This is a genomic window from Streptomyces sp. NBC_01803, from assembly GCF_035917415.1.
Taxonomy (GTDB): domain Bacteria; phylum Actinomycetota; class Actinomycetes; order Streptomycetales; family Streptomycetaceae; genus Streptomyces.
Genome location: NZ_CP109073.1, coordinates 5,476,989 through 5,590,438, shown reverse-complemented (window position 1 = coordinate 5,590,438; position 113,450 = coordinate 5,476,989). Strand labels below are relative to the sequence as shown.

The following is a 113,450-nucleotide window of genomic DNA, read 5'->3' as shown; positions in this document are numbered from 1 at the left end:
TAGAGGACCACGGTGGTGCCGGTCAGCAGACCGGAGACGAGGAAGTTCCACATCATCCAGCCGGTGGAGGTGTACCAGAACAGGCGGTCGCCCGGGCCGAGATCGCAGTGCAGGCCGAGCTGCTTGAGGTGTTCGACGAGGATGCCGCCCTGGGAGTGGACGATGGCCTTGGGCAGCCCGGTGGTGCCCGAGGAGTACAGCACCCACAGCGGGTGGTCGAAGGGCACGGGGGTGAACTCGGGGGCCGGGGCGTCCGCTCCGGGGCCGGTGCCGGCCAGCTCGGCCCACTCCAGGGCGCCTTCGGGAGCCGGCGTGCCGAGCAGCGGGACGTGCACGACGGCGCGGAGCGTGGGCAGCCCGGCGCGCAACTCCGCGACGGTGTCGGCGCGGTCGTGGACCCGGCCGCCGTAGCGGTAGCCGTCGACCGTGAACAGCACCACCGGCTCCACCTGCTGGAAGCGGTCCAGGACGCCGCGGGCGCCGAAGTCGGGGGCGCAGGAGGTCCACACCCCGCCGACGGCGGCGGTGGCCAGCAGTGCGATGACGGCCTCGGGGATGTTGGGCAGATAGCCGCTGACCCGGTCGCCGGGGCGCACGCCGAGGCCGCGCAGCGCGGCGGCCAGCGAGCCGACCCGGGCCCGCAGTTCGGCCCAGGTGACCGGCTCGGGCTCGTGCCGCTCGTCGACGCGCAGCAGCGCGGGCTCATCGGCCCGGGCCGGGTCCTCGCCCGCGCGCAGCGCGTGCTCCGCGTAGTTGACGGTGGCTCCGGGGAACCACCGGGCCCCGGGCATCACAGCGTCGGCCAGCACCGTGTCGTAGGGGGTGGTGAAGCGGACGTCGAACCAGTCGGTGACGGCCCGCCAGAACGGGTCGAGCGCGGTGACGGACCAGCGGTGCAGCGCGGCGTAGCTGCCGGCGGGGTCGTCCGGGCGCGGGGCCGGGGCGCCGTGCCGGGCGGCGGCGTGGGCGTGGAATCGGGTGATCCGGGCCGCGGCGACCTGTCCGGGGCCCGGACGCCACAGCGGCTCGGACGGGAACGGCGGTGCGGCGTGGGTCGTGGTCATGGCGGCTCCCCGGGCGGTGCGGCGGTACGCGCGTGGCGCGGCTGGGCAGGACGATGCCAGCTCACCGGCGCGGGCGCCAGAGCGGCCCGCCAGGCCCGGCTCCGGTGGCCGGGCCTGGCGGGCCCTGGCGGAGCTGGAGGGATGCGCCGCCTCACCCTCGCGGCCGGGCCGGCCGGCTCCTCGGCGCGCTCTCCGGCTCCGTGGCACCGGGGCCGGACCGGACCGCGCCACCGGAGTTCGTCGCCCCACGGGACATCGCCCTGGGCAACCAGCGGGAGAGGCGGTACGCCCCGGGGGGACAACTTCGCCGGCGGGCCGGTCGACGGCTACCGCGAGCCCGGGTGCCTGCTGACCCGGGCCGCCGCCCTGGCGCCGGGACGGCGCGCGGTGGACGACGTCCCGCTCTGGGGGGCCGATCCGGGAGCGACGCGGACGCCCGCGGAGTGCTGTCCCCGGGTGCCCAGGGGACCGGCTGTTCGAGGAAGGCCACCTCGCGGCCCACTCCGGACGCGGCCGGGGCGCCATCGTGGACGTCACGCTGGTCCGGCCGCCGCACGGGCCGGTGGACATGGGGACGCCGTTCGACTCTCCGTCCCCGCGTCGGCCCCCGACTCACGGAAGGTCGGCGTCCCGCGACGGGAGGCCCGCAGCCTGCCGGGCTCGGCCCCGACGGCGCGGGGCTTCGCGCCGGTGCCGACCGAGTGGTGGCACTTCACCCCCGAGCCGGAGCCGTTCCCGGACTCGTACGTCGACTTCCCCGTGTCCCGCGACGCCCCCCGTGCCCCGGATCGCGCTCCGACGGTGAGCGACGGCCGACGGTGACGGCGGCGGTCCGGAGCCACCCCCGTCGGTCCCGGGCCGCCGCCGTCACACCTTCCGACGTGGTGGGCGCGGGGGTGGTTCGCGCTACCGATCAGTTGTCACCCTTTCGCGACATCTCCGGGACAGCCCCGGGGAACCGGGACGTCAGCCCTGGTCACCGGGCCTGCTCACCGGGCCTGCTCACCGGGGAAGAGGCGGGGCGGGGTGGAGAGCTGCGACCCGACCCGTTTCACCAGGACGGCCATCTCGTACGCCACCTGCCCTATGTCGGCCTCGGCCTCGGTGAAGACGGCCAGCGCGCTGCCCGCCCCGGCGGCGGTCACCAGGAGGAAGGCGTGGTCCAGCTCGACCAGGGTCTGGCGGACGGCTCCGGTCTCGAAGTGCCCGCCGACGCCACGCGCGAGGCTGTGGAACCCGGAGGCGACGGCGGCCAGTTGCTCGCCGTCCTCTCTGCCCAGGGAGCGCGAGGCGCCCCGGGGCAGGCCATCGGCCGCCAGGACCAGCGCGTGTCGGACGTGGGGCACGCGCTCGACGAGTTCGTCGAGGAGCCAGTCGAGCTGTCCGCTCTCCTGGGGTGTGCCGTGGTGCTGCGGGGTGCCGCCGTGACCCGCGGACTCCGGTGCGGTCATCGGTCCTGCCTTAGGGCTCTCGTGTCGGCTGCTTACGGTCTCGCGCCCGGCGGGGGTCCGTCCCCGCGGGGGTCGTGCTGCTGCCGCCCGCGCTGCCAGCCCCGTTGCAGGGCCGCCATCCGGGCGCGGACCTCCTCGGCGTCCAGGTCGGGTGCCGCGTCGGCGTCCGGGTGGCCGCCGGGCTGGGCCGGCTCTCCGAACTCCGGCCCGCCGCCCGGGGCGACGGGGGTGTCCGGTGCCGCCGGCCGGTCCGGCGCCTGCCGTCGCACGCGGCGGGGCAGCCCGGCTCCGGTCGTCGGCTCGGCGCCGGGGGCGGCCCGGTCACCGGGCGGAACCGCGCCGGCCGCCGGGCCCGCGCCGGGCGCCCGGCCCACGGTGCGCCCGTGGTCGGCGACGAGCACGGGCGTACGTCTGCGCTGGGGCAGGCGCGGGAGCGGCACCGGGCCCTCGGACTCGGGAGCCGGGGCGTGCTCGGCGGGGTGGCCGGGAACGCGCTCGGCCGTGTCCGGCGGGCGGGCCGCGGGGCCCGCGCCGACCGGTCCGTCCAACTCGACCGGCCCGCCCACCATGCCGTCGCGCGGTGGGCGCCGCGCGGCCGGCTCCTGGCGCGGCTCACGCTCCTGCGGCTCCTCGGCGGTCTCGATGAGCAGCTCGCCGGGGATGAGCGTCACGGCGGTGGTACCGCCGTAGGGGGACTCGCGCAGGGAGACGCGGATGCCGTGCCGCTCCGCGAGCCGGGCGACGACGAACAGGCCGATCCGGTCGGTGTCGGAGAGCTGGAAGTCCTGGGATTCCGCGAGCCGTTGGTTGGCGTCGGCCAGGGCGTCCGGGGTCATGCCCAGGCCGCGGTCGTGGATTTCGAGGGTGAAGCCGTGTGGGACCCGCTCGCCCGACACCTGCACGGCGGTGTGCGGGGGCGAGAAGACCGTGGCGTTCTCCAGGAGTTCGGCCACGAGGTGGATGAGGTCGGCCACCGCGCCGCCCGCCACGGCGAACGGCGGGAACCGGCGGATCTCGACGCGCTCGAAGTCCTCGACCTCGTCCACGGCGGCGCGCACGACGTCCATGAGCTGCTCCGGCTTGCGCCACTGCCGGGCGGGAGCGGTGCCGGAGAGGATGACCAAGCCCTCGGCGTGGCGCCGCATGCGGGTGGTCAGGTGGTCGAGCCGGATCAGGTCCGCGAGGTCCTCGTCGTTGGCCGTACGGCGCTCCAGGGCCTCCAGCAGGTTGAGCTGGCGGTGCAGCAGCACCTGGCTGCGGCGGGCGAGGTTGACGAACACCTCGGCGACGCCGCGGCGCGTGACGGCCCGCTCGACGGCGGCCGAGACGGCTTCGCGCTGCAGGGTGTTGAGCGCGCGGCCCACCTGGCCGATCTCGTCGGGGCCGTATTCGAGGCGGGGCGCCTCGGTCTCGATGTCGACGTGGTCGCCCGCCTCCAGCCGCTGCTTCACGGCGGGCAGCCGCTGTTCCGCGGCGTCCTTCGCCTCGCGGGAGAGGTCGCGCAGATCGCGGTTGATGCTCCGGCCGACGCGCAGCGCGAAGGGCGCCGAGATCACGATGACGAGCAGTCCGACGCCGACCACGACGCCGGCGCGCAGCAGCACGGCGTCGACGCCCGAGTCCAGGTCCTCCCGGTAGGCGTCGTCGGCCTGGCCGGCGAGCCCGCTGAGGCCGGCGAGCGCCTCGGCGCCGGTGTCCGCCCACTCGTCGGCGTGCACGGCGTTGGCGTGGCCGGCCAGCAGGTCTTCCTCCGCGATGAGCAGGAGGTTGCCCGGGCCGCTCTCCCAGAAGGTGGCGTGCGCCCGCTGCTCCGTGTCCGAGAGGTCGGGCAGGTAGAGATCGCGGATCAGCTCGCGCCGGGTGATCAGGTCGGCCAGCGCGCGCAGTTCGGTCTCCGTGGTGCGGCCGGCGGCGAGCGCGCCCGCCATCAGGGCGTCTTCCTGGGAGAGCTGCTCGCGGGCCTGGTCGACGCCGGAGATGGCGCGGGCCTGCCGGTCGAGCTCCACGTCGGCGAGGGGCTGGACGGCGGCCAGGAACCGCAGGCCGGGCGCGGTGAGGCGGTTGTACGCCTCCAGCGCGCGGGTCCGGTCGATGGTGCCGTCGGCCACCTCGTCGCGGACCTGCGCCAGGCTGTCCAGGGCCAGGAGGAAGGCGTCGAGACGGTCGCGGGTGGCGCCACGGAAGTCGGCGCGGGCGCCGGCGGCGCGGGCCAGGACACGGCCGACCGCCTCGTCGGTGGCGGCCTGGAGATCGTTGAGCTCCTCGGCCCGCCGGGGGTCGGCGATGTGGATCATGGTCTGCCGACGCTCCGCCTGGAGCGCGCGGACCACGGCGTCGCACGGTCCGGTCAGGGCGTCGGCGGCGGAGGTGGCCGTGAGGACGTCTCTGGCCTCGGACACGGTGATGGCCGACGCGAACGCCCAGACCGACACGAGCGACAGCAGGGGCACGAGGATCAGCGCGCCTGTCTTCCGTCGAATCGACTTGCCGCGAAAGCGCATGCCCTCCCCTAGATTGTCCCGGACGGCCGGCGGCGAGCGGCACCGTCGGCAGCGCGAGCCTACTACCCGGCCCGGTGCGGGCTCGCGTAATACCCGGTGTTCGGATGGAGTTGACTCACAGAGCGCTTCATACTCGTCTGTCACGTCCGGGCACGCAAGGCGTCCGCCACGTTCTACCATGGGGGTTGAAGGACATATCCGCGCATCTCACCGTGCAGGGAGCGAAGGCGGAGTGTACGCGAAGCCCCGCATGCCGGATCCGGTACGTGCCGCAGCCGTGCGTGCCGTCATCATCATCGCGCTGACGCTGACTCAGCTCCTCGTCGTGCTGCTGTGCACGCTGGCCGGTGCCTGGCTGGCGTTCCCGATGCTGCTGTCCACGATCGCCAGCAGCATCGTCGCCACCTGGGCGGTGCTCGACATCTGGGTCACCCGGCAGTCATGGCTGCAGCGTGACGGGGTGGTCTCGGTGCCGAGCAGCGCCGCGCGGCGGCGGCGCCGCCCGCTCGGCCGTCAGTGATCCGCCTCCTGCCGCCGCGCGGGCCGGGGCCTGCGGAAGACACGGGTGGCGGTGATCTCGCCGTGCGCGGGCTCCGCCGACGGGTCCTGGCGGGGCAGGCCGGGGCGCAGGTGCTCCTCGACGCTGATGTATTTCAGGCCGGCCCGCAGGTCCGCGTCGTTGCGCAGCCGGATCACGAGGGGGAACTCGGCGAGCGCGGTCGTGTCGAACAGCCCTGTCGTATACAGCAGTTGAACGCCGAGGGCGTCGGCCACCGCGCGCTGGAGCTCCAGCAGGTAGGTCGCGTTGGCGCGGCCGATCGGGTTGTCGAGGAAGAGCGTGCCCGCGTGGCGGTGCCGGTCACGGCCCCGGTCGTTGCCGCGCAGGGCGGCCATCGTGCAGTAGAGGGCGATGGCGGCGGTGAGGAGCTGGCCGCCGGAGAAGACGTCGCCCATCTGGCCGACGGGGACGCGCTCGGCGCGCAGCACCGCGTCGGGCTTGAGGATCTCCACGGCGACGCCGCGCGGGCGCAGCGCCGCGTGCATGGCGCGCAGCAGCAGTGACATGCCGTCGCGGCGCAGGTCCGTGTTCTTCCGCACGGCGGCCCGGGTGGTCTCGTCGACGACCTCGCCCAGGCGCTCGGTGAGGGTCGCCTGGTCGGGGTCCTCGAAGCGGATGCGCAAGAACTCCTGGCCCGACCATTCGCCCAGTCCCTCGGGCAGCCGGGACAGCCGCTGGGCGGAGCGGAGGGTGTCGAGCGAGGACTCGACCAGGCCGCGCAGCCGGTCCACGATCCCGTCCCGGTTCCGCTCCAGCTGGGCCAGCTCGTCGGTGAGGACCCGCAGCCGGGGGGCGAAGGCGTCGGACCAGGCGGCGGCGTGGTCGGGCAGGGCGGCGACGGGCAGCTCCCTGATCTGCTGCCGGGCGGGGGTGCGGACCTGCTCGAAGCGGGTCGTGTTGGCGTGCCGGACGAGGCGGTCGCCCGCGTCGCGGACGGCGGCCTCGGCGGCGCCCAGACCGGCGGCCCCGGCGCGCAGCGCGCGGCGGGTGTCGGTGGCGGACTGCCTGGCCTCGGCGAGGGTGCCGGGGTAGGGCTCGGCGGCGTCCGCGTCGCCGTCGGCCGGCCCGTCGGGGCCGTCGGGCACCTGGCCGGGCGACGGGTCGCGCAGCGAGTCGCGCAGGAGGGCGGCCGTCTCCTCGAAGCCGCCCGCCGCGTCCTGGGCGGCCCGGTGGTCGTGGACCAGCTCCTCGTGCGCGGCGCGGGCGGCGTCGAGCGCCTCCTCGTGGGCGGCCAGCTCGGCGGTGGCGGTGCGCAGCAGCTCCCGGGCGCGCTCGGCGTCGGCCGGGATCCGCTCGGCGGGCAGCTCGATATGGGCCGGGGCGCCGTCGGGGGCGAGCCGCTCCGCCTCACCGCGCAGCCGACCGAGCTGCTCGCTGGCGGCGGCGGCGCGGCCCTCCAGGAGCTGCACCAGGGCCTCGGCGCGGGCGGCGGCGGCCTGCCGGGAGGGTCCGTCGGCGCCCTCGGGGCCTTCCAGGAGCCGGGCGGCGCGGGTGCGGACCTTGTTGCTCAGCCGGTCCAGGGCGGCCAGCGCGGCGCTCTCGTCGCCCTCGGCGCGGGCCTGCTCGGCGCGCAGGTCGGCGCCGACGCCAACCTTCTCGTAGAGCCGGGAGGCGGAGCGGTACGCCTCCCGCAGGTCGGGCAGCGCCCGCGCCGGGCCGCCGGTGTCCGGGTCCCCGCCGGGGGGCTCCGGGTCCCGACCGTCGTCGGGGGCGCCGGAGACCTCGGCGCGCTCGGCCCGCAGGGCGCGGGCGGTGCGGCGGGCGTCGTCGGCGGCGCGCTGTACGGACCTGCGGTCCTCGTCGGCGGCGCGGGCGCGGTCCAGCAGCTCGGCGGCGCGGGTCTCGGCCTCGGCCGCCTCGGCGGTGAGCTCCTTGACGCGGGAGGTCCAGCGGGCGCGCTCCCGCAACCGGGAGGCGAGCCCGGCCAGGGCGTCGGCGGAACGGCGGGCGCGCTGGGCGGCCTCCTGCTTCTCGTCGCGGGCGCGGGCGGCCCCGGCGGCGGTCTCCTCGGCCTCGGCGCGGGTGGCGGCGGCCCCGGTCAGGCGCCGCTCCGCCTCCCGGGCGGCGATGCGGGTCCGCTCGGCGCCGGCGGCCAGCTCGGCCAGGCGCCCCGCCGGGCATCCGGCGCGCCAGGAGGCGAGCCGGGCGGCGAGCGCCCGGTCGGCCGCGATCCTGGCCGCCAGCTCGCGGATGTCGGCGTCGCGGGCGGTGGCGCGCTCGCGCAGCGCGCGGCGCTCCTCGTCGGCGGCGCGCTCGTCGTGCATGGCGGGGTTGGGGGGGACCAGAAAGACGCCGCTGTCGGCGGCGCCCGGCGGCGGGGTGGGGGCGAGCAGGGCCGCCGCGGTGCCGACGGCGACAGCGGAACGGGGCAGCAACGCGGCGCGGGCGAGCACCTCGCGGGCCCGGGCGTGGCTGCCGGGGTCGGTGATGATGACGCCGTCGACCAGCTCGGGCCGGGCGGCGAGAACGGTGGCGTGATCGACCGGGTCCACCGCCTGGGCCAGGTAGCGCCAGCCGGGGAGGGCGGGGACGCCGTGCTCGCCGAGGAACTCGACGGTGGCCAGCACGTCGGGACCGGGGGGCAGCAGGCCGCCGTCGCCGAGGGCGGCGAGGATGCGGGCGTCGTCGGCGGCGACGGTGCGCAGCTCGAAGAGCCGCCGTTCGGCGGTGGTGACGGTGTCGTCGAGCCGCTCGGTCAGCGGCTCCGCGTTCCGGTCCAGCTCCTCGGGGCTGAGGGCGGGCTCCCCCCTCGGCTCTCCGGCGGGCTCTCCGGCGGGCTCAGCGACCGGCTCAGCGGCGCCGGCCGCGAGACCCAGCAGCCCGGCCAGGCGGGGCTCGGCGGCGAGGCCCGCGGCGGTGCGGCGCTCGGCGTCCAGGGCGGCGCGCGCGGCCCGGGCGGCGTCGGCGGCGCGGGCGGCGGCCAGCTCGGCGCGGGCGTGCTCGGCCGTGGCGTCGCGGGCCTGCTCGGCGGTGCGCCCGGCCGCCTCGCGGGCGGCCTCCCAGGCGGCGACGGCGGTCCGTTCGGCGTCCTCGGCGGCGAGCGCGGCGCGGGCCGGGTCGGCGAGCGGGCCGGTCTCCGCGCCGGGCGCGGCGGGCTCCAGCCAGCCGGCGCGCACCGCCTCGGCGGTCTCCTGCTCGACCTCGGCGAGACGCTGCCGCAGGTGCTCGCTCTCGCTCCGGGCGCGCTGGGCCTCGGTGGCGGCGGCGGTGGCGTCGCGGTGGGCGGCCTCGGACGCCGTCTGGAGGGTGGTGGACCGCTCCTCCAACTCGGTCGCCGACCGCTCGCTCCCGGCGGCGGCGGTGTGCAGGGCGCGCACCAGCGCGGCGGCGGCCCGGCTCCGGGCGGCCAGAGCGGGGGCGGCGTCGCGTTCGGCCTCGCGGATCGCGGCGGCGACGCGGGCGGCCCGGTCGGCGGCGGCGCGGTGCGCCAGGACGGTCTCGGCGGCCTGCCAGGCGGCGTGCAGGGTGCGGGCGTCGGTCAGCTCGCGGCGCTGGGCGGCGGCGGACTTCTCGGCCGCCGCCAGGGCGAGCGAGGCGTGCCGGTACGCCAGCTCGGCGGCGACCCGGGCGGCGCGCGCCCGCTTGGCATCGGCGGTGGTGATGCCGGCCGCCGCGGCGGCGACCCCCTCGGCGAGGCCGGCGGCGCGGGCGCGCTCCCGGGCGCCCCGGGCCGCGAGGCGGTGGGCGAGGGCACGGGCCCGCCGCCGGGCCGTGGCGTGCACGGCGCGGGCGGCCTCCCGCTCCCCGGCGGCCTCGGTGACGCGGGCCAGGAGGTCGAGCGAGCCGGCCGTGAAGTCCCGCTCGGCGGCCAGCTCCTCGCGGCGGCCGAGCTTGTGGGCGAAGCCGTGCACGAGATCGGCCAGGCCGTCGGTGTCGCGGGTGTCGGTGACGGCGCGCAGCAGCAGGTCGGTGAAGTCGGCGTCGTTCTTGACGGCGAACAGGCCGGCGGCCTCGCCCTCGTCGGCGTTCATCTCGCGCTGGTACCGGAACAGCTCGGGGTCCAGGCCGAGCCGGCCGAGGTGGTCGACCCAGCGCTCGTGGATCTCCTCCCAGACCACGTCCAGGTGGGGATAGGCCCGGCCGGTCTCGGTCAGGACGTCGCGGAAGCCCTTCATGGTGCGGCGCCTGCCCCGGGCGCCGGAGGAGCCGTCGCCCCCGGCGTCCGGGCCGGTCCGCAGCACGGTGGACTCCGCGACGGGCAGCGAGTCCAGGCTCATGCCGGGACCCGGCCGGAACGAATACCACGCCTCGGCGAACTTGCGGGGATCGCTGGAGACCTGTCGCCCTCGCCACTCGCTGACCTTGCCGACGACGACCGTCTCGCCGGTGAGGGTGTGCTGCCACTCCAGGGCGACGTGGCCGCAGTCGTCGGCCAGGAGGAACTTGCGCAGCACGCCGGAGCTGGCGCCGCCCAGAGTGTTGCGGTGGCCGGGCAGCATGACCGAGAAGATCAGCTTGAGGAGCACGGACTTGCCGCCGCCGTTCTCCAGGAAGAGCACTCCGGCGGGGGCGGGCCGGCGCGGCGGGCCGGTGGGCTCGTCCTCGAAGAAGTCCGCCTGCGCGGGCGCCGGCCGGGGCACCGGGTCGCCGACGCCGCGCAGGTCGAGCACGGTGTCGGCATACCGGGCGCCGGCCGGTCCGATGGAGTAGAGGCGGATCCGGGACAGCTCGTACATGGCGGGAACTCTCGTGGGATCAGGCGGACGTGAGGGCGGACGGCGGACGGCGGATCAGCGGTGGAACGGGAGGCCGGCGCCGTCGGCGAGGTCGAGCTCGGCCTCGTCACCGGGCGGCACCAGCGAGCCGCCGCCGTCGCCGACCGGGACGACGCCGAGCTCCAGCAGCGCGGTCATGGCGGCGCCGGCCGCCATGTCGCGGACCTGCGCCTGGTACCGCGCGGTGGTGCGATAGGCGCCGCCGGCGTCGTCCCCGGTCCGCTGGAGGAAGCCGGAGTCGGTGAGGAACGCGACGGCCTTGCCGACGATGCCGGTGGTGGAGCCGGCGAGCCGCCGGGCGTCCTTGGTGGCGCCGGTGGCGCTGCGCCGGGCGTACACCCGCCAGGCGGCCTCCAGGCCGGGCGCGTCGGTGGCCGGGTCGGTGTTCTCCCCCTGCTCGGCGGCGCGCTCCTCCAGCCGGCGGCATGCCTGGCGGACGAACGCCTCCACGCCGTTGACGGTGATCCGGCCGATATAGCCCTCGTCGGCCAGGTCCGCCGGGCGGGGGAACGCCAGGGCGGCGACGGCGAGATGGGCCAGCCCGTGCAGGAAGCGGTCGGCGGTGTCGGCCGTGGCGCGGCGGGCGTACTCGCCCATGCGGACGGCGAAGACGGAGTCCTCGGCGGCGGCGACGGCCATGCCGGCGCGGGGGGAGACCTCCAGGACGATCAGGCCGAGCCCGGTGGCGACAGCGTCCGCGAGCCGCCCGAAGGCGGGCTCCTCCTGATACCGCCGCAGGAGCGCGGCGTACTCCGCGTCGCGGGCGGGCAGCGTCCGGGGCTGGAGCCCGAAGGAGACCAGCCGGGCCGCGTCGGCGGCGTCGGCGGGCGTCAGCGGTCCGCCGGCCCGGGGCGCGGGGGCGCCTTCGGCACCGAAGGCGCCCGAGGCATCGGGGGCATCGGCGGGGGTGGGGACATCGGTCATGGGGTCACCTCCGAGCGCTCGGCGGCCATCCCGGCCGCGTCGAGGAGAGCGGTGCCGACGATCAGGTCGGCGCCGCCGAACTCCGGGTCGTCCAGCTCCGTGCCGTCGTCCACGGCGAACAGCAGCCGGGGCTCGCCCTGCCGGTAGGCGGTGCCGACCGGCGGGCTGGCGGCGTGCACGGCGAGCAGGGCCACCAGGTACGGCAGGTCCGGGTCGGCGCGGCGGGCGTCGGCCAGCAGGCCGGAGAGCCGGCGCGGCGCGTCCTCGGGCAGCCGGAGCAGCTCCAGGGCGGCGGCGAGCTGCTCCTCGCTGAAGCGGCTGTCGTCCGGGGTGGCCACCAGATCGGGCTCGGGCAGCTCGGCGCCGAGGTGCTCGCGGGGGGCGGGCGGGGTGAGCAGCAGCTCGGCGAGGTCGGCCAGGCGCACGGCGGCCGGCGGGCGCGGCCCGGTGCCCCGGGCGAAGAAGGCGTCGGTGACCCGGGTGGCCCGCTCGACGGGCAGCGGCAGCAGCGGAGCGAGGAGCTGTCCGTACAGGTCGGTGGCGACGCGGGCGGCGGGCGGCCGGAACGCCTGCCGGTCCTGCTCGGCCCGGAAGAGCGGCCCGGCCTCCAGCAGCCGGGACTGCAACTGGGTGTGGCGGCGGATGCAGTCCTTGACGATGTCGACGAGCTCGGCGGCGCGCAGCTTGTGCCCGGTGTCCACGGCCTCGTCGCGCGCGCGGCGGATGTTGGTGAGGATCGCGTTCTCGTGCCGGTACCGGTCGGCGATGTGGTCGAGGGCCTCGGTGATCATGTCGGGGACGGCGCGCAGCCAGTCGACGGCCCGTACGTCGCGCCGGGTGGTGTCCAGAGTGCGGCGCAGTGCCTCGGCGTACTGGACGGTGCGGTACCTGGCCTGCTCGGCGGCGAGCTGGGCGTCGGCGAGGCGGCCTCGGCTGATCAGCACCTCCAGCTTGACCTCGGCGGCGATCTGGGCGCTGGTGACGTCGGTGTCGAGGGCGCCGACCAGCACGTTGACCGCCTCGTCGGTGGTGCGCAGATAGACGCCGCCGCCCGGCCCCGGGACCTCCTCGATGAGCTTGAAGTCGTAGTCCCTGCGGACATATGCCCCGTCGGGGCCGAACGTGCCGTACACGGCGCGGAAGCCGCGGTCGACGCTGCCGACATTGATCAGGTTGTCCAGCACCCAGCGGGCGACGCGCTCGTGCTCGGCGGCGGGACGGCGGGGGGCCTGGGCGGCGACGCGGGGCAGCAGCCGGGCGACGATCTCCTCGTGGTCGGCGCCGGTGTCGAAGTCCATCGCGAGGGTGACCAAGTCGATGGCGGCCAGCGCCACTTCGGCCATGGCGTAGGTGCCGTACTCCCCCGCGAGGTTGGCCTTGCGGACATCCAGGTCGTGCAGCGGCGCGGTGCAGGCCAGCGCGCGCAGCCGCCGGGCCAGCCCCTCGTCGGCGGCCGGGCCGGGGGCCGGACGGGGGCCGGGGAGCGGCCCGGCCGGGTGCGTCCGGGCGGCGGGCGGTGAGGGGGTCGCCTGGGCTGGTGCGGTCACGAGGCACACCTTAGGCGGTGCCACCGACAACGCCGATTCGGGACGGATGCGGCTGTTGTTCCGGCCCGCGTCACCCCTCCGGTGATCCCGCCCGGTACCCCGGCCAGGGTGCCGGCCGGGGTACCGCCCGCCGCGTCAGGCGGTCCCGGCATCGTCCGGTTCGTGGGTGCGGGCCAGGAGCAGGGCGACGTCGTCCTCGGGGGTGGTGCGGCGCAGCCCTTCGAGGATCGCGTCGCAGGTCTCCTCCAGCGGCCGGGGATCGCCCGCGAGCATCCGGGTCATGGCGCGCAGCCCGACGTCGATGGAGGTGTGCCGTTCCTCCACCAGGCCGTCGGTGAACAGCGCGATGGTGCTGCCGGGGGGCAGCCGCCGCCGTTCGGTGGCGAACGGCACGCCGCCGACGCCGAGCGGAACGCCGTTGGGCAGGTCCAGCAGTTCGGCGGTGCCGTCGGGCCGGACCAGGACCGGGGGCAGGTGGCCGGCGCTGGAGATCTCGCACCAGCCCCGGCGCGGGTCGCAGACGGCGTAGACACAGGTGGCGATGGAGTCGCCGAGCGAGGTGGCGATGCCGTCGAGATGGCTGAGGAGTTCGTCGGGCGGCAGGTCGAGGAGGGCCAGCGCGCGGATGGTGGAGCGGAGTTGGCCCATGATGGCGGCGGCGTGGACCCCTTTGCCCATGACGTCGCCGACGACGAGGCCGACCCGGCCGGCGCTGAGCCGCAGGACGTCGAACCAGTCGCCGCCGACCTCGCTGACGGCCGGCAGGTAGCGGCAGGCGATGTCGACGCCGGGCCGGCCGCGCGGCAGCCGGGGCAGCAGGCTGCGCTGGAGGGTGAGCGCGGTGGTCCGCTCCCGGCTGTAGAGGCGGGCGTTGTCGACACTGATGGCGGCGCGGGCGGCGAGTTCGGTGGCGAGGGCGACGTCCTGTGCGTCGAACGGGCGCGGGTTGCGCGTGCGGCACAGGCTCAGGGTGCCGAGCACCTCTCCCCGGGCGATGAGCGGGACGGCCAGATAGGAGTGGGCGCCGACATCGGCGAAGACCCGGGCGACCTCCTCGTTCCTGGCGATGTGGCGCAGCGCCGGTGCCCCCAGCCGGGCCAGCAGGACGGGCCTGGCCTCGCGGACGCACTGGGTGATGGTGCGGAAGGGGCCGTAGGACTCGGACTCCCCGACCCGGTGCGCGGTCCGTCCGGCGTCGGTGCCGTGCCCGGTGACGATGGCCAGGGCCCGGAACAGCGCCGAGCCGTCGGGCGGCAGGGGCGGCGCGCTCTCGCCGCTCAGCACGGAGTCGAGCACGTCGACCGCGGCGAGGTCGGCCAGCCGGGGCACGGCGACCTCGGCCAGTTCGCGGGCGGTGCGCGGCAGGTCGAGGGTGGTGCCGATGCGGGTGCCCGCGTCGGCGATGACGGCGAGCCGTTCCCGGGCGGCGGCCACCTCGGCGTCGGCGCGCTGGCGTTCGGTGACGTCGATGGCCGAGGTTCCGACGCCGATGGTGTGACCGGCCTGGTCGTCGACGCGGTAGTAGGAGACGGACCAGACGTGGTCGCGCTGGGGGTCGGCGGGGGTGCGGCCGGTGGTCCGGCGGTCGATCAGTGGTTCGCCGGTCTCCAGGACGTGCCGCATGGCGGCCTCCACGCCCGCGACGTCGGTGCCGCGCAGCACGTCGCCGAAGCGGCGGCCGAGCATGGCCTCGGCGGGCAGCCCGTTGATGCGTTCCAGTGCGGGGTTGACGCGCAGCCAGCGCAAGTCGGTGTCGAAGAACGCGAGCCCGACCGGGGACTGGTTGATCAGGCTCAGCGACATCGCGAGGTCGATCTCCAGGCGCCGCAGGGTGGGGGTGTCGGCGGCGTGGGCGAGGATCACGGGCGCGCCGTGCGGGTCGTGCAGCCGCCGGCTGCGGAACTCGACCTGCCGCCGGGTGCCGTCCGCGCACCGCACGGGGAGGATGCCGGCCCACGCCTCGCCCGCCCAGGTCCGTTCGAACCAGCGTTCCACGGCGGACCGCAGCTGGTCGGGCACCAGGAGGGCGGCGGCCGGCCGGCCCAGGATGTCCTCGGCGCGGTAGCCGAAGAGGTCCTCGGCCTCCTGACTCCACAGCACGGTGACGCCCTCGCCGTCGAGGACGAAGACGGCGACCCGCACCTCGTCGAGCAGCCCGCCCGGCGTGGCCCGCAGGCCGGTCGCCGCGGTCGGGGAGTGGTCGGCCATGCGTGCCGCCCTACCCCTGGTCCAGGAGCTGCTCGGTCCAGATGGTCTTGCCCGAGGGGGTGTACCGGCTGCCCCAGCGGTGGGCGAGCTGGGCGACGAGGAACAGGCCCCGGCCGCCCTCGTCGGTGGGCCGGGCGCGGCGCAGGTGCGGCTGGGTCTCGCTGGGGTCGGAGACCTCACAGACCAGGGTCTCGTTCCTGATCAGGCGCAGGCCGACCGGGCCGCCCGCGTAGCGGATGGCGTTGGTGACCAGCTCGCTGACGATCAGCTCGGTGGGGAACATGTTGCCCGTCAGGTCCCAGTCCTTCAGCTGGCCGAGCACACGGTCGCGTGCCTCACCGACGATCGTGGGCTCGGCGGGGAAGCGCCAGTCGGCGACGGCCCCCTCCGGGAGCGTCCCGACGCGGGCGACGAGCAGGGCCACGTCGTTGGCCGGTGCCTCGCCCGGCAGCAGGGCGTCCAGCACGCCCTGGCCGACGGCGCTCGGAGAGCCGTCGGCCGCCGCGCCGGCGGCGATCCGTTCGGACAGCAGGCGCAGGCGCCGGCGCCGGGCCTCGCCGCCGTCGTCCTCGGGGTCGTCGGCGTGCGCGACGAGTTCGTCGCTGAAGAAGGCCAGGAAGCTGCCGGGGTCGATCCGGAGCCGGATGGTCTCGAACGGGATGCCGCCGACGCCCAGCGGCGGCCCCGGCTTCAGCGCCACCACCTCGGCCCGTTGGCCCGGCCGGGCCAGCACGGGCGGCACGCGGCCGGCCCCGGCCATGGCGCACTCGCCGCTGATCGGGTCGTAGACGCAGTAGAGGCAGGTGGCGCCGACGGCCCCGCCGCGGCTGGGGCCGGGCGCGGGACCGGTGTCGGCCAGCCGGATGGCCAGGTCGTCCAGGCGGGTGAGCAATTCGTCGGGGGCGATGTCGAGGTCGGCGAGGGTCTGCACGGCGGTCCGCAGCCTGCCCATGGTGGCTGTGGCGTTCAGGCCGTGCCCGGCGACGTCGCCGATGACGAACGCGACGCGCGCGGAGGAGAGCGGGATGACGTCGTACCAGCTTCCGCCGATGCCCGCCGCGGTCGCGGCCGGGACGTAGCTGCCCGCCGTCCGGGCGGCGCTGACCTCGAACGTGGGCTGCGGCAGCAGGCTGCGCTGGAGCGTCTCCAGGGTGCGGTGCTCGCGGGTGTAGCGGCGGGCGTTGTCCACGCTGAGGGCGGCCCGGGTGCCGATCTCCTCGGCGAAGCCGGCGTCGCTCTGGCTGAACGGGGGCCGGCCGTCGGAGCGCCACAGCGCGATGGCACCGAGGATCTGTCCCCTGGCGTGTAGCGGGACGACCATCCGGGTGCCGTGTCCGGAAGGCAGCAGCAGCAACTCCGGCCCGTCGCCGCCGCCCCCGCCGTCCTCGCCGTCCTCGCCGTCCCGTCCGTCCTCGCCGTTCCCGTCGGGGGAAGACGGCCTGACCGCGCGGGCCCACACGTCGAACAGGCCGGGGTCGGTGAGCACGCCGTGCCGGTGCATCCGGTCGTCGTCGGCGAATCCGGGGTTGCGGAAGACGGCGCCGGCCGGGTGCACGGTGGGCGGCCACTCCTCGCCGGTCGCGATCGCCGCGATGCGGCGCACCGGGGCCTCCAGCAGCACCGGGCCGGTGTCGTCGCCGGAGAAGACGGCGTCGGCCAGGTCCACGGCGGCCAGGTCGGCGAAGTCGGGGACGAGGATCCGGGCCAGCTCCTCGGCGTTGCGGGTGACGTCGAGGGTGCCTCCCATGCGCTGGGCGGCGGTGTGCAGGAGGGCGATCCGGCGGCGGCCCATGTGCTGTTCGGTGATGTCGGTGAAGAGCGCGGCGACGCCGATGAGGCACTCGTCGGCGTCCTGGAGCTGGAAGGCGGAGAGCGCCACGACCCGCTCACGGGTGGGCGCGTCGCGGAAGCGGGCCGAATGCTCCCAGTTGACCACCGGCTCACCGGTGGCGGCGACGCGCCGCAGCTGCTCCAGGAACGCGTGGGCGTCCTCCCTGAGGAGCACGTGGTCCAGCGGGAACGGTTCGCGCGATCCGCCGGCATACCAGTTTTCCCCGGCCGCCTCGTCGCTCGGGAGGCTGACGCGGGTGAGGAGCAGGTCGGCGTCGTGGATGGCCAGTCCCACGAAGTTCTGGGAGAACAGCGCGCGGATCAGCCCCTGGTCCTCCTCCTGGAGCCGGGCGGCGGCGGCCGGGGTGACGGCCACGAGCTGTCCGGGACCGCCGTCCGGCCGCAGCGGCAGGACGTCGAGCCGCACCTCCTCCGTCCCACCGTCCGGGCGGCGCAGGGCGACGACGCCGTGGCCCCCCTCGCCGAGCGTGGCCAGCTCCGCCAGATCGGGCCAGGAGTCGGGCTCGACGAGCAGGTCGGCCAGCCGCCGGCCGCGGAGCCGGCCGGGGGACAGGTGGAACACGCGCTCCACCCCCCGCGTGCACGCCACCACCTCGCCGCGCCCGTCGAGCACCAGGACCGCGGCGGGGCCGCCTGGCAGGTGTTCGAGGTCGCCGGGGTGCGGCATGGTGCTCACGCTCCTCCTCGGGCTCGGGCCGATCGCGGCAGCCCTCCCTCCCCCACTGTCGCGGAGACGGCACCGGGCTGCGACTCGACGGGGGCCGACGGGGCCCCCGTCGGCCCCCGGATGCGGGCGAGGGCCGCCGGGGGTGGAATGGAAACGTGTGTCCCCAGCCATCACGTGTGTTCCCGGCCATGAGGAGGCTCGGCGATGACGGCACCACGGCGGCTGCTGAGAGTTCTGCCGGCCGACTACCGCGAGCGGCTGATGGGGCTCGCCCGGGAGGTCTCCTTCGGCCAGGGCGAGCGGATCTTCGAGGAGAAGGGCCGGGCCGACCGGTTCTGGATCATCCGGTCGGGCACGGTCACGCTGGATCTGCGGCTGGCCGGACCGCGGCCGACCGCTGTCTCCTCGCTCGACACCGGCGATCTGCTGGGCTGGTCGTGGCTCTTCCCGCCATACGAGTGGGACTTCGGCGCGGAGGCGCTGAGCCCGGTACGGGCGTATGAGTTCGAAGGCGCCGCGGTGCAGGCCGTGTGCGACGAGGACGCCGCGTTCGGCTACGCGCTGCTGCGGGTGATCGCCGAGATCCTGGCCCACCGGGTGCGGGCGGAGCGGACCCGGCTGCTGGACCTGTTCGCGCCGCACGCCGGGCAGGCGTAGGTCAGACGGGCTCGGTCGCGGCGCCGCGCGCCGCCGATCCGGTGCGGTGCGGCGCGGGTGGCGACGGGGGGCGCGGCGGGGCCGGGGCGGTCGGTTCGGTCAGTGCGGTCAGGGCGGTCGGTTCGGTCAGGGCGGTCGGTTCGGTCAGGGCGGTCAGGGCCTCATGGGTGGCGTGCCGGGCGGCCCGGTCCAGCGCTTCCTCGGTGCCGGCCAGCCTGTGCCGGGCCTCGGCGGCGGCCAGCCTCAGCAGCCCGGGCAGGAGATCGGTGGAGCGGGCGGCGACCCAGCGCGTGCCCCGCGTCGCCAACCACCAGGCGCCCGCGCTGCGCCGGGGCGGCGGCCGGTCGGGGGTCGCGGACGGCGGCGGGCCCGCGGCGAGGCCGCGCGCGGCCAGCCCGGCGTGGAACTCCCGGGCCAGCAGGCGGTGTCCGAGCTCGCTCGGGTGCAGCCGGTCCACGCTCCACGCGGCCCGGTCAGCGACGAACGGGTGGTCCGCGAGATGCGCGTGCACCGCGCCGTGGCGCCACGACAGGTGGTGCACCACGTCGTTGAGCGCCCGCATGCGTCGCGCGAGCGGGCGGGCGAGGGCGCGCGGGAGCGGCAGCATGCGCCCCGGGTCGGGCAGGCAGGCGGTGAGCACCACCGCGCCGTCGGCCGTCAGGGCGCCGATGACGGTGTCGAGGTCACGGGCGGCGTCCGCGATGTCGAACGCGCCGCGCAGCGTGTCGTTGCCGCCGACGATGACCGAGGCGTACCGGGGCCGCAGCGCCCGCGCCGCCGCGAGCTGCCCACCGGCCGCGTCGGCGGTGCGGGCGCCGCTGCGGGCGAGGTTGACCAGGCTCACCGGCCGGACGGGCGGGCCGAGCCCGGTGGCGAGCAGCGGGGCGAAGCCCCGCCACCGGCCGCCGGGCAGGGCGTCGCCCAGTCCCTCGGTGAGGGAGTCCCCGAGCGCGGCGAAGCGGACCGGCGGCCGGGCGGTCATCGCTCCCCGCCGTCGGCCGCGCGGCCCGTGCCCCGGCCGGCGCCGGGACGTTCCCCCGGTGCCGGGACGGTCCTGGCCCCCGTGGCGCCGCCCGCGACCGGGGCGGCGTCCAGGGCGGTGAGGAACGCGTCGACGGCCACGCTCCACGGGAATCGCTCGGCCCGCGCCCGCGCCGCGGCCCGGCGGGCGTCCTCGGGACGGGCGAGCAGCCGCTGCACGCCGTCGGCGAACGCCGCGCCGGAGCCGTCCGCGGCGGTGCCCGCCGCGCCGAGCAGCGCCGGCACGGCGGACCGGGCGCTGGCCACCACCGGCGTGCCACAGGCCAGCGCCTCCATGGCCGCCAGCCCGAACGTCTCCGCCGGCCCGGGGGCCAGCACGATGTCGGCGGTGGCCTGGAGAACGGCCAGGTCGGCCGGATCTCCCACATGCCCGGCGAACAGGACGGGCAGCCCGTCGTGCCGCGCCCGCTCGCGCAGCCGTCCGCCCAGCGGGCCCTGGCCCGCGATCACCAGGGCGGCGTCCACGCCGCGCCGCAGCAGCTCGGCCAGCGTGTCGAGGGCGAGGCCGGGGCGCTTCTCCGGGGAGAGCCGCGAGCACATGGCGAGTAGCACCCGGGCGTCGCCGCCCAGCCGCCCGCGCAGCTCCGGGTCGCGCAGCCCGGGGCGGCAGCGGCGCAGGTCCACGCCGAGCGGCGCGCGGACGACATTGCGCGCCCCGACCCGCTGGAACTCGCGGGCCGCCCACTCCGTGGTGCACACCACCCGGGTGTAGGCATGCGCGGTGCGGAGGTTGAGCCGGTCGGCGGCGCGGCGGCACAGGCCCTGCGGCACGCCCCAGGTGGCCAGCACGCCGTCCACGCTCTCGTGCGAGACCATCACGGCCGGGACGCGGTGACGCCGGGCCCACTCCCCCGTCCAGCGCAGCGTGGTCCGGTCGGAGACCTCCAGCCGGTCGGGGCCGAGCGCGGCGAGCAGCCCGGCCAGCCGCCGCCGGTCGGTCAGCACCCGGTAACCGCCGGTGCCGGGCAGCGTGCGGCCGGGCAGCGTGATCACCCGGCCCTGCGTGGTGCGGGTGTCGCTCTCGGTCTCCCCAGGCACGATCAGCACCGGCTCGTGCCCGGCCGCCAGATAGCCGGCGCCCAGCTCGCGCAGCGCGGTACGGAGCCCGCCGGAGGCGGGCGTGACGAAGTTGGCGAGGCGAACGATCCGCAGTCCCTCGCCGACGGTCGCGCTCACGGTGTCCTCCCGTTCGCTTCTCCGCCCGCACGGCACCGCACGAACATCCCGAACAACCGCGGCCCGGCAGCCGCGCGTACGACGCTCACCGCATCTCCCCGTTCGCTTCTCCGCCCGCACGGCACCGCACAGACTTCCCGAACAACCGCGGCCCGGCAGCCGCGCGTACGACGCTCACCGCATCTCCCCGTTCGCTTCTCCGCCCGCACGGCACCGCACAGACATCCCGAACAACCGCGGCCCGGCAGCCGCGCGTACGACGCTCACCGGACCGCCACCGCCCGTTCCTGCCGGACCCGGGCGTAGTGGTCCAGGAGCTGGTCCCCCACCGCCTCCCAGGTGCGGTCCTCGACGGCGGCCCGCCCCGCGCGGGCGAGCGCGGCGCGCAGCGCGGGGTCGTCGCGCAGGACCCTGACGGCGTCCCGCAGGGCGGCCTGGTCGCGCGGCGGGACGAGCAGTCCGGTGCGGCCGTGCTCGACCAGGTCCAGCGGCCCGCCGACGGCGGGGGCGATCGTGGCCACGCCGCTGGCCTGCGCCTCCTGCACGGTCTGGCAGAACGTCTCGAACGGGCCGGTGTGCGCGAAGACGTCCAGGGAGGCGTAGACCCGCGCCAGGTCGTCCCCGGTGCGACGGCCCAGGAAGCGGGCCCGGGGCAGCGCGGCGCGCAGCGCGGTCTGGCTGGGTCCGTCGCCGACCACGACGAGCCGGACGCCGGGCAGGGCGGCGGCGCCGGCGAGGAGTTCGATGTGCTTCTCGGGGGCCAGCCGGCCGACGTAGCCGACGAGCAGCTCACCGCCCGGCGCCAGTTCGCCGCGCAGCGCGTCGTCCCGCAGCCCCGGCCGGAACCGCCGGGTGTCCACGCCGCGCGGCCACAGCCGCACCCGGGGCACGCCGTGCTCCTCCAGGGCGCGCAGCGACGCGCTGGAGGGGGCGAGGGTCAGGTCGGCGGCGGCGTGCACGGCGCGGATGCGGCGCCAGGCGGCCAGCTCACCGGCGCCGAGGTACGTGCGCGCGTATCCCGCCAGGTCCGTCTGGTACACGGCGACGGCCGGCACCCCGGAGCGCACGGCGAGAGCGGCGCCGCGCGCGCCCAGCACGAACGGGCTGGCGAGGTGGATGATGTCGGGCCGGTGCCCGGCGACGGCGGCGGCGAGCTTGCGGCTGGGGAGCGCGACCCGGACCTGGGGATATCCGGGCAGCGGCAGCGAGGGGATGTGCACGACCGGAGCCCCGCCGTCGACTCCGCCGCCGGCCGACGCGAGGTCGTGGGGAACGCGGACGCCCGGAGCGGGGGCGGGGGCGACGACCAGCGGGTGGTGGCCGCGCCGCGTCAGGTGGGCGGCGGTCTGGAGGGCGCAGTGGGCGACGCCGTTGACGTCGGGGGGATAGGACTCGGTGATGAGGACGATTCGCAGCGGGGAGGTGCGCATACGGCTGTTGTCGCCGCCGCCGGAGTTCCCCCGCCCACATCCGTGTGTCCGTGCGGGAAACGTCCCATGAGCATCCTCGTTTCTCAGCCCGCGGCGCGCCTGGCCAGCCTGCCCCGGACCGCGGTCTGGACCCCCGCCTCCTCGGCCGGGTCGGTGGCGAGGCGGCGCAGCCGTTCCACCACGCGGGTGTCGAGCACGGTGGCGAACCGGGCGGCGACCTCGCGGGTGTCCTCCTGGCAGTCCCACAGGCACTCGATGGCGAAGCCGGACCCGAAGGACGGGTCGGTGGCGGCCAGGGCGCGGGCGGCGTGACCGCGCAGGTGGGAGGAGGCGGTCTCGCGGTAGATGTGGCGCAGGACGGGCGCGGCGGTGGTGAGGGCGAGCCGGCCCGCGCCCTCGACCAGCGGGCGCAGCTCCTTGGCGTCGCTGCCGTGCGCCCGCACCACGCGCAGCAGGGCCGCGAGCACCCGGGGCGCGTCGCGGGCCTCGCCACGCTCGGCGAGCATGGCGGCGGCGCGCGCGCCCAGCTCGTCCTCGCGGTCGGCCCAGCGTCTGGCCTGCGCGAGCGCGGCGTGGCCGCGCATCCGGGAGAACGCGGTCGCCGCGGCGCGGGCCACGTCCGGATCCCGGCTGGCGGCGGCGTCCCGGATCAGCGGGAACGCCTCCGGGTCGCCGCGCTCGGCGAGATGGCGCAGGGCGGCGGCGCGGGCCGCCGGCTGTCCGTCCGCGGCGGCGGCGAGCAGCTCGGGGCGGTCCTGGGGACCGGCCACGGCGCCCAGGCACCGGGCGGCGGACGCCTCGCGCCACTGCCGCGGCGTCTGCTCGTAGCCGTCGCGCGCCCAGTCCAGGACGGCCCGCACGCTCCAGCCGGGTTGCGGGCCCGGCGAGCGGAGCTGGCGCTGCCAGCGGTCGAAGTCGCCGTCCTCCAGGGCGCGTTCCAGCCGGGCGCGCTGCTCGGGGCGGGCCGGGTCCTCGGCCCACAGCCGCCAGGGGCGCGGCTCGAAGGAGTCACGGACGGCGGCGGTCAGCGCCGTGTCGCCTTCCTCGGTGTGCGGGAACCTGGCCAGAATGCGCGGTCCCAGAGCGCGGAGCGCGCCGTCGTCGTCCCGGACGGCGAGTTCGTCGAGCGCCCAGCGCCAGTTGGCGCCCTCGGCGGCGTACCGGCGCAGCAGGCGCGGCGCCGCGGGGTGCCCGTAGGAGGTGAGGTGGCCGAGCACGGACAGGGCGAGGCCGGTGCGCTCCTCCTCGGGGCGGATCGCGTCGTCGGGGTGGAAGAGATGGCCCTCGATCGCGTCGAGCCCGGCGCCGAGCTCGGCGTAGAGCCTGGCGTAGTAGAGCGAGCGGTGTTCGAGCTGCCAGTCCCGGCGGGGATCGTGCAGCACGCAGTGGTCCAGTGCGGCGACGGCCGCCGCCCTGGGAGCCGCCAGGGCGTGCAGCCAGCCGTCGCCGCGCCCCCGCTGGAGGAGCCCGAGGAGGCTCCCGCTGGGCGCTATGTCTGTTTCGGTAGGGCTGGCGAACATATGAGTCAGCATCCGGCGCGGGCGATCAGGTGGCAACGGGATTTCCGTTCGGGCGGCTCCTTGCCGGACGACAGAGGTTCTACACCTTCCACCCCGGAACCCGCACGCGCGGGGCGGCTGAATCTCTCACCGGGTGGGGAAGGCTGTGCAACAGTCTGGAGTCGCCCGCGCCACCGCTCCGGGCTCCCCCGGCTCCGCCGGGCGGAATCACCCCATGCCCGACCGCGCCGTATCGGGGACCACCATGCTCTCCTCCCAGAACCCTGAACACCCCACGAATGACGTTCCCCCGGGGGCGACCCTCGACGACCTGATCGCGCGGACCCGCCGGCTGCGCGACGATCTCGACGCCATCCGGCTCGGCGAGTCCGCGGACGGCGCCGGACACAGGATACGGAGCGCGGTGTGGGAGCTCGCCACCCACCGCCTGGACGACTTCCGCGACCAGCTCGACCAGCTCCGGGCCGCGCCCGGCGGCGAGGGCCGGGCCCGGCTGGGCCAACGGATCGGCAGCGCCGAGTGGAACCTGCTGACGGACGGCGTCGTGTGGTCCGAGGAGCTGTTCTCGATCTTCGGCAGGCCCACGCAGGAGGGCCCGCTCACCCTCGACCAGCTCCCGTCGTTCCTGCCGCCGGAGGACCAGCCCGCGCTGACCGCCGCGGTCACCGGGTGCCTGGTCGACGGGCGGCCCATGGACTGCGAGTTCCGCATCACCCGGCCTGACGGCTCGGAGCGCACGGTGCAGATGGCCGGTGAGCCGGTGCTCGACGACCACGGCGGAACGGTCGCGATGTGGGCCGTGATCCGCGACGTGAGCGAGGTGCGGCGCAGCGGGACGGCGTCGGCGCGGCCCGGCCCGGAGGCGGACCGCGCCGACGAGGAGCTGCGGCGCCGGCGCCGCGTCGCGCGGGCCGGGCGCGGGCTGGCGATCGAGCTGGAGGACTCGGCGCTCGCGCCGTGGCTCGGCTCGCACGAGCCGGGCCGGCCGGAGGGCCGGCCGGGCTCGCTGGAGCTCGCGGCCCGCTACCTGCCCGCGCGGGAGGGGGCCCCGATGAGCGGGAAGTGGTACGACGCGCTGGAACTGCCGGACGGCGGCCGGATGCTGTCCGTGGGCGACCTGTCCGGCCGCGGCCCCGCCGCGGCGGCGGGCACGGCGACGGCGCTGGGTGCCATCCGCGGCATCGCACTGACCGGCGCCGAGCCGGGAGCGCTGCTCGGCCACCTCAATCAGCTCCTGGACCGGGGCGCGCACCCGGTGTTGGCCAGCGCCCTGTGCTGCCGTTACGAGCCGGCCGGCCGCCTGCTGACGTGGGCGCAGGCCGGCCACCCGGCGCCGCTGCTGTGCCGCGACGGTGTGGGCTGGGCCCTGCCGCGCCCGGCCGGCACGCTGCTGGGCGCCATCACGGACGCCGCCTACGAGGCGCGCGCCGACCGGCTGGAGCCGGGCGACGTACTGGTCCTCCACACGGATGGGCTGTTTTCGGACATCCCGCCGGACGGCAGGGGCGGCCACGGCGGCGACCGGCGCCTGATCGACCTCGCCCCCCGCCTGATCTCGGCGGCCGGCGCGCTCGAAGCGCTGCGCGTGGTGATCGACGAGTGCGGCGAAACGGGCCGGGAGGACGACGCCTGCGTGCTGGTGGCCCGCGTACGGCCCTGAGCCGCCCCCGCCGGGCGCGCGGCGATCCGACCGCGCGCCCGGCGGGACCGTCAGGCCGACTGTGCTCCGGCCGTGGCCGGAAGGGACGGCAGGGACCGGGCCAGCTCCCGGCGGAGCTCGTCGATCCGGGACACGCCCGCGTAGCGGCCGGTGAGACGGTGCATCTCGCGCAGCCGGTCCCAGGTGCGGTGCGAGGAGTTCTCCCCGACGGCGGACAGGGCCAGGCGGGCGTGCTGGTCGGCGCGTTCCGGGTCGTCGGCGATGAAACTCGCGGAGGCGAGCGTGATCTCGTCGAAGATCCGGGAACGCTGCCGGCCGTCCACCCGCAGGGCCAGCGCCGTCTCGGCGTGGCGCAGCGCCGGGCGGGCCGCCGTGGGCTCGTGCTCGGCCAGGGTGCGGTAGGCGAGGGCCTGCATGCCGTACAGGTCCGCCTCGTCGAACATCCGCATCCAGCCCGGCGTCGGGGCGCTGTTCCGGTCGGAGACGAACAGCTCCTCCGCCTCGCCCAGCAGCCGCCGGGTCGCCTGTCCCTGGCCCAGCGCGGCGCGCGCCCACGCCTCGACGGTGCAGAGCATGGCCCGGGTGCGCGGCAGCGCCTCCTCGCCCGTGCCCGACCGGGCCAGCCGCATGAGGTCGAGGGCGTCACCGGGCCGCCCCAGGTGCACCATCTGCCGGGCGGCGCGCGACAGCGCCTCGCCCGCGCGGGGGCGGTCACCGCCCTCCCGAGCGGCGTGCGCGGCGATCACGAAGTACTTCTGGGCGGTCGGCTCCAGCCCGATGTCGTGGGACATCCAGCCGGCGAGCACCGAGAGGTCGGCGGCCACGCCCCACAGCCGGCGCTGCACGGCGTCCGGGTGCCGGTAGGCGAGTATGCCGCCCACCTCGTTGAGCTGGCCGACCACGGCCTTGCGCTGAAGTCCGCCGCCCCGGGAGGCGTCCCAGGCGCGGAAGATCTCGACCGAGTGCTCCAGGGCCTCGATCTCCTCCGCGCCGACGGGGGCGGCCTCGTACCGGTCGAAGCCGGCCGGGTCCGTTGCCGAGGTGGGGTCGTGGGGGGAAGCGGCGTCGCGGGCCGGAGCGGCCCGGAGCCAGTCGTGCATGGCATCGCTGAGTGCGGATCCCGCGGCGAGCGCGACTCCCGCGCCCACCATGCCGCGTCGGTTGAGCATGAGGTCCATTCCCGTGAATTCGGTGAGGACCGCGGCCGTCCGCCGGGGCGCCCAAGGCAGTCCGTGCACGGACGGTCTTGTCCCCGCGTCCCCTGACCGGCGCAACCCGAGGTCCTCGATGGTCACGACACGGCCGAGCCGCTCGGTGAACAGGGTCGCCAGCACCTCGGGCACCGGATCGCGCGGGGTCTCGCCCACGTCGATCCACCGCCGCACCCGCGAGGTGTCCGTGGCGAGCTGCGGATAGCCCTGGGCTGCCGCCTGGCGGTTGACCAGCCTGGCGAGTTCCCCCTTGGACCAGCCGGCGAGCCTGAACAAGTCCTCGAGTCGGGTGTTGGGTCCCCTGCTCACGTCAAGCCCCCAGGATCTCGGCTGAGTTGACAGTAACCGCCGCGCAACGGCCCCATGACTATTCGCCATGGTTCGCCAGGGCACGCCAGATGGTGTGCCACCCGCGCGAGGGAGTGGTGTAGGCATCGCGCCACCCGGGCCGGTCATCCACCGGCATTTCCCCAGGGTGTCAAAGGGGTCTGTCCGGCCCGGGGGCGCCATGAACCTTCCGGCACCTTCCGGCACACGAAGGGACCATGCCCGCCTATGTATCCAGCACTCACCCCCGTGATCAGCCGGCAGCGACCACGCCCGGGCGGCCAGCCCGGCGGCACGGCCGTCGCCGGCGCGGACGAGCGGGCCCGCCGCCCGCTCCGGAGCGGGCCGCCGCCCGCCGCGGGCCGGCTGGACTTCTCGGGCGCGCGGGGCGACCGGCTGCGCGCCGCGCTGACCGCCGTGCACGAGATCTGCCCGGAGTTCACCCCGGCGCGGGTGCTGCGGGACGCCGGTCACTCGGTGGCGCTCCTCGGCACCACCGGCCGGCGCGCGGCCGTGGCCAAGCGCCTGCTGGATCCGGCCGACGGCGGGGCGGAGCGGTTCCGCCGCGAAATAGCCGCACACCGCGGCTTCGTCCGGTGCCGCCCCCCGGTGCGGGTGCCCGGACTCATCGCCGACGACCCGCACGGCCGCACGCTGGTCACCGAGTTCATCCCGGGCCGCCGGGCGGCCGGGGGCCGGCATCCGGGATCCGGCACCTCGCCCGCCGAGATGCGGGCGGCGCTGACCGCCGTGTGCCGGCTCAACGAGTGGCGCCCACCCGTCGGCGCCTTCCCCGACATGCTGAACTACCCGGCGCTGCTGGCCCGCTACCACGCGCTGGGGGTGCTCACCGACCGGGACCTGAGCGATCTGAAGACACTGCTGCACGGGCTGTCCGGCCGGGGCCGGCCGGGGCCGCCCCGGCAGTTCTGCCACGGCGCGGCCACCCAGGCGAACGTGCTGCTGTCACCGACCGGCCCGGTACTGCTGGGCTGGGACGCGGCGGGCTGGTACCTGCCGGGGTACGACCTGGCCACGCTGTGGGCGGCGGTCGGCGACGCGCCGCTGATCCGGCGCCAGATCAGCCAGGCGGCGCACGCGACGGGCGTGCCGGGGCGGGACGCCTTCCTGGTCAATCTGCTGCTGGTGCTCACCCGGGAGATCCGCCGCTGCGAGGACGCGGTGCAGCGGGCGATGCGCGTCCCGGGCACGCCGCGCGCGACCGGGTCCGACCGGCCCGGCGGTGCGCTGGCGTACGGCGAGCGGCAGCGGTTGCGGCTGCGGCGGCTGCACGACGACTGGACGCTGGCCCGGCGGGCGGTCCGCACGGCGGTGGGGACCCGTTGACCGCACGGCCCGGGCGGCTGACGCGGCTGACGCGGCCCGGCCGCGTCAGCGTTGGAACATCTCGGCGGGGAGCGGCTTCAGGAGCTGGTAGAGCTCGTCGGTGATGGGGCGGTTCCAGCTCGCGATCGTGACGAGCACGCCGTCGTTGCGGTCGAACTGCACGCAGGAGACCCGGCCCTCCGTGCACAACACGCGACGCACGATCAGCAGGCTCCCGTCGTGCATGACCGGGGTCTCCTCGGTGCCGGTGACCTGGATCTCCTCCTCGATCTCCAGGGCCGCGAGAAGCTGGTGCACCTCGAACGGCACCTCGCCGTCGGCCACGTCCCGGGCCGGGGAGCCCTCCGGCAGGTTGCCGATGACCATCGCCGGGCCGCGTCCGCCGAACAGGTCGTACCGCAGCACCACGCCCTGGCAGCTCCCGTCGGGCGCGGGAAGCAACCCGGCGCCGAGGACTCCGGGCCAGTCGCCCGGGTCCATGGCCAGCACGTCGAAGTCGGGGCCGGCGGGTGAAGCGGCGTTGCGGCGGCGGAGAAACGACATGCCGCCATGGTACGTGCGGCGGTCTCAACGCTCCGCCGCTGGACGGTCCCGCAGGGTGGCCACCTGGCGGTAGAGCTCGACGGCCTCCAGGGAACGGCCGAGCTGCTCCAGGCAGTGCGCCTCGTCGTTGCGGCTGCTCAGGGCGTCCGGGTGGCCGGGGCCCAGCGCCCGCTCCCGGGCCCGCCGCACCTGGCGGTGCTCGTCCAGGGCGGCCTCCCACCGGTCCAGCCAGCCGAGCGCGACGGCGATCTCGCGGCGGCTGACCAGGGTGTCGGCGTGGTCGGGGCCGAGCAGCCGGGCGCGGGCGGCCCAGACGTCCCTGGCCTCGGACAGCGCCTCCTCCCAGCGGCCGAGCCGGCCCAGGCTGACGCCGCGGCCGTGCCGGGCGCGGAGCGTCTCGGGGTGCTCGGGGCCCTGGGCGCGGGTCCTGGCCGTGACCAGGTCGGTGTAGAGCGCCAGGGCCTCGGCGGGCCGACCCAGCCGACCGAGGCTGACGCCCGCGTCGTACCGGGCGTCGAGGGTGGCCGGGTGGTCGGAGCCGAGCGTGCGGGTCCTGGCCTCGGCGACACGCAGATAGCCGTCGAGGGCCTCCTCCCAGTGGCCGAGCCGGCCCAGGGCGTAGGCGGCCTCGAAGCGGCTCTCCAGCGTGTCCGGGTGATCCGTGCCGAGCGCCCGCTCCCGCTCGGCGGCGACCGAGCGGTGCACGTCGCACGCCTCCTCCCAGCGGCCGAGGCGGCCGAGGCTGAGCCCGGCCCGGTGCCGGCTGGCCAGCACCGCCAGGTATTCGGGCGCGGGGCCGCGGCGCTCGGCGGGGAGCTGGGCGACGGCGGCCCGGTGCACGCCGGTGGTCCACTGCCCGGTCAGCCCGGCCGACCGGTCGGGGGGCGGCAGCCGCAGCGACCAGGAGCCGCTGGCCCGGGAGCCGGCCCGCATCCCGCGTGTCCACTCGGGCAGCCGCTCGGCCGGGCGCTGCGCCGGGACGCGGACGGCGAGGGTGCCGGTGTGGCCGGCGGCGGCCAGGGCGTGGGCGTGGGCGGCGGCGTCCTCGGGCCGGTCGGCGGGGTCTTTCGCGAGCAGCGCGAGGATGAACTCCTCCAGCTCCTCCGGCAGATCGGAGCGGCGGGCGCGGGGCGGCTCGGGCGGGGTGTCGCGGTGCCCGACGAGGATGGCCCAGGGGTCACCGAGGTCGAACGGCGGGGCGCCGGTGGCGATCTCGTACAGGACGCAGCCCAGCGAGTACAGGTCGCTGCGGTGATCGACGGCCAGCCCGGCGATCTGCTCGGGGGACATGTAGTGCGGGGTGCCCATCGCCATTCCCGCCGAGGTGAGCTTGGCGCTCAGCCCGATGTCCTGGGCGAGCCTGGCGATGCCGAAGTCGCAGATCTTCACGGTGCCGTCGGCCAGCCGCATGACGTTGGCCGGCTTCAGGTCCCGGTGGATGATGCCCTGTTCGTGGGTGTAGGCGAGGGCGCCCGCGACCTGGTCGGCGATGTCCGCGATCTCCGCGACGGACAGCGGCTCGGGCCGGCGCTCGTGCAGCAGCTGGCTGAGGTTGCGGCCGTCGAGCAGCTCCATCACCAGGTAGAGCACGCCGTCGGCCTCGCCGAAGTCGTGGACCACGGTGATGCCCCGGTGCTGGAGCGCGGCGGCCATCCGCGCCTCGCGCCGGAAGCGCTCGCGCAGCGCGCGCAGGAACGGCTCCTCCTGCCGGGTGCCCAGCGGCTTCAGGCACTTGACGGCGACCCGCCGGTCCAGTGCCTCGTCACGGGCCCGCCAGACTTCGCCCATGCCACCGCGCCCGATGAGATCGAGCAGGTGGTAACGGCCGTGGCTGAGCGTGCGTTCGGCCATGTCCGATTTCTCGCCCCCGTCGTCCGGCTCCTACCGCCCCCACTGGCTGTCCAGTCCTTCCAGCCTTCCCAAGTATGGCTTCCAGCAACGGACGTTCTTATGCCAACCAGCGGGAAAAGTGACTTTCTCCCGGCGCCCGGCGGTTGACCTCCGCGCGGGCGGCGGAACGGACGGCGGTGGAGGGGCGACAGGGGAGGAGTTGGCGGCCCGTTCACGTCGTCCGGTGCGGTAGCCTCACTGCGGACCGCATCGTTGTCCTACGGCAACAGTGCGGGCCCGCGGTGTGTGCGACGATGGCTCGCCCCCAGAGCGGGCGGGTGCTGCGCTTGATCTGTTCGACCCTGTCGGAAATGGTGCGGATCGAGGTTGGACATGAGTGACGCGACGGCCGCGGGTTCGCGCAGCAGAACCGCGCGCGGCGCCGCCAAGGTCGGGGAGCCGGAGCTGCGCCGGCTTCTGGCCGGGCTGACCGCCGTCCGGGACGGCGACTTCGGGACGCGGCTCCCGGACGACGCGGGCGGGCTCCTGGGCGAGATCGCCACGGTGTTCAACGGCATGGTGGACCAACTCTCGCTGTTCACCTCGGAGGTGACCCGGGTCGCGCGCGAGGTCGGCACCGACGGCCGGCTCGGCGGGCAGGCCGAGGTGCCCGGCGTATCGGGGACCTGGCAGGCCCTGACGGAGTCCGTCAACGCGATGGCGGGCAACCTCACCACCCAGGTCCGCGACATCGCCCAGGTGGCCACGGCGGTGGCGCGGGGGGACCTGTCGCAGAAGATCGACGTGGACGCGCGGGGCGAGATCCTGGTGCTGAAGGAGACCGTCAACACGATGGTCGACCAGCTCTCCGCCTTCGCCGACGAAGTCACCCGCGTGGCGCGGGAGGTGGGCAGCGAGGGGCGCCTCGGCGGGCAGGCGCAGGTGCCGGGGGTCGGCGGCGTGTGGCGCGACCTCACCGACTCCGTCAACTTCATGGCGGGCAACCTCACCGACCAGGTGCGGAACATCGCGCAGGTGACGACGGCGGTCGCGCAGGGCGACCTGTCGCAGAAGATCACCGTGGACGCGCGGGGCGAGATCCTGGAGTTGAAGAGCACCGTCAACACGATGGTCGACCAGCTCTCCGCCTTCGCCGACGAAGTCACCCGCATGGCCCGGGAGGTGGGCACCGAGGGCATGCTCGGCGGGCAGGCCGAGGTGCCCGGCGTCGGCGGCGTGTGGCGCGACCTCACCGACTCCGTCAACTTCATGGCGGGCAACCTCACCGACCAGGTGCGCTCCATCGCGCAGGTGGCGACCGCGGTGGCGCGGGGCGACCTGTCGCAGAAGATCACGGTCACGGCGCGCGGCGAGATCCTGGAGCTGAAGACCACCATCAACACGATGGTCGACCAGCTCTCCGCCTTCGCCGACGAAGTCACCCGCGTCGCCCGCGAGGTCGGCACCGAGGGCAACCTGGGCGGCCAGGCGACCGTGCGGGGCGTCTCCGGCACCTGGAAGGACCTGACCGACAACGTCAACGTGATGGCGTCCAACCTCACCGGCCAGGTGCGCTCCATCGCGCAGGTGGCGACGGCCGTGGCGCGCGGCGACCTGTCGCAGAAGATCACGGTCGAGGCGAAGGGCGAGGTCGCCGCCCTGGCCGGGGTGATCAACACGATGGTCGACACACTCTCCGCCTTCGCCGACGAAGTCACCCGCGTCGCCCGCGAGGTCGGCACCGAGGGCATGCTCGGCGGCCAGGCACGGGTGCCCAACGTGGCCGGCACCTGGAAGGACCTCACGGACAACGTCAACTCCATGGCCACCAACCTCACCAACCAGGTGCGGAACATCGCCCAGGTGACGACCGCGGTGGCGCGGGGCGACCTGACGCGCAAGATCGACGTGGACGCGCGCGGCGAGATCCTGGAGCTGAAGACCACCATCAACACGATGGTCGACCAGCTCTCCGCGTTCGCCGCCGAAGTCACCCGCGTGGCCCGCGAGGTGGGCAGCGAGGGGCGCCTCGGCGGGCAGGCCGAGGTGGAGGGCGTCTCCGGCACCTGGAAGCGGCTCACCGAGAACGTCAACGAGCTGGCGGGGAACCTCACCCGTCAGGTGCGGGCGATCGCCGAGGTCGCCAGCGCGGTGGCCGAGGGCGACCTGACCCGGTCCATCACCGTGGACGCCTCCGGCGAGGTCGCGGAGCTGAAGGACAACATCAACTCGATGGTGGGGTCCCTGCGCGAGACCACCCGGGCCAACCAGGAGAAGGACTGGCTGAAGACCAACCTGGCCGGTATATCCGGCCTGATGCAGGGTCGGCGGGACCTGTCGGTGGTGGCCGATCTGATCATGGACGAGCTGACGCCGCTGGTCGGCGCGCAGTTCGGGGCGTTCTATCTCGCCGAGGAGCACGCCGGGGGCACGGAGCTGAAGCTGATCGGCTCCTACGGCCATCCGCACGGCGCGGAGCGGCCCGTCCGCTTCCGCCTGGGCCAGTCGCTGGTCGGGCAGGCGGCGCGCAGCCGCCGCGTCATCGCCGTGGACGACCTGCCGGACGGCTACGTCACCATCTCCTCCGGCCTGGGCTCGGCCGCCGCGGCCAGCCTGATGGTGCTGCCCATCGTGGCGGAGGAGCAGGTGCTCGGGGTGATCGAGCTGGCCTCGACGCACGCCTTCACGCCGGTGCACCGGGACTTCCTGGAACAGCTGATGGAGACCATCGGCGTCAACGTCAATACGATCCTGGCCAACGCCCGCACGGATGAACTTCTGGAGCGCTCGCAGCGGTTGACCGCCGAGCTCCAGGCGCGCTCGGAGGAGCTCCAGATCCGGCAGGAGGAACTCCAGCTCTCCAACGCCGAGCTGGAGGAGAAGGCGGCCCTGCTCGCCGCCCAGAACAGCGACATCGAGACCAAGAACCTGGAGATCGAGCAGGCCCGGCAGGAGCTGGAGGACCGCGCCCAGCAGCTGTCGCTCGCCTCCACGTACAAGTCGGAGTTCCTGGCCAACATGAGCCACGAGCTGCGCACCCCGCTCAACAGCCTGCTGGTCCTCGCCCAGTTGCTCGCGCAGAACCCCAACCGGAACCTGACCGCCAAGCAGGTGGAGTACGCGGGCATCATCCACTCCGCCGGCTCCGACCTGCTCCAGCTCATCAACGACATCCTCGACCTGTCGAAGGTCGAGGCCGGCAAGATGGACGTTCACCCCGAACGCGTCCCGCTGCGCCGCCTGGTGGAGTACGCCGAGGTCACCTTCCGCCCGCTGACCACCGAGAAGGGCCTCGAATTCCGGGTGACCGAGGCCCCCGGGGTGCCGATGGGCCTGCTGACCGACGACTCCCGGCTGCGGCAGGTGCTGCGCAACCTGCTGTCCAACGCCGTGAAGTTCACCGAGTCCGGCAGCGTCGAGCTGCGGATGGAGCCGGTGGCCCCGGCCGAGCTGCCCGCCTCGGTCCGCCACCACGGCGCGGCCATCGCGTTCCGGGTCCGCGACACCGGCATCGGCATCCCCGAACAGCAACTGGAGACGATCTTCGGCGCCTTCCAGCAGGCCGACGGCACCACGAGCCGCAAGTACGGCGGCACCGGCCTCGGTCTGTCCATCAGCCGGGAGATCGCCTACCTGCTCGGCGGGGCGATCACCGCGTCGAGCACGCCGGGCGAAGGCAGCACATTCACCCTCTATCTGCCCGTGGCCCGGCCCGACTTCGCCGGTCCGTCCACGGAGGGACCGGGGGCCGCCGCGCCGCCGGCCGCGCCGCCGGAGCAGCACCGGCGCCGGGTGCTGGTGGTCGAGCGCGATCCGCGCGGGCTGCTCTCCCTGGTCACCGAGAACGCGGTGGCCGACCTCGCCCAGAGCCCGGGCCGGACCGACTCCCCCGGCCGGGCCGAGGTCGTCACCGCCACCGACACTCAGCAGGCGGCGGCCGTGCTGGCCGCTCGCAGCTGCCACTGCGTGGTCCTGGAGCTGAGCCTGCCCGATGACACGGCGCTGCGGTTCCTGGAGGCGCTGGGGAGCGATCCGGCCGTGCGCGGGGTGCCCGTCCTCGCCCACCACAACCGCCGTCTGGGCCCGGAGCACGAGGCGGCGCTGCGGGCCCGTGCCGCGGACCGGCCGCTGGAGCTGCTGTCCAGCCTGGACGAGCTGCGCGAGCGCGTCACGCTGCACCTCAGCGCCCACGACCCGGGCGGCGTGCTCCCCCTGGTCCGGGCCGAGGACGCCGCGGCGCCGGCCGAGTCGACCGACGGCGCGCTGGCCGGGCGGACCGTGCTGGTGGTGGACGACGACGCGCGGAACGTCTTCGCCCTCACCGGCATCCTGGAGCTGCACGGCATGCGGGTGCTGCGCGCCGACAACGGCCGCAGGGGGATCGAGACGCTGCGCGGCCACCCGGAGGTCGACCTTGTCCTGATGGACGTGATGATGCCGGAGATGGACGGCTACGCGGCGACCACCGCCATCCGCGCCCTGCCCGGGTACGCGGAGCTGCCGATCATCGCGGTCACCGCGAAGGCGATGCCGGGTGACCGGGAGAAGAGCCTCGCCTCGGGCGCGAGCGACCACGTCACCAAGCCCATCGACACCGACGACTTCATCGCGTGCGTCCGACGCTGGCTGGACGCGTGAGGCTCACGAGGAGCGGCACGTGCACAACTCCCAGCGGCCAGACCCGCGCGGACCGGATCGCCCCGGTGAGCCTGGGCGCGGGACCGGGACCGGGACCGGGACCGGGACCGGTCCCGCGCCCAGGCCCGCGCCGGCCGATGCCGGCAGGCTCGCCGCCACGGTGGAGCGGCTGCGCCGGCGGCTGGCGGAGGAGCGGGCCGCGGCGAACGGCCGCGCGCTGATCGAGCTGGCCAAGGGCGTGCTGGTCGAACGGCTGGGATGCGGACCGGCCGAGGCGGACCGGCAGCTCACCGGCCTCGCCCGGCGGGCGGGTCTGTCACCGCTGGAGCTGGCCGCCGACATCGTCAACCGGTCCGCGCCCGACACCCTCACCGCGACCGCCCAGGAGGCCGGCGGTCCGGCCGTCGCCGTCCGGCTGCGCACCGCGGAGAGCGGCGCCCTGGCCGCCGGGGACGACGCCCAGCAGGTCGCCGAGTCGATCCTGACCCACGCGCTGGCGCCGCTCGGCGCCGGCGCCGTCGCCGTCTGGGCGGCGGGTCCTGACCTGTCGCTCCGCCTGGCCGGCCAGGCCGGGTTCGTGCCCGAGGAGGCCGCCCGGTGGCGCCATGTGCCACCCGGGGTGGCCACGGTGGCGGGCCGCGCGCTCGCCGGGCACACGGCGGTGTGGATCCCCTCGCTGGCCGGGTCCGGCCTGCCGTCGATCGGCCACCGGGAGTCGCCCGGCGGGCGGGCGGCCGTGCCGGCCCGGGTGGGCGGGCGCGTGCTCGGCGTGCTGGAGGTCTGCTGGCCCGGCACGCTGGAGCCGCAGCCACCGGCGATCCGGCGGCAGGTGGAGTCCCTGGCCGAGTTGTGCGCGTACGCGCTGGAGGCGCGGGACCCGGAGCCCGCCGGACGGCCGCCCGCGCGGGACGTCCCGGCTCCCGACCCGGCCGTCTCGGAGCTCGTGGACCTGGCCGACGGCCTGCACGACTCCGCGCTGGTCCTCCTGCCGCACCTGGACGACGGCGGCGGGCTGGCCGACTTCCGCATCCACCACGTCAACAGCCGCTTCCTCGACCCCGCCGGCCGCCCACGCGCCGCGCTGGTGGGCGGGCTGCTGCTGGAGGCGTATCCGCTGACGGCGGGGGAGAGCGGTCTGTTCGCGCGGATCGAGCACGTGTACGCCACGGGTGAGCCGTTCCGCGCCGAGCGGATGGCCCTCACCGCCCTGGTCGGCCAGGTGCCGCTGACCGCGACCGCCGACGTGGGCCTGAGCCGGCACGGCCGGGGCGTGCTGCTGGTGTGGCGCGTGCTGGACGAGACCGCCCGGCTTTCCACGCTCCTCCAGCACGCCCAGCGCCTGGGGCGCATCGGCGGGTTCGAGGAGGACGTCACGACCGGCGAGACGACCTGGAACAGCCAGCTCTTCGCGCTCTACGGGCTGCCGCCGACCGCGGGCCCGATCCCGCTGGACCAGCTTCCCGCGCACGCGCACCCGGACGACGACGTCGCCATCGGCCGTTTCCTGCGCACCCTGCTCCATCACCGCCGGTCCGCGTCCACCGCGTTCCGCCTCCAGCGTCCGGACGGCGTCGTGCGGCACATCCGGGTGGTGGCCGAGCCGGTCCTGGACGCGCGCGGCCAGGTGCGCTCGGTGCGGGGCGCCTACCAGGACATCTCCGCCCAGCACTGGACCGAGGTGGCGCTGGCCGCGACCCGGGACCGGCTCGCCCACAGCGAGCAGGAGTCGGCGGAGCACAGCCGCCTGGCGCTCCAGCTCCAGCACGCCATCATGCCGCCGGCCCGGGGCCCGATCGACGCCCCCGGGCTGCGGATCGCCGTCCGGTACCGGCCCGCCGAGATCGAGCATCTGGTGGGCGGCGACTGGTACGACGCGGTGGTGCTGCCGTCCAAGGAGATCCTGCTGTGCGTGGGCGACGTGGCGGGCCACGGCATCGGGGCGGCCACCGACATGGTCGTCCTGCGCAACGCCCTGCGCGGCCTGGCCACCACCGGCGCGGGCCCGGCGCAGCTCCTGTCCTGGCTGAACCTCGTCGCCCACCACCTCACCGACCACGTGACCGCGACGGCCGTCTGCGCGCTGTACGACTCGCGGACCCGGCTGTTGCGCTGGGCGAGGGCCGGGCACCTGCCACCCGTGCTGATCCGCGACCGGGAGACCACCACCCTGCCCATGCTGAACGGGCTGCTGCTGGGCGCGCTGGCCGAGACCGGCTACGAGGAGGGGCAGGTCCAGCTGCGGACGGGCGACACGCTGCTGATGTTCACGGACGGGCTGATCGAGCGACGGGACCGCTCCGTGCAGCAGTCCCTGGGGCGACTGCTGACCACAGCTCAGGCCGCCACCGACGACCTCGAACGCCGGCTCGACCATGTGCTCACCCACAGCAACGCGGACACCGACGACGACACCTGCCTGATCGGGGTCCACCTGCGCTGAACGGCCGGCCGGTGGCATGAGCGCGGCGGGCCGGGGTATTCGGGCCGGGCGAGCAAGGAAGTTGAGGTGAGACGTGATGACGAGCACCGACCACCGGCCCGGGACGGACGTCCACGAGGACTCGGTCGGCGCGCTGGTCTCCCGCGCGTCGCAGCAGATCTCGCGTCTGGTGCGCGACGAACTGCGACTGGCGCAGGGAGAGATGGCGGACAAGGGGAAGCGGTTCGGGATCGGCGGCGGCCTGTACGGCGGCGCCGCGATCGTGGCCATCGTCGCTTTCCAGGCGCTGGTGGCCACCGGGATCGCGGCGCTGGCACTGGCGCTGCCGGTGTGGGCCGCGGCGCTGATCGTGTCCGGGGTGCTGCTGGCCCTGGCCGCGGTGCTGGCGGCGCTGGGCCGCAAGAAGGTCCGGCAGGCCACACCCCCGGTGCCGGAGCGGGCGATCGACAGCGTGCGGGCCGACGTCACCGAGATCAGGGAAAGGGCGCACCGATGACCGGCGGGGCCGAGACGGCGAGCACGCGCGAGCTGCGTGAGCGGGTGGCGGACACCCGCGAGGAGCTGGGCGAGACGGTGGCCCGGCTGGCCGCCAGGACGGATGTGAAGGCCCGGGTGCGACAGAGCGCGGACCGCGCGACGCGCGCCGTGCGCGGCAACCCGGTGCCGGTCGTGGCCGGGACGGCCGCGGCGACCGCGGCGGTCGTGGTCTCGGTGACCGCCGTGCGGGCCTGGAGGAGCCGATGAAGGCTTCGAAGATCGTCTACAAGCCGGTCGGCCTGGCCCTCGGCGCCCTCGGCGGCGCGGTGGCGGGCGCGGCGTTCAAGCAGGCGTGGAAGGTGATCGGCCATGACGAAGACGCGCCCGACGCCACCGACGAGGACCGCGCGTGGCGGGAGATCCTCCTGGCGGCGGCACTCCAGGGCGCCATCTTCGCCGTGGTGAAGGCCGCCGTGGACCGCGGCGGCGCCGTGGCGACGCACCGCGTGACCGGCGTCTGGCCCGGCTGACCGACCGTTCGGTCGGCGGGGTGGCGCGGCGGCGCCACCCCGCCGACTCGTGCCCGCCCGCGCCCCGCCGCCCGGCTGGCTCATCCGCGCCAAGGGGACCTTTCGCCACGAAGGGTCCGGGTGGGGAAGCCACAGGTGACGGTGCGCGGATGAACGGGTGAGGAAAGCCGCCGGGGTGACGCGCGCGGCGCGGCGGACGGCGAGCGGCGGATCGGCGGATCGGCGGATCGGCGGATGACGGCCGTTCGCCGTTCTCCGGATTCCGCGCCGCCCGTGCCGGAACGGCCTTCCGACTGACCGGAATTCGTTAGTCGGGGCGCTCGGGCGGGAAGTTCTCCCCCGAGTTCACCCCGGGCCGGGCGCGGCGCCCTCGCGGCCGGGCCGGGGCAGCAGTGCGGGGCCCACGACGATGTGACCGGTGTCCGGGGGCCGTTCCCCGGTCGGCACGCCCTGCCCAGGGCGTTCGCACCGGCCGCCCCGCCCGTGTTCCGCGCCACCGTTCCTTCCGCTCATCCGTGCCACCAGAACGGAGCCGTCCGATGCCGCCCACTCTCGCCCTCAAGCCCGGGACCGCCTGGGCCGACGCCTGGCAGCGCTGCCTGGCCGTCGCGCCCGAGGCGTTCCGCGACGACCATGTCCTCAACCTCTGGAACGGCGGCTGGCAGGCCGACGGCAGAACCCTGCCCGCCACCTCCCCGATCGACGGCAGTCCCATCGTGGGCCCGCCCCGGCTGGACGCCGACACCGCCCGGCAGGCCGTCCGCGCCTGTCTCGACCAGCACCGCGCCTGGCGCCACGTCCCGCTCGCCGAGCGCGGGGCCCGGATCTCCGCGGCCCTGGACGCGCTGACCGAACACCGCGACCTGCTCGCCCTGTTGCTGGTCTGGGAGATCGGCAAGCCCTGGCGGCTGGCCCGCGCCGACGTGGACCGGGCCATCGACGGCGTGCGCTGGTACGTCGACGGCATCGAGCCGATGCTCGGCGACCGGGTCCCGCTGGACGGCCCGGTCAGCAACATCGCGAGCTGGAACTACCCGATGAGCGTCCTGGTCCACGCCATGCTCGTGCAGGCCCTCGCCGGGAACGCGGTGATCGCCAAGACCCCGACCGGCGGCGGCCTGGCCTGTCTGACGCTCGCCTGCGCCCTCATCCACCGCGAGGGCGTCCCCGTCACCCTGGTCAGCGGCAGCGGCGGCGAGCTGTCCGAGCCGCTGGTGCGCTCCCCGGAGATCGGCTGTGTGTCGTTCGTCGGCGGCCGGGACACCGGCGCCCGCGTCGCGACCGCCGTCGCCGACCTCGGCAAGCGGCACATCCTGGAGCAGGAGGGCCTCAACTGCTGGGGCATCTGGGAGTACTCGGACTGGGACGCGCTGACCGCCGTCATCCCCAAGCTGTTCGACTACGGGAAGCAGCGCTGCACCGCGTACCCGCGTTTCGTCGTCCAGCGCTCCCTCTTCGACTCCTTCCTCGCCGCCTATCTCCCGGCCGTGCGCTCCGTGCGCGTCGGCCACCCGCTGGCCGTGGCCGCGCCCGGTGACCCGCTGCCGGAGCTGGACTTCGGTCCGCTCATCAACGCCGCCAAGGCGAAGGAGCTGGGCGATCTGGTCGCGGAAGCCGTCGACCGCGGCGCCATACCGTTGCACCGGAGCAGCCTCGCCGACGGCCACTTCCTCGCCGGGCAGGACACCTCCGCCTATCTCCCGCCGGTGACCCTGCTGGCCCCGCCGCCCAGCTCCCCCCTGCACCACGCCGAGCCGTTCGGCCCGGTCGACACCATCGTGCTGGTCGACACCGAGGCCGAGCTGCTGGCCGCCATGAACGCCAGCAACGGCGCCCTCGTCGCCACCCTGTCCTGCGACGACGAGCAGACCGCCCGGCGGCTGGCGTCGGAGGTCCGCGCCTTCAAGATCGGCCTGGGCAAGCCGCGTTCGCGGGGCGACCGTGACGAGCTGTTCGGCGGCTTCGGCGCCTCCTGGCGCGGCGCCTTCGTCGGCGGCGAGCTGCTCGTGCGCTCCGTCACCCAGGGCCCGTCCGCCGAGCGTCAGCCGGGCAACTTCCCGGACTACCAGCTCATGCCCGCGTAGGCCGGACGCGCCACACGACGCCGTTCCCGCCGCGCCGCTCGTCGCGCGGCGGGGGCGGCGTCGCCGCCGGCCCCGGACCGCGACCCGGACTGGACCCGGGAGCGGGTCGAGGACGAGCCGACGCGGACGGCCGGGGCGGAGAAGGTGATCTGGCTGCCGCGCGGACTGACCCGCGACTTCCGACGGTCCGGCACCCCCGACTGACCGCGAACCGCGCCGCCAAGCCGTAAGCACCGACCCGGTCTCCATCCCGTTCGACAGGTCCGCGCCTCCGACTCCGCCGGTCGGCGCGGCCTGACCAGGCCGGCCGCGGTCCGCCGGGCCGGTCACCCGATCGCGTGCGCGAACGAGTGGCCGATGTCCGGTCGGGCGGCGGACCGGCCCGCTGGTCCGGGGGCGATCACGGCGGCGAGCGGGAACAGCACCGGGACGGGCGGCGTCCGCGGCGTCATCGGGCTGAGCAGGGCGACGGCGAGGCCCGCGTCGCCCCAGGAGAGCCCACGGCACCTGTCTCGCCGCTCGCTCCCCGGGCCGGGAAGCGCCTCCGCGACGACGCCGTGCTGTCATAACCCGACGAGATCCGTACGCTGAATCCAGGTGGAACGGGTCGGATCCGGTGTGTGTGGCCGTCCCGCCGTGGACCGCGCCGGAGCGCTGCGTTCCGTAGGCGCCCACAGGGCTCCCACCTGGGAGAACGCCGTGTCCGACGAGGGATGCCAGAGTCAGGAGGACAGCCCGGTGAAGATGTTGATCAACGTACCGGAGCGGGTCGTCGCCGACGCGCTGCGGGGGATGGCCGAGGCGCATCCCGAGCTCGTCGTGGACGTCGAGCACCGTGTGATCGTGCGGCGCGACGCGCCCGTCGCGGGAAAGGTGGGGCTGGTCTCGGGCGGCGGGTCCGGGCACGAGCCGCTGCACGGCGGCTTCGTCGGGCCCGGGATGCTCGACGCCGCCTGTCCGGGTGAGGTGTTCACCTCGCCCGTCCCCGACCAGATGGTCCGGGCCGCGGCGGCGGTGGACAGCGGCGCGGGCGTGCTGTTCATCGTGAAGAACTACACCGGCGACGTGCTCAACTTCGACATGGCCGCCGAGCTGGCCGAGGAGGAGGGCATCGAGGTCGCCAAGGTCCTGGTGCGGGACGACGTGGCGGTCACCGACAGCCTGTTCACGGCCGGCCGGCGGGGCACCGGCGGGACGCTGTTCGTGGAGAAGCTCGCCGGGGCCGTCGCCGAGGAGGGGGCGCCGCTGGCGCGGGTCACCGAGGTCGCGCGACGCGCGGCGGACTCCGCGCGCAGCTTCGGCGTCGCCCTGACCTCACCGACCACCCCGGCCAAGGGCAGCCCCACCTTCGATCTGCCGGCCGGCGAGCTGGAGCTGGGCATCGGCATCCACGGCGAGCCCGGCCGGGAGCGGCGCCGGATCATGACGTCCGGCGAGATCGCGGACTACGCGGTGGACGTGCTGCTGGAGGACCTGCGCCCGGACGCGCCGTTGCTCGTTCTCGTCAACGGCATGGGCGCCACCCCGCTGCTGGAGCTCTACGGCTTCAACGCCGAGGTGCAGCGCGTGCTGCGCGAGCGGCGGATCGCGGTGGCGCGTACGCTCGTCGGCAACTACGTGACGTCGCTCGACATGGCGGGCGCTTCGGTGACGCTGTGCCAGGTGAACGAGGAGCTGCTGCGGCTGTGGGACGCGCCGGTGAGCACGGCGGGGCTACGGTGGGGCCGCTGAGAGGAGCACGAGGTGGCGCTGAGGGACGCCGGATTCGTCCGGCGCTGGCTCGCCACGACGGCGCGGGCCGTCGAACGGGACGCCGACCGGCTGACCGAGCTGGACTCGGCCATCGGCGACGCCGACCACGGCAGCAACATGCGGCGGGGCATGACGGCGGTCGCCGCGGCGCTGGAGAAGGAGCCGGGGGGAACGCCGGGCGCCGTGCTGCTGCTGGCCGGGCGGACCCTGGTCTCCACGGTGGGCGGCGCCTCGGGGCCGCTGTACGGGACGCTGCTGCGGCGCGCGGGCAAGGCGCTGGGCGACGCGGAACAGGTCACGGACGACGAGCTGCGGACCGCCCTCGGGGCCGGCGCGGACGCGGTGGCGCAGCTCGGCGGTGCCGCGCCGGGCGACAAGACGATGCTCGACACGGTGCGGCCGGCGATCGAGGCGCTGCCCGACTACGCGGCGGCCGGGGCCGCCGCGGCGCGCGGCGCGGAGGACACCGTGCCGCTCCGGGCCCGCAAGGGCCGGGCGAGCTATCTCGGCGAGCGGAGCATGGGGCACATGGATCCGGGGGCGGCGTCCGCCGCCCTGCTGTTCGGGGCGCTGGCCGAGGTGGCGGCGGCCGATGACTGACCGGGCGCTGGTGGGGATCGTGCTGGTCTCGCACAGCGACGAGGTCGCCCGGTCCGTGGCCCGCCTGGCGGCGGCGCTGGCCGGCGGCGGCGAGCTGGCCCCGGTGATGGCGGCGGGCGGCACTCCCGACGGGGACCTGGGCACCAGCTCGGAGCTGATCGCGGACGCGGCGCGCCGGGCCGACCGGGGCGCCGGGGTCGTGGTCCTGGCGGACCTGGGCAGCGCGGTGGTCACCGTGCGGGCGATGCTGGCGGAGGGCGACGAGCTGCCGCCGGACACGCGCCTGGTGGACGCGCCGTTTGTGGAGGGCGCGGTGGCCGCGGTGGTCACCGCGTCCGCCGGGGCGGATCTGGCGGCCGTCGCGGCGGCGGCCGGGGAGGCGTACACGTTCCGCAAGCTGTGAGCCGTCCCGGCGGGATCACTCCCCCGCCGGGGCCTCGCGGGCGGGCTGGAACCAGGCGGTGGGCCGGTCGGCGGTGGCGAGCCCGATCCTGGCCAGCGCGGCCTCCGGGAGCGGCGGCAGCGCGTCGAGGGGGAACCAGCCGACGTCCAGCGATTCGTCGTCGTTGACCCGGGCCTCGCCGCCGACCGCGCGGCAGCGCAGGCAGATGTCGAGGAACTGGCACTCGTCGCCGTTGGGATACCGCACCGGGTCCATGGTCTGCACGAGCAGGAGGCGGTCGGGGACGCAGCGCACGGCCGTCTCCTCGTAGACCTCGCGGACGGCGGTGTCGGCGGGCTGCTCCCCCGGCTCGGGGATGCCGCCGATGATCGACCACGTGCCGTCGTCGACCCGGCGGTTGAGCAGGACGCGGCCGGTGTCATCGAGGACGACCGCGCTCACGCCAGGCAGGAAGAGCAGCCCGCGGCCGATGCTGCCGCGCAGGTCGCGGATGAAGTCGGGAATGGTCATGGCGCGGGCGGGCTACGAGGCCCTTGCGGCCAGGAAGCGGCCCTCGGCGTAGGCGCGGGCGGTGTCCGGCAGCCCGGTCGGCCGGCCGCTGGCGAAAACCGTGAGGCTCCCGGTGGCGGGGGCCGTGGGGTCGGCGTTCGCGCCGATCCGGCGCAGCGCCTGGGCGGCGACGGCGTCGGCCGAGCCGTGGAGGGTGACCGGGCCGCCGGTCGTCTGGACCAGGTGGGCGCGGATACGGGCGGCGACCAGCTCGTAGTGCGTGCAGCCGAGCACCACGGCGGTGGTGTCGGGCGGGGTGAGATCGGCCGCCGCCTTCACCGCCGCGTCGATGGCCGCCTCGTCCGCGTGCTCGACGGCGGCGGCGAGCCCGTGGCAGGGCACGGGCGTGGCCCGCGCCTCCGCGCCGAAGTCCTCGATCAGCCGCCGCTGGTAGGGGCTGCCGGTGGTGGCCGGGGTGGCCCAGACGGCGAACGGCGCGCCGGACGCGGCGGCCGGCTTGACCGCCGGGACCGTGCCGATCACCGGCACGGCGGGCTCCAGCTCGGCGCGCAGCGCGGGCAGCGCGTGCACGGAGGCGGTGTTGCAGGCGACGATCAGGGCGTCCGGCCGCTCGGCGGCGGCGGCGCGGGCGCAGTCCAGCGCCCGGCCGGCGATCTCCTCCGGGGCGCGCGGGCCCCAGGGCATGCCGTCCGGGTCGCCGGCCAGGACGAGCGAGGCGTCGGGGCGCAGCCGCCGGACCGCCGCGGCGGCGGCCAGCAGCCCGAGGCCCGAGTCGACGAGCGCGATCCTCATTTGCGGCCCGGGGTCCACTGCATGCCGAACCCGTACGCGTAGTCGACGGTGCGCTGCGGGCTGACGCCCCGGTCGGGGATCAGGTAGCGGGCCTCGCGGTTGACGACCAGCCCGCCGCCCTGGTTGGTGAGCGTCGCCAGGACGCAGACCGGGGAGGGCACGGTGCACTCGTCGAGGAAGAACTCGATGGGCGCGCCCTGCTCGGGGGTGAGGGTCACCACGGCGCTGATGTCCTGGAAGCTGCTGGCGCCCGAGTAGATCGTCACGAAGATGACCACGCGCTTCAGGTCACGGGTGTGGTCGAGGTTGACCGTGAGGTTCTCGCCCTGGGCGACCGCGCCGGTGCGGTCGTCGCCGTCCAGGTGGATGTAGGGCGGCTGGTGGAGCGAGCCGAAGGCGTTGCCCAGGGCCTGGACGACGCCCTTGCGGCCGTCGTTGAGCTCGAACAGCGCGCACAGATCGAGGTCGAGGCCGCCGGAGACGGCCTTGGCCAGCCGCTCGCGCCAGCCGCTGCCCTGCTTCTGGGGGGCGGAGCGCTCCTGCCAGTTGAGGTTGACGCGCATGCGGCCCGAGGTGGCGCCCTGCTTCGCCAGGGAGATCGCCGGGGACTCCTTGGTGAGCGTGATCTTGCTCAGCCGTACGGGACCGCTCGGCGCGGGCGGCTGGGGTGCGGCGGGCGGAGCGGCCGGAGCCGGGGCCGGGGGGGCGGGGGGAGCCGGCGGCGGCGCGGACTGGCCGGGCGGCGGCCAGGAGGGGGCGTTCAGCGGCGCCGGGGCCGGGGGCGGGGTCATCGCCGGAGGGGCGGGAGCGGGCGGCGCGGGCGGCGCGGGTGCCGCCGGGGGGGCCGACGGCGCGGGGGCGGGCGCCGGCTCGTCGTCCACGCTGATGCCGAAGTCGGTGGCGAGGCCGGCCAGCCCCGAGTCGTACCCCTGGCCCACCGCGCGGAACTTCCAGGCCCCCTGCCGCCGGTACAGCTCGCCCAGCACGAAGGCGGTCTCGGTGGAGGCGTCCTCGCTGTTGAAGCGGGCGATCTCGGCCCCGCTGTCGGCGTCACTCAGGCGCACGTGCAGCCCGGGAACCTGCCCGAACGTACCGCCGTCGGCGGAGGCGGCGAGCACCACCGTCTCGACGCCGGCCTCCAGGGCCGTCAGGTCGACGGCGAGGCGGTCGGTGACGGCACCGCCCTGCGGCTGCTTGCCCTCGTAGCGCACGGCGCCGGAGGCGTGCCGCGGCTGGTTGTAGAAGACGAAGTCCGCGTCGGACCTGACCCGGCCTCCCGCGAGCAGGAGCGCCGAGGCATCCACGTCCGGCACCCCCGCTGCCGTGTTCCAGCCGATCTCGACGCGGACCGACCGGGCGGGCACCGGGACATTCGCACCTTTGAGCATCGTGGGTTCCTCCGTGGGGCGGCCGTCGTCACACCGCCTGTTTCGCGGACATCGCCCACTATGCCATCCCCACCGAAGACGGTCGGTCCAGGCCCCTGATACAACATCATCAGGGGGCCGATCGACGTTTTTTCCGGAATTCTTTCGAATTGAGTACCCGAGGCCCATGCAACCGCGCAAATGACCTTCTGATCGGACTCCCCAACAACCACATCGTGGGCTTACCTTAAGGGCCATGACCTCCCCGCGCCCTTACGGCGGTGCCTACTCCTCACCGTCGTTCGCCGACACCCCGATCTACGACAGGCTGGTGGCCGAGCGGGGAACCCCGCAGATCGCCCCCATCCGGGTCCCGGCCGCCTACGACTCGCTGGGATACCAGCCCGCTCCCGCCCCGCAGCCCGCGCTGCCGGCCCTGCCCGCGCTGCCCTCGGGGCCGTCGCAGCCGCAGCCGCAGCCGGCGTTCCAGCAGCCGCAGCAGCAGGGTTACGGCGGGTACCAGGCGGCGCCGGTCCGCCAGCAGTTCCCGGCGGGAGGCCCGCCGGGACCCGCGCCGCACTTCCCGCAGCAGGCGAACACACCGCGGCCCTATCAGGCGCAGGCGCCGCAGGCCCCGCAGGCGGCCGCGCCCCAGCAGATGCGCCCGGCCGCGCCGCGGCCCATGCCGCCGCGCCCGATGCCGGGGGCCTACCAGGGTCAGGGCCAGAGCCAGGCGCCGGGCCAGCACCCGTACCCGGCACAGGCGCAGCCCCAGCCGCCGGCCGCCGCCCAGCAGCAGCCGTACGCCTCCCCGGGATACTGGCAGGAGCAGGGGGCGGGCCACTAGGCGGCGACCGGCGGCGGGTCGGGGCCGTCAGATCTCCACGTCCTCCAGGATGCCCAGGGCGTCGGGGACCAGGACGGCGGCGGAGAAGTAGAGGCTGACGAGGTAGGCGATGACGGCCTGCTCGTCGATGCCCATGAAGCGGACGTTGAGGCTGGGCTCGTACTCCTCGGGGATGCCCGTCTGGTGCAGGCCGACGACGCCCTGGTCCTCCTGGCCGGTGCGCATGGCGAGCACGGAGCTGGTGTTGTCCCTGGTCACGGGGATCTTGTCGCAGGGCAGGATGGGAATACCGCGCCAGGCGTGCAGGCGGACGCCGTCGAGCTCCGTCTGGCCGGGGTAGACGCCGCGCGCGCTGCATTCGCGGCCGATGGCGGCGATGGTGCGGGGGTGCGCCAGCAGGTAGCGGGTCTTGCGGCGCCGGGAGACCAGGTCGTCGAGATCGTCAGGGGTCGGCGGCCCGGTGCGGGTGCGGATGCGCTGGCGGAGGTCGGCGTTGTGCAGCAGGCCGAACTCCCGGTTGTTGACCAGCTCGTTCTCCTGCCGCTCGCGCAGCGCCTCGATGGTCAGGCGCAGTTGCTCCTCGACCTGGTTCATCGGCTCGCTGTAGAGATCGGCGACCCGGGTGTGCACCCGCAGTACGGTCTGCGCGACACTCAACTCGTACTCGCGCGGGTGAAGTTCGTAATCAACGAAGGTGCCCGGCAGGGCTGGCTCACCGGTGTGCCCGGAGGCCAGCGCGATATCGGCCTCGCCGCGCTTGTTGCGGCGGGGCGCGGGGCGGGCGGCGACGGCGTCGAGGTGGGCCCGCAGGGCGGGCGACTCCCCGGCCACCGTCCGCACCTCGTCCAGCGGCAGCGCGAGGACGGTGCAGCGGGTGGCCGCCCGCAGGGTGTGCGGCCAGGTGCCGGGCGGCCCGGCCAGGGCCTCGTCCCCGGCGTGGTCGCCGTCGGCCAGCACGCCGAGCACGGCTTCCCCGCCGTACCGGCCGGGGACGGATCTGCGGACCTTGCCGTGGGCGATCAGGACCACCTCCCCGACGGGCTCGCCGGCGGCGGCGATGACGTCGCCGGGGCCGTACTCGCGCTGAACGCATCGGTCGGCGAGGACGTCGAGGACTCCGGGGTCGTCGAAGCCGCCGAGGGCGGGGAGTTCGGTCAGCTCGGCGGGGATCACCCGGACCTCGGTGCCGGTGCTGACGAACTCCACACGTCCGTCACCGAGCGTGTGGGTGAGCCTGCGGTTCACCCGGTAGGTGCCGGCGGAAACCTCCACCCATGGCAGCGCCTTGAGGAGCCACCGGGGCGAGATGCCCTGCATCTGCGGGGGTGTTTTGAGAGTGCTCGCCAGGTTTCTCGCGGCGGCGGTTTCGAGGCTGGTCGGGACGGGATTCACGGGGGCGTTCATGTCGGTCGCCTTCTGCCGTTGTGGATTCTCCGGCTCAGTACCCGATCTCGACATCCTCCAGAACGCCCAGGGCGTCGGGGACGAGGACGGCGGCCGAATAGTAGGCGCTGACCAGATAGGAGATGACGGCCTGGTCGTTGATGCCCATGAAACGCACGGACAGGCTCGGCTGATATTCGTCGGGGATTCCGGTGCGGTGCAGACCGACCACGCCCTGGGATTTCTCGCCGGTGCGCAGGCACAGGATGGAGCTGGTCCCGGCGGCGGTGACCGGGATCTTGTCGCACGGCAGCACGGGGACGCCGCGCCAGGCCGGGACCGCGTTCCCGCCGAGGTCCACGCTGCCCGGGTACAGGCCGCGGGCGTTGCACTCGCGACCGAACGCGGCGATCGCCCGGGGGTGGGCGAGGATGACGCTGGGTTCCTTCCAGACGGTGGCCAGGAGCTCGTCCAGGTCGTCTGGAGTGGGCGGGCCGCTCCGGGTGTGGACACGCTGGCGGAGGTCGGCGTTGTGCAGCAGGCCGAACTCCCGGTTGTTGACCAGCTCGTTCTCCTGCCGCTCGCGCAGCGCCTCGATGGTCAGGCGCAGTTGCTCCTCGACCTGGTTCATCGGCTCGCTGTAGAGATCGGCGACCCGGCTGTGGACCCGGAGCACGGTCTGCGCGACGCTCAATTCGTACTCGCGCGGCTGGAGTTCATAGTCCACGAAGGTGCCCGGCAGGACCGGCTCGCCGACGTGGCCCGACGCCAGCTCGATCGCGGACTCGCCGTGCGCGTTGCTGCGGCCGGGCGCCGCGCCGCGGAACGCCGCCACGTGGTCGGCCAGACCCGGCGAACGGGCCGCGATGGCTTCGAAGTCGGCCCGGCCGAGGGTGAGAACGGTGCCGCTGGTGAGCGCCCTCAGGCTGTGCTCCCAGGTGCCGGGGTCCTCCTCCCCGAGCACGCCGGCGCCGTAGAAGTCGCCGTCGGCCAGCACCCCGTGGTCGGTCTCCGCGTCGTACCGGCCGGCGCCGCGCCGCGCGAGCTTGCCGTGGGCGATCAGCACGACGCGGTCGGCGGGGGCGCCGGCCTCGACGATCACCTCGCCCGGGGCGAAGTCCCGCTGCTCGCAGGCCGCCGCCAGCTCCTGGAGCACGTCGGTCCCGGCATATCCGGCCAGGACGGGAAGCTCCCCCAGCTCGGCCGGGATGACCCGCACTTCGGAACCGGTGGAAACGAATTCGACACGTCCGTTTCCGACGGTGTGGGTCAACCTGCGGTTGACCCGGAACGTACCGCCGGAAACCTGTACCCACGGCAGCACCTTGAGCAACCACCGGGAGGTGATGCCCTGCATCTGCGGCGGAGTCTTGGTGGTCGTCGCCAGATTCCGGGCAGCTGCCGTATCGAGGCTCAACCGGGCGTGCGCCGTCTCGTTTCCCTGAGTGGGCTCGGTGGAAGTCGTCATGCCGGACACCCGCCAATCTGCGGTCGGAAATAGGCTATTCGGGGGACCCCGCGGTAGAAGCTAGGCCCTGTCGCGGATGACAGGCAATCACTCGAAAGTGGGGGAATCCTGGGGGTTCCTCCCCCGGGCTCATGGGTATTGCGCGTGAACGTTCCTGCGGAAGGGGACCGACGGTGCCCCGTCACGCACCGTACGTGACCGCGTAGGGTGGGAAGCACCCAGGCGCACGCGCGGAGCGCGGATGCACAGGGACGGCGCACGCGCACGAAGATCGATCCAGTCATTCCATCAGCCCGCGGCGCGCTACCGTGGAGCGGCCACGTCCGCGCCACCGCGCGGGCGGTTCGGCAGGTCGCAGGTCAGCAGGTCAGTCGTCGCACGAAGTTGGGGCACATCGGTTCCATGACTAAGGGCTCGGTCCAGGTGACGCACTCCGGAACGGCGCGCTGGCGGCGCCGGACGGCCGTCTACGGCACGGTCACCGAAGCCCTGGCCGCCGCCGAGGACGGCGATGTCCTGACCCTCGGCCCCGGAACCTACCGCGAGAACCTCGTCGTCGAGAACGCCGTCACCCTGCGCGGCCCCGGCGAGGCCAGGGACGGCGAGGCCCGGATCGCGCCCATCGACGGCGTCCCGCTGACCGTCCGGGGCTCGGCCACCATCGCCCACCTGCGCGTCGAGGGCCAGGACACCGGTGTCCCCGCGGTGCTGATCGAGGGCGGCACGCCCGAGCTGTTCTCCCTCCAGGTGCACACCGCCTCCGCCGCCGGCATCGAGGTGCGCGGCGGCGCCCGGCCGACCGTCCGCGGGTGCGCGGTCAGCAACGCGACCGGCACCGGCATCAGCGTCGGGGACGCCGCCGGCGCGCTGTTCGAGGAGTGCCGGGTGATGGAGTCGGGCCAGCCGGGTATCACCGTGCGCGGGCCGGCCCATCTGCGGCTGGAGCGCTGCCGGGTGAGCCGGTCCGGCGGCGCGGGCCTGTCGGTGACCGGGGACGGCAGCGCCGTGGACGCGGTGGAGTGCGCCATCCAGGACATCAACGGCACGGGCGTGCGGCTCGCCGACCGCGCCACCGCGCATCTCACCGACTGCCGGGTGAGCGACACCACCGGGGACGGCGTCACGCTCGACTCGGAGGCGGTGCTGACCCTGACCGACAGCACCGTCTCGGACGTCCCGGAGAACGCCCTTGACCTGCGGTCGCGTTCGGTGCTGACGCTGGTGCGCACGACGGTCAGCGGATTCGGCCGCAACGGCATGTCCGTGTGGGACCCGGGCACGCACGCCGACGCGCACGACTGCGAGATCCACCAGTCCGCCGGGGACTATCCGGCGGTCTGGGTGAGCGACGGCGCCACGGCGGTGCTGGAGTCCTGCCGCGTGCACCACGTGGCCGACGCGCTGTTCGTGCTGGACGCCGGATCGCGCGCGGACGTGGTGGAGAGCCGGATCGAGGACGTGCGCGGCTCGGCGGTCTCGGTCAGCGACGGCGCCACGGCCCGTATCGAGGCGTCGCGGATCCATCGGGTGGGCACCGGGGCGTGGTTCCGCGACGCCGGCAGCGGCGGCTCGGTGACCGGCTGCGCTATCGACCAGGCCAGGACGGGCTTCATCATCACCAAGGACGCCGACCCCGAAGTGGTCGACTGCACCGTCACCGCCCCGTCCGAGGCGGGGTTCTACGTGTCGGCGGGCGGGCGCGGCAGGTTCACCCGCTGCCGGGTGAGCGACTCCGGCGGGTACGGCTTCCACATCATCGACGGGTGCCGCAGCGAGCTGAACCGCTGCCGCACCGAGCGGTGCGCCCGGGGCGGGTACGTGTTCGCCGAGGACAGCCCGGTGCTGACGGACTGCCACAGCGACGACACGGGCGCGCCGGGCGCCGACATCCGGCTGAAGACGGCCGGTCCGAAGGCGACCGACACGGCCACCGCCCCGACCGCGCGGGTGCCCGCGTCCGCCCCCGCCCCCACCCCCGCGCCGGGGAAGCCGGCATCTCAGGTGGCCGGGGAGAGCCGGCCGGCCGACGAGGTGCTGGCCGAGTTGGAGGAGTTGGTCGGCCTGCACACGGTCAAGCGCGAGGTGCGGGCGCTCATCGACATGATCGAGGTGGGCCGGCGCCGTCGGCAGGCCGGGCTCAAGGCCGCCTCGGCCCGCCGCCACCTGGTGTTCACCGGCTCCCCCGGCACCGGCAAGACGACGGTGGCCCGGCTCTACGGCCAGATCCTGGCCTCCCTCGGCGTCCTGGAGCGCGGGCACCTGGTCGAGGTCTCCCGGGTCGACCTGGTGGGCGAGCACATCGGCTCGACCGCCATCCGCACCCAGGAGGCGTTCGAACGGGCGCGGGGCGGCGTGCTGTTCATCGACGAGGCGTACGCCCTCTCCCCCGAGGACGCGGGTCGCGACTTCGGCCGCGAGGCGATCGACACGCTGGTGAAGCTGATGGAGGACCACCGCGACGCGGTGGTGGTGATCGTCGCCGGGTACACCGCCGAGATGGAACGCTTCCTCGCGGTGAACCCGGGCGTCGCCTCCCGTTTCTCGCGCACCATCACGTTCGGCGACTACTCCCCCGAGGAGTTGCTGAGCATCGTGGACCAGCAGGCGCGCGAGCACGAGTACGACCTCGGCGAGGGCACCCGCGAGGGGCTGCTGAAGTACTTCACGGGGATGGACCGCGGCCCCTCGTTCGGCAATGGCAGGACGGCCCGCCAGACGTTCGAGGCGATGGTGGAGCGCCACGCGGGCCGGGTCGCCCGCGTGGTCGACCCGAGCACGGAGGAGCTGACGCTCCTCCACCCGGAGGACCTGCCGGCGCTGCCCTGAAGCGTGTCGCGGAACCGCCGGACGGCCGTCGACCGACCCTCGGCCGCCCTCGTGGGCAGCTCATAGGCCGCGCCACGTCAGGGCGTAGGCCCTGGTCGCGACTGTCGATCACGGCCCGCATCGGGCGCCCTACGGCTTCCGCGACACGGGGAAAGGCTGTCCCGTGATCGCGGCCCCCGGCGCGCCCGGCTGGGTGTGATCAGCACACTGGTCGCCCGGCCCCAGGTCGCTCGGCCCCCGGCGCGCCCGGCTGGGCGGGGAGGTCCGGGGCGCCCCGGACCACCCGGTGGAAGAGCTTCGCGCGCTCCGCGGCGAACGCCGGGTCCGCCGCGTAGTCGCTGTGGCCGAGGATCGGCTCGGGAAGCGGGCGGCGCAGGGTGCGCCCGTAGTGCAGCGGGTCGGGCAACGGTCCGCGGTCCACCCGTGGGACGTCTGCGGCGGCCACACCGACCGGGCCACCGATCGGGTCGGTGGCCCGCCACAGGTTCCGCCAGCGGGGCATGTCCCGGTGCAGGGCGACCAGCGCCTGCGGCCCGAAGTACGCCGGGAACCACCGCCCGTACAGCCGCGCCAGCGGCGAGCCGTGGGTGAGCAGCGCGATCCGGGAACGGGTCGCCGCGTCGAGCTGCCAGACGGCGGCGGCGGCCAGCACGCTGCCCTGCGAGTGCGCGGAGATGACCAGCCGGCCGCCGGTCGCCTCCACCCAGGTGCCCATCCGCCAGGACAGGTCGGGAACGGCCCGCTCGGCGTAGCAGGGAGGCGCGAACGGGTGCGCCGCGCGCGGCCAGAACGTGCCGATGTCCCACAGGATGCCCACCGTCCGGCGGGCGGAGGTGTCACGGTAGGCCCGCCGCCCCAGGGCCAGCAGCAGCAGGACTCCGGCCCCCATCAGCCAGGAGCCGAGTGCCTGGCACGTGTTGGCCACCGCGGCGACGGCGGCGGGCGCGTCGTCGGCGGCCCGGGACGGGGTGTCGCCCGTCGCGGAGCCGGCCGCCGCGACCACGCCGAGGACGAGCGCCGTCCCGGTGAGCGCGCCGATCAGCAGGGGCGCGGCGTCGGTCAGCCCGGCGCGCGCGGTCGCGGTGGCGATGCCGTCGCTGCGCTCCCGGAGCGGCTCGCAGCCCTCGTCCGCGTAGCGCTCGACGACCGTGGGCGACAGGCGGCGGGCCACCCGGCCGGCGTGGACCAGCGCCGCGGCGGCGAGGACCAGCACGACGAACAGCAGCGGCGGGATGACGGCGGCGGCCCAGCTCAGCACGCTCGGCGGGCCGGCGATCACCGCGCCGGGCTCGCCGGGCGCGGCGGCCGGGTCCAGCCAGTCGGCGGCGCGCTGGGCCACACCGCCGGTCAGGACCTCGCCGAGGCCGCACGCCAGCACGGCGACGCAGGCCCCGCCCAGCCCGTACAGCGTGCCGCGGTCCCCGCTGGGCGCCTGCCGGTGCAGCCGATGGGCGGTCAGCGCCACACCGGCGATCAGCACGAGCTGGGCGACCATCAGCACGGGGAAGACGCCCGCCGCGGCCGGTAACCGCCCGGCCGCCACCCAGCCGGGCCGGTCCCACACGGTGTGCGCGAGGACCAGGACCAGCAGCGCCAGGGTGCCCCAGGGCAACGCGCGCGAGGCGGGCGGCTGCGGCCGCTCGTCCGGCTCCTCCTCGGTGCGGCTGTGCCGCCCCTGCTGGACGGCGACCACACCCCAGCCCGCCACCGTGAGGGCGGTCAGCAGCCAGCCGACGGCCATCAGCCCGGTGCCGCCGTCCGGGCCCCGGTCGTGCTCGCCGGTGGCGACGAGCAGCGCGGTGGCGACGGTCAGCAGCCCGGCGGCGGTGTGCGTGGCGCGCAGCCGGGCGACCAGACCCCGGCCGAACCAGAAGCCGGGCAGGCTCAGCACGGCGTGCTCCCCGGCGTCCGAACGGGGGCGCGGCGGCGGGGAGGCGGATTCGTAGGCGCTCCAGGTGCGGTAGGAGAGCCACCACAGCAGGACCACGAGGGCCACGGGAAGCAGGGCGGCCAGCGCGAGCCGCCGACCCGGCTGGGACCACCAGCCCTCGCCCGGCCCGAACGGCTCGATCCACGAGGTTCCCTCGGCGCACGTGGCCGACCCCGCGCACTGCCAGGCGACCAGGTCGAGGGCGACGGCGCACACCCCGGCGACGAACAGGACGGTCAACGAGAGAGCGAGCAGGCGCACGAGGACGTCGTAGACGGCGTGCGCGCGCCGTGCGCCACGTGAGAGGGGGCGCATCCAGTGCGCCAGGTTGACGATCATGAACGGCAGCAGCAGCAGCCACAGAACGCGGGAGGCGTCGCCCGAGGTGAGGTCGCACCAGCAGTACGCCTCGCGCAGCGGAGTCCTGTCGTCCCAGGGGCGCTCGTCCAGGTCCTCGGTGCGGCGGTGGATGTCGGCGGTGTCGTCGCCGGTCACCCGGGTGACGCGCGGATCCGCCAGCATGTCCCCGGCCGTGGTGCCGCCGACGCCGTGCACCAGCAGCTCCATCGCGGGCTCGGGCGGGATCTCCGGATCCGGGTCCCCCCCGGCGTCGTCCCCCCGGCCGGCGACCGGCCGCGCGATGCCCTCGATGGCCATCGGATCGTCCCCCTGTCCGCTGTTCCCTTGTTCCGCGCCGCTGTTCCGCGTACGTCCCTGTGTCCCCCTCTTCTCCGCCCGGAACGGTCCCGAACCGCGCCCGGCGGGGGCTTGTTGGGGCATGCGAGGATGGCTCCCCGGCGTCGGGAGGAGGCTCGTGAGCGACAACCAGAATCTGCTGGCCGGACAGCGGCGTGCGCTGATCCTGGCCGAGGTGCGCCGTCGGGGCGGCATCCGGGTCAGCGAGCTGACGCGGATGCTCCAGGTGTCGGACATGACGGTCCGCCGCGACCTCGACGCGCTGGCCCGGCAGGGCGCGCTGGAGAAGGTCCACGGCGGCGCGGTGCCGGTCGGGGAACGGCGCACGCACGAGCCCGGTTTCGAGGCGAAGTCCGCACTGGAGCCGGCCGCCAAGCACGACATCGCGCGGGCCGCGGCGGCCCTGGCCGTGCCGGGCAGCGCGGTGGCGCTGTCCGGCGGCACGACCACGTTCGCGGTCGCCCACCGGCTGCTCGACGTGCCGGACCTGACGGTGGTGACCAACTCGGTGCGGGTGGCCGACGTGTTCCACGACGCCCGGCGGGCGGCGGAGCACGACGGCGGCCCGGGGGCCGGGCACGCGGCGACCGTGGTGCTGACGGGCGGCGTGCGGACGCCCTCGGACGCGCTGGTGGGGCCGGTGGCCGACGCGGCGATCGGCTCGCTCCGCTTCGACCTGCTCTTCCTCGGGGCGCACGGGATCACGGTGGAGGCCGGCCTGTCCACGCCGAATCTGGCCGAGGCGGAGACCAACCGGCGTTTCATCCGCTCCGCCCGGCGCGTGGTGGTCGTGGCAGATCACACCAAGTGGGGGACGACGGGCCTGAGTTCGTTCGCCGCGCTGGACGAGGTGGATGCCCTGGTGACGGACGCCGGGCTGCCCGCGCCGGACCGGGAAGAGCTCGCCCGGCACCTCCCCGAGCTGGTGATCGCGGGCGACGGCGACACGCCGGACCAGCGCGTCATGTGACGCGGACCGCAAAAGCGGGGCGGAGTGCCATAATCCGGACACTTTCCCCTCGGTCCGCGCACAGAATGCGGTGAGCCCTCATGGTGATCAGCCCCCGTCAAGCCCCCAGCCCGCACCGCCCGGTGGAGTTTCCCGCGTGTCCCGCCGGAGCCGCCGAGGCCCGCCGGGCCGTGGCGGCGCACCTGACCGGCTGGCGGCTGCCGCAGCTCGCCGACGCGGTGGCGGACGGGGTGGGGGCACTCCTCGCGGATGTCCACCGGCACGCCGGCCCCGAGCAGCCGTGCACGGTCGAGGTGACGCTGCTGTGGGACCGGCTCGCGGTATCGGTACGCGCCGTGGGGCCCCGGGCCCACCACATGCCGGCCGTGGCCGCCGTCCCTGACAGCGGCGGAGCGCGGACACACCAGGACGAGCGGGGCCGGACCGTGTGGTTCACGCTCCCCGTGCCCTATCCCCCGACGCCTCCCGAGGCGCACGCCGTCCGTCACCCCTGGGCCGCGCACGCCTGAACGGCACCGGTCGGCCAGGGCACGTCCTCCCGGCCGCCGCCGGGGTCCGTGCCGCTGAGCACGGCGAGCCGCGCCCGGTACTCGTCCGCCTCGATCTCCCCGGCCGCGAAGCGCTTGCCGAGCAGGTCGACGGGCGTCTCGTGGCCCGGGAAGCGGTGGCGGAAGTGCCGGGGCCGGCCGCGCCGGACCGTGCGGCGCAGCAGCCAGACGGCGCCGACGACGACGGCCGCCCGGACCAGTGGGAAGAGCAGGAACCAGGGTTCGGGTCCGTCGTCGCGGAAGCCGGGTGCCGGCTCCATGGCGTTCTCACTCCTTTCTTTCTCTCTCGTGTGCTGTCCCTGTCGAGCCTCCTTCCGGACGGGCGCCGCGTCGTCGTCCGCGCGGCGGCTTCCCGGCTGCTCCGCGCGGAGTACCGCGGCGGGCCGGCGTTGTCAGTGGCGGCTGCCGGACTCGGCCGCATGGGCAGACGGGCGCTGGCGGCGTACGCCGACGGCTCGGACGCGGGTGTGCCCGCTGGACGAGGACGGCCGGCGGGGCACGGTCTGACACCGGAGTTCGAACGGCTCCGGCGGCGATAGTGCTCACCTGCTGGCTGCCACGGCACCGCGACTCTCCGACTCGGTAGCTCCCCTTAGGCGATGTAGCCGGACGGGGTGTCGGCGCCCGGGCCGAATCCGTCGGCGACGTGTCGGGCCGCCGCCGCCAGGCGGGTGGCCGCTTCCTCGGCGACCGGGCCGCTCACCGTGAAGGGGATCCGGACGTAGCCCTCGAACGCGCCGTCGAGACCGAAACGCGGGCCGGACGGAACGCGCACGCCGAGGCGTTCGCCCGCTTCCGCGATCCGGGAGCCCGACAGGCCGCCGGTGCGCACCCACAGGGTCAGGCCACCCCGCGGTACGGCGAACTCCCACTCGGGCAGGTGCCGCCGCAGCGCCCCGACGACCGTCTCCCGGCTGTCGCGGATCTCCGCCCGGCGCTGGATGATGGCCTCCTCCCAGCCGCCCGTCGTCATCAGCCAGGACACCGCGAGCTGTTCGAGCACCGGGCTGCCGAGGTCGGCGTAGGCGCGGGCGGCGATCAGGCTGCGGATCACCTCCGGGGCCGCCCTGACCCAGCCGATCCGCAGCCCGGCCCAGAACGTCTTGCTCGCGGAGCCGACCGTGACGACGCTGGTGCCGCCGTGGTCGAAGGCACAGACCGGCCGGGGCTCCTTGCCCGGCTCGACGTCGAGGGCGAGGTCGACCATGGTCTCGTCCACGATCAGGACCGTCCCGGCGGCCCGCGCCGCGGCGACCAGCGCGCGGCGCTGCTCCTCGTCGGCCAGGGCCCCGGTCGGGTTGTGGAAGTCGGCCACCACGTACGCCAGGCGCGGCGCCGCCTCCTGGAGCACGCGGCGCCAGGCGGGCAGGTCCCACCCGGTCAGGCCGTCGGCCATGGCGACCGGCACCAGCCGGGCGCCGGCGTCGCGCATCAACTGGAGGACGTTCGCGTACGAGGGGTGCTCGACGGCGACCCGTTCGCCGCGCGGGGCGAAGAGTCGGCAGATCCCCGCCACGGCGCCCATCGCGCCCGTGGTGATCATGATCTGCTCGGGCATGGTGGGCACGCCGCGCGCGGTGTAGCGGTCGGCGATGGCCTGGCGGAGCGCGAGCAGCCCGGCCGGGAAGTCGCCGTGGGTACGGGCGGCGGGCGGCAGGGCCTCCAGGGCGGCCTGGAACGCGCGGGTGAGCCACGGCTCGGGGGCGGGCAGGGCGGCGCAGCCGAGGTCGAGCATCGAGCCCGCGGCCTCCGGCGACAGCGGCTCCAGGCCGCGCGCGGGCAACGGCCGGCCGGGCGGCACGGCCGTCCAGCTCCCCGAGCCGCGCCGCGACTCCAGGAAGCCGTCGGCGCGCAGCGCCTCGAACGCGGCGGCGACGGTGGTGCGGCTGACGGAGAGCGCTCCGGCCAGCTCCCGTTCGGCGGGCAGCCGGGCGGCGACCGGGACGCGGCCCTCCAGCACCAGCAGCCGCACGCCGTCGGCGAGCACACGGTACGCGGGGGCGCGGCGGGAGCCGGGTCCGCGTTCGTAGCCGTCCTGCGAGCCGAGCAGCCGCGCGAGCTGGCCAGCACCCACGGTTGAGGTCCACTGAGGCATATTTCGGGGCCACCCTTCCCGGATTGGCCGTGGCACGGCTCGGTCTCCGGGCCACAGGGTGACATGCGTCAGGCCACTTACGCCAGAGAGAGGTCCTCATGAACCGGTTGCCGCGGCGTCTCGCCCAGCTCTACGGAGGTCTGCTGCTGTACGGGATCAGCGGCGCGATGCTGGTACGGGCGGAACTGGGCCTCGACCCGTGGGACGTCTTCCATCAGGGCGCCGCCGAACACACCGGGCTGTCCATGGGGATGGTGCTGAACATCACCGGCCTGCTCGTGCTGCTGCTGTGGATACCGCTGCGCCAGCGCCCGGGCCTCGGGACGATCTCCAACGTGCTGGTGATCGGCTTCGCGATGGATCTCACCCTCGCCGTCTTCCCCACCCTCGACGCCCTGGCGGCGCGGATCCCGCTGATGCTCGCCGGGGTGGTGCTCAACGGGGCGGCGACGGGCCTGTACATCGCGGCCAGCTTCGGCCCCGGGCCGCGCGACGGGCTGATGACCGCCCTGCACCGACGGACCGGCCGGTCCCTGCGTCTGGTGCGGACGGGGATCGAGGTGGTGGTCCTCGCGATCGGTGTGGCACTGGGCGGCACGGCCGGCGTGGGGACCGCGGTGTACGCCCTGGCGATCGGGCCGCTGGCGCAGATGTTCCTCGGAGTGTTCGCGATCAGGGACGCGAAATCAGAAATGGATTTCGAGGACCGGCGACGGAGGAGTATCCTACGCCCTTGGTCCCGCCGGATGGACCGTTACCCCGAGCCATCCTGTGCGGACGCCGGGTGACATCTCACGCCAGATGTGACAAACCGGACGCCGGTGGGTACTAATCGGGGCGGTACGACGGGACGACGCATGACCTGCAATGGGAATCTTCACCGCCGACCGGACGTTGACCAGAGCGATGATGACAGCGACACCTGTCCTGTGGGCGACCAGCCCGGGAGGCACGATTCATGAGTGAGCGAGCTCTACGCGGCACGCGGCTCGTGGTGACCAGCTACGAGACGGACCGCGGTATCGACCTCGCGCCGCGTCAGGCGGTGGAGTACGCATGCCGGAACGGACATCGGTTCGAGATGCCGTTCTCGGTCGAGGCCGAGATCCCGCCGGAGTGGGAGTGCAAGGTATGCGGCTCCCAAGCCCTGTTGGTGGACGGCGAGGGCCCGGAGGAGAAGAAGGGCAAGCCCGCGCGCACGCACTGGGACATGCTCATGGAGCGCCGTACCCGTGAGGAGCTGGAGGAGGTGCTGGCCGAGCGGCTGGCCGTCCTGCGCTCCGGGGCCATGAACATCGCGGTGCATCCGCGCGACAGCCGGAAGACGGCGTAGCGGGAATCAACGACGAATGAGGGCTCGGGTCACCTTGTGTGACCCGGTCCCTCTTTGTCTTTTGTCGCCCGGTCGCCCGTGGTCCGCCTCAGCCGTCCGGCTCAACGCTCGCCGGGCGGCTCGTCGTCGTCCTCGCGGACGACCTCGCCGCGCACGACCCGGTCGTCCGGGCGGCCCGCCCGCATCCGCTCCCGGGTGGCCCTGGCCTCGTCGAACGCGGCCCCGAACAGGCCGGCGCGCCGCCTGACGTAACGGGCGCCCGCCCGGCGCAGCAGCGCCGCCGTGGGCGGGAAGACGCACAGCAGCCCGACGGCGTCGGAGGCGAAGCCGGGCACCATCAGCAGCAGCCCGCCGAGCATGGTGAGCCCGTCGCCACCACCGCCCCGCGCCCGCGCGGCCGGAGCCCCGGCGCCACCGGCCCGCAGGCCCTCGCTCAGCCGCTGCCACGCGCGCCGCCCGGCCCGCTTGACCACCGCGCCGCCCAGCAGGAAGGCGGCCAGCAGGAGCAGGAAGACGGTCACCCCGCCGACCGCGTCGCCGACCGTGATCAGCAGCCAGATCTCCAGCAGCGCCCAGCCCGCGAGCACCAGGGGCAGCAGGGCGAGGGGGCCGCGCCCACGGCGTGGCCGCCGGGGCCGGAGGGGGTGACTACCGCTCGTCATGCCTCAAGTGTGCCTGGTGCCGGTGAGTTTTCCGAGGCGAGCCGCCACGCCCCAGGCGGTGACCCGCCACAGCGCCTCGATCACGATGTCTCGGCTCATCTTGGAGTCGCCGTGCTCCCGCTCCACGAAGGTGATGGGCACCTCCGCGACGCGGTGGCCGGCCCGGACGACCCGGTGCAGCAGGTCCACCTGGAAGCAGTACCCCTTGGAGGCGACGTCCGTCAGCAGTTCGCTGTCCAGCACGTGCCCCCGGAAGGCCCGGAACCCGCCGGTGACGTCGCGCACCGGCAGGCCCAGCAGCAGCCGCGAGTACGCGCTGCCGCCGCGCGAGAGCAGCTCACGGTACCGGGGCCAGTTGACGATCCGGCCGCCGGGGACCCAGCGGGAGCCGAGCACCAGGTCGGCGTCGTCCAGCGCGGCGAGCAGCAGGGGCAGCTCCTCGGGGCGGTGCGAGCCGTCGCCGTCCATCTCCACCAGGACGTCGTAGCCCCGGTCCAGGCCCCAGCGGAAGCCGGCCGCATAGGCGGCGCCGAGGCCCTCCTTGCCCGGCCGGTGCAGCACCTGCACGTGGTCGTCGCCGTCGGCGATCTCGTCGGCGACCTTGCCGGTGCCGTCGGGGCTGTTGTCGTCCGCCACGAGGACGTGACAGTCGGGGACGGCGGCGCGCAGCCGCGCGATGAGCGGCGGGATGTTGTCGGCCTCGTTGAACGTGGGGACGATCACCAGGACTCTCATGCGGTGGCCTCTCCGCGCTCCGCGCGCTCTTCACGCCCCCCGGATTCCACGGGCCCGCGCCGCCGCGCCAGGCGGCCCCGGACGGCGATCCCGGCCCACGCCAGCAGGCCGAGGCCGGCCAGCGACCACTCGGGCGCGGCGCCCACCCGGTCCGCGACGGTCCGGCCGTCCCGCAGCGGCAGGTCGGCGATCAGGACGTCCCGGGTGAACTCCTCGGTCCGCTGCTCGATCTCGCCGTCCGGCGCGACGACGGCGCTGATCCCGCTGGTCGCCGCGGTGACCACGGCCCGCCCGTGCTCGACGGCGCGCAGCCGGGACATGGCCAGCTGCTGTTCGGGCTGTCCGGTGCGGCCGTAAGTGGCGTTGTTGGTCTGGACGATCAACGCGCGGGCGCCGTCGTTGACGGTGTCCCGCATGATGCCGTCGTAGGCGACCTCGAAGCAGATGACGTCGCCGAGCCGGGCCGGGCCGATGTCCAGGACACCGGTCCGCTCGCCCGGTGAGAAGTCGCGCGGCACCCGCTCCAGGCGGCTGATCACCTTGCCGAGCTGCTCGCGGAAGGGCACGTACTCACCGAACGGCACCGGGTGCTGCTTGGTGTAGGCGTCGCCGGGGCCGGTCTCGGGGTCCCAGACGATGCCCTGGTTCTCCACGTACCCCTCCTTGGTGGGGTGGTCCACCACCGCGCCGACCAGGATCGGCACGCCGACGGCGCTCACCGCGCGCTCGATCGCGGCGCGCGCCTCGTCGTCGTGGAAGGGGTCGAGGTCCGAGGAGTTCTCCGGCCAGATCACGATGTCGGGGCGCTCGACGCGGTCGGCGTCGATGTCCTCGGCCAGCTCCAGGGTCGCGTCGACGTGGTTGTTGAGGATCATCATCGGGCGGCCGAGGAAGTCCATGCCGGGCTGCTGCACGTTGCCCTGGACCACGGCGATGGACACCACGTCCCCGGGGCTGTCCGCCCCGGTGGGCACCGGCACCGCGTAGCCGGCCGCCGTGACGACGGCGGCGAGCCCGACGGCGCCGGCGGCGGGCAGCAGCGCCCCGGCGGCGGGCAGCAGCGCCCCGGCGGCGGAACGTCCCTCCCGTCCCGCCGGTGCCTCCCGCCCCGCCACGCGCGGCAGGGCGGCGGCCGACCGGAGCGCGGCCCAGGCCAGCAGCGCGCCGGTCAGCGCGACGGCGAAGGTGACCAGCGGCGCGCCGCCCAGGGCGGCCAGCGGGGTGAACGGAGTGTCCGTGTTGGCGAAGGCCAGGCGTCCCCACGGGAACCCGCCGAACGGGACGCGGTCCCTGGCCCACTCCTGGGCGACCCACAGGCACGCCGCCCACAGCGGCCAGCCGCGCAGCCGCGAGGTGACGGCCAGCCCGGCGCCCAGCGGCACGAAGAACAGCGCCTCGGCCAGGGACAGGCCCACGACCGCGTCCCAGCCGATGACGCTCAGCCACTTCAGCAGCCCGATGAAGAACGGCAGCCCGAGCGCGAAGCCCAGCCAGGCGCCCTGCCGCGCGGTCCGGCCCCGGGTGAGCGCGGAGAGCGCGGCGACCGAGACGAGCGACAGCGGCCAGATGTCGTAGGGCGGGAACGCCGCCACCAGGGCCAGCCCGGCGACGGCGGCGGCCAGGCCGGAGCGCCAGTGCCGGCGCGTCCCGTCCGCCAGCCGGCGCAGCTGGCCGGGACGGCGGCCGGACGGCCGGCCGGGACGGGCCTCGGCGACGGCGGGCGGCGGCGAGTCGCCGTCCGGCCGGGGCACGGCGGGGCGCGCGTCGGCGGTGTCGCCGGCCGTGGTCGTCTCGGAGCCCGATGGCACGGTGGCTGGCCTTCCTGGAGCGCGGGCGATGATGAACGACCGTACATCGAACAGGGCGCGGCGCGGCGACGCGGGGGCTGCGGATCGGGACCCGGCGCCCTTCGGTCCGACCTGGGACCCGCTGGCTGCGGGTCGACCGAGAGCCGTTGTCTACTGAGCGTCCGGGCCCCGCCCGGGTCTCACCTGCCGACCGGGCGGAACCATCCGCCCCCGTGCCGCAGGCCCTGGACCTGGCTCCCGCTGGCGGGACACCGGCTCTTGGCACCCCGCCCACTGGCCCAGCGGCGTTCGACGGCTGTGCGGAGGAACGCCGGCCGGACGTCCTGTGGTGGACCCGGCCGAACCTACCCCTCGACGACCGCCGCCTGTCAACAGCGGTCTGACCAGGATCTTTCGGTCAAAACGGCTGGTCAGTGCGGCGTGGTGGCTGCCGTCGGGCGGGCGGGGCGCACATCGTTCGGCGGTATGCGCGAAGGGGGGATCACTCGTTCAGCCGGTCGTATACGGTCCGCCCGCCGACGACCGTCCGCAGGCATTCGGGGAGCGGGCCGCCCGGGGTGAGGTCGGGCAGCCCAGGGGTGCCCGAGCGCGGGTCGGTCGACCACCGCGCGACGCGGTTGTCGGGGGCCTGGACCACGAGGTCCCCGGTGCGCCACAGCGCGTAGTCGGCCGGGGCGCCGGGGACGAGCACACCGGCGTCGTCGCGGCCGATCGCGCGCCAGCCGCCGCGTGTGTGGGCGGTGAACGCGGCGCGCACCGAGATCCGGTGTTCCTCGGTGCGGTGGAACGCGGCGGCCCGCACCGTGCCCCACGGGTCCAGCGGGGTGACGGGCGCGTCGGAGCCGAAGGCGAGCGGGACGCCCGCCCTCAGCAGGGCGGCGAACGGGTTGAGGGCGCGGGCCCGGTCGGCGCCGAGCCGCTCGGCGTACATGCCGTCGGACCCGCCCCAGGCGGCGTCGAACGCGGGCTGGACGGAGGCGGTCAGGGCCAGCTCGGCGAGGGCGCCGATGGCGTCCGCGTCGGGCATCTCGGCGTGTTCGACGCGGTGCCGGAGGGCTCGCACCCGGGCCGTGCCGAGCCGCTCGGCCGCCGCCCGCGCGCCGGCCACGACGGCGCCCAGCGCCGCGTCGCCGATCGCGTGGAACCCGGCCTGGAGCCCGGCCTCGGTGCACGCGACGAGATGCGTGGCGATGTCCTCGGCGGCGAGGTAGGCCGTGCCGGTGTGCGGCGCGTCCGCGTACGGGTGGCGCAGACACGCGGTGTGCGAGCCGAGGGAGCCGTCGGCGAACAGATCACCGGCCGCCCCGACGGCGCCCAGTTCGCGGACGTGTTCGGCTTCCTTCGCGTCAGTGACGAGGGCGGCCCAGTAGCCGGTGACCCGGGGGCCCGGCTCGGCGGCGGCGAGGGCGAGCAGGGCGGTGAGGTCCTCCTCGCTGGAGATGTCGGGACCGGCGCACTCGTGGACGGCGCCGATACCCAGGGCGGCGGCCCGCCGCAGCGCCGCGCGCTGAGCCGCGGCGCGCTGGGCGGGACCGACGGTGGCGTCCGCGGCGCGCCGGACGGCGTGGTGGGCGTCGGCGGTGAGCGGCCCGTCGGGGTGGTGGCCGGACAGCCGCGTGACGCCGGGCACCCGGTCGAGCAGGGCGGTCGTGACCAGCGCGGAGTGCGCGTCGACGCGGGCGAGGTAGAGCGGCCGACCGCCGGCCGCGGCGTCGAGCTCGGCACGGGTCGGCGGGCGCCGTTCGGGCCAGCGGGTGGCGTCCCAGCCATGGCCGATCAGGACGCCGTCGGCCGGGCCGCTCGCGGCGTGGGCGCGGACCCGCTCCAGCGCGTCGGGCAGCGAGCGGGCGGCGGCCAGGTCGAGGCCGGTCAGGGCCAGCCCGGTCGCCGTGGTGTGCACATGCGCGTCCGTGAAGGCCGGGGTGACGAGTGCCCCGTCGAGGTCGACGACCTCGTCGGCGGAGCCGGCCAGCGAGTCGGCGGCGGCCTCCGAGCCGACCCAGGCGACGCGGTCGCCCTCGACGGCCATCGCCGTGGCGAACGGATCGGCGGGGCTGTGGACCTCGCCGCGGCGCAGCAGCACGGTGCGCGGCGGCCCGCCGGGGGTGGTGCGTGTCGTCATGGGCCCCAGTCTTCCGGCTGGGGGCACCGCCGCGCCGCGCGGGGTCTACACCCGGGGCGGACGCGCCTCGTACGGGGTGGAGAGCACCACCGTGGTCCGGGTGGAGACCCCGGCCAGCGTCCGGAGGCGGGCGAGCAGGTGCTCCAGCTCGGCGGGGGTGGCGACACGGACCTTGAGGATGTAGTTCTCGTCCCCGGCGACGCTGTGGCACGCCTCGATCTCCGGCACGCCGGACAGCCGGTCGGCGATGTCGTCGGGGGCGCTGGGGTCGAAGGGCTTCACCGAGACGAAGGCGGTCAGCGGCAGCCCGATCGCCTCGGGGTCGACGATGGCCGCGTAGCCGCGGATCACGCCACGCTGTTCCAGCCGACGGACGCGCTGATGGACCGCCGAGGTGGAGAGCCCTGTAGCCTTCCCCAGGTCGGTGTAGCTCATCCGCCCGTCCGTGACGAGCAGTTCCACGATGCGCCGGTCCAGTTCCTCCACGGCTCCGTAACCTACCCGGAACGCGGGTGCGACGTGGCGCCCACCCGGCTTCCGAAGCCGGTGGGAGCGGGAACGGTGTCGCAACGGTTGTGTGACGAACGACACAAACGCCTGTCCGTACGCGGTTACCGTTCGCGATTACCCGCCGAGCGCGGCGGGAAATGCTTGCTGTGGCCAACGCCGCCGCGCCATCCGAGGGGGATGCTCATGCGCACCGTGAAGTCACCGGATTTTGAAGAGGACTTCGCCGAGTTCTTCGACGAGGACGCCGAAGGAGATCTGTTCCGCGTCCAGTGCCCCGACTGCGCCAGCCCGATCGCGCTGGCGGAGCCGGGCGCGGCCCTGCCCGAGCACGCGCTCTGCCAGACGCCGTGGAACCCGTTCGGCCTGACCGTGTGCCCCGGCTCCGGCCGCGTGGTGAACGGCGACGGCGGGACGGTCGTGCCCGTGACGGTCGGCGGCGGCGACTCCGCCGCCGTGCTGGTCGCCCTGCCGGAGGGCCTCGACTGGCGGCTCCAGCCCTTCTCGCACGCCCAGGTCGGCGTGCCTCCGCTGCGCCAGGCGGCCTGAGCCGGGCGTTCCCGCCCGGCCGGCCGCGCGCGACGGCGACCGGGTCCTTCGCGATGAACCGTAGTGCCATGACCGCCCGGCCGGCCGCGCGCGACGGCGACGGCGACGGCGACGGCGACGGCCAACCGTCAGGCCGCGCCCACCAGATGACGGGCGATGACCGTGCGCTGGATCTGATTGGTGCCCTCGACGATCTGGAGCACCTTCGCCTCGCGCAGATAGCGTTCGGCCGGGAAGTCGGCCGTGTAGCCGTAGCCGCCGAGCAGTTGGACCGCGTCCACGGTGACCCGCATCGCGGTGTCCGTGCAGAACAGCTTGGCCATCGCCGCCTGCCGCCCGAACGGCTCGCCCGCGTCGCGCAGCCGGGCCGCCGCCAGGTAGAGCGCGCGGCCCGCCTCGATCTGGGTGGCCATGTCGGCCAGCATGAATCGCGGGCCCTGGAAGGCCGCGATCCGGCGGCCGAACTGCTCGCGCCGGGTGGTGAACGCGACGGCCTCGTCCAGCGCCGCCTGCGCCACCCCGATCGCACAGGCGGCGATGCCGAGGCGGCCCGAGTCCAGCGCGGCCAGGGCGATGGCGAAGCCCTGGCCCTCCTCCCCCACGCGGCGCGCGTCCGGGACCCGCACGCCGTCGAAGTGGAGCTGGGCGGTGGGCGATCCGTTCAACCCCATCTTCCGCTCCGGCGCGGCGGCGGTGAGGCCGGCCGCGTCGCCCGGGACGAGGAACGCGGTGACGCCGCCCGGTCCGGCCGCCCCGGTGCGGGCGAAGACCGTGAGGAAGTCAGCGATCCCGCCGTGCGTGATCCACGCCTTGGTGCCGGTCAGCACCCAGTCGCCGCCGTCGCGCGCCGCGCGGGTGCGCAGGGCGGCGGCGTCCGATCCGGAGCCGGGCTCGGACAGACAGTAGGCGCCCAGCAGCCCGCCGCCGAGCATGCCGGGCAGGTGCTCGGCGCGCTGCTCGCCGGTGCCGAACGCGGCCGTCGCGTGACAGGCGAGAGTGTGGACGCTGACCCCGAGCCCCACGGTGAGCCGGGCCACCGCGAGCTCCTCCAGGACCTGGAGGTAGACCTCGTACGGCTGGTCGCCGCCGCCGTGTTCGGCGGGGTAGGGCAGGGCCAGCAGCCCGGCGGCGGAGAGCCGTTCGAAGGTGGCCCGGGGGAAGACGCCGGCGGCCTCCTCGGCCGCGGCGGCGGGACGGATCTCACGCCGGATCAGCTCACGGACCAGGGCCAGCAGATCGCGGGCCTTGGGGGTCGGCAGGATCCTGGGGACGGGCCGGGGGTGGTCGAAGGTCTGCATCGTGCTCCTCCTGCGGGGGTGTCGGCAGGTCGCGGGTCATGCGTCAGGCCGCCGGATCGCGGCGGCCTGACGGTGTGTGCGGGGAGGGCTCAGGCGTCGGGGGCTCAGGCGTTCGAGGCTCAGGCGTTCGGGGCCAGGGATCGCAGCCGGGGTCCTCGGCGTCGACCGAGAGCGGGCTGTCCCGGGGGACGAAGTACGTCACGTACAGACGACCGGCTCGGTGCCGAGGTTACGGCCGATGTGGACGGGCCGGGGCCCGGCGGGCTCCAGGAGGGTGGCACCGGGCACGGAGACCTCCAGGGAGCAGTCGTCGAGCGTCCGGGTGAGGGTGCCCGACGCGACGACGGCCAGCACCTGGCCGGGGTGACAGGGCCGGCCGGTGGAGCCGCCGGGGGCGATGGTCACGACGCGCGTGGTCACATCGGCCGACGTGCCGGTCGCGATGACCAGCCGTTCGTCCGTGCGGCCCGCCGCGAGGGTCTCGCGGTCTCGCCCTGGCCCGGCGTGGCGCCCGCCGAGGGCAGCGGGAGCGGCAACGGCCGCGCCGAGGGCCGCCCGCACCACCGCCTCGGCGCGGGCGCGCCGGGCGGCCATGTCAGCGGATCCCGACCCACGCCAGCGCGCGGCGCTGTGCGGTGGTCAGGCTGGTCGGGAAGTAGAGGTAGCAGACGCCGCCAGTGCCGCTGCGGACGTCGCCCTTCGCGTCGTACCGCTTGGTCCGCAGCCAGATATTTTCGAACTGACGCCTGGGGTAGACGCGACGCACCGCGTCGTTGTCGCTGCTGGCCGGGTCGTTGGCGATGACATCGCCCTCGGCCGTGAAGCCGATGACCGTCATCAGGTGCCCCGAGGTGCCGTAGCCGGCGCCGTCCAGCTCGGCCTCGTAGAAGGACTGCGAGGTGATCAGCGGGATGCCCGCCGCGACCAGCCGCTCCGCGTCGGTGAGGCCGGCGATGCGGGTGACGACGCCCTGGAGGTCGGGGTAGGTCCCGGCGTAGGCGGCGTTGAACGGCCAGTTGCCGCAGCCGTTGTACTGGAAGTCGAACGTGTACCGGGCGGCGTGGCAGACCTGCGGATCGGCGAACCCGGGGTTCACCCAGGCGAGCTGCTCGGCGGTCGGACGGCGGCCCCAGGACTCGATGATCATCTGCGAGGAGGTGGGGCTGCACCACGCCTCGCCGCCGTTGTCGTACTCGGGGTACTGGCCGACGTGGACGTTCTGCGAGTACCTCGGCACATCGATCTCGACCGCCGCGCCCAGGCCCGGCGCGGTCGCGGGCACCTCGAACCGGTCCGGCATGTCGGACGTCATGGCACCCAGCCGCCACACCGTCGGCGCGGCGCCGGAGCCGGGGGCGCGGTAGAGCGTCAGCCGCAGCCGGTAGGAGGCCAGCCGCAGGCCGCCGGCGGGGTCGTCGATGGCGAACGTGTCGGTCCAGACAGTGCTCTTGTCGTCCGTCTGGCCGTCGATGGAGGTGCGGCGGATGTCCTCGTCGCCGGAGGCCCAGACGCCCAGCGTGTACCAGGGGGTGTCGGTGCCGTCGGTGTAGGTGCCGAGCATCTCGACGCGGAGCCAGGTCCCGGCCGGGGTGTCGGCGTTCCACGAGGCGATCAGCTCGCTCGCCGGGGTGGGCGCCTCGTGCACCGGGGAGAGCCAGGTGGCGTACTCCCAGGGGCGGGTGGTGCCGGTGTGCGGGTCGGTGTGGTCCACGGTGCCCTGCGGGCGTCTGAGGGTCACCCCGGGCCGCTGCCCGCTCCGGACCCCGGTGCCCGCGGCGCTGCCGCCGCGCCAGTCCGCGGCCGAGGTCCAGCTCCGGTAGCCGATGGTCGAGGGGGTGGCCGTGGTGCGGGCGGAGGTGACGGCTGAGCCGGGGGCCGCACCGCCCCGCGTGGCGGCGGTGGCGGCTCCGGCGGAGACGGAGGCGGAGGCGGAGGAGCCGATGGCGGCGGCGAAGGCGGCGGCGAGTACGGTACGGCGTGGCGTGATGGTCACGGTGATGGTCTCCCCGGTCGAGATCCGGACGTATCCATGACGGAGCGGCGCGAGCGCGGCAGGTGACCACTATCGCCGGTACGGGTCCTGACGACCAGTAAGTGCCCGGAACACCGCGCGGCACCATGGGTCTCGACCATGTGAACGTGCGTGCGGCTACGCTGGGCGGGGTGATCTCCGCTGTCCACGACGGGCTCGCCGGACTGCCCGCCAGGCTCGCCGCACTGCCGCCCTCGTGCGGCCCGGTGCGGCTGGTGGCGATCGACGGGCACGCGGGCTCGGGCAAGAGCACGCTCGCCGCCCGGCTCTCCCGGGCCCTCGGCGGCGCGCCGGTGGCGCATCTGGACGACTTCGCCCGCCACGGCGCGTTCTTCGACTGGGTGGAGCCGCTGACCCGTCGGGTGCTGGATCCGCTCGCCGCCGGAACGACCGCCCGGTATCCGGTGTACGACTGGGAGCGGCGGGCGTTCGCCACCACCGCCACGCTCGACCCGGCGCCCGTGGTGCTGCTCGAAGGCGTCGGCGCGGGGCGGCGGGCCCTGCGTCCCCATCTCGCTTTCCTGGTCTGGCTGTCGGTGCCGGCCGAGGTCGCCTGGGCGCGCGGGCGCCGCCGGGACGGCCCCCGACTGGCGGGGTTCTGGGCCGAGTGGGAGGCCGCCGAGCGCCGGCACTTCGCTGATGATCCATCAGAGCCCCATGCGGATATCCTGATGACACCGGGGGATGGTGACTACCATGCCCGCGAGCGCGAGTGAGCCCTCCGGGTGCTGGGGGCAGGCAGCGGGAGCCCGTTGTGGGGGTCGTGATGAGTTCTGGCACGCAGGGTGCGCACGTTCCGCATACCGGGGCCGACTTGGCCTGGTTGCGCGGCGTGGACGCGTACACGGCCGCGGCCTACCCCGAGGCGGAGGAGGAGTTCCGCGCGGCGGTGCGGGAGGACCCGGGCATGGCGGACGCCTGGCTCGGGCTGCACGCGCTGCGCACCGACGTGCCCGTCGCGCTCCGCCAGATGTACCGCAACCGGGCCCGTTTCGGCGAGCAACGGGCCCGGCACAAGCGGCCGTTGAGCTCGTGGTATTGGCTGGGCTGGTGGGTGCAGCCGGTGCTGGAGACCGAGCGGGACCTGCTGCTGGCACACGCCTCGCAGCTCCTGGACGGCCGGCGGATGGCGGAGCTGGACCGCGCGCTGGCCGAGTGCCGGCCGCCCGAGTCCGATCCGCACGCGCGCTTCCTGCACGCCTGCCGGTGCTATCTGTCGAAGGACTGGGAGGGGCTGTACCGGCTCACCTCCTCGCTGACCGACGATCCCCATCTGGGCGTCGAGGCGGGCCTGTTCGCCGGGATGGCCCGGATCAGGCTGGAGATGTACGACCAGGCCGAGCCGTTGCTCACCGCCGCGCTGATGCGCTGCCGCAGCGAGCAGCCGCAGCGCAAGGAGCTGCGGTACTGGCTGGCCCGGGCCCGGGAGGGCAGCGGGCGCAGCGCGGCGGCGATCCCGCTGTACCGCGCGGTGCACCACGTCGATCCGGAGTTCATGGACACGGCGGTGCGGCTGTCGGCGCTGGCCACCGAGGACCCGGAGGCGGCTCATCTGCCGGCCTCGATGTCCGGGCTCACGGACGGGCCGCTGCCGGCCGGGGTGACGGCGGGCGAGGAGGGGCTGGCGCTGCCCGCCGGGCACCGGGGGCGGCGGGTGCCGTTCCCCGCGGCGGCTCCGGGCGGTGAGCGGCCGACCGGGGCCGGCCCGGCCGCCGGGCACACGGCCGCGCCCACGGGGGCACGCGACCTGCCGCCCGCGCCGGATCCGGCGCTGCTGGCGCGGACGCTGGCGGAGCTGGACCGGATGGTGGGCCTGGAGCCGGTGAAGGAGCAGGTGCGGGCGATGTCCGCGCAGCTGCGGATGGCGCGGCTGCGGTCCGGGCAGGGGCTGCCGGTGCAGCCGCCGAAGCGGCACTTCGTCTTCTCCGGCCCCTCGGGCACCGGGAAGACGACGGTGGCGCGCATCCTGGGCCGGATCTTCCACGCGCTGGGCGTGCTCGGCCACGACCGGCTGGTGGAGGCCCAGCGGGCGGATCTGGTCGGCGAGTTCCTCGGGCAGACGGCCGTGAAGGCGAACCGGCTGATCGACTCGGCGCTGGGCGGGGTGCTGTTCATCGACGAGGCGTACAGCCTGGTCCACTCCGGCTACAGCAAGGGCGACGCCTACGGGGACGAGGCCCTCCAGGTGCTGCTGAAGCGGGCCGAGGACAGCCGCGAGCACCTGGTGGTGATCCTGGCGGGCTATCCGGCGGGCATGGACCGGCTGCTGGCGGCCAACCCCGGGCTCGGCTCCCGGTTCTCGGCGCGTGTGGAGTTCCCCAGCTACCGGCCGGGCGAGCTGACCGCGATCGGCGAGCTGCTGGCGGCCGAGCACGGTGACTCCTGGGACCCGGAGGCGCTGGAGGAGCTGCGCAGCATCAGCGAGCACGTGGTCGCGGAGGGCTGGATCGACGAGCTGGGCAACGGCCGCTTCGCGCGCACGCTGTACGAGTCGAGCTGCGCGTTCCGGGACATGCGGCTGTCGGAGGCGGCCACCGCGCCGACCCGGCAGGAGCTGTCCACGCTGCGGCTGCCGGATCTGATGCAGGCGTACGGCGAGGTGCTCTCCAGCCGGGGCGGGAGCAGGCAGGAGACCGAGGAGGACGGGCTGCCGCCGCTACCGTGACGTCCGGTCCGCCGCGCCCGCCGTGCCGTGGGTCTCCGCGAGGGCGCGCAGGGTGCGGGCGTCGGCCAGCGCCCGGCGCCGGGCGACGCCGGGCTGGATCGCCATCACGGCCTGCACCGTGCCGTCCGCGAGGTCGAGGGTGACCCACGGGTCGCCGGGCCGCAGGGTGACCCGCAGGATCTGCGGCCAGGTCAGGTGCCGGGTGGTGGTGAGGTTGACGACGGTCACGCCCTCCGGGCCCGCCGTCACCCGGGGGCGGCTGAGCAGCGCCAGCACGGCCCAGACGAGCAGACCGCTGCCGACGAACGCCAGCCGGTCCCCGAGGCTCCAGCTCATCGCGCCGTCCGCCGGGAGCAGGACGGCGACGAGCGTGAGCACGCCGAAGACGGCCGCGCCGATGGTCATCAGCACGACCCGGGTGACCATCGGCCGGAACGTGACGGGCAGCTCCGGGAGCCCCTCGGGCGACGGTGTCGTCACAGCCGGGCGGCGTGGATGCCGGTGGTCAGGATGGCGCGGGCGCCGAGGTCGTAGAGCTCGTCCATGACGCGCTGGGCGTCCTGGACGGGGACCATGGAGCGGACCGCGACCCAGCCCTGGTCGTGCAACGGGGACACGGTGGGCGATTCCAGCCCCGGGGTCAGTGCCACGGCCTTCTCCACCAGCTCGGCGCGGATGTCGTAGTCCATCATCACGTACCTGCGGGCGACCAGGACGCCCTGGAGGCGGCGCATGAACTGCGCCACCTTGGTCTCCTGCGAGCTGTCCCCGGGGCGGCGGATGACGACCGCCTCGGAGTGCAGGATCGGGTCGCCGATGATCTCCAGGCCCGCGTTGCGCAGCGTGGTGCCGGTCTCCACGACGTCCGCGATGACCTCGGCCACGCCGAGCTGGATCGCGGTCTCCACCGCTCCGTCGAGGGAGACGACGGAGGCGTCCACGCCGTGGTCGGCGAGGTGCTTGGCGACGACCCCGGCGAAGGAGGTGGCGACGGTGAGGCCACCGAACTCCAGGACGTCGGTGACGGTGCCCGGCCGGGTGGCGTAGCGCAGGGTGGAGGCGGCGAAGCCCAGCTTCATGATCTCCTCGGCGCGGGCGCCGGAGTCGAGCAGCAGGTCGCGGCCGGTGATGCCGATGTCCAGACGGCCGGAGCCGACGTACACGGCGATGTCGCGGGGGCGCAGGTAGAAGAACTCGACCTGGTTCTCCCCGTCGATGAGGACCAGCTCGCGGTGGTCCTTGCGCTGCCGGTAGCCCGCCTCATGGAGCATGGCCGCCGCAGGCTCGGAGAGGGAACCCTTGTTGGGAACGGCGATGCGCAGCATGAGTGGGTGCTTCCTTACGTGACGTCGCGAGCGGTCGTGCCGAACGGTCGGGGAATGATCGAGAAACGGTCAGAGGTGAGCGTAGACGTCGTCCAGGGCGATACCCCGGGCGACCATGAGCACCTGCAGATGGTAGAGGAGCTGGGAGATCTCCTCGGCGGTGCGGTCGGTGCCCTCGTGCTCGGCGGCCATCCACACCTCCGCGGCCTCTTCGACGATCTTCTTGCCGATGCTGTGGACCCCCGCCGCCACGAGCTCGGCGGTCCTGGAGGTGCGGGGGTCGCCGGCCGCCGCCTTGTGCTGGAGCTCGGCGAAGAGCTCGTCGAATGTCTTGTTGGCCATGGTGCTCTTAGCCTAAGGCGTGTCCCGCTCCGCGTTCACCGCCGGGGTTCGGGGACCGCGCGCAGGACGGCGGCGGTGGCGACGGCCGCGGTGACCGCCTCGTGCCCCTTGTCCTCCTTCGAGTCGGCCAGCCCGGCCCGGTCCAGGGCCTGTTCCTCGGTGTCGCAGGTCAGGACGCCGAAGCCGATCGGGACCCCGGTGTCCACGCCGACCTGGGTCAGGCCCTGGGTGACGCCCTGGCAGACGTAGTCGAAGTGCGGGGTGCCGCCGCGGATGACGACGCCGAGCGCGACGACCGCGTCGTAGCCGCGGTCGGCCAGGGAGCGGGCGGCGACCGGAAGTTCGAAGCTGCCGGGGACGCGCACCAGGGTGTGCCCGGGCACGCCGAGCTCCTCCAGCGCGCGCAGGGCACCGGCTACGAGGCCGTCCATCACCGTCTTGTGCCACTGGGCGGCCACCACGGCCACGCGCAGATCCGCGCCGTCGATCGTGGTCAGCTCCGGGGTGCCCTTGCCGCTCACTCTTCTTCTCCTCGTTCCTCGTTCAGGGGGGTGTGGGTGGTCACTGGTTGCCGCAGGCCGGGACCGGCGCGGAGTCGAGCCACGGCAGGTCGTGGCCCATACGGTCCCGCTTGGTCAGCAGATAGCGGATGTTGTGCTCGCCGGCCGGCACGGGGGACGGCTCGCGGCCGGTGACGAGCATCCCGTGCCGGGCGAGCGCGGCGGTCTTCTCCGGGTTGTTCGTCATCAGCCGCAGGGAGCGTACGCCGAGATCGGCCAGGATGCGCGCACCGGCGGCGTAGTCGCGGGCGTCGGCGGGCAGGCCGAGCTCCAGGTTGGCGTCCAGGGTGTCCCGGCCGAGCTCCTGGAGCTCGTAGGCGCGCAGCTTGGACAGCAGGCCGATGCCCCGGCCCTCGTGCCCGCGCAGATAGAGGACCACGCCGCGGCCCTCGGTGCTTATCCGGTCCAGGGCGGCCCGCAACTGGGGGCCGCAGTCGCAGCGCTGGGAGCCGAAGACGTCGCCGGTGAGGCATTCGGAGTGGACCCGGACCAGCACGTCGTCGCCGTCCCCGAGGTCCCCGGCGACCAGGGCGATGTGCTCGACGCCGTCAGCGGTGGAACGGTAGCCGTAGGCGCGGAACTCGCCGTGCACGGTGGGCAGTGTGATGGCGGCCTCGCGCCGGACGGCGGGCATGGCCTCCTCGCCGGCCGCGCGGCGGTAGGCGATCAGGTCCTCGATGGAGATGATCGCCAGGCCGTGCCTGCGGGCGAAGGAGCGCAGCTCCGGCAGGCGCAGCATGGTGCCGTCCTCGCCGGCGATCTCGACCACGACGGCGGCGGGGCGCAGGCCGGCCAGCCGGGCCAGGTCGACGCCGGCCTCGGTGTGACCCTCGCGCACCAGGACGCCGCCGGTCCGGGCGCGCAGCGGGAAGACGTGTCCGGGGCGGGCGAAGTCGGCGGGCACGGCGGCCGGGTCGGCGAGCAGCCGGATGGTGGTGGCCCGGTCGGCGGCGGAGATGCCGGTGCCGACGCCGTGCGCGGCGGTGGCGTCGACCGAGACGGTGAACGCGGTGCTCATCGACTCGGTGTTCTTCTCCACCATCTGCGGCAGGTCGAGCCGTTCGATGTCCTCCGGCTCCATCGGCACGCAGATCAGCCCGCGGCACTCGCTCATCATGAACGCGACGGTCTCGGGGGTGATCAGCTCGGCGGCCACCACGAGGTCGCCCTCGTTCTCGCGGTCGGCGCGGTCGACGACCACGACCGGGCGGCCGAGCGCGATGTCGGCGATGGCGCGCTCGATGGGGTCGAGGGCCGGCTCACCGGCTCCGGCGGTGGCGGTGGCGTTCTCTCTCACGGTCATGCTGCTGCTCCTTCCAGCGCGGGCTGTGGCGCGGCACTGCGGGATCGCAGCCACCAGTCGCGCATGCCCCAGAGGACGAGGACGAGGTAGACGAGGTAGACGAGGGCGGAGAAGGCGAGGCCGCTGTCGAAGGCCAGCGGGACGCCGACCAGGTCGACCAGGAGCCAGGCGAACCAGAACTCCACCAGGCCGCGGGCCTGCGCGACCATGGCGACCAGGGTGCCGACGAAGATGTAGGCGTCGGGCCAGGGGTTCCACGACAGGTCGGGGTAGGCGGTGAACAGCCCGCCGACGGCGAGGGTGCCGGCAGCGGCCCCGACCGCCAGCGCGCCGCGCTCCCGCCAGGTGGCGAACCGGACGGCGACGTGGCCGTCCGCCGAGCCGCCCCGGCCGCGTCCCCACTGCCACCAGCCCCACAGGGCGACGGTGACGACCAGGATCTGCTTGCCCACTCCCCCGCTGAGGTCGGCGGAGGCGTAGGCGGTCACCAGGATCAGGCCGGACAGGAGCTGCACGGGCCAGGTGAGGAGGGAACGCCGCCAGCCGAGGGCGAGGGCGGCGAGCCCGGCCACGTTGCCGAGCATGTCGGACCAGATCACGTTCTGGCCGAAGGCGGTGAAGACCGTCGCGTCGAGGTGGTCGATCAGGATCACGGGAGCCCCGCTCCGGCTTCCGCTCCGGCGCCCCGGGGGGCGGTGCCGTGGGCGAGGAGCCGTTCGACGTACTTGGCCAGGACGTCCACTTCGAGGTTCACCGGGTCGCCGGGCCGCTTCAGACCGAGGGTGGTGAGGGCCAGCGTGGTGGGGATGAGGCTGATGGTGAACCGGTCGTCCGCCGCCTCGACCACGGTGAGGCTGACGCCGTCCACGGTGATGGAGCCCTTCTCCACCACGTATCGGGCGAGACCGGCGGGCAGCGAGACGGTGACGACCTCCCACTGGTCGCCGGGGGTGCGGTCCAGGATGGTGCCGGTGCCGTCCACGTGGCCCTGGACGAGGTGGCCGCCGAGACGTCCGCCGAGCTCCATCGGGCGCTCCAGGTTGACGCGGGAGCCGGGGGCGAGGGCGCCGAGGCTGGAACGGTGGAGGGTCTCGGCCATCACGTCGGCGCCGAACTCGCCGTCGGCGGTGTCCACGACGGTGAGGCAGACGCCGTTGACGGCGATGGAGTCGCCGTGGGCCGCGCCCTCGGTGACCAGCGGACCGCGCAGCCGCAGCCGCGCCGAGTCACCGGCCCGCTCGACCGAGGTGACCTCACCCAGCTCTTCGATGATTCCGGTGAACACTCAACGCTCCTCATGGGGGGTGGCGGGGACGGCGGTGATCCGCAGGTCGGGACCGATCCGGGTCACATCGGTCACGCGCAGACGCAACACGTCCGCGATGGTGGTGATTCCGGCGTCGGCCAGCGCCTGCGGTCCCCCGCCGAGCAGGGCGGGGGCGAGATACCCGGTGACTTCGTCGATGGCCCCGGCGGCGGCGAAGGCGCCGGCCAGGGTGGGGCCGCCCTCCAGCAGGACGGAACGCACCTGCCGTTCGTGCAGGGCGGCGAGCAGGGCGGCGATGTCGAGGCCGCGGCCGTCGGCGGCGCGGGGCAGCCGGACCACCTCGGCGTGGGCGGCCAGGCGGGCGGCGCGGTCGGCCGGGACATCGGCGGCGACGGCGACGAGGGTGGGCGCGGCGCCGTCCAGCACCCGGGCGCCCGGGACCACGGCGGTGGCCTCGGTGTCGGCCACGACGCGCAGCGGCGGGCGGGCACCGGGGACAACGGGGACACCGCGCACGGCGAGGTGCGGGTCGTCGGCGCGGGCGGTGCCGGAGCCGACGAGCACGGCGTCGGACCGGGCGCGCAGCCGGTGGACGTCGGCGCGGGAGGCGGCGGAGGTGATCCAGCGGCTGGTGCCGTCTGCGGCGGCGATACGGCCGTCGAGGGTGGCGGCGTACTTCCAGCGCACGTGGGGGCGTCCGCGCCGGACGGACGTCAGCCAGGCCGCGTTGACGGCGGTGGCCTCCTCGGCGAGCAGGCCGCCCTCGACCTCGACGCCGGCCGCCGCGAGGGTGGTGGCGCCGCCCGCCGCCTGGGGGTTGGGGTCGGCGACGGCGTACACGACGCGGGCGATCCCGGCGGCGACGAGGGCCTGGGCGCAGGGGCCGGTGCGGCCCGTGTGGTCGCAGGGTTCGAGGGTGACGAGCGCGGTGCCGCCGCGGGCGGCGTCGCCCGCGGCGGCCAGCGCGTGGATCTCCGCGTGCGGGCCGCCGGCCCGCTGGTGCCAGCCCTCGCCCGCGACCTGCCCGGCGGCGTCCAGCACGACGCAGCCGACGACGGGGTTGGGGCTGGTGGTGCCGAGGCCACGGGCGGCGAGCGCGACGGCGCGGCGCATGGCGTCGGCCTCGCGGTCGGCGCGGGGGGCTGCGACGGGGGCGGCCACCGGATCCTCCTGCCTGGTCAGGCACGGCTCCGGGGCGCTGGGAACGACGGCGGAACATACGGGAACGACGGCCTCGGCATGAGCCACCCACGGGGGACGAACTCACGGCCACGGCACACCGGGCCCGCTCCGCCGCGCACTGCCTCCCATCCGGACTTTCACCGTCGGTCCAGGAATTTCACCTGGTCAACCGGCCGCTGGCGGCGGACGGGTCGCGGACTATAACCGCCGGTTCGGAGTTTCACCGACCCCGGAGTGCGCTACGTCACTGGTACGGCTCCCAGTGTGCCACGGCGGCGGTGACCGCACCCGGCGCTGTGGGGCGACTCACAGCGGGCGGGCGACCGGGCGGCCCGGCTCACTCCGACAGACCGCCCGGGCCGAAGAGTTCGCCGCGGGTGGCGTCCAGCGCGGTGAGCAGGGCGCCGCTGAGCACCGGGCTGCCGGTGACGGTCGCGGCGCGCACCTCGGTCTCCAGCGGGGACAGGGCGCGCAGCCGCCGCGTGACGCGGCCGACGAGGGCGGCGCCGCCGGCCCGGCCGACCTCGCCGCCGAGGACGGCGGTGCCGGGGTCGAGGACGGCGACCACGCCCGCGATGGCGACGGCGACGCGCTCGGCCAGCTCGTCGAGGAACGCGGCGCGCGGCCCGGTGTCGTCGGCCGTGGCCAGGCGCACCACGGCCTCGGCGGCCGGGGCGTCGGCGGCCTCGTCGGCCGGCAGCCCGTGCGCGCGGGCCAGCGCGCAGATCGCGGCGCTGCCGGCCAGCCCGTGCAGGCCGCCGTCGCAGTCGGTGGCGGAGGGCAGCCCGCCGGCACCGGGCATCGGCAGGAAGCCGACCTCGCCCGCGCCGCCCGAGGCGCCGCGGCGCAGCGCGCCGTCCAGGACGACGGCGGCGCCGATGCCGTGGCCGAGCCAGAGCAGCACGAAGGTGTCGCGGTCCCGGACGGCGCCGAGCCGATGCTCGGCGATACCGGCGAGGTTGACCTCGTTCTCCAGCAGGACGGGGGCGGCGAGCCGTTCGCGCAGGGCGGCGAGCAGGTCGGCGTGCCAGGCGGGCAGCGAGGTGAACGGGCGCAGCAGCCCGGTGGCGGGGTCCGCGAGCCCCGGGGCGCCGACCACGGCGGTGTGCACGGCGGGCACGGCGGCCTCGCGCAGGGCGTCGCGCAACGTGTCGAGGACGGCGGGGACGACGCCGCGCCCGCCCGCCGCGCGCACCGGGAGCGCGCCGCCGCCGACGGTCCGGCCGGTGAGGTCCGCGAGGGTGAAGGTGACGCCGCCGGTGCGGACGTCGAACGCGGCGACGTGGGCCCGTTCCGCGACGAGTCCGTAGACCCGGGCGTTGGGGCCGCGCCGGGCCTCCCCCGCCTCGCCGACGACGGTGACCAGCCCGCCGCGGCCCAGCCGTTCGAGCACGTCGGCGACGCTGGGCCGGGACAGGCCCGTCAGCTCCCGCAGCCGGGCGGCGGTCAACGGGCCCTGCTCCGCGAGGAGTTCGAGGGCGATCCGGTCGTTGATGGCGCGGGCCGTACGCGGCGACGCGGTACGCGCGGTGGTCATGCGGGCATCCTCGCAGATTTTTATCAGTAAGGCTTCCTGATAGTTTATCGACGGCCTGATCGAGGCCAAGACGGGCACACACAGAAATCGGGACGCCCTATGTCGCAGCAGCACTCCGCCGTCGCCCCGGGACCGGCGGTCATACGCCGGGCCCGGATGTCCGTCGGCGCCGTCTTCGCCCTGCACGGTGCCGCGCAGGGGAGCTTCGCCACCCGCATCCCCTGGATCAAGGATCAGCTGGATCTCAGCACGGCCGTGCTCGGCCTGGCCCTGGCCTTTCCGGCGATCGGCGCCTCGGTCGCCATGCCGCTCGCGAGCCGGATCATGCACCGGTACGGAGCGCTGGCGGCCGTGCGCGGCCTGCTCGCGCTGTGGTGCGGCGCGCTCGCGCTCCCCGCGCTCGCCCCCTCACTGGTGGCGCTGTGCGCGGTGCTCACGCTCTTCGGCGCGACGGCCGGCATGGCGGACGTGGCGATGAACGCGCAGGGCGTGGACGTCGAGAACCACCACGGACGGTCGATCATGTCCGGGCTGCACGGCCGGTGGAGCGTCGGCACGCTGCTCGGCGCGGCCGTCGGCGTGGCGGCGGTGCACGCCGGTCTCGACGCCCGGGTCCACCTGGGGCTGGCGGCCCTCGCGCTGACCGCCGCCGTGCCCCTGGCCGCGCGCGGGCTGCTGGACGTGCGCCCCGCGCCGGACGAGGCGCCGCCGCCGCACTTCACGCTGCCGCCCCGCTCGGCGCTGCTGATCGGCGCGGTGGGGATGTGCGCGATCCTGGCCGAGGGCGGCAGCGCCGACTGGTCGGGCGTCTATCTGGAGGAGATCACCGCCGCCTCGGAGACGGTGGCGGCGGCCAGCTACACGGCGTTCGCCTGCACCATGGCCGCCGCCCGGCTGGCCGGTGACGCGGCGGTGCGGCGCCTGGGTCCGGTGCGCGCGGTGCGGGCGAGCGGCGCGCTGGCCGTGCTGGGCGGCCTGCTGGTGGTGACGGCCCGGGAGCCGGCGCAAGGCATCGCGGGCTTCGGGCTGCTGGGGGTGGGCATCGCGGTCGTGGTGCCGCTGGCCTTCGCGGCGGCCGGCCGCAGCGGGCCGAACCCCAGTCAGGCGATCGCCGGCGTGGCGACCGTCACGTACACCACCGGGCTGATCGCCCCGACCCTGGTCGGCGTGATCGGCGAGGCGGCGTCACTGCGGGCGTCGTTCGCCGTGGTGACGGCGGCCACCGCCGTGCTGGTGGTGGGGGCCGGGGTGCTGGGCACACCGACCCGGAGCGCGCCGGTGGCGTCGTCGGGGCACGCCGCGCGCGGCGCCGGTGACCTCCCCGGCTGAACCGGGCGGAAAGGGGGGCCGCCGGCACCGGACACGGTCTCAGCCGAAGGTCTTGACGGCCTGGTAGTAGGTCCACGCGGTGGCGTCGCAGGACGACTCGGTCGCTCCGGAGTAGCGGTCGCACACCCGCTTCAGGTCCGCGTAGAAGGCGTCGTCGAGCCGGGACTTGTTGGCGTCGAAGGTACCCGCCGCCCTGTAGTTCCGGTAGCCGAAGTCATGGCGCGCACATGACAGCTTAAAAGGAAAGCCGAACGGGTTGTCCGGCGAGGTGGAGCAGTAGTCGGTGCTCCAGTCGAACCCGTAGGCCGACCAGGCGGACTGGTTGGTGCGGGCCGTGGCCCAGGCGTTGTAGCTGCTGGCACTGGTCTGTGTCCAACTGGACAGCACCTGCGGCTTGTCGACGGGCGCCGCGACGGCCGGGGAGGCCGAGACGGCGACGGCGCCGAGGGCGAGAACGGACGTGGACAGGGCGGTGGCGAGCCGCTGGCGGGTACGCATGCGAACCTCCGGGAATCAGGCGGCCCGCCGCAAACGGGCCGCAGGGTCCGGAAATAAAGCTACGCAGCGGTAAAGGAATACTCAACGGCGCCTCGATGCACAGAAGTTGACTGTCATGGGAAGAGCGGGTCCGCATCGGTCGACGCGCGTCACACGCGCCCGCACTCCGGTGCGCGGCGCGCGGCCGGGGGGCATACGGACAACGCGCGCGGCCACGTGCCGTCGTCGGTCAGCACGGCGTCCACGGCGTCCACGGCGGGCCCGTCCTCGGCCGGCGTCCGTTCGAAGGCGTCCCCGCGGTACCGATAGGACGGGAACGTGTGCGTCCACCACGCGGCCGTCCGGGGTGATGGCCCGGGCCCGTGCCGTCGTAGCCCTGGCGTACCTGTCCGCTCATGACGGCCATCCCGGCACCGGTCGGCGGCGGACGACAGCCATCCCGGCACCGGTCGGCGGCGGACGACAGCCGTCCCGCCGCCGACCGCCGCCGGGTTACTGCCAGCTGGCGTGCAGCGGCTGGCCCTCCGCGTACCCGGCGGCGCTCTGGACCCCGACCACCGCGTTCTCGGTGAACTCCTCCACGGTGGCCGCTCCGGCGTAGGTGAAGGCCGAGCGGACGCCCGCGATGATCGAGTCGATCAGGTCCTCCACGCCGGGCCGGATCGGGTCCAGGAACATCCGGGAGGTGGAGATGCCCTCCTCGAACAGCCCCTTGCGGGCCCGGTCGTAGGGCGAGTCCTCACTCGTGCGCTTGCGCACCGCGCGGGCCGAGGCCATCCCGAAGCTCTCCTTGTACAGCCGGCCGTCGGCCGCCTGCTGGAGGTCGCCGGGCGACTCGTAGGTCCCCGCGAACCACGAGCCGATCATCACGTTGGACGCGCCCGCGGCCAGCGCCATCGCCACGTCGCGCGGGTGGCGCACGCCACCGTCGGCCCAGACGTGCTTGCCCAACGCGCGGGCCTGGGCCGCGCATTCGAGCACCGCCGAGAACTGCGGCCGGCCGACGCCGGTCATCATCCGCGTGGTGCACATCGCGCCGGGGCCGACCCCGACCTTGACGATGTCCGCGCCCGCCGCGATGAGATCCCGGGTGCCCTCGGCGGACACCACGTTGCCCGCGACCACGGGGACGCGCGGGTCGAGGGCGCGCACCGCGCGCACCATGGCGAGCATCGTCTCCTGGTGCCCGTGCGCGGTGTCCACCACCAGGGTGTCCACGCCCGCGTCGAGCAGCGCCTTGGCCCGGCCCACGACATCGCCGTTGATCCCGACGGCCGCGGCGATGCGCAGCCGGCCGCCCCCGTCGGTGGCCGGGGTGTAGAGGGTGGCGCGCAGGGCGCCCTTGCGGCTGAGGATGCCGACCAGCCGCCCGTCCTGGCCCACGGCCGGGGCGATCTTGCGGTGGGCGGTGTCCAGGGTGGTGAACGCCTCGCGCGGGTCCATGCCCGCGTCCAGCAGCAGCAGGTCCTTCGACATGACCTCGCCGACCTGCGTGAAGCGGTCGACCCCGGTCAGGTCCGCCTCGGTGACGATACCGACGGGCCGCTCGGCGGAGATCACCACGCCCGCGCCGTGCGCCCGCTTGGGCAGCAGGGCCAGCGCGTCGGCGACCGTCTGGGTGGGGGCGAGGACGATCGGGGTGTCCAGCACCAGATGGCGGCCCTTGACCCAGGCGATGACCTCGGTGACCACGTCGAGCGGGATGTCCTGCGGGATGACGGCGAGGCCGCCCCGGCGGGCCACCGTCTCGGCCATCCGGCGCCCGGCGACGGCGGTCATGTTGGCCACGACGATCGGGATGGTGGTGCCGGTCCCGTCCGGGGTGGCGAGGTCGACGTCCTGCCGGGACGCGACCGCGGAACGGTTGGGGACCATGAAGACGTCGTCGTAGGTCAGGTCGTACGACGGTCCGGAGTCGTTGAGGAACCTCATGCCTGCTCGCTCGCTCTCTCACCTGCTGTACGCGGATCTGGCGGGTGGGGAGCTGCGGCTCCTGTGTCAGTATCACCCATCGCCGGGCGGGGGGTGGGGCCCGTCCGCTCCATCTCGGCGATGATCTTGGCCAGCGCCCGGCGCAGGTGACGGCGCTCCTCGTCGGTGAGGGTGGCCGTGGCGCGCAGCTCCAGCCGGTGCCGGGCCTCCTCGACGGGGCCGCGGACCGCGCGCCCGCGCGCCGTGAGGTAGAGCCGGACCAGTCGCGCGTCGGCCGGGTCGCGCCGCTTGGTGAGCAGTCCGGCGGCCTCCATACGGGCCGCCGACTTCACCACGGTGGGCGTGGCGACGCGCAGCCGCTCGGCGATCTCCCCCGGGGTGAGTCCGTCCGTCCCCCACAGCACCTCCAGCACCAGATTCTGTCCGATGCGCACCCCGTGACGGCTCATCGCGTCGTCGGCGGCGCCCCGCAGGAGCTTGCCCGCGCGGATGAAGAGCGGGAGGAATTCGTTCATATGACCGACCCTAGCGGAGGGTATCGTTAGCCGGGTAACGATAGTCGGCTAACGACGCGCGCGAGCGCGGCGAGGGGAAGGGGCCGGTCATGACAGCGGACCGCGGAAGGCTGAGCTTCGGCATCAAGACCACTCCGGCATATGTGACGTACGACGACGTCCTGCGCGTGTGGCAGGAGGCGGACGGGATTCCCGAGATCGAGCACGCCTGGCTGTGGGACCGGCTGTACCCACCGTTCGGCTCGACCGACGCCCCCGTCCTGGAGAGCTGGACGCTGCTGTCGGCGCTGGCCGCGCGGACCGAGCGGCTCGGCCTGGGCGTCCTGGTCACCAGCAACCGCAAGCGCCCGCCCGCCCTGCTGGCCAAGATGGCGGCGACCGTGGACGCCATCTCCGGCGGCCGGCTGACGGTCGGTGTCGGCGTCGGCGGCACCCGGACCACCGGTCCCGACCCGGCGACCGCCGAGTACGAGGCGTACGGCCTCCGGCTCCCCCCGGCCGCCGAGGGCATCGCCCGGCTGGACGAGGCGTGCGTGATCCTGCGGCGGCTGTGGACGGAGGAGTCGGTCGACTTCTCCGGCCGCTTCTACCAGCTGTCCCAGGCCGCCTGCGCGCCCCGCCCCGCGCGCCGCCCGCCCCTGCTGATCGGCGGCGCGGGCCCGCGCACCCTGCGGGTGGTGGCCGAGCACGCCGACATCTGGAACATCCCGGGGCCGCCGCACAACGACCTGGCCCTGATCCGCGACCGCCTCCGGATCCTCGACGAGCACTGCGCCGCCATCGGGCGCGATCCGGGCGAGATCACGCGCTCGGTGCAGACACACACCTCCTACGCGGATCCGGCCGCCACCCGTGCCCTGGTCCTGGAGCTCGTCGGCGCGGGCATCACGCACATCGTGCTCAGCCTGAAGATGCCCTTCCCCAAGGCCGTGGCCCGCTGGGCGGCGGACGAGATCATCACCCCCGTCCGCGAACACCTGGCCGCCACGGCCGGAGTCGCCTGAGCCGGCACCGCCCCGGAGACCACGCGACGGCGCGTCCCCTGGACGCGCCGTCAACTCCCCCGTCAACTCCCCCGTCAACTCACGCATGCGACTCACGATGCGACTCACGTGCCCATCAGGCGAGTCGGGGCGGAGGGGAGCTAGTCGTCCGGGTCGGCCCGGTCCAGGGCGGGGCGGCGGCCCGGGGGCTGGGTCAGGAGGCGGTCGGCCGCCGTGGTGTCCGTGACCAGGCTGGTGACCAGCCCGGACCGCAGCACGGCGCCGATCGCGTCGGCCTTGCGCCGGCCCCCCGCGATCGCGACCACCTCGGGCACGCGGCGCAGCCGCTCCGCCTCCACGGTGATGCAGCGCTCCCCCAGGTCCCGCCCGATGCGGCGGCCGTCCGCCGCGAAGAGGTGCGCGGACATCTCCGCCGCCACCCCCAACGAGGCGTAGTGCTCGCGCTCGTCCTTGCCGAGCATGTCGTGCACGGTCGAAATCCCCTTCTCCCACGAGCCGATGGAGACCGCGGCGATGGTCACCTTGTCGAAGTACTCGAAGGCCGCCGCGATCCCCGGCTGTCTGCGCAGCGCCGCCGCCGTGCCCGGGTCGGGCAGCAGCATCGGCGCGTAGATCGGGTGCGCCGCGCCGCCGGACACCGCCGCCGCCCGGCGCACCGCCTCCACCGAGCCGCGCTCGGCCGTGCCCGCGTCATACACGCCGGTCAGCTGCACCACCGTGCACGGCGGCAACTCCCGCAGCGCCGCCGCCATATGGATCGTCGAACGCCCCCACGCCAGCCCCAGCACGTCCCCCTCGGCCACCAGCTCGCCCAGCAACTCCGCGGCCACCTCGCCCAGATGCTCGGGGTCGGGGGTGTCGTCGGAGGTGTCGGCCGGGGATTCGGCGACCACGACGTGACGCAGTCCGTAACGGGCCCGCAGCGCGTCGGAGCGCTCGGCGTCCAGCTCGGCGGGCACCCGGATCTCGATGCGCACCAGGTCGTGTTCCACGGCGGATTCCAGCACCCGGGCGACCTTGAAGCGGCTGACCCCGAATTCGTCCGCGATCTGGATCTTGGACTTGCCCTCCAGGTAGAAGCGGCGCGCCATCGCCGCCGCCTGCATGAGCTCGGCGGGCCCCATCCGCGTGGCTGACCTCCCGGTCTGCACCGCACTCACCTCACTGTCCTCCGGCTCTTGTGTCCCCGCTCACGTTCCGCATGTTCATCCTCGCAGATCCGAGGGGTCACTGATCCTTGTCTTGCGCCGTGCGGACACCGTGGAACCGGATCGACGACTGGTGTTCACTCGGACGTGGGGCCGGCGGCGGCCTTCTCGGCCCGCTCCCGCAGGGCGCGCACCGCCGCGGCCGGGTCCTCGGCGCCGTAGACGGCGGATCCGGCCACGAAGACGTCCGCGCCCGCCTCGGCGCATCGCTCGATCGTCTCCGCCGAGACGCCGCCGTCGACCTGGAGCCACAACGGCAGCCCGTGGCGCTCGATGAGCCGCCGGGTGCGCCGGATCTTCGGCAGCATGATGTCGAGGAACGCCTGCCCACCGAAGCCGGGTTCGACCGTCATCACCAGAATCATGTCCAGTTCCGGCAGCAGATCCTCGTACGGCTCGATCGGGGTGGCCGGTTTCAGCGCGAGCGAGGCCCGCGCGCCCCGGGCGCGGATCTCGCGGGCCAGCCGCACGGGCGCGGCGGCGGCCTCGGCGTGGAAGGTGACCGAGCCGGCCCCGGCCTCCGCGTAGGCGGGCGCCCAGCGGTCCGGGTCCTCGATCATCAGATGGCAGTCCAGCGGGGTGTCCGTGGCCTTGCCCAGCGCCTCGACAACGGGCAGTCCGAGCGTCAGGTTGGGCACGAAGTGGTTGTCCATGACGTCGATGTGGAGCCAGTCGGCTCCCTTGACGGCCGCGGCCTCCTCGGCGAGGCGCGCGAAGTCGGCGGACAGCATGCTGGGATTGATCTGAGCCATGGCCTCAGTATTCAGCAGTTCTCCGCACGACGCGCACATACGTTCAGTCGCGCCCGCCTCAGGAGGTGCGGCGCAGCAGCGCGAGATACATCGCGTCGGTGCCGTGCAGGTGCGGCCACAACTGCGCGTCGGGGCCGTCGCCCAGCTCCGGCACGCCAGGCAGCAGCGGGCGGGCGTCGATCCATTCGGCGCCCGTGTCCGTCAGCCCCTTGAGCACGTCCGCGACGACCTGCCGGGTCTCGGCCAGGTGCGGGGAGCAGGTGACATAGCCGACGACGCCGCCGGGCCGGGCGGCGGCCAGCGCCCCGCGCAGCAGGTCGCGCTGAAGGGCCGTCAGCCCGTCGAGGTCCTCCGGCCGGCGCCGCCAGCGCGCCTCGGGACGGCGGCGCAGCGCGCCGAGGCCGGTGCACGGCACGTCGACCAGCACCCGGTCGAACGTGCCGGGCCGCCAGGCCGGGCGCGTGCCGTCGGCGACGACGACATGCGCGGGGCCCGGGTTGCCCTCCAGCGCGCGGGCGACCAACCGCGCCCGGTGCGGCTGCTTCTCGACGGCGAGCAGCGTGGCGCCGCGCCCGGCGGCCAGCGCGCCCAGCAGCGCGGCCTTGCCGCCGGGGCCGGCGCAGGCGTCGAGCCAGCGGGTGTCGGGGCCGGCGAGCGGGGCGTCGGCCAGGGCCAGGGCCACGAGCTGGCTGCCCTCGTCCTGGACCCCGGCCCGGCCCTCCGCGACCGCGTCCAGCGCGCCCGGCTCGCCGCCCTCGGCGAGCCGCACCGCGTGCGGCGACCAGCGCCCCGGCTCGGCGTGCGGGTCGGCCGCGAGCAGCTCGGCGGGGGTGGAACGGCCGGGCCGGGCGACGAGTGTGACGCGCGGCCGTTCGTTGTCGGCCGCCAGCAGGCTCTCGATGCCGTCCCGGCCGCCGCCGAGCGCGTCCCACAGGGCGGAGACCACCCAGCGCGGGTGCGCGTGCCTCAGGGCCAGGTGCGCTTCGGCGTCGTCCTCGTAGGGCGGCGCCAGCTCGGTCAGCCAGGCGTCGAGGTCGCGGGCCGCGACCCGGCGCAGCACCGCGTTGACGAACTTGGCCCGCCCGTCGCCCAGCACGCAGCGGGCCAGCTCGACGGCCGAACTGACCGCCGCGTGGCTGGGGATGCGGGTGCTGAGGAGCTGATGGGCGCCGAGCGACAGGACGTCGAGCACGGGCGGGTCCACCTCGCGCAGCGGCCGGTCCACGCACGCGGCCAGCACCGCGTCGTAGGTGCCCTGGCGGCGCAGGGTGCCGTAGACCAGCTCGGTGGCCAGGGCGGCGTCCCGGGAGTCGAGGGTGCCCGCCGCCCGGGCCCGGCTCAGCAGCGGGGGCAGCACGAGGTTGGCGTAGGCGCCGCGCTCGTCGACGGCGCGCAGCACGTCGTAGGCGAGGATCCGGACCGGGTCCTTGCGGGGACGGCGGTAGGGCCTGGGCTGGCTGCGCGGCCGACTGCTCACGTGGTGGTCACTCCGGCGGTACGGGACGGTGGACTCTCCAGGGTAGGGCGCCCCGCGGGGGGTGCCGGGACCGGGCCTAGCCGCCCAGGCGCTCGCCCGCGGCGACGCGGACGCCCCGGGCCCAGTCGGCGGCGGGCATGGGCCGCTTGCCCTGCGGCTGCACCCAGACCAGCTCCACGGCGTGCGAGCCGGTGCCCACCCGCACGGTGTGCTTGTCGGCGGCCAGCTCGCCCGGGGCCAGCTCGGCGATGTCCGGGGCCAGGGCGACCTGCCGCAGCTTCAGCCGCTCGCCGCGGAAGACGGTCCACGCGCCGGGCGCGGGGGTACAGGCGCGCACCAGCCGGTCCACGCGCAGGGCGGGCGCCGTCCAGTCGACGGCCGCGTCCTCGACCGAGAGCTTCGGGGCCGTGGTGATGCCCTCGGCGGGCTGCGGAACGGCCTGGAGGGTGCCGTCCTCGATGCCGTCCATGGTCGCCGCCAGCAGCCCGGACCCGGCGAGCGCGAGCCGGGTGAGCAGGTCGCCACTGGTGTCGTCGCGGCGGATCCGCTCGGTCAGGACGCCGTACACGGGCCCGGAGTCCAGGCCCTCCTCGATGAGGAACGTGGTGGCGCCGGTCACCTCGTCCCCGGCCAGCACCGCGTGCTGCACGGGCGCGGCGCCGCGCCAGGCGGGCAGCAGCGAGAAGTGCAGGTTGACCCAGCCGTGGCGCGGGATGTCGAGCGCCACCTTGGGCAGCAGGGCGCCGTACGCCACGACCGGGCAGCAGTCGGGGGCGATGGCCCGCAGCCGGTCGAGGAACTCCGGCTCGCGCGGCCTGGCCGGGCGCAGGACCTCGATGCCCGCCTCGCGGGCGCGCTCGGCGACCGGGCTCGGCGCCAGGCGGCGTCCCCGGCCGGCCGGCGCGTCGGGTCGGGTGACGACCGCGACGACCTCGTGGCGGCCGGACGCGAGCAGGGCGTCCAGGGCGGGGACGGCGACCTCCGGCGTGCCGGCGAAAACGAGCCTCATCGTGCGTGTGTCACCTGATCCGTTCGTGGCGGGCGGTCCGGGGGTGTCGGACCAGTCTACGGTCCGGGGCGCGGGACGGCGCTCCGAGGGGCGTCCGCGAGGGGCGTACGACTCACCATGCGCTCCCGCGAGTTGATGGCGCGCCCCATCAGCGTGACTCCGGCGACCGGTAGCGCGTTGGTCAAGGCAGATTGACCGCAATGGGCCGACTTTCGGCCCGCTTCCTTGACGCCGGTTCGAGAGGCTTGTTCATGGCCGACCACGCCACCCCTGACGCTCAGGCACGGGCCAGCCTGCATCTGCTGGTGCGGGACATCGAGCGGGTCCGCCGACAGGTGGACGCCCTGCGCACGCTCACCGCACAGCTCGGCAACGTCTACCGTCCGCGAAGGACCGGTCCCTCGGCCGGTTTCGTGGTGTACGGGCGCGCCCCCGCCCCGACCGTCCGGCTCGCCCAGGAACTCCGGGACAGTGTGGAGGCCCTGGTGACGGCCGCCGTCGACTTCGACCGTTCGCTCGGCTTCTCCTGGGACGCGGTGGGCTCGGCCCTCGGCGTCACCAAACAGGCGGTGCACCGCAGGTACGGCGCGCGGCGGGCCGGGCTCCAGGCGCCCGGGGCGCGCGAGGGGGCGCGGCCGGAGCTGCCGGTGCCGACGGGCGCGCCCCCGGCGCGACCGGTCGCCGCGCGGCCGGGCCCGTCCCTGGCCGCCCAGCCACTCGCGGCCGAGCCGAGGCCGGGCGCGCTCCCCGGGCAGCGCAGCGGCTGACGCCGCCCCCGCCGGCCGGCGGTCAGCCGATGTCGGGCGGATCGACGCGCACCCAGGCGGGCGCGCCGTCGTGCCGGGCGAGGCGAGCGGCCTGGGCCGTCTTCAGCGCGGCGGCGAGCGGGCCGCCGCTGCCGGGCGGCACCCGGACGAGCGCCCGTTCCCACCGCTCGCCGGGCGGCGGCTCGCCCGTGCGGCGCGGTCGGCCCGGCTCGGTGACGGGCAGCGGCACCGGGCCGAGGACCTCGGCGTCGGGCGGCAGCCGCACGGCGGCCAGCAGCGCCCCGACCGCCTCGGGCGGCCCGCTGACGGCGGCCATCCGGGAGACGGGCGGGAAGCCCAGGGCGGCGCGGTCGGCCAGCTCGCGCACGGCGTGCCCGGCCGGGTCCCAGCGCACCAGGGACTGCACCGGACGCAGCGTGGGCTCGGCCAGCACGACCGCCGTGCCGCCCTCGCCGTGCGGGCGGACCAGGGCGGCGGCGTTGAGCCAGCGGCGCAGCGCCTCCTCGCCCGACCGCAGGTCCGGACGGCCCAGCAGCGCCCAGCCGTCGAGCAGCAGCGCCGCCGCGTAGCCCGGCCCCTCAGGGACGGGCTCGGCGCCGGGCGTGCTGACGACCAGGGCGGGCCGGTCCGGCACGGTGTCCAGCACCTGGTCCCGGCCCGAGGTGCGGACCGGTACGGCGGGGAACGCGCGGCCCAGCTCCTCGGCGGTCCGCCGGGCGCCGACCACCACGGCCCGCAGCCGCCCGCCCCCGCACTCCTCGCAGTGCCAGCCGGGGGCCTCGGTGCCGCACCAGCCGCAGCGCAGCGCCTCGTCCGGCCCGACGGCGGCGAGCGGCCCGTGGCACCGCCCGCATCGGGCCGGCGCGCGGCAACGGGCGCAGGCCAGCCGGGGCGCGTACCCCCGGCGCGGCACCTGCACCAGGACCGGGCCCCGGGCCAGCCCCTCGCGCAGGGCCTGCCAGGCGAGGGAGGGCAGCCGGGCGGAGCGGGCGGCCGGGTCGCGCGCCTCGTCGCCGCCACCGACGGTGCGGATCAGCGGCGCCGTGGCCCGGACGGTGTCCCGCCCGGCGGCGAGCGGGCGGGCCCAGCCGCTCTCCACCAGCTGGGCCGCCTCGGCCGTGTGCGCGTGGCCGCCGAGCAGCAGGGCCGCGCCCTCCTGCGTGGCCCGCAGCACCAGCACATCGCGGGCATGGGGGTGGGGGGCGCGGTCGTCGCGGTGCGCCTCGTCGCCGTCGTCCCAGATCGCGGCCAGGCCGAGACCGCGCACCGGGGCGAACATCGCGGCCCGGGTGCCGACGACGCAGCGCACGGCGCCCCGGCTGACCGCGAGCCAGCGCCGGTAGCGCGCCTCGGGCCCGGCGTCGGCGGTGAGCAGGACATGGTGACCGGCGCCGAGCAGCGCGGTGAGCGCGGCGTCGACGCGGGCGGCGGCCCGGCCGTCGGGCAGCACGGCGAGCGCCCCGCGCCCGGCGGCCAGGGTGGTGGCCAGCGCGCGGGCCAGCTCGTCGGGCCAGCCCGGGCCCGGCAGCGCGGTCCACACCGCGCGGGGGGCGTCGCCCCTGGTCAGGGCGTCGAGGAACGCCGAGCCGTGCGGGTAACGCGCCCAGCCGCCGGGGCCGGCCCCGGGGTCGGGCGGCGGGCCGGGCGGCGGGGCCGAGGGCTGCCGCTCGGCGCGGGCCATCCGGGGCGGCACGGCGAGCTGTACCACGTCGGCGAGCGCCCCGGCGTACCGGTCGGCCACCGCGCGGCACAGCGCCAGCAGCCCGGGGTCGAGCACCCGCTCGGTGGACAGGACCTGGGCGAGCGGGGCGAGGACCCCGGGGAAGTCGCTGTCGGCGCGGCGCTCGACGACGAAGCCGTTGATCAGGCCGCCGCCCTCGCGGCGGCCGTCGCGCTGGCGGGCGCCGAAGCGGACCCGGACCCGGACGCCGGGCTGGGCCTCGGCGTCCATGGCGGCGGGCACCGCGTAGTCGAAGAGCCGGTCGAGGTGGACCAGGCCCTTGGCCACCAGGACGCGCGCCACCGGGAGCTGCGGGGCCAGCGCGGCGCCGCGCCACGTGCGGGGCCTGGCGCGCGGGCCGCCGCTCGCGGCGGCCCTGACCAGCGCGAGCTGCTCGCCGGCCGGCCGCCGCGCGCGCCCGTCTTCCTCGTCCACCACGCGGGTCAGTACACCAGATGGGTCGGACGGTCCGGGCCCGCCGAGGGGCCCGGCACCGTCACCGGCCGGCTCCTACAGACCGGCCGCGGCGCGCAGCGCGTCCACGCGGTCGGTGCGCTCCCAGGTGAAATCGGGCAACTCGCGGCCGAAGTGCCCGTAGGCCGCGGTCTGGGCGTAGATCGGGCGCAGCAGGTCGAGATCGCGGATGATGGCGGCCGGCCGCAGGTCGAACACGTCGCTGATCGCCTGCTCGATGCGCTCGGCGGGCACCGTGGCGGTACCGAAGGTCTCCACGAAGAGCCCGACCGGCTCGGCCTTGCCGATGGCGTAGGCGACCTGGACCTCGCAACGGGACGCGAGCCCGGCCGCGACCACGTTCTTGGCGACCCAGCGCATGGCGTAGGCGGCCGAACGGTCGACCTTGGAGGGGTCCTTGCCGGAGAACGCGCCACCGCCGTGCCGGGCCATGCCGCCGTAGGTGTCGATGATGATCTTCCGCCCGGTGAGCCCGGCGTCGCCCATCGGGCCGCCGATCTCGAACCGCCCGGTCGGGTTGACCAGCAGCCGGTATCCCTCGGTGTCGAGCTTGATGCCCTCGTCGATCAGCGCCTTCAGCTCGGCCTCGACGACGAACTCCTTGATGTCGGGGGCCAGCAGCGAGTCGAGGTCGATGTCGCTGGCGTGCTGGCTGGAGACGACCACGGTGTCCAGGCGGACGGCCTTGTCGCCGTCGTACTCGATGGTCACCTGGGTCTTGCCGTCGGGGCGCAGGTAGGGGATGGTGCCGTTCTTGCGGACCTCGGAAAGCCGGTGGGACAGCCGGTGGGCCAGCCGGATCGGCAGCGGCATCAGCTCGGGCGTCTCGTCGCAGGCGTAGCCGAACATCAGGCCCTGGTCACCCGCGCCCTGGCGGTCGAGCTCGTCGTCGTCGCCCTCGACCCGGGCCTCGTAGGCGGAGTCCACGCCCTGGGCGATGTCGGGGGACTGGGAGCCGATGGAGACCGAGACGCCGCAGGAGGCGCCGTCGAACCCCTTCTTGGAGGAGTCGTAGCCGATCTCCAGGATCTTGTTGCGCACCAAGGCCGCGATCGGGGCGTACGCCTTGGTCGTGACCTCACCGGCCACGTGCACCAGGCCGGTGGTGATCAGGGTCTCGACGGCCACCCGGGAGGAAGGGTCCTCCTTGAGGAGCGCGTCCAGGATGGTGTCGCTGATCTGGTCGGCGATCTTGTCGGGGTGACCTTCGGTCACGGACTCCGAGGTGAAGAGACGGCGGGACACATCGCTCCCTGGGTTGCAGCGGCTGCTGGCTCAAGCACTGGCTGAAAGCACTGGCGACCGGCCACGGTGGGCACGGTCGGCGCCAGTGTATCCGGCGGGGAGTCCCTGTGAACCGACGGCGCAGGCCCTGGGTGCACTGGCTCCGAAGGCCAACTTTAACGGCCGGACGTCACCCTGAGGAGAGCGCGCCCGAACTCCGAGACGACACCCGGCGGCGCCCCTCGCCGGCCGCGCGGCGCTCACGACCGCGCTCAGTCGCTCCAGTGCCGCGCGACCGCGTCCCAGACCCGGTCGGCCAGCGCTTCCTTGGGGCCGTGCGGCACGGGGGACTCGCCGCCGGCGGCGTCGAGGATCACCGCTTCGTTCTCCTCGGTGCCGAACGCCAGCCCCTCCCCCACCTGGTTGACCACCAGCAGGTCGCAGCCCTTGCGAGCGATCTTGGCGCGGCCGTTGGCCAGGACGTTCTCGGTCTCGGCGGCGAAGCCCACCACGATCTGGCCGGGCGCGGGCCGGGCGGCGGAGAGCTCGGCGAGGATGTCGGGGTTGCGGACCAGGGCCACCGGCTCAGGCTCCCGGCCGTCCCGCTTCTTGATCTTCTGACCGGCCTGGGCGGCGGGCCGGAAGTCCGCCACGGCGGCGGCCATCACCACCGCGTCGGCGTCGGCGGCGGCCTTCAGCACCGCGCCGCGCAGCTCCTCGGCGGTGCCCACCCGGACCAGGTCGGCGCCGGCCGGGTCGGGCAGGGCGGTGTTGGCGGCGACCAGGGTGACCCGGGCGCCGCGCGCGACGGCGGTGCGGGCGAGGGCGTACCCCTGCTTGCCGGAAGAGCGGTTGCCCAGGTAGCGCACCGGGTCCAGCGGCTCCCGGGTGCCGCCGGCGCTGATCACCACATGCCGGCCGGCGAGGTCCAGGTCCAGGGCCCGCGCGCCCCGGTCGAGGACGCGGCGGCACACCTCGAAGATCGCCTCGGGGTCCGGCAGCCGGCCCTTGCCGGTGTCGACGCCGGTGAGCCGGCCCACGGCGGGCTCGACGACGACGCACCCGCGGCGGCGGAGCGTGGCCACGTTCTCCTGGGTGGCCGGGTGCTCCCACATCTCCGTGTGCATCGCGGGCGCGAAGACGACCGGACATCGCGCGGTGAGCAGGACGTTGGTCAGCAGGTCGTCCGCCCGGCCGCCGGCCGCCCTGGCGAGCACGTCCGCGGTGGCCGGGGCGATGACGACGAGGTCGGCCCGCTGCCCGATCCGCACGTGCGGCACCTCGTGCACGTCGTCCCAGACCTCGGTGGCGACGGGGGCGCCGGAGAGCGCCGCCCAGGTGGCGGCACCGACGAAGTGCAGCGCGGAGGCGGTGGGCACGACGCGGACCTCGTGTCCGGACTCGGTGAGGCGCCTCAGCAGCTCACACGCCTTGTAGGCGGCGATCCCGCCGCCGACGCCGAGGACGACCCTGGGCCGCTGCTCCATCGCTCGCCTTCCTCCCGGTCCTCCGGCACCGCTCTCGCGCCGCCTCTCCCCGCGAACGGGCACGACCATCCTGCACCACGGAACGCCACGGGCCCGGCGGGGGGTGTCCCGCCGGGCCCGTGGCGACGCGCGTTCGTCGGTCGCGATGCCCGCGTCAGTCCGCGGGGCCCTCGACGGCCTCGGAGGTCAGCAGGCCCGCGTTGATCTCGCGGAGCGCGATCGACAGCGGCTTCTCGTGCACGTGGGTGTCCACGAGCGGGCCGACGTACTCCAGCAGACCCTCGCCGAGCTGCGAGTAGTAGGCGTTGATCTGCCGCGCGCGCTTGGCGGCGTAGATCACCAGGCTGTACTTCGAGTCGGTCGCCTCAAGCAGCTCGTCGATCGGCGGGTTGATGATGCCCTCGGGCGTGGTGATGGAGGAGGACACGCTCTGCCTTCCGCTGGGGGTTCGTGGGGCCTATACCCCATGTCAACAAAATGGTCAACGCACCAAGGCTAGCAGCTCGGCGGCCACGTCCTCCACGGAGGTGTTGACGAGCGTGACGTCGAACTCCGGCTCCGCCGCCAGCTCCGTCCTGGCCACCGCGAGCCGGCGCTCGATCACCTCCGGCCGCTCGGTGCCCCGGCCGGTGAGCCGGCGGACCAGCTCCTCCCAGCTCGGCGGCGCGAGGAACACCAGCCGGGCGTCGGGCATCGAGGAGCGGACCAGCCGGGCACCCTGGAGGTCGATCTCCAGCAGCACCGGATCGCCGGCCGCCAGCCGGTCGAGGACGGCGCGGCGGGGCGTTCCGTAGCGGTGCCCGGCGAACTCCGCCCATTCGAGGAGCTCGCCGTTGGCGATCAGCTTGTCGAACTCCTCGTCGTCCACGAAGAAGTAGTGCACGCCGTGCCGCTCCCCGGGGCGCGGCTTCCGCGTCGTGGCGGAGACGGAGAGCCACACATCGGGGTGGGCCTTGCGCATATGGGCGACGACCGTGCTCTTGCCCACCCCGGAGGGGCCGGAGAGCACGGTCAGTCGCGGACGATCGGTCATGCGGCGATTATCCCGTTCCCGCGGCGGTGGAGAAAACCGCCCACGGGGAGGAGGGCCTCAGGCGGGGGCGCCGCCGAATTCGCGTTCCAGTGCCGCGATCTGGTTGGAGCCGAGACCGCGGACCCGGCGGCTCTCGGAGATGCCGAGCCGCTCCATGATCTGACGGGCGCGGACCTTGCCGACGCCAGGCATCGACTCCAGCAGCGCGCTGACCTTCATCTTGCCGATGACATCGTTCTCCTGGCCCTGCTTGATGACCTCGTGCAGGGAGGCGCCGGAGTGCTTGAGCCGATTCTTGACCTCGGCGCGCTCCCGGCGAGCCGCGGCGGCCTTCTCAAGCGCGGCTGCGCGCTGTTCAGGGGTAAGGGGCGGAAGAGCCACGCCTACGTCACCTCGGGTGTCGAACTGTCGGATACGGAACGGTGAGGAACCTAGTAGCCCCGCACCGGTGGAGCAACGAGCAACGCGCTCGGGTGCTCCGCTTCGACGGAGACTAGCGGCCGATGCGGCATTAAGTCAGGGAGAATCGGCAAAAAGTCCTGGTCAGCTCAGGAGCGTCACCGACATAACGGACATATGCCTACGTCTGCCACTGCCGGGCGGGGTCCGATCACGCTCGGGAGCCGGTGAACCGGGCGGTGGCCTCGGCCTCCCGGGCCGCCGCGGCACGCAGTGCCGCGGCCGTCGGACCGTGCCGCAGCACCCCCCGGCTGACGGCCGGCAGGACGTTGCCGACCGCGTCGCCGAACACCCGGGGCAGGTCCGCGGCGGTGGCGCCCTGGGCACCCAGCCCCGGCGCCAGCAGCGGCCCGTTGATATCCAGATCGGCTCCCGCCTCGGCGAGTGTCGCGCCCACCACCGCGCCGAACGAACCCAGCGGCTCGGCACCCGCGTTCTCCGCCGCCAGCCGGTCCAGGACGACCTGGGCCACCGGCGTGCCCCCGGCCGTGACCGCCCGCTGGACCTCGGCGCCCTCCGGGTTGGAGGTGAGGGCCAGAACGAAGACCCCGGCGCCGTTGGCCCGCGCCAGGTCGAGGGCCGGGCGCAGCGAGCCGAAGCCGAGGTACGGGCTGAGGGTGACGGCGTCGGAGAACAGCGGGGCGCCCTTGTCCAGGTACGCCCCCGCGTAGGCGGCCATGGTGGAGCCGATGTCGCCACGCTTGACGTCCATCACCACCAGCGTCCCGGCCGACCTGGCGTCGGCGACCGCCCGCTCCAGCACCGCGACGCCGCGCGAGCCGAAGCGCTCGAAGAACGCCGACTGCGGCTTGAGCGCCGCGACCCGGCCGGCCAGCGCCTCCACCACGGTCATGGCGAACCGCTCCAGGCCGCCGACGTCGTCGCCGAGCCCCCATTCGGTGAGCAGGGCCGGGTGCGGATCGATGCCCACGCACAGCGGGCCATGCTCGTCCATGGCGCGGCGCAGCCGGGCGCCGAAAGGCTCGGGGGGCGTCATGCGGCTTCCTTTCCGGCCCGCGCCGCGGCACCGACGGCCTCGGCGAGGGTGGCGTACGGGCTGGCGGCGAGCCGTTCGGCGAGGCCGCGGTGGAGGGCGCGGGTCCAGCCGGGGCCCGCGTAGATGAAGCCGGTGTAGCCCTGCACGAGGGTGGCGCCGGCGAGCACGCGCTCCCAGACGTCGTCGGCCGTCTCGACGCCGCCGACGCCGATCAGGGTGACGCGGTCGCCCACCCGCGCGTACAGGCGGCGCAGGACGGCGAGCGAGCGCTCCTTGAGCGGCGCGCCGGACAGGCCGCCGGCGCCGGTCGCCTGGACGGCCGCGGGGCCGGTGGCCAGACCCTCCCGGGCGATGGTGGTGTTGGTGGCGATGATGCCGTCCAGGCCCAGGTCGAGGGCGAGGCCGGCGACCGCGTCCACGTCCTCGTCGGCGAGGTCGGGGGCGATCTTGACCAGCAGCGGGACCCGGCCGCCGGGCACAGCCCGGTCGGCCGCCGCGCGGACGGCGGCCAGCAGCGGGCGGAGCCGGTCGGCGGCCTGGAGGTCGCGCAGCCCGGGGGTGTTGGGCGAGGAGACGTTGACCACCAGGTAGTCGGCGTGCGGGGCGAGTCGTTCGGTGGAGATGACGTAGTCCGCGACGGCCTCCGATTCGGGGACGGCCTTGGTCTTGCCGATGTTGACGCCGACGACCGGGCCGCGCGGCCCGCGGGCCAGCCGGGCGGCGACGGCGGCGGAGCCCTCGTTGTTGAATCCCATCCGGTTGACCAGGGCGCGGTCGCGGGTGAGCCGGAAGAGGCGCGGGCGCGGGTTGCCCGGCTGCGGCTGGGCGGTGACGGTGCCGATCTCGACGAAGTCGAAGCCGAGCGCGGTCAGGCCGTCGACGCCGACGGCGTTCTTGTCGAAGCCGGCGGCGAGCCCGAACGGGCCGGGCAGGTCCAGGCCGAGGGCCGTTACCCGCAGCGCCGGCAGCGCCGGCGCGAACCGCGCCCGCACCAGCGCGCGCAGCCCCGGCACGCGGGCGCTCGCGCGGATCAGGCCGAAGGCCAGGCCATGCGCCCGCTCCGGGTCCATCCGGCGCAGGACGGTGGCGAACAGCAGATCGTAGGGGGACATCCGCGTCTACCGTTCGCGCGCCGCGACGAGGTCGCGGCCGTGCTCCTGGAGCGACCGGACGCTCACCGCGCCGCGGCCCAGCGCGTCGATGCCCTGCACGGCCGCCGCCAGCGCCTGCACGGTGGTCAGGCACGGCACGCCCCGGGCGACGGCCGCGGTGCGGATCTCATAGCCGTCGAGCCGTCCGCCGGTGCCGTAGGGCGTGTTGACGATGAGGTCCACCTGACCGTCGTGGATGAGCTGGACGATGGTCGGCTCGCCGTTGGGCCCCTCGCCCTCGCCCTGCTTGCGCACCACGGTGGCGTTGATGCCGTTGCGCCGCAGAACCTCCGCGGTGCCCGAGGTGGCCAGCAGCTCGAAGCCGTGCTCGACCAGGGCGCGGGCCGGGAAGATCATGGCGCGCTTGTCGCGGTTGGCCACGGAGACGAACGCCCGGCCCTTGGTGGGCAGCGCGCCGTACGCCCCGGCCTGCGACTTGGCGTAGGCCGTGCCGAACACCGAGTCGATGCCCATCACCTCGCCCGTGGAACGCATCTCGGGGCCGAGCACCGTGTCCACACCGCGTCCCTGCACGTCCCGGAATCGGGACCAGGGCATCACGGCCTCCTTCACGGAGATCGGCGCGTCCAGCGGCAGGGTGCCGCCGTCGCCCCGGGCCGGGAGCATGCCCTCGGCGCGCAGCTCGGCGATGCTGGTGCCCAGCGAGATCCGGGCGGCGGCCTTGGCCAGCGGCACGGCGGTGGCCTTGGAGGTGAACGGGACGGTCCGCGAGGCGCGCGGGTTCGCCTCCAGGACGTAGAGGATGTCCCCGGCCAGCGCGAACTGGATGTTGATCAGGCCGCGCACGCCGACGCCGCGCGCGATGGCCTCGGTCGAGGCGCGCAGCCGCTTGATGTCGTAGCCGCCCAGGGTGATCGGGGGCAGCGCGCAGGCGGAGTCGCCGGAGTGGATGCCGGCCTCCTCGATGTGCTCCATCACACCGCCCAGGTACAGCTCCTGGCCGTCGTAGAGCGCGTCCACGTCGATCTCGATCGCGTCGTCCAGGAACCGGTCGATGAGCACGGGGTGTTCGGAGATCAGGCCCGCGTGCCGGCGCAGGTACTCGCCCAGCGACGGCTCGTCGTACACGATCTGCATGCCGCGCCCGCCCAGCACATAGCTGGGGCGGACCATCACCGGGTAGCCGATGCCGCCGGCGATGGCCTTGGCCTCCTCGAAGGAGAACGCGGTGCCGTACTTGGGCGCCGGCAGCCCGGCTTCGGCCAGCACCCGGCCGAACGCGCCGCGCTCCTCGGCCAGGTTGATCGCCTCGGGCGAGGTGCCCACGATCGGCACGCCGTTGTCCTTCAGGGCCTGCGCCAGGCCGAGCGGGGTCTGTCCGCCGAGCTGCACGATGACGCCCGCGACCGGGCCGGCCTGCGTCTCGGCGTGCACGATCTCCAGCACGTCCTCCAGGGTGAGCGGCTCGAAGTAGAGCCGGTCGGAGGTGTCGTAGTCGGTGGAGACGGTCTCGGGGTTGCAGTTGACCATCACCGTCTCGTAGCCGGCGTCGCTGAGCGCGAAGCAGGCGTGGACGCACGAGTAGTCGAACTCGATGCCCTGGCCGATGCGGTTGGGCCCGGAGCCAAGGATGATCACGGCGGGCTTCTCGCGCGGGGCGACCTCGTTCTCCTCGTCGTAGGACGAGTACAGATACGGGGTGCGGGCGGCGAACTCGGCGGCGCAGGTGTCCACCGTCTTGTAGACCGGGCGCACCCCCAGCGCGTGCCTGACCTCGCGGACCACGTCCTCGCGCAGGCCGCGCACGCCGGCGATCTGGGCGTCGGAGAAGCCATGCCGCTTGGCGGTGGCCAGCAGCTCGGGGCTGAGCCGCTCGGCGGCGGCCAGCTCGTCCGCGATCTCCTTGATCAGGAAGAGCTGGTCGACGAACCAGGGGTCGATCCGGGTGGCCTCGAAGACCTCCTCGGGGGTCGCCCCGGCGCGGATGGCGCGCATCACGGTGCCCAGCCGGCCGTCGGTGGGGATCCGGGCGGTGGTCAGCAGCTCGTCCTTGTCGCCCGGGTCGCCGGTGAAGTCGAACGGGGCGTCCTTCTTCTCGACCGACCGCAACGCCTTGTTGAGGGCCTCCGTGAAGTTCCGCCCGATCGCCATCGCCTCGCCCACCGACTTCATGGTGGTGGTCAGGGCGGGGTCGGCGGCCGGGAACTTCTCGAACGCGAAACGCGGGACCTTCACCACCACGTAGTCGAGGGTGGGCTCGAAGGAGGCGGGCGTCTGCTCGGTGATGTCGTTGGGGATCTCGTCCAGCGTGTAGCCGATGGCCAGCCGGGCGGCGATCTTGGCGATGGGGAAGCCGGTCGCCTTGGAGGCGAGCGCGGAGGACCGGGAGACGCGCGGGTTCATCTCGATGACGACGACCCGGCCGTTGTCGGGGTCGACGGCGAACTGGATGTTGCAGCCGCCGGTGTCGACGCCGACCTCGCGGATGACGGCGATGCCGATGTCGCGCAGGATCTGGTACTCGCGGTCGGTCAGGGTCATGGCCGGGGCGACGGTGATGGAGTCCCCGGTGTGCACGCCCATGGGGTCGAGGTTCTCGATGGAGCAGACGACCACGACGTTGTCGTTCCGGTCGCGCATCAGCTCCAGCTCGTACTCCTTCCAGCCGAGGATGGACTCCTCCAGGAGCACCTCGGTGGTCGGTGACAGGGCCAGGCCCTGGCCGGCGATGCGGCGCAGCTCCTCCTCGTCGTGCGCGAAGCCGGAGCCGGCGCCGCCCATGGTGAACGAGGGCCGCACCACGACCGGGTAGCCGCCGAGCTCCCCGACTCCGGCCAGGATGTCGTCCATCGAGTGGCAGATCACCGAACGGGCCGACTCGCCGTGTCCGGTGGCGGCGCGGACGGCGGCGACGACGGATTTGAACTGGTCGCGGTCCTCGCCCTTGCGGATCGCCTCGACGTTGGCGCCGATCAGCTCGACGCCGTAACGGTCGAGGGTGCCGGCCTCGTGCAGGGCGATGGCGGTGTTGAGCGCGGTCTGGCCGCCGAGGGTCGGCAGCAGGGCGTCGGGGCGCTCCCTGGCGATGATCTTCTCGACGAACTCGGGGGTGATCGGCTCGATGTAGGTGGCGTCGGCGATCTCCGGGTCGGTCATGATGGTCGCCGGGTTGGAGTTGACCAGGATGACGCGCAGTCCCTCGGACTTGAGCACGCGGCAGGCTTGGGTGCCGGAGTAGTCGAACTCGGCGGCCTGCCCGATCACGATCGGGCCGGAGCCGATGACCAGGACGGACTGGATATCGGTGCGCTTAGGCACGCTGGCCCTCCATCAGGGACACGCGGCGTCGATTGTCGTCTCGCATGAGCTCGACGAACCGATCGAACAGATAGGCCGCGTCGTGCGGGCCCGCCGCCGCTTCGGGGTGGTACTGGACGCTGAAGGCCGGCCGGTCGAGCAGCCGCAGTCCCTCGACCACGTTGTCGTTGAGACAGACGTGGGAGACCTCGACGCGGCCGTAAGGCGTGTCGGAGACCTGGTCGAGCGGCGCGTCGACGGCGAAGCCGTGGTTGTGGGCGGTGACCTCGACCCGGCCGGTGGCCAGGTCCTTCACCGGCTGGTTGATGCCGCGGTGGCCGTACTTCAGCTTGAAGGTGCCGAAGCCCAGCGCGCGGCCGAGGATCTGGTTCCCGAAGCAGATGCCGAAGAGCGGGGTGCCGCGCTCCAGCACGCCGCGCATCACGGCGACGGGGTGGTCGGCGGCGGCGGGGTCGCCGGGGCCGTTGGAGAAGAAGACGCCGTCCGGCGCCGTCGCGTACACCTCGTCCAGGGTCGAGGTGGCCGGCAGCACGTGGACCTCTATGCCGCGCTCGGCCATCCGGTAGGGGGTCATGCCCTTGATGCCCAGGTCGACGGCGGCCACGGTCAGCCGCTTCTCCCCGATGGCGGGGACGACATACGGCTCGGTGGTGGCCACCTCGGCCGCCAGGTCGGCGCCGGTCATAGCCGGTGACGAGCGCACGCGCTCCAGCAGCGCGGCCCCGTCGCCGAGCGCGGCGCCGGAGAAGACGCCGGCCCGCATGGCGCCGCGCTCGCGCAGGTGCCGGGTGAGGGCGCGGGTGTCCACGCCGCTGATGCCGACGACGCCCTGCGCGGACAGCTCCTCGTCCAGGGTGCGCACCGAGCGCCAGTTGGACGGGACCCGGGCGGGGTCGCGGACCACATAGCCGGCGACCCAGATCCGCCGGGACTCCATGTCCTCGTCGTTGACGCCGGTGTTGCCGATGTGGGGAGCGGTCATCACGACCACCTGCCGGTGGTAGGACGGGTCGGTGAGGGTCTCCTGGTACCCCGTCATGCCGGTGGCGAACACGGCTTCCCCGAAGGTCTCCCCGACCGCGCCGTAGGCGCGGCCGTGGAAGACCCGGCCGTCCTCAAGGACCAGCACGGCGGGGGCCGCGGTGGTGTGTCCGGGAGAGGTGGTCATCGTGCGCCTTCCTGAGGGGTCTTGCCGGTGGTGCGGATGGTGCCGGTGGTGCGGGTGGGACCGTCGGGGCCGGCCTCGTCGAACGGGGAGAACGCGCCCAGCGCCTCGATCCACTCGGCGTGCTCCACCGGGTGCTCGGAGCGGAAGCCGGAGTCGAGCAGCCGGTCGCCGTGCTCCCAGGTGATCACCAGCAGACCCCCCTCGGTGAGAACCTTGCCGGCGATGCCCTTGTCCAGCCGGGCGCCGCGCATACGGTCGGCCGGGATGAGGAAGTCGGTGGCGCCGGGGCGGACGACCCAGACGCCCGCGCCGGTCAGGGCCAGCTCGGCCCGGCTGCGGACGCCGAGGCCGTGCGCCACGATGCGGTCCAGCCACCGGCCCGCGGTGGTGGTGCCGTGGTACCGGCCGGTCAGCCGCAGCCTCGGCTCGTGGGCGCCGGACGGCAGCGGCGGCAGCTCGGGCAGGTCGCCCTGGAGGGTCGCGCGCCACTTCCAGCCCTCGCGCATCAGCCAGAAGACCAGCAGGACGAAGAGCAGCAGCCCGACCACCCAGCCGGCGCGGGCGGCCCAGTCGGTGACCTCCTGCGAGCGGCGCTCGGCCTCGGCCACCACGAGCGGCGGTGTCGTTCCGGACGTCATACCAGCTCTCCGTCCTTGACCGTGGCCCGCCCGCGCAGGAACGTGTGCGTGACGCGGCCCGGCAGCTCGCGCCCACGGTACGGGCTGTTGCGGCTGCGGGAGGCGAACGTGACCGGGTCCACGACGGCCCGGTGGGCGGGGTCGAGGAGCGTCAGGTTCGCGGGCTCGCCGGGGCCGACCGGACGGCCCTGGCCGGCGAGGCGGCCGATGGCGGCCGGGCGGGCGGACATCCGGTCGGCGACACCCGCCCAGTCCAGCAGGCCGGTGTCGACCATCGTGTGCTGGACGACGGAGAGCGCGGTCTCCAGGCCGATCATCCCCATGGCCGCGGCGCCCCACTCGCAGTCCTTGTCCTCGTGCGGGTGCGGGGCGTGGTCGGTGGCGACGCAGTCGATGGTGCCGTCGGCCAGCGCCTCGCGCAGCGCGAGCACGTCGGTCTCGGTGCGCAGCGGCGGATTCACCTTGTAGACCGGATCGTAGGAACGGACCAGGTCGTCGGTGAGCAGCAGGTGGTGAGGGGTGACCTCGGCGGTGACCCGCCAGCCCTTGGACTTGGCCCAGCGGACCAGCTCCACGGAGCCGGCGGTGCTGAGGTGGCACACGTGCAGCCGGGAGTCGACGTGAGCGGCGAGCAGCACATCCCGCGCGATGATCGACTCCTCCGCGACGGCGGGCCAGCCGCCCAGGCCGAGCTGGGCGGAGACGACGCCCTCGTTCATCTGGGCGCCCTCGGTCAGCCGGGGCTCCTGGGCGTGCTGGGCGATGACGCCACCGAACGCCTTCACGTACTCCAGGGCCCGCCGCATGATCACGGCGTCGTCCACGCACTTGCCGTCGTCGGAGAAGACCACCACGCCGGCGGCGGAGTCGTGCATGGCGCCCAGCTCGGCGAGCTGCTTGCCCTCCAGGCCCACGGTGACCGCGCCGACCGGCTGCACGTCGCAGTACCCGGATTCCCGGCCCAGGCGCCAGACCTGCTCGACCACGCCGGCCGTGTCGGCGACCGGGAAGGTGTTGGCCATCGCGTGCACCGCGGTGAAGCCCCCGGCCGCGGCGGCCATGGTACCGGTGAGGACCGTCTCGGAGTCCTCCCGGCCCGGCTCCCGCAGGTGGGTGTGCAGGTCGACCAGGCCGGGCAGCAGAACCAGCCCGTCGGCCTCGACCACCTCGGCGCCGTCGGCCGGCAGGCCGGTCCCGACCTCGGCGACGGTCTCGCCGTCGATCAGGAGATCCCGCGCCTCACCCCCCAGGACCCTCGCACCGCGGATCAGCGTCCGGCGGCTGTGACTCATGCTCGATCTCCCTGGTTCTCGGTCGGGCGGGTGGGGGCGGGCGGGGCGCCGCCCAGCAGCAGATACAGGACGGCCATCCGGACGCTGACGCCGCCGGACACCTGCTCGACGGCGGTGCAGCGCGGCGAGTCCGCCACCTCAGCGGTGATCTCCATGCCCCGGTTCATCGGCCCGGGGTGCATCACGATGGAGTGCTCCGGCATCCGGGCCATGCGGTCGCCGTGCAGCCCGTACCGGCGGGCGTACTCGCGCTCGGTCGGGAAGTAGGCGGCGTTCATCCGCTCGCGCTGCACGCGCAGCATCATCACCGCGTCCGACTTCGGCAGCACGGCGTCGAGGTCGTAGGAGACCTCGCAGGGCCAGTGGTCGACGCCGATCGGCAGCAGCGTCGGCGGGGCCACGACGGTGACCTCGGCGCCGAGAGTGGTCAGCAGGTGGACGTTGGAGCGGGCCACCCGGCTGTGCAGGATGTCGCCGACGATGGTGACGCGGCGACCGGTCAGATCGGCCCCGCTGCCGCCGGCCGGGCCGCCGACCAGGCGGCGGCGCAGGGTGAAGGCGTCCAGCAGCGCCTGGGTGGGGTGCTCGTGGGTGCCGTCGCCCGCGTTGACGACGGAGCCGCCGATCCAGCCGGAGGTGGCCAGCCGGTGCGGGGCGCCCGAGTCGTGGTGCCGGATCACGACGACGTCGGCGCCCATGGCCTCCAGGGTGAGCGCGGTGTCCTTCAGCGACTCACCCTTGGAGACCGAGGACCCCTTGGCGGAGAAGTTGATCACGTCGGCGGACAACCGTTTCGCCGCCGCCTCGAACGAGATGCGGGTGCGGGTGGAGTCCTCGAAGAACAGGTTGACGACGGTGCGCCCGCGCAGCGTCGGAAGCTTCTTGATCGGCCGGTCGGCGACGCGGGCCAGCTCCTCGGCGGTGTCGAGGATCAGCACGGCGTCGTCGCGGGTGAGGTCGGTGGCCGAGATGAGATGGCGCATCATCTGGTGCCTTCCGTGGTTCGAGGGGGAACGTGCCGGTGCGAGGGGCCTGGGCGGCGACGGCGAGCGCTAGCGCTCGCCGGACGGGGCGTGCTCGCGCACGCCCAGCAGCACGCCGTCACGGCCGTCCTCCTCGGTGAGCAGGACCCTGACCGTCTCCCGCAGGGAGGTCGGGATGTTCTTGCCGACGTAGTCGGCGCGGATCGGCAGCTCGCGGTGGCCGCGGTCGACGAGGACCGCGAGCTGCACGGCGCGCGGGCGGCCGATGTCGCCCAGCGCGTCCAGGGCGGCCCTGATGGTGCGGCCCGAGAAGAGCACGTCGTCGACGAGGACCACGAGCCGTCCGTCGACGCCGTCGCCGGGGATGTCGGTGCGGGCCAGGGCGCGGGCCGGGCGCAGCCGCAGGTCGTCCCGGTACATGGTGATGTCCAGGGAGCCGACGGGGACCGGGTGGCCGGTGATCTCGCGCAGCCTGCCCGCCAGCCGGTCGGCGAGGAAGACGCCGCGGGTGGGAATGCCGAGGAGCACCACGTCGCCGGCGCCCTTGGCGCGTTCGACGATCTCGTGGGCGATGCGGGTCAGTGCCCGCGCGATGTCCGGGGCCTCCATCACGGAGCGGTCCGGAGCCGGGGTGTCGCTGTCCATACGAATTGGACCTCCTTCCCCGCCTCACGGGACGGGTCTTAAAGGACGTCGGGCCGATCGGGCCCGACAATAGCAGGCCGCATCGGCACGCTGCGCATCATCCCTGGTCAGAGCCCGATCGCCCGCCCCCGCTTGACGGGACTTATTACGCTGCGTAACCTCACAGTGAGTTACGAAGTAGCCGTCCGGGGAGACACATGTCCAGCGAATACGCCAAACAGCTCGGAGCCAAGCTCCGGGCCATCCGCACCCAGCAGGGTCTGTCGCTTCACGGGGTCGAGGAGAAGTCCCAGGGCCGATGGAAAGCGGTCGTGGTCGGCTCCTACGAGCGCGGCGACCGGGCCGTGACCGTGCAGCGCCTCGCGGAGCTGGCGGACTTCTACGGGGTTCCGGTGCAGGAGCTGCTGCCCGGCTCGACGCCCGGGGGCGCCGCCGAGCCGCCGCCGAAGCTCGTGCTCGACCTTGAGCGGCTCGCCAACGTGCCCAGCGAGAAGGCCGGGCCGCTCCAGCGGTACACCGCGACGATCCAAAGCCAGCGCGGCGACTACAACGGCAAGGTGCTGTCCATCCGTCAGGACGACCTGCGCACACTGGCCGTGATCTACGATCAGTCGCCGTCCGTGCTGACCGAGCAGCTCATCAGCTGGGGAGTGCTGGGCGCCGACGCGCGACGCGCGGTGCAGGCCGAGGAGTCCTGATTCCTCGCGGCGGGTGGCGGGTCGTTCCGGTCCGCCACCCGCCGGCCCTAGGGGCGGAGCGTGGGCTTGAGATCCTTCAGCCTGCCGAGCAGGCCGTTGACGAACGCCGGCGAATCGTCGGTGGAGAACTCCCTGGCGAGCTGCACCGCCTCGTCCAGCACCACGGCGTCGGGCGTGCCGTCCTGCCAGATCAGCTCGAAGGCGCTCAGCCGCAGGATGTTGCGGTCCACCGCGGGCATGCGGTCCATCGGCCAGCCCACGGTGTACTGGGCGATCAGCTCGTCGATCCGCTCCGCCCGCTCGGCGTACCCCTCCACCAGCTCCCGGGTGTATTCGCTGACGGGCGGCTGCCGGTCGTCGGTCCGGGCCAGCCGGACCCAGTCAGCGAGGACCTCGTTGGGAGCGGCGTCGCGCTGATCCGCCTCGAAGAGGATCTGGAGCGCGCGCTTGCGGGCCTTGCTGCGGGCAGCCACGGTTAGTTGTTCACCCGGCCAAGGTAATCGCCGGAGCGGGTGTCGACCTTGATCTTCTCGCCGGTGGTGATGAAGAGCGGCACGCCGATCTCGTACCCGGTCTCCAGCCGCGCCGGCTTGGTGCCGCCGGTGGAGCGATCGCCCTGGACGCCCGGCTCGGTGTACTCGATGACCAGCTCGACGGCGGCCGGGAGCTCCACGAACAGCGGGTTCTCCTCGTGGATGGCGACCGTGCACTCCTGCCCTTCCAGCAGGTAGTTGGCGGCCTCCCCCACGGTGCCCGGGTTCACGTAGAGCTGGTCGAAGGTCTCGGTGTCCATGAAGACGAAGTCGGTGCCGTCCTTGTAGGAGAACTGCATGCCGCGTCGGTCCACGGTGGCCGTGTCGACCTTGGTGCCGGCGTTGAAGGTCCGGTCGACCACCTTGCCGGAGAGTACGTTCTTGAGCTTGGTGCGCACGAAAGCGCCGCCCTTGCCGGGCTTGACGTGCTGGAACTCGACGACGGACCAGAGCTGGCCCCCGTCGAGCTTGAGCACCATGCCATTCTTCAGGTCGTTCGTGGTGGCCACGGTTGCGGATTCTCCTACAGACTGCTCTCGGGGTGACCGCGGTTCCCCGCGCGGCCCCGTCAGGGCTCACAGAGCGAGGAGTTCCTTGGTCGTGATGGTGAGTAGCTCGGGTCCGCCGTCCGCGGGCGAGCGGACGACGAGCGTGTCATCGATCCGGACGCCGCCCCGGCCTGGGAGATGCACCCCCGGCTCGACGGTGACCGGAACACAAGGGCCCAGTCTACCCATGGCGGCGGGTGACAACCGAGGGTCCTCCCCGATCTCCAGCCCGACACCGCGCCCGGTCACCGGCCCCAGCGCCGTGCTGTGCCCGGCCGCCGCCAGCACGTTCCGCGCCGCCCGGTCCACCTCGCGGTACTCGGCGCCCGGCGTCAGCGCCTCGCGGGCCGCCCGCTGAGCGGCGAAGACGACCTCGTACAGCTCGATCTGCCAGTCGGCGGGGCTGGTGCCGATGACGAACGTCCGGCCGATCTGGCAGCGGTAGCCGCGGAAGCGGGCGCCCAGCCGGACGGTGAGAAAGTCGCCCTCCTCCACCCGGCGGTCGGTGGGCCGGTGCCCGGCCAGCCCGGAGTGGCTGCCGGTGGCGACCGAGGTGGAGAACGCCGGGCCGTCCGCGCCGTGGTCCACGAGGCGGCGTTCCAGCTCCAGGGCGAGATGGCGCTCGGTGCGGCCGACCAGGATCGACTCCAGGAGCTCCCCCAGGGCCCGGTCGGTGATCTCGGCGGCCACCCGCAGCGCCGCGATCTCCTCCTCGTCCTTCACCAGCCGCTGCCCCTCCACCGCGCACCCCAGGTCGGCGAGCTTCATTCCCGAGGCGGCGGCGGCCACGTCCCGGTGCCGCGCGACGGTCAGATGGTGCTCCTCGACCGCGAGGATCTCCGCGCCGTCGCGCGCGGCCCACTCCGCCGCCGCCACGGCCGGATCCGCGTCGCCGTCGAGCGTCACGGCGCGCAGGCCGCCGTCCTCGCCCGGCTGCGGCCCGGCGGGGTCCCGCGCCGGGTTCCAGTGGCCGAACAGCACGTCGTCACCGGCGTGGCTCACCAGCAGCGCGGCGCCCGGGGGCACCTCGCAGGGCCCGGAGCCGCCGGACGGCGCTGAGCCGGCCAGATAGCGGACGTTGGCGGGCCGGGAGACCAGGGCGGCCACGCTGCCCGCTGGCGAACAGCGGGACCGCAGCCGTGACCGTCGGGCCGCGTGTACCTCGGACATGGCCCGAGCCTATGCGGCACCCCCGCTCCTCGGCCGCCTGGAGGGGGCCGGATGAGCACAGGTCACCACTGCGGCGGGCTGGTGAGGCTGCGGGCCACCGCGTCGTCCAGCATCCGGGCGGTGGTGGCCACGTCGTGCCGGGAGTTGTCGATGATGGGCAGGCCCGAGCCGTACCAGCCGGCCATCCGGCCGTGGATCGTGGCGACTTCCTCGTCGGACAGCCGGCGGGTGCCGGTGCGGGCCGCGTTCCGCTCCAGCACGACGTCGAGCCCGGGGAGCAGCACGATGGGGATCAGGCCGGGGCCGACGTGCCGCTTCCAGCCGCCGAGGCCCACCGCCGGCCGGTCGGGGAAGACGGCGTCGTCCAGGATGCAGGAGATGCCGTTCGCCAGGTAGTTCCGGGCGGCGAAGCCGCAGGTGCGGCGGGCCAGGCGGTACTGAGCCTCGGAGCGGTCGTCCCAGCCCGAGCGGGGGTCGGCGAAGCCGGAGCGCACCCACTCGCGCACGTCGTCCAGGCTGATGTGGGCGGTCGGCACCGGCCTGCGGTCCGCCCAGAGCCGGGCCACGGTCGTCTTCCCGGCCCCGGCCGGGCCGATCAGCAGCACCGCCACCCCCACGTGCGCGGGGTCCGGCGTCGCCGCGCCCGGCGCGGGGGCCGGGGCGGGCGCCGGCACCGTGCCGTGCGGCAGCCGGAGATTTCCCGCCGTGCCGCCGTCGGCCGGGGCGGGAGGAGGCACGGGCATCCCACCGGGCTGTTGCATCCGCTCCCCACCTACGTCTTCTCCGGGCACGGCCGCGCGGGCGCGTGCATGCCTTCGGTCTGTCGTGAAACGCTCGGCGCGGCCGTGGAGTGCCGCGCCTGTCAGCCTGCCATCTCCTCGGCGAGCGCGCGGAGCGCCAGGAGATATGAGCCGATCCCGAATCCGGCGATGGTGCCGCTGGCGACCGCCGCTATCACCGACGTGTGCCGGAACTCCTCCCTGCGGTACGGGTTGGAGATGTGCACCTCGATGAGCGGGGCGGTGCGCTGGGCGGCGGCGTCGCGCAGCCCGTACGAATAGTGGGTGAACGCGCCCGGGTTCAGCACGACGGGGATCGTGCCGTCCGCCGCCTCGTGCAGCCAGCGGATCAGCTCGCCCTCGTCGTTGGTCTCCCGGACCTCCACCGCCAGGCCGAGCTCCTTGCCGAGCGCGCCGCAGCGCTCGACCAGCCCGGCGTAGGAGGTGGAGCCGTACACATCGGGCTCGCGGGAGCCGAGACGGCCGAGGTTGGGCCCGTTGAGGACCAGGACGCGGCGGCTCACGCGGCGATCTCCGCGTGCGCGGCCAGCAGCATGGCGGGGTCGGGCCCCTCCAGCACCGCCGGCCTGGCCAGGCCGTCCAGCACGATGAAACGCAGCCGGTCGCCGCGCGACTTCTTGTCGACGCGCATGGTCTCCAGCAGCCGGGGCCATTGGTCGCCGCGGTAGGTGACCGGCAGGCCGACGGCGGAGAGGATCTCCCGGTGCCGGTCGGCGGTCGCGTCGTCCAGGCGGCCGGCGATCCGGCCGAGCTCGGCGGCGAAGACCATGCCGACCGAGACCGCCGCGCCGTGCCGCCAGTTGTAGCGCTCGTTCTTCTCGATGGCGTGGGCCAGCGTGTGCCCGTAGTTGAGGACCTCGCGCGGCCCGGCCTCCTTCAGATCGCCGGAGACGACCTCGGCCTTGACCCGGATGGACCGCTCGATCAGCTCGGCGGTGTGCGGGCCGTCGGGGCGGCGCGCGGCCCCCGGGTCCGCCTCGATCAGCTCCAGGATCGCCGGGTCGGCGATGAATCCCGCCTTGATGATCTCGGCCAGCCCGGACACGTAGTCGTGCGCCGGGAGGGAGCCGAGCGCGGCCAGGTCGCACAGGACACCGGCCGGCGGATGGAAGCAGCCCACCAGGTTCTTGCCCTCGGAGGTGTTGATCCCGGTCTTGCCGCCCACCGCGGCGTCCACCATGCCGAGCACCGTGGTCGGCACGGCGATCCAGCGCACGCCGCGCAGCCAGGTGGCCGCGACGAAGCCGGCCAGGTCGGTGGTGGCGCCGCCGCCGACGGCGACGACGACATCGGTCCGGGTGAAGCCGGACTGGCCCAGCGCCCGCCAGCAGTACGCCGCGACCTCGGCCGACTTGGCCTCCTCGGCGTTGGGCACCTGGACCGCGATGGTCTCGTAGCCCTGCCCGGCCAGATCCTCCCGCAGCACCTCGCCGGTCTCGGCCAGCGCCTCGGGGTGCAGCACGGCGACGCGCCTGGCCTCGCCGCCGATCAGCCCGGGAAGCTCGTCCAGCAGGCGACGGCCGATCACGACGTCGTACGGCGCGGCTCCCGCGCCGGCGCCGACCGTGATCCGGAGGGGGGCGTCCGCGGCGGCGGCCGGGGGACTCGTCTCGGAAGGGGTGGTCATGCTGTCCTGAGCTCCAATGCGTCGAGCACCGCCGTGACGACCTCGTCCGGCGTGCGGTCCGCGGTCTGCACGACGGCGCGGGCGACCTCGGTGTACAGCGGGCGTCGTTCCTCCATCAGCACCCGCCAGCGCTGCCGCGGGTTCACCGCGAGCAGCGGTCGTGCGGTGTCCAGGCCGACCCGGCGGACCGCCTCGGCGAGCGCGACGTCGAGGAAGACCACCGGCAGGCCGGCCAGCAGGGCGCGGGTGCCGGGGTCGAGGATGGCGCCGCCGCCGAGCGACACGACGCCGTCGTGGCCGGTGAGGGCGGCGCGCACGGCGGCGGCCTCCAGCGCGCGGAAACGCGGCTCGCCCTCGTCGATGAAGATCTCGGAGATGAGCTTGCCCGCGGCCTGTTCCACATCGGCGTCGGTGTCCCGCGCGGTGAGGCCCAGCCGCTCGGCCAGCAGCGCGGCCACCGTGGACTTCCCCGATCCGGGCGGTCCGACGAGGACCACGGCGGGGCCGGTCACCGTGCTCCCCCGTGCGCCCCGCCGCGGCGGCGGCTCACGTCACGGCCGACCGCCGGGCGCGACCGGCGCGTCTCCGCCGGGCGTCCCCCGGCGGCCCGGCGGTGGGCGCTCACCGGACCGCCAGGTGGTCGAGGAAGCCGGTGACGTTGCGGCGGGTCTCGGTCACGTGGTCGCCGGCGAACTTCTCGGCCACCGCGTCCGCCAGCACCAGGGCGACCATCGCCTCGGCCACGATCCCGGCCGCCGGGACCGCGCAGACGTCGGAGCGCTGGTGGTGCGCGCGCGCCTCCTCGCCGGTGACCACGTCCACGGTGGCAAGGGCGCGCGGCACGGTGGCGATGGGCTTCATCGCGGCGCGCACGCGCAGCAGCTCGCCCGTGCTGAGGCCGCCCTCGGTGCCGCCGGAGCGGCCCGAGGCCCGCCGGATGCCGTCCGGGGTCGGGACGATCTCGTCGTGCGCCTGGGAGCCGGGGACCCGGGCGAGCTCGAAGCCGTCCCCGACCTCGACGCCCTTGATCGCCTGGATGCCCATCAGCGCCGCGGCCAGCCGAGCGTCCAGCCGCCGGTCCCAGTGGACGTGCGAGCCGAGGCCGACGGGCACGCCGTGGGCCAGCACCTCGACCACGCCCCCGAGGGTGTCGCCGTCCTTGTGTGCCTGGTCGATCTCCGCGACCATCGCGTCACCGGCCTCCGGGTCCAGGCAGCGCAC

General features: G+C 74.8%; 96 protein-coding genes and 1 riboswitch (2 of these 97 cut by a window edge). Of the genes, 26 read left to right on the top strand and 70 right to left on the bottom strand.

Annotated elements, in window-relative coordinates; all coding sequences use genetic code 11:
* The 3 genes from OIE51_RS25525 to OIE51_RS25515 form a co-directional block, all read right to left on the bottom strand.
* Positions 1–1,064, bottom strand: the 5' portion of a protein-coding gene (locus OIE51_RS25525) for an acetoacetate--CoA ligase (protein WP_326600213.1). The gene continues 988 nt to the left of window position 1, outside the view; only the first 1,064 of its 2,052 coding nucleotides appear in the window; its start codon is at positions 1,062–1,064; its stop codon lies beyond the left edge, outside the window.
* 989 nt (positions 1,065–2,053) lie between these two features.
* Entirely contained in the window at positions 2,054–2,515 is a 462-nt protein-coding gene (locus OIE51_RS25520) for a roadblock/LC7 domain-containing protein (RefSeq protein WP_326600212.1), read from the bottom strand.
* Positions 2,516–2,547: 32 nt separating this feature from the next.
* Positions 2,548–5,016, bottom strand: a complete 2,469-nt coding sequence (locus tag OIE51_RS25515; RefSeq protein ID WP_326600211.1) for a sensor histidine kinase — start codon at positions 5,014–5,016, stop codon at positions 2,548–2,550.
* Between the two features lie 250 nt (positions 5,017–5,266).
* On the opposite strand from OIE51_RS25515, the gene OIE51_RS25510 reads away from it, so the two are divergent.
* Positions 5,267–5,536 carry a hypothetical protein gene (locus OIE51_RS25510; RefSeq protein WP_326600210.1) on the top strand — a complete coding sequence of 90 codons (270 nt, stop codon included), beginning with the start codon at positions 5,267–5,269 and terminating at the stop codon, positions 5,534–5,536.
* Here the strand turns inward: OIE51_RS25510 and OIE51_RS25505 are convergent.
* From OIE51_RS25505 to OIE51_RS25485, 5 genes are all read right to left on the bottom strand, one after another.
* Positions 5,530–10,251 (bottom strand): hypothetical protein, encoded by a 4,722-nt coding sequence (locus OIE51_RS25505; protein ID WP_326600209.1) that lies wholly within the window; start codon positions 10,249–10,251, stop codon positions 5,530–5,532. The two genes, OIE51_RS25510 and OIE51_RS25505, sit on opposite strands and share 7 nt — an antisense overlap.
* 54 nt (positions 10,252–10,305) lie before the next feature.
* Entirely contained in the window at positions 10,306–11,214 is a 909-nt protein-coding gene (locus tag OIE51_RS25500) for a hypothetical protein (RefSeq protein ID WP_326600208.1), read from the bottom strand.
* The gene (locus tag OIE51_RS25495; RefSeq protein WP_326600206.1) at positions 11,211–12,761 is read right to left on the bottom strand and encodes a hypothetical protein; all 1,551 of its coding nucleotides are present in this window, start codon (positions 12,759–12,761) and stop codon (positions 11,211–11,213) included. Before OIE51_RS25495 ends, OIE51_RS25500 begins: the two co-directional genes overlap by 4 nt.
* A gap of 135 nt (positions 12,762–12,896) precedes the next feature.
* Positions 12,897–14,969: a SpoIIE family protein phosphatase gene (locus tag OIE51_RS25490; RefSeq protein ID WP_326600205.1), complete on the bottom strand. Its 2,073-nt coding sequence runs from the start codon at positions 14,967–14,969 to the stop codon at positions 12,897–12,899.
* A 10-nt stretch (positions 14,970–14,979) separates the two neighbouring features.
* The gene (locus OIE51_RS25485; RefSeq protein WP_326600798.1) at positions 14,980–17,487 is read right to left on the bottom strand and encodes a SpoIIE family protein phosphatase; all 2,508 of its coding nucleotides are present in this window, start codon (positions 17,485–17,487) and stop codon (positions 14,980–14,982) included.
* Positions 17,488–17,691: 204 nt separating this feature from the next.
* On the opposite strand from OIE51_RS25485, the gene OIE51_RS25480 reads away from it, so the two are divergent.
* Positions 17,692–18,144: a Crp/Fnr family transcriptional regulator gene (locus OIE51_RS25480; protein ID WP_326600204.1), complete on the top strand. Its 453-nt coding sequence runs from the start codon at positions 17,692–17,694 to the stop codon at positions 18,142–18,144.
* 1 nt (position 18,145) lies between these two features.
* On the opposite strand, the gene OIE51_RS25475 is transcribed toward OIE51_RS25480, so the two are convergent.
* The 4 genes from OIE51_RS25475 to OIE51_RS25460 form a co-directional block, all read right to left on the bottom strand.
* Positions 18,146–19,126 (bottom strand): SGNH/GDSL hydrolase family protein, encoded by a 981-nt coding sequence (locus OIE51_RS25475; protein WP_326600203.1) that lies wholly within the window; start codon positions 19,124–19,126, stop codon positions 18,146–18,148.
* The gene (locus tag OIE51_RS25470; protein ID WP_326600202.1) at positions 19,123–20,361 is read right to left on the bottom strand and encodes a glycosyltransferase; all 1,239 of its coding nucleotides are present in this window, start codon (positions 20,359–20,361) and stop codon (positions 19,123–19,125) included. Before OIE51_RS25470 ends, OIE51_RS25475 begins: the two co-directional genes overlap by 4 nt.
* Before the next feature lie 263 nt (positions 20,362–20,624).
* A complete protein-coding gene (locus OIE51_RS25465) occupies positions 20,625–21,776 on the bottom strand; it encodes a glycosyltransferase family 4 protein (protein ID WP_326600797.1) in 1,152 nt (383 codons plus the stop codon).
* Between the two features lie 98 nt (positions 21,777–21,874).
* Positions 21,875–23,311 carry a HEAT repeat domain-containing protein gene (locus OIE51_RS25460; protein ID WP_326600201.1) on the bottom strand — a complete coding sequence of 479 codons (1,437 nt, stop codon included), beginning with the start codon at positions 23,309–23,311 and terminating at the stop codon, positions 21,875–21,877.
* Between the two features lie 214 nt (positions 23,312–23,525).
* Between OIE51_RS25460 and OIE51_RS25455 the strand changes: the two genes are divergently transcribed.
* Positions 23,526–24,971: a PP2C family protein-serine/threonine phosphatase gene (locus tag OIE51_RS25455; protein ID WP_326600200.1), complete on the top strand. Its 1,446-nt coding sequence runs from the start codon at positions 23,526–23,528 to the stop codon at positions 24,969–24,971.
* A 50-nt stretch (positions 24,972–25,021) separates the two neighbouring features.
* Here OIE51_RS25455 and OIE51_RS25450 read toward each other — a convergent pair whose 3' ends face one another.
* Entirely contained in the window at positions 25,022–26,491 is a 1,470-nt protein-coding gene (locus OIE51_RS25450; protein ID WP_326600199.1) for a DNA-binding protein NsdB, read from the bottom strand.
* A gap of 246 nt (positions 26,492–26,737) precedes the next feature.
* Here OIE51_RS25450 and OIE51_RS25445 point away from each other — a divergent pair, with 246 nt between their 5' ends.
* Entirely contained in the window at positions 26,738–27,856 is a 1,119-nt protein-coding gene (locus tag OIE51_RS25445; protein ID WP_326600198.1) for a phosphotransferase, read from the top strand.
* A gap of 45 nt (positions 27,857–27,901) precedes the next feature.
* On the opposite strand, the gene OIE51_RS25440 is transcribed toward OIE51_RS25445, so the two are convergent.
* Positions 27,902–28,399 carry a hypothetical protein gene (locus OIE51_RS25440; protein ID WP_326600196.1) on the bottom strand — a complete coding sequence of 166 codons (498 nt, stop codon included), beginning with the start codon at positions 28,397–28,399 and terminating at the stop codon, positions 27,902–27,904.
* A gap of 24 nt (positions 28,400–28,423) precedes the next feature.
* Positions 28,424–30,250 carry a serine/threonine-protein kinase gene (locus tag OIE51_RS25435; protein WP_326600195.1) on the bottom strand — a complete coding sequence of 609 codons (1,827 nt, stop codon included), beginning with the start codon at positions 30,248–30,250 and terminating at the stop codon, positions 28,424–28,426.
* Positions 30,251–30,622: 372 nt separating this feature from the next.
* On the opposite strand from OIE51_RS25435, the gene OIE51_RS25430 reads away from it, so the two are divergent.
* From OIE51_RS25430 to OIE51_RS25405, 6 genes are all read left to right on the top strand, one after another.
* A complete protein-coding gene (locus OIE51_RS25430) occupies positions 30,623–34,867 on the top strand; it encodes a hybrid sensor histidine kinase/response regulator (RefSeq protein WP_326600194.1) in 4,245 nt (1,414 codons plus the stop codon).
* A 19-nt stretch (positions 34,868–34,886) separates the two neighbouring features.
* A complete protein-coding gene (locus tag OIE51_RS25425) occupies positions 34,887–37,307 on the top strand; it encodes a SpoIIE family protein phosphatase (protein WP_442812014.1) in 2,421 nt (806 codons plus the stop codon).
* Between the two features lie 76 nt (positions 37,308–37,383).
* Complete coding sequence (locus OIE51_RS25420) at positions 37,384–37,803, top strand: phage holin family protein (RefSeq protein WP_326600193.1); 420 nt, start codon at positions 37,384–37,386, stop codon at positions 37,801–37,803.
* The gene (locus tag OIE51_RS25415; protein ID WP_326600192.1) at positions 37,800–38,051 is read left to right on the top strand and encodes a DUF3618 domain-containing protein; all 252 of its coding nucleotides are present in this window, start codon (positions 37,800–37,802) and stop codon (positions 38,049–38,051) included. Before OIE51_RS25420 ends, OIE51_RS25415 begins: the two co-directional genes overlap by 4 nt.
* Positions 38,048–38,314, top strand: a complete 267-nt coding sequence (locus tag OIE51_RS25410; RefSeq protein WP_326600191.1) for a DUF4235 domain-containing protein — start codon at positions 38,048–38,050, stop codon at positions 38,312–38,314. The genes OIE51_RS25415 and OIE51_RS25410 overlap by 4 nt, the downstream gene beginning before the upstream one ends.
* 539 nt (positions 38,315–38,853) lie before the next feature.
* The gene (locus OIE51_RS25405; RefSeq protein ID WP_326600190.1) at positions 38,854–40,398 is read left to right on the top strand and encodes an aldehyde dehydrogenase family protein; all 1,545 of its coding nucleotides are present in this window, start codon (positions 38,854–38,856) and stop codon (positions 40,396–40,398) included.
* Between the two features lie 326 nt (positions 40,399–40,724).
* On the opposite strand, the gene OIE51_RS25400 is transcribed toward OIE51_RS25405, so the two are convergent.
* Positions 40,725–40,850 (bottom strand): hypothetical protein, encoded by a 126-nt coding sequence (locus tag OIE51_RS25400; protein ID WP_326600189.1) that lies wholly within the window; start codon positions 40,848–40,850, stop codon positions 40,725–40,727.
* Between the two features lie 286 nt (positions 40,851–41,136).
* Here OIE51_RS25400 and dhaK point away from each other — a divergent pair, with 286 nt between their 5' ends.
* Genes dhaK through OIE51_RS25385 form a run of 3 tightly spaced genes read left to right on the top strand, consistent with a single transcriptional unit; the run spans position 41,137 to position 43,153 of the window.
* A complete protein-coding gene (dhaK, locus tag OIE51_RS25395) occupies positions 41,137–42,129 on the top strand; it encodes a dihydroxyacetone kinase subunit DhaK (RefSeq protein ID WP_326600796.1) in 993 nt (330 codons plus the stop codon).
* A gap of 18 nt (positions 42,130–42,147) precedes the next feature.
* Positions 42,148–42,750, top strand: coding sequence for a dihydroxyacetone kinase subunit DhaL (gene dhaL, locus OIE51_RS25390; protein WP_326600795.1), 603 nt, complete (start codon positions 42,148–42,150; stop codon positions 42,748–42,750).
* Complete coding sequence (locus OIE51_RS25385; RefSeq protein ID WP_326600188.1) at positions 42,743–43,153, top strand: PTS-dependent dihydroxyacetone kinase phosphotransferase subunit DhaM; 411 nt, start codon at positions 42,743–42,745, stop codon at positions 43,151–43,153. Before dhaL ends, OIE51_RS25385 begins: the two co-directional genes overlap by 8 nt.
* A gap of 15 nt (positions 43,154–43,168) precedes the next feature.
* On the opposite strand, the gene OIE51_RS25380 is transcribed toward OIE51_RS25385, so the two are convergent.
* From OIE51_RS25380 to OIE51_RS25370, 3 genes are read right to left on the bottom strand one after another with little or no spacing between them, the layout of a single operon-like run.
* Positions 43,169–43,663: an NUDIX hydrolase gene (locus OIE51_RS25380; protein ID WP_326600187.1), complete on the bottom strand. Its 495-nt coding sequence runs from the start codon at positions 43,661–43,663 to the stop codon at positions 43,169–43,171.
* A 12-nt stretch (positions 43,664–43,675) separates the two neighbouring features.
* On the bottom strand, positions 43,676–44,455 hold the full coding sequence (locus OIE51_RS25375; protein WP_326600186.1) for a glutamate racemase: 780 nt from the start codon (positions 44,453–44,455) through the stop codon (positions 43,676–43,678).
* Positions 44,452–45,843 (bottom strand): TerD family protein, encoded by a 1,392-nt coding sequence (locus tag OIE51_RS25370; protein ID WP_326600185.1) that lies wholly within the window; start codon positions 45,841–45,843, stop codon positions 44,452–44,454. The genes OIE51_RS25375 and OIE51_RS25370 overlap by 4 nt, the downstream gene beginning before the upstream one ends.
* A gap of 235 nt (positions 45,844–46,078) precedes the next feature.
* On the opposite strand from OIE51_RS25370, the gene OIE51_RS25365 reads away from it, so the two are divergent.
* Positions 46,079–46,669 carry a DUF6643 family protein gene (locus OIE51_RS25365; RefSeq protein WP_326600183.1) on the top strand — a complete coding sequence of 197 codons (591 nt, stop codon included), beginning with the start codon at positions 46,079–46,081 and terminating at the stop codon, positions 46,667–46,669.
* Positions 46,670–46,696: 27 nt separating this feature from the next.
* Here OIE51_RS25365 and OIE51_RS25360 read toward each other — a convergent pair whose 3' ends face one another.
* Complete coding sequence (locus OIE51_RS25360) at positions 46,697–48,073, bottom strand: family 2B encapsulin nanocompartment shell protein (protein ID WP_326600182.1); 1,377 nt, start codon at positions 48,071–48,073, stop codon at positions 46,697–46,699.
* 34 nt (positions 48,074–48,107) lie between these two features.
* Positions 48,108–49,520: a family 2B encapsulin nanocompartment shell protein gene (locus OIE51_RS25355; RefSeq protein WP_326600181.1), complete on the bottom strand. Its 1,413-nt coding sequence runs from the start codon at positions 49,518–49,520 to the stop codon at positions 48,108–48,110.
* A 402-nt stretch (positions 49,521–49,922) separates the two neighbouring features.
* Here OIE51_RS25355 and OIE51_RS25350 point away from each other — a divergent pair, with 402 nt between their 5' ends.
* Positions 49,923–52,346 (top strand): right-handed parallel beta-helix repeat-containing protein, encoded by a 2,424-nt coding sequence (locus OIE51_RS25350; protein ID WP_326600180.1) that lies wholly within the window; start codon positions 49,923–49,925, stop codon positions 52,344–52,346.
* 199 nt (positions 52,347–52,545) lie between these two features.
* Here OIE51_RS25350 and OIE51_RS25345 read toward each other — a convergent pair whose 3' ends face one another.
* Positions 52,546–54,933, bottom strand: a complete 2,388-nt coding sequence (locus tag OIE51_RS25345) for a hypothetical protein (RefSeq protein ID WP_326600179.1) — start codon at positions 54,931–54,933, stop codon at positions 52,546–52,548.
* A 157-nt stretch (positions 54,934–55,090) separates the two neighbouring features.
* Here OIE51_RS25345 and OIE51_RS25340 point away from each other — a divergent pair, with 157 nt between their 5' ends.
* On the top strand, positions 55,091–55,942 hold the full coding sequence (locus OIE51_RS25340; protein ID WP_326600178.1) for a DeoR/GlpR family DNA-binding transcription regulator: 852 nt from the start codon (positions 55,091–55,093) through the stop codon (positions 55,940–55,942).
* An 80-nt stretch (positions 55,943–56,022) separates the two neighbouring features.
* Positions 56,023–56,451: an ATP-binding protein gene (locus tag OIE51_RS25335; RefSeq protein ID WP_326600177.1), complete on the top strand. Its 429-nt coding sequence runs from the start codon at positions 56,023–56,025 to the stop codon at positions 56,449–56,451.
* Here the strand turns inward: OIE51_RS25335 and OIE51_RS25330 are convergent.
* Both OIE51_RS25330 and OIE51_RS25325 read right to left on the bottom strand, forming a co-directional pair.
* Positions 56,427–56,750: an SHOCT domain-containing protein gene (locus OIE51_RS25330; RefSeq protein ID WP_326600176.1), complete on the bottom strand. Its 324-nt coding sequence runs from the start codon at positions 56,748–56,750 to the stop codon at positions 56,427–56,429. The genes OIE51_RS25335 and OIE51_RS25330 overlap by 25 nt on opposite strands.
* A 332-nt stretch (positions 56,751–57,082) precedes the next feature.
* A complete protein-coding gene (locus tag OIE51_RS25325) occupies positions 57,083–58,585 on the bottom strand; it encodes an SCO1417 family MocR-like transcription factor (protein WP_326600175.1) in 1,503 nt (500 codons plus the stop codon).
* Between the two features lie 98 nt (positions 58,586–58,683).
* Between OIE51_RS25325 and yczE the strand changes: the two genes are divergently transcribed.
* Positions 58,684–59,373: a membrane protein YczE gene (gene yczE, locus OIE51_RS25320; RefSeq protein WP_326600174.1), complete on the top strand. Its 690-nt coding sequence runs from the start codon at positions 58,684–58,686 to the stop codon at positions 59,371–59,373.
* A gap of 170 nt (positions 59,374–59,543) precedes the next feature.
* Complete coding sequence (locus tag OIE51_RS25315; protein ID WP_311704896.1) at positions 59,544–59,918, top strand: RNA polymerase-binding protein RbpA; 375 nt, start codon at positions 59,544–59,546, stop codon at positions 59,916–59,918.
* A 101-nt stretch (positions 59,919–60,019) separates the two neighbouring features.
* Here OIE51_RS25315 and fxsA read toward each other — a convergent pair whose 3' ends face one another.
* The 5 genes from fxsA to OIE51_RS25290 all read right to left on the bottom strand — a co-directional run bounded on the left by fxsA (position 60,020) and on the right by OIE51_RS25290 (position 65,731).
* Positions 60,020–60,580: an FxsA family membrane protein gene (fxsA, locus tag OIE51_RS25310; RefSeq protein WP_326600172.1), complete on the bottom strand. Its 561-nt coding sequence runs from the start codon at positions 60,578–60,580 to the stop codon at positions 60,020–60,022.
* Between the two features lie 3 nt (positions 60,581–60,583).
* Entirely contained in the window at positions 60,584–61,315 is a 732-nt protein-coding gene (locus OIE51_RS25305; protein WP_326600171.1) for a polyprenol monophosphomannose synthase, read from the bottom strand.
* Positions 61,312–63,123, bottom strand: a complete 1,812-nt coding sequence (gene lnt, locus OIE51_RS25300) for an apolipoprotein N-acyltransferase (protein ID WP_326600169.1) — start codon at positions 63,121–63,123, stop codon at positions 61,312–61,314. The genes OIE51_RS25305 and lnt overlap by 4 nt, the downstream gene beginning before the upstream one ends.
* A gap of 481 nt (positions 63,124–63,604) precedes the next feature.
* The gene (locus tag OIE51_RS25295) at positions 63,605–65,245 is read right to left on the bottom strand and encodes an amidohydrolase (RefSeq protein ID WP_326600168.1); all 1,641 of its coding nucleotides are present in this window, start codon (positions 65,243–65,245) and stop codon (positions 63,605–63,607) included.
* 45 nt (positions 65,246–65,290) lie between these two features.
* Entirely contained in the window at positions 65,291–65,731 is a 441-nt protein-coding gene (locus OIE51_RS25290; RefSeq protein WP_326600166.1) for an Lrp/AsnC family transcriptional regulator, read from the bottom strand.
* 207 nt (positions 65,732–65,938) lie between these two features.
* Here OIE51_RS25290 and OIE51_RS25285 point away from each other — a divergent pair, with 207 nt between their 5' ends.
* The gene (locus OIE51_RS25285; protein WP_326600165.1) at positions 65,939–66,301 is read left to right on the top strand and encodes a hypothetical protein; all 363 of its coding nucleotides are present in this window, start codon (positions 65,939–65,941) and stop codon (positions 66,299–66,301) included.
* Between the two features lie 128 nt (positions 66,302–66,429).
* On the opposite strand, the gene OIE51_RS25280 is transcribed toward OIE51_RS25285, so the two are convergent.
* The 3 genes from OIE51_RS25280 to OIE51_RS25270 all read right to left on the bottom strand — a co-directional run bounded on the left by OIE51_RS25280 (position 66,430) and on the right by OIE51_RS25270 (position 69,598).
* The gene (locus OIE51_RS25280) at positions 66,430–67,599 is read right to left on the bottom strand and encodes an acyl-CoA dehydrogenase family protein (RefSeq protein WP_326600164.1); all 1,170 of its coding nucleotides are present in this window, start codon (positions 67,597–67,599) and stop codon (positions 66,430–66,432) included.
* Positions 67,600–67,797: 198 nt separating this feature from the next.
* Positions 67,798–68,193 (bottom strand): cupin domain-containing protein, encoded by a 396-nt coding sequence (locus tag OIE51_RS25275; RefSeq protein WP_326600163.1) that lies wholly within the window; start codon positions 68,191–68,193, stop codon positions 67,798–67,800.
* Between the two features lies 1 nt (position 68,194).
* Positions 68,195–69,598, bottom strand: a complete 1,404-nt coding sequence (locus tag OIE51_RS25270) for a peptidase C39 family protein (RefSeq protein WP_326600794.1) — start codon at positions 69,596–69,598, stop codon at positions 68,195–68,197.
* A gap of 167 nt (positions 69,599–69,765) precedes the next feature.
* Between OIE51_RS25270 and OIE51_RS25265 the strand changes: the two genes are divergently transcribed.
* Together OIE51_RS25265 and OIE51_RS25260 are read left to right on the top strand one after the other, a co-directional pair.
* Complete coding sequence (locus OIE51_RS25265) at positions 69,766–70,347, top strand: uridine kinase family protein (RefSeq protein WP_442812079.1); 582 nt, start codon at positions 69,766–69,768, stop codon at positions 70,345–70,347.
* Between the two features lie 50 nt (positions 70,348–70,397).
* Positions 70,398–72,296 (top strand): AAA family ATPase, encoded by a 1,899-nt coding sequence (locus tag OIE51_RS25260; protein ID WP_326600161.1) that lies wholly within the window; start codon positions 70,398–70,400, stop codon positions 72,294–72,296.
* Here the strand turns inward: OIE51_RS25260 and OIE51_RS25255 are convergent.
* The 9 genes from OIE51_RS25255 to OIE51_RS25215 all read right to left on the bottom strand — a co-directional run bounded on the left by OIE51_RS25255 (position 72,288) and on the right by OIE51_RS25215 (position 79,812).
* Positions 72,288–72,776, bottom strand: a complete 489-nt coding sequence (locus OIE51_RS25255) for a PH domain-containing protein (RefSeq protein ID WP_326600160.1) — start codon at positions 72,774–72,776, stop codon at positions 72,288–72,290. The genes OIE51_RS25260 and OIE51_RS25255 overlap by 9 nt on opposite strands.
* Complete coding sequence (gene hisG / locus OIE51_RS25250; RefSeq protein ID WP_326600159.1) at positions 72,773–73,621, bottom strand: ATP phosphoribosyltransferase; 849 nt, start codon at positions 73,619–73,621, stop codon at positions 72,773–72,775. Before hisG ends, OIE51_RS25255 begins: the two co-directional genes overlap by 4 nt.
* A gap of 69 nt (positions 73,622–73,690) precedes the next feature.
* Positions 73,691–73,963 carry a phosphoribosyl-ATP diphosphatase gene (locus tag OIE51_RS25245; RefSeq protein WP_326600158.1) on the bottom strand — a complete coding sequence of 91 codons (273 nt, stop codon included), beginning with the start codon at positions 73,961–73,963 and terminating at the stop codon, positions 73,691–73,693.
* Positions 73,964–73,998: 35 nt separating this feature from the next.
* Positions 73,999–74,484, bottom strand: coding sequence for a 6,7-dimethyl-8-ribityllumazine synthase (gene ribH, locus OIE51_RS25240; protein ID WP_326600157.1), 486 nt, complete (start codon positions 74,482–74,484; stop codon positions 73,999–74,001).
* Positions 74,485–74,524: 40 nt separating this feature from the next.
* Positions 74,525–75,826 (bottom strand): bifunctional 3,4-dihydroxy-2-butanone-4-phosphate synthase/GTP cyclohydrolase II, encoded by a 1,302-nt coding sequence (locus OIE51_RS25235; protein ID WP_326600156.1) that lies wholly within the window; start codon positions 75,824–75,826, stop codon positions 74,525–74,527.
* The gene (locus tag OIE51_RS25230; RefSeq protein WP_442812078.1) at positions 75,823–76,410 is read right to left on the bottom strand and encodes a nicotinamide mononucleotide transporter family protein; all 588 of its coding nucleotides are present in this window, start codon (positions 76,408–76,410) and stop codon (positions 75,823–75,825) included. Before OIE51_RS25230 ends, OIE51_RS25235 begins: the two co-directional genes overlap by 4 nt.
* A gap of 65 nt (positions 76,411–76,475) precedes the next feature.
* Positions 76,476–77,111 carry a riboflavin synthase gene (locus tag OIE51_RS25225; protein ID WP_326600154.1) on the bottom strand — a complete coding sequence of 212 codons (636 nt, stop codon included), beginning with the start codon at positions 77,109–77,111 and terminating at the stop codon, positions 76,476–76,478.
* Positions 77,112–78,206, bottom strand: coding sequence for a bifunctional diaminohydroxyphosphoribosylaminopyrimidine deaminase/5-amino-6-(5-phosphoribosylamino)uracil reductase RibD (ribD, locus tag OIE51_RS25220; RefSeq protein ID WP_326600793.1), 1,095 nt, complete (start codon positions 78,204–78,206; stop codon positions 77,112–77,114).
* A gap of 180 nt (positions 78,207–78,386) precedes the next feature.
* Positions 78,387–78,517: riboswitch (FMN riboswitch) on the bottom strand.
* A gap of 95 nt (positions 78,518–78,612) precedes the next feature.
* On the bottom strand, positions 78,613–79,812 hold the full coding sequence (locus OIE51_RS25215) for an ROK family transcriptional regulator (RefSeq protein WP_326600153.1): 1,200 nt from the start codon (positions 79,810–79,812) through the stop codon (positions 78,613–78,615).
* A gap of 99 nt (positions 79,813–79,911) precedes the next feature.
* Between OIE51_RS25215 and OIE51_RS25210 the strand changes: the two genes are divergently transcribed.
* Positions 79,912–81,141 carry an MFS transporter gene (locus tag OIE51_RS25210; protein ID WP_326600152.1) on the top strand — a complete coding sequence of 410 codons (1,230 nt, stop codon included), beginning with the start codon at positions 79,912–79,914 and terminating at the stop codon, positions 81,139–81,141.
* A gap of 39 nt (positions 81,142–81,180) precedes the next feature.
* Here OIE51_RS25210 and OIE51_RS25205 read toward each other — a convergent pair whose 3' ends face one another.
* The 3 genes from OIE51_RS25205 to OIE51_RS25195 form a co-directional block, all read right to left on the bottom strand.
* A complete protein-coding gene (locus OIE51_RS25205) occupies positions 81,181–81,639 on the bottom strand; it encodes a phospholipase (protein ID WP_326600151.1) in 459 nt (152 codons plus the stop codon).
* Positions 81,640–82,131: 492 nt separating this feature from the next.
* Positions 82,132–83,571, bottom strand: a complete 1,440-nt coding sequence (locus tag OIE51_RS25200; RefSeq protein ID WP_326600150.1) for a GuaB1 family IMP dehydrogenase-related protein — start codon at positions 83,569–83,571, stop codon at positions 82,132–82,134.
* A complete protein-coding gene (locus tag OIE51_RS25195) occupies positions 83,568–84,086 on the bottom strand; it encodes a MarR family winged helix-turn-helix transcriptional regulator (protein WP_326600149.1) in 519 nt (172 codons plus the stop codon). The genes OIE51_RS25200 and OIE51_RS25195 overlap by 4 nt, the downstream gene beginning before the upstream one ends.
* Before the next feature lie 89 nt (positions 84,087–84,175).
* Here OIE51_RS25195 and OIE51_RS25190 point away from each other — a divergent pair, with 89 nt between their 5' ends.
* Entirely contained in the window at positions 84,176–85,090 is a 915-nt protein-coding gene (locus tag OIE51_RS25190) for an LLM class flavin-dependent oxidoreductase (protein ID WP_326600148.1), read from the top strand.
* A gap of 140 nt (positions 85,091–85,230) precedes the next feature.
* On the opposite strand, the gene OIE51_RS25185 is transcribed toward OIE51_RS25190, so the two are convergent.
* The 4 genes from OIE51_RS25185 to fmt form a co-directional block, all read right to left on the bottom strand.
* Complete coding sequence (locus OIE51_RS25185) at positions 85,231–86,214, bottom strand: sugar-binding transcriptional regulator (RefSeq protein ID WP_326600792.1); 984 nt, start codon at positions 86,212–86,214, stop codon at positions 85,231–85,233.
* 161 nt (positions 86,215–86,375) lie between these two features.
* Positions 86,376–87,050: a ribulose-phosphate 3-epimerase gene (gene rpe, locus OIE51_RS25180; RefSeq protein WP_326600147.1), complete on the bottom strand. Its 675-nt coding sequence runs from the start codon at positions 87,048–87,050 to the stop codon at positions 86,376–86,378.
* A gap of 58 nt (positions 87,051–87,108) precedes the next feature.
* Entirely contained in the window at positions 87,109–88,527 is a 1,419-nt protein-coding gene (locus tag OIE51_RS25175; RefSeq protein ID WP_326600146.1) for an RsmB/NOP family class I SAM-dependent RNA methyltransferase, read from the bottom strand.
* Positions 88,528–88,603: 76 nt separating this feature from the next.
* Entirely contained in the window at positions 88,604–89,536 is a 933-nt protein-coding gene (gene fmt / locus OIE51_RS25170; protein ID WP_326600145.1) for a methionyl-tRNA formyltransferase, read from the bottom strand.
* A 251-nt stretch (positions 89,537–89,787) separates the two neighbouring features.
* Here fmt and OIE51_RS25165 point away from each other — a divergent pair, with 251 nt between their 5' ends.
* Complete coding sequence (locus OIE51_RS25165; RefSeq protein WP_326600143.1) at positions 89,788–90,303, top strand: hypothetical protein; 516 nt, start codon at positions 89,788–89,790, stop codon at positions 90,301–90,303.
* Positions 90,304–90,325: 22 nt separating this feature from the next.
* Here the strand turns inward: OIE51_RS25165 and OIE51_RS25160 are convergent, their stop codons facing one another.
* From OIE51_RS25160 to pyrR, 14 genes are all read right to left on the bottom strand, one after another.
* Positions 90,326–92,458 carry a primosomal protein N' gene (locus OIE51_RS25160; protein WP_326600791.1) on the bottom strand — a complete coding sequence of 711 codons (2,133 nt, stop codon included), beginning with the start codon at positions 92,456–92,458 and terminating at the stop codon, positions 90,326–90,328.
* Between the two features lie 75 nt (positions 92,459–92,533).
* Positions 92,534–93,742 carry a methionine adenosyltransferase gene (gene metK / locus OIE51_RS25155; protein ID WP_326600142.1) on the bottom strand — a complete coding sequence of 403 codons (1,209 nt, stop codon included), beginning with the start codon at positions 93,740–93,742 and terminating at the stop codon, positions 92,534–92,536.
* Positions 93,743–93,993: 251 nt separating this feature from the next.
* Complete coding sequence (gene coaBC / locus OIE51_RS25150) at positions 93,994–95,208, bottom strand: bifunctional phosphopantothenoylcysteine decarboxylase/phosphopantothenate--cysteine ligase CoaBC (protein WP_326600141.1); 1,215 nt, start codon at positions 95,206–95,208, stop codon at positions 93,994–93,996.
* A gap of 154 nt (positions 95,209–95,362) precedes the next feature.
* Positions 95,363–95,635, bottom strand: a complete 273-nt coding sequence (rpoZ, locus tag OIE51_RS25145) for a DNA-directed RNA polymerase subunit omega (protein WP_311631702.1) — start codon at positions 95,633–95,635, stop codon at positions 95,363–95,365.
* A gap of 54 nt (positions 95,636–95,689) precedes the next feature.
* A complete protein-coding gene (gene gmk, locus OIE51_RS25140; RefSeq protein ID WP_326600139.1) occupies positions 95,690–96,241 on the bottom strand; it encodes a guanylate kinase in 552 nt (183 codons plus the stop codon).
* Positions 96,242–96,298: 57 nt separating this feature from the next.
* Positions 96,299–96,622 (bottom strand): integration host factor, encoded by a 324-nt coding sequence (locus OIE51_RS25135; protein WP_326600137.1) that lies wholly within the window; start codon positions 96,620–96,622, stop codon positions 96,299–96,301.
* Positions 96,623–96,851: 229 nt separating this feature from the next.
* Positions 96,852–97,697, bottom strand: a complete 846-nt coding sequence (pyrF, locus tag OIE51_RS25130; RefSeq protein WP_326600135.1) for an orotidine-5'-phosphate decarboxylase — start codon at positions 97,695–97,697, stop codon at positions 96,852–96,854.
* Positions 97,694–98,809 (bottom strand): quinone-dependent dihydroorotate dehydrogenase, encoded by a 1,116-nt coding sequence (locus OIE51_RS25125; protein ID WP_326600133.1) that lies wholly within the window; start codon positions 98,807–98,809, stop codon positions 97,694–97,696. Before OIE51_RS25125 ends, pyrF begins: the two co-directional genes overlap by 4 nt.
* A 6-nt stretch (positions 98,810–98,815) precedes the next feature.
* Positions 98,816–102,127, bottom strand: coding sequence for a carbamoyl-phosphate synthase large subunit (gene carB, locus OIE51_RS25120; RefSeq protein WP_326600132.1), 3,312 nt, complete (start codon positions 102,125–102,127; stop codon positions 98,816–98,818).
* On the bottom strand, positions 102,120–103,295 hold the full coding sequence (carA, locus tag OIE51_RS25115; protein ID WP_326600130.1) for a glutamine-hydrolyzing carbamoyl-phosphate synthase small subunit: 1,176 nt from the start codon (positions 103,293–103,295) through the stop codon (positions 102,120–102,122). The genes carB and carA overlap by 8 nt, the downstream gene beginning before the upstream one ends.
* The gene (locus tag OIE51_RS25110) at positions 103,292–103,933 is read right to left on the bottom strand and encodes a PH-like domain-containing protein (protein WP_326600129.1); all 642 of its coding nucleotides are present in this window, start codon (positions 103,931–103,933) and stop codon (positions 103,292–103,294) included. The genes carA and OIE51_RS25110 overlap by 4 nt, the downstream gene beginning before the upstream one ends.
* Entirely contained in the window at positions 103,930–105,225 is a 1,296-nt protein-coding gene (locus OIE51_RS25105; protein WP_326600128.1) for a dihydroorotase, read from the bottom strand. Before OIE51_RS25105 ends, OIE51_RS25110 begins: the two co-directional genes overlap by 4 nt.
* Complete coding sequence (locus OIE51_RS25100; protein WP_326600127.1) at positions 105,222–106,211, bottom strand: aspartate carbamoyltransferase catalytic subunit; 990 nt, start codon at positions 106,209–106,211, stop codon at positions 105,222–105,224. Before OIE51_RS25100 ends, OIE51_RS25105 begins: the two co-directional genes overlap by 4 nt.
* 66 nt (positions 106,212–106,277) lie before the next feature.
* Positions 106,278–106,853 carry a bifunctional pyr operon transcriptional regulator/uracil phosphoribosyltransferase PyrR gene (gene pyrR / locus OIE51_RS25095; RefSeq protein WP_326600126.1) on the bottom strand — a complete coding sequence of 192 codons (576 nt, stop codon included), beginning with the start codon at positions 106,851–106,853 and terminating at the stop codon, positions 106,278–106,280.
* Positions 106,854–107,050: 197 nt separating this feature from the next.
* Between pyrR and bldD the strand changes: the two genes are divergently transcribed.
* Entirely contained in the window at positions 107,051–107,551 is a 501-nt protein-coding gene (gene bldD / locus OIE51_RS25090; protein WP_059008427.1) for a transcriptional regulator BldD, read from the top strand.
* A gap of 47 nt (positions 107,552–107,598) precedes the next feature.
* On the opposite strand, the gene nusB is transcribed toward bldD, so the two are convergent.
* The 8 genes from nusB to aroC all read right to left on the bottom strand — a co-directional run.
* Positions 107,599–108,024, bottom strand: coding sequence for a transcription antitermination factor NusB (gene nusB, locus OIE51_RS25085; protein ID WP_326600125.1), 426 nt, complete (start codon positions 108,022–108,024; stop codon positions 107,599–107,601).
* A gap of 2 nt (positions 108,025–108,026) precedes the next feature.
* Positions 108,027–108,593 carry an elongation factor P gene (gene efp, locus OIE51_RS25080; protein ID WP_326600124.1) on the bottom strand — a complete coding sequence of 189 codons (567 nt, stop codon included), beginning with the start codon at positions 108,591–108,593 and terminating at the stop codon, positions 108,027–108,029.
* A 66-nt stretch (positions 108,594–108,659) separates the two neighbouring features.
* Positions 108,660–109,802 carry a M24 family metallopeptidase gene (locus OIE51_RS25075; RefSeq protein ID WP_326600123.1) on the bottom strand — a complete coding sequence of 381 codons (1,143 nt, stop codon included), beginning with the start codon at positions 109,800–109,802 and terminating at the stop codon, positions 108,660–108,662.
* Positions 109,803–109,864: 62 nt separating this feature from the next.
* Complete coding sequence (locus tag OIE51_RS25070) at positions 109,865–110,593, bottom strand: AAA family ATPase (RefSeq protein WP_442812013.1); 729 nt, start codon at positions 110,591–110,593, stop codon at positions 109,865–109,867.
* 71 nt (positions 110,594–110,664) lie between these two features.
* On the bottom strand, positions 110,665–111,105 hold the full coding sequence (gene aroQ, locus OIE51_RS25065) for a type II 3-dehydroquinate dehydratase (RefSeq protein ID WP_326600121.1): 441 nt from the start codon (positions 111,103–111,105) through the stop codon (positions 110,665–110,667).
* Positions 111,102–112,229, bottom strand: coding sequence for a 3-dehydroquinate synthase (gene aroB, locus OIE51_RS25060; RefSeq protein ID WP_326600120.1), 1,128 nt, complete (start codon positions 112,227–112,229; stop codon positions 111,102–111,104). The genes aroQ and aroB overlap by 4 nt, the downstream gene beginning before the upstream one ends.
* Positions 112,226–112,741 carry a shikimate kinase gene (locus OIE51_RS25055; protein ID WP_326600119.1) on the bottom strand — a complete coding sequence of 172 codons (516 nt, stop codon included), beginning with the start codon at positions 112,739–112,741 and terminating at the stop codon, positions 112,226–112,228. Before OIE51_RS25055 ends, aroB begins: the two co-directional genes overlap by 4 nt.
* A 109-nt stretch (positions 112,742–112,850) precedes the next feature.
* Positions 112,851–113,450: the 3' portion of a chorismate synthase gene (gene aroC, locus OIE51_RS25050; RefSeq protein ID WP_326600118.1), read on the bottom strand. The gene runs 585 nt beyond the window's last position; the window shows 600 of its 1,185 coding nt (coding positions 586–1,185); the start codon falls outside the window, past its right edge; the stop codon is at positions 112,851–112,853.

Bases quoted from the DNA above. Each gene is read 5' to 3' on its own strand.
- aroB (WP_326600120.1), bottom strand. From the start codon at position 112,229: ATGACCACCCCTTCCGAGACGAGTCCCCCGGCCGCCGCCGCGGACGCC.
- ribD (WP_326600793.1), bottom strand. From the start codon at position 78,206: ATGCGCCGCGCCGTCGCGCTCGCCGCCCGTGGCCTCGGCACCACCAGC.
- OIE51_RS25520 (WP_326600212.1), bottom strand. From the start codon at position 2,515: ATGACCGCACCGGAGTCCGCGGGTCACGGCGGCACCCCGCAGCACCAC.
- OIE51_RS25110 (WP_326600129.1), bottom strand. From the start codon at position 103,933: ATGACGTCCGGAACGACACCGCCGCTCGTGGTGGCCGAGGCCGAGCGC.
- OIE51_RS25235 (WP_326600156.1), bottom strand. From the start codon at position 75,826: ATGACCGTGAGAGAGAACGCCACCGCCACCGCCGGAGCCGGTGAGCCG.
- OIE51_RS25400 (WP_326600189.1), bottom strand. From the start codon at position 40,850: ATGACGCCGCGGACGCCGCCCGTCCCGGTGCTGTTCCCGCTCGCCGCC.
- fxsA (WP_326600172.1), bottom strand. From the start codon at position 60,580: ATGACGAGCGGTAGTCACCCCCTCCGGCCCCGGCGGCCACGCCGTGGG.
- OIE51_RS25405 (WP_326600190.1), top strand. From the start codon at position 38,854: ATGCCGCCCACTCTCGCCCTCAAGCCCGGGACCGCCTGGGCCGACGCC.
- carA (WP_326600130.1), bottom strand. From the start codon at position 103,295: ATGACCACCTCTCCCGGACACACCACCGCGGCCCCCGCCGTGCTGGTC.
- OIE51_RS25485 (WP_326600798.1), bottom strand. From the start codon at position 17,487: ATGCCGCACCCCGGCGACCTCGAACACCTGCCAGGCGGCCCCGCCGCG.
- bldD (WP_059008427.1), top strand. From the start codon at position 107,051: ATGTCCAGCGAATACGCCAAACAGCTCGGAGCCAAGCTCCGGGCCATC.
- OIE51_RS25105 (WP_326600128.1), bottom strand. From the start codon at position 105,225: ATGAGTCACAGCCGCCGGACGCTGATCCGCGGTGCGAGGGTCCTGGGG.
- OIE51_RS25165 (WP_326600143.1), top strand. From the start codon at position 89,788: ATGGCCGACCACGCCACCCCTGACGCTCAGGCACGGGCCAGCCTGCAT.
- OIE51_RS25415 (WP_326600192.1), top strand. From the start codon at position 37,800: ATGACCGGCGGGGCCGAGACGGCGAGCACGCGCGAGCTGCGTGAGCGG.
- OIE51_RS25125 (WP_326600133.1), bottom strand. From the start codon at position 98,809: ATGTCCCCCTACGATCTGCTGTTCGCCACCGTCCTGCGCCGGATGGAC.
- OIE51_RS25345 (WP_326600179.1), bottom strand. From the start codon at position 54,933: ATGGCCATCGAGGGCATCGCGCGGCCGGTCGCCGGCCGGGGGGACGAC.
- OIE51_RS25510 (WP_326600210.1), top strand. From the start codon at position 5,267: ATGCCGGATCCGGTACGTGCCGCAGCCGTGCGTGCCGTCATCATCATC.
- OIE51_RS25280 (WP_326600164.1), bottom strand. From the start codon at position 67,599: ATGCAGACCTTCGACCACCCCCGGCCCGTCCCCAGGATCCTGCCGACC.
- yczE (WP_326600174.1), top strand. From the start codon at position 58,684: ATGAACCGGTTGCCGCGGCGTCTCGCCCAGCTCTACGGAGGTCTGCTG.
- OIE51_RS25350 (WP_326600180.1), top strand. From the start codon at position 49,923: ATGACTAAGGGCTCGGTCCAGGTGACGCACTCCGGAACGGCGCGCTGG.
- OIE51_RS25500 (WP_326600208.1), bottom strand. From the start codon at position 11,214: ATGACCGATGTCCCCACCCCCGCCGATGCCCCCGATGCCTCGGGCGCC.
- OIE51_RS25275 (WP_326600163.1), bottom strand. From the start codon at position 68,193: ATGGCCGCCCGGCGCGCCCGCGCCGAGGCGGTGGTGCGGGCGGCCCTC.
- coaBC (WP_326600141.1), bottom strand. From the start codon at position 95,208: ATGGAGCAGCGGCCCAGGGTCGTCCTCGGCGTCGGCGGCGGGATCGCC.
- OIE51_RS25385 (WP_326600188.1), top strand. From the start codon at position 42,743: ATGACTGACCGGGCGCTGGTGGGGATCGTGCTGGTCTCGCACAGCGAC.
- pyrR (WP_326600126.1), bottom strand. From the start codon at position 106,853: ATGGACAGCGACACCCCGGCTCCGGACCGCTCCGTGATGGAGGCCCCG.
- OIE51_RS25410 (WP_326600191.1), top strand. From the start codon at position 38,048: ATGAAGGCTTCGAAGATCGTCTACAAGCCGGTCGGCCTGGCCCTCGGC.
- OIE51_RS25305 (WP_326600171.1), bottom strand. From the start codon at position 61,315: ATGAGAGTCCTGGTGATCGTCCCCACGTTCAACGAGGCCGACAACATC.
- OIE51_RS25185 (WP_326600792.1), bottom strand. From the start codon at position 86,214: ATGGGGCCCGCCGAGCTCATGCAGGCGGCGGCGATGGCGCGCCGCTTC.
- OIE51_RS25370 (WP_326600185.1), bottom strand. From the start codon at position 45,843: ATGCTCAAAGGTGCGAATGTCCCGGTGCCCGCCCGGTCGGTCCGCGTC.
- OIE51_RS25100 (WP_326600127.1), bottom strand. From the start codon at position 106,211: ATGATGCGCCATCTCATCTCGGCCACCGACCTCACCCGCGACGACGCC.
- OIE51_RS25480 (WP_326600204.1), top strand. From the start codon at position 17,692: ATGACGGCACCACGGCGGCTGCTGAGAGTTCTGCCGGCCGACTACCGC.
- OIE51_RS25205 (WP_326600151.1), bottom strand. From the start codon at position 81,639: ATGCGTACCCGCCAGCGGCTCGCCACCGCCCTGTCCACGTCCGTTCTC.
- rpe (WP_326600147.1), bottom strand. From the start codon at position 87,050: ATGGCTCAGATCAATCCCAGCATGCTGTCCGCCGACTTCGCGCGCCTC.
- OIE51_RS25325 (WP_326600175.1), bottom strand. From the start codon at position 58,585: ATGCCTCAGTGGACCTCAACCGTGGGTGCTGGCCAGCTCGCGCGGCTG.
- OIE51_RS25515 (WP_326600211.1), bottom strand. From the start codon at position 5,016: ATGCGCTTTCGCGGCAAGTCGATTCGACGGAAGACAGGCGCGCTGATC.
- OIE51_RS25330 (WP_326600176.1), bottom strand. From the start codon at position 56,750: ATGGAGCCGGCACCCGGCTTCCGCGACGACGGACCCGAACCCTGGTTC.
- OIE51_RS25200 (WP_326600150.1), bottom strand. From the start codon at position 83,571: ATGAGGTTCCTCAACGACTCCGGACCGTCGTACGACCTGACCTACGAC.
- OIE51_RS25365 (WP_326600183.1), top strand. From the start codon at position 46,079: ATGACCTCCCCGCGCCCTTACGGCGGTGCCTACTCCTCACCGTCGTTC.
- OIE51_RS25490 (WP_326600205.1), bottom strand. From the start codon at position 14,969: ATGGCCGACCACTCCCCGACCGCGGCGACCGGCCTGCGGGCCACGCCG.
- pyrF (WP_326600135.1), bottom strand. From the start codon at position 97,697: ATGACGCCCCCCGAGCCTTTCGGCGCCCGGCTGCGCCGCGCCATGGAC.
- gmk (WP_326600139.1), bottom strand. From the start codon at position 96,241: ATGACCGATCGTCCGCGACTGACCGTGCTCTCCGGCCCCTCCGGGGTG.
- OIE51_RS25215 (WP_326600153.1), bottom strand. From the start codon at position 79,812: ATGACCACCGCGCGTACCGCGTCGCCGCGTACGGCCCGCGCCATCAAC.
- OIE51_RS25440 (WP_326600196.1), bottom strand. From the start codon at position 28,399: ATGTCGTTTCTCCGCCGCCGCAACGCCGCTTCACCCGCCGGCCCCGAC.
- OIE51_RS25195 (WP_326600149.1), bottom strand. From the start codon at position 84,086: ATGAACGAATTCCTCCCGCTCTTCATCCGCGCGGGCAAGCTCCTGCGG.
- OIE51_RS25475 (WP_326600203.1), bottom strand. From the start codon at position 19,126: ATGACCGCCCGGCCGCCGGTCCGCTTCGCCGCGCTCGGGGACTCCCTC.
- OIE51_RS25360 (WP_326600182.1), bottom strand. From the start codon at position 48,073: ATGAACGCCCCCGTGAATCCCGTCCCGACCAGCCTCGAAACCGCCGCC.
- OIE51_RS25190 (WP_326600148.1), top strand. From the start codon at position 84,176: ATGACAGCGGACCGCGGAAGGCTGAGCTTCGGCATCAAGACCACTCCG.
- OIE51_RS25230 (WP_442812078.1), bottom strand. From the start codon at position 76,410: ATGCTCGGCAACGTGGCCGGGCTCGCCGCCCTCGCCCTCGGCTGGCGG.
- fmt (WP_326600145.1), bottom strand. From the start codon at position 89,536: ATGAGGCTCGTTTTCGCCGGCACGCCGGAGGTCGCCGTCCCCGCCCTG.
- OIE51_RS25505 (WP_326600209.1), bottom strand. From the start codon at position 10,251: ATGTACGAGCTGTCCCGGATCCGCCTCTACTCCATCGGACCGGCCGGC.
- hisG (WP_326600159.1), bottom strand. From the start codon at position 73,621: ATGCTGCGCATCGCCGTTCCCAACAAGGGTTCCCTCTCCGAGCCTGCG.
- OIE51_RS25335 (WP_326600177.1), top strand. From the start codon at position 56,023: ATGGTGATCAGCCCCCGTCAAGCCCCCAGCCCGCACCGCCCGGTGGAG.
- OIE51_RS25435 (WP_326600195.1), bottom strand. From the start codon at position 30,250: ATGGCCGAACGCACGCTCAGCCACGGCCGTTACCACCTGCTCGATCTC.
- OIE51_RS25285 (WP_326600165.1), top strand. From the start codon at position 65,939: ATGCGCACCGTGAAGTCACCGGATTTTGAAGAGGACTTCGCCGAGTTC.
- OIE51_RS25075 (WP_326600123.1), bottom strand. From the start codon at position 109,802: ATGTCCGAGGTACACGCGGCCCGACGGTCACGGCTGCGGTCCCGCTGT.
- OIE51_RS25210 (WP_326600152.1), top strand. From the start codon at position 79,912: ATGTCGCAGCAGCACTCCGCCGTCGCCCCGGGACCGGCGGTCATACGC.
- OIE51_RS25430 (WP_326600194.1), top strand. From the start codon at position 30,623: ATGAGTGACGCGACGGCCGCGGGTTCGCGCAGCAGAACCGCGCGCGGC.
- OIE51_RS25260 (WP_326600161.1), top strand. From the start codon at position 70,398: ATGAGTTCTGGCACGCAGGGTGCGCACGTTCCGCATACCGGGGCCGAC.
- OIE51_RS25420 (WP_326600193.1), top strand. From the start codon at position 37,384: ATGACGAGCACCGACCACCGGCCCGGGACGGACGTCCACGAGGACTCG.
- OIE51_RS25295 (WP_326600168.1), bottom strand. From the start codon at position 65,245: ATGACGACACGCACCACCCCCGGCGGGCCGCCGCGCACCGTGCTGCTG.
- OIE51_RS25355 (WP_326600181.1), bottom strand. From the start codon at position 49,520: ATGACGACTTCCACCGAGCCCACTCAGGGAAACGAGACGGCGCACGCC.
- OIE51_RS25245 (WP_326600158.1), bottom strand. From the start codon at position 73,963: ATGGCCAACAAGACATTCGACGAGCTCTTCGCCGAGCTCCAGCACAAG.
- OIE51_RS25315 (WP_311704896.1), top strand. From the start codon at position 59,544: ATGAGTGAGCGAGCTCTACGCGGCACGCGGCTCGTGGTGACCAGCTAC.
- OIE51_RS25455 (WP_326600200.1), top strand. From the start codon at position 23,526: ATGCCCGACCGCGCCGTATCGGGGACCACCATGCTCTCCTCCCAGAAC.
- OIE51_RS25460 (WP_326600201.1), bottom strand. From the start codon at position 23,311: ATGTTCGCCAGCCCTACCGAAACAGACATAGCGCCCAGCGGGAGCCTC.
- OIE51_RS25445 (WP_326600198.1), top strand. From the start codon at position 26,738: ATGTATCCAGCACTCACCCCCGTGATCAGCCGGCAGCGACCACGCCCG.
- OIE51_RS25380 (WP_326600187.1), bottom strand. From the start codon at position 43,663: ATGACCATTCCCGACTTCATCCGCGACCTGCGCGGCAGCATCGGCCGC.
- OIE51_RS25375 (WP_326600186.1), bottom strand. From the start codon at position 44,455: ATGAGGATCGCGCTCGTCGACTCGGGCCTCGGGCTGCTGGCCGCCGCC.